Annotated in this window: 89 protein-coding genes and 8 pseudogenes (1 of these 97 running past the window's edge); 39 read left to right on the forward strand and 58 right to left on the reverse strand. The window is 69.3% G+C overall.

Going from position 1 to position 115,343, the window contains the following annotated elements; translation table 11 throughout:
• A partial coding sequence (locus tag ACWIHT_RS41165; RefSeq protein ID WP_456173698.1) for a hypothetical protein occupies positions 1-219 on the reverse strand: 219 nt, incomplete at its 3' end.
• Between the two features lie 227 nt (positions 220-446).
• Here ACWIHT_RS41165 and ACWIHT_RS41170 point away from each other — a divergent pair.
• On the forward strand, positions 447-869 hold the full coding sequence (locus ACWIHT_RS41170) for a DUF6193 family natural product biosynthesis protein (protein ID WP_456173699.1): 423 nt from the start codon (positions 447-449) through the stop codon (positions 867-869).
• A gap of 102 nt (positions 870-971) precedes the next feature.
• Here the strand turns inward: ACWIHT_RS41170 and ACWIHT_RS41175 are convergent.
• The 7 genes and pseudogenes from ACWIHT_RS41175 to ACWIHT_RS41205 all read right to left on the reverse strand — a co-directional run.
• A pseudogene (locus ACWIHT_RS41175) lies at positions 972-1,358 on the reverse strand (transposase); the annotation flags it as partial.
• 70 nt (positions 1,359-1,428) lie between these two features.
• A pseudogene (locus ACWIHT_RS41180) lies at positions 1,429-1,581 on the reverse strand (transposase); the annotation flags it as partial.
• Between the two features lie 116 nt (positions 1,582-1,697).
• Complete coding sequence (locus tag ACWIHT_RS41185) at positions 1,698-2,084, reverse strand: IS3 family transposase (protein WP_456173700.1); 387 nt, start codon at positions 2,082-2,084, stop codon at positions 1,698-1,700.
• Positions 2,085-2,145: 61 nt separating this feature from the next.
• The gene (locus ACWIHT_RS41190) at positions 2,146-2,976 is read right to left on the reverse strand and encodes a methyltransferase domain-containing protein (protein WP_456173702.1); all 831 of its coding nucleotides are present in this window, start codon (positions 2,974-2,976) and stop codon (positions 2,146-2,148) included.
• Positions 2,977-3,014: 38 nt separating this feature from the next.
• Complete coding sequence (locus tag ACWIHT_RS41195; RefSeq protein WP_456173703.1) at positions 3,015-4,838, reverse strand: pyridoxal phosphate-dependent decarboxylase family protein; 1,824 nt, start codon at positions 4,836-4,838, stop codon at positions 3,015-3,017.
• 26 nt (positions 4,839-4,864) lie between these two features.
• Positions 4,865-5,947, reverse strand: a complete 1,083-nt coding sequence (locus ACWIHT_RS41200) for a cupin domain-containing protein (RefSeq protein ID WP_456173705.1) — start codon at positions 5,945-5,947, stop codon at positions 4,865-4,867.
• Between the two features lie 64 nt (positions 5,948-6,011).
• Entirely contained in the window at positions 6,012-7,067 is a 1,056-nt protein-coding gene (locus ACWIHT_RS41205) for an aminotransferase class I/II-fold pyridoxal phosphate-dependent enzyme (RefSeq protein WP_456173706.1), read from the reverse strand.
• A 530-nt stretch (positions 7,068-7,597) separates the two neighbouring features.
• Here ACWIHT_RS41205 and ACWIHT_RS41210 point away from each other — a divergent pair.
• Positions 7,598-7,738 (forward strand): annotated as a pseudogene (locus ACWIHT_RS41210) (IS21-like element helper ATPase IstB); the annotation flags it as partial.
• A 144-nt stretch (positions 7,739-7,882) separates the two neighbouring features.
• Here ACWIHT_RS41210 and ACWIHT_RS41215 read toward each other — a convergent pair.
• Both ACWIHT_RS41215 and ACWIHT_RS41220 read right to left on the reverse strand, forming a co-directional pair.
• Positions 7,883-8,635, reverse strand: a complete 753-nt coding sequence (locus tag ACWIHT_RS41215) for a GNAT family N-acetyltransferase (protein WP_456173707.1) — start codon at positions 8,633-8,635, stop codon at positions 7,883-7,885.
• 278 nt (positions 8,636-8,913) lie between these two features.
• Entirely contained in the window at positions 8,914-9,522 is a 609-nt protein-coding gene (locus ACWIHT_RS41220) for a TetR family transcriptional regulator (RefSeq protein ID WP_456173708.1), read from the reverse strand.
• Positions 9,523-9,597: 75 nt separating this feature from the next.
• Between ACWIHT_RS41220 and ACWIHT_RS41225 the strand changes: the two genes are divergently transcribed.
• Both ACWIHT_RS41225 and ACWIHT_RS41230 read left to right on the forward strand, forming a co-directional pair.
• Positions 9,598-10,947: a cytochrome P450 gene (locus ACWIHT_RS41225; RefSeq protein WP_456173709.1), complete on the forward strand. Its 1,350-nt coding sequence runs from the start codon at positions 9,598-9,600 to the stop codon at positions 10,945-10,947.
• Positions 10,948-10,999: 52 nt separating this feature from the next.
• The gene (locus ACWIHT_RS41230) at positions 11,000-11,773 is read left to right on the forward strand and encodes an SDR family NAD(P)-dependent oxidoreductase (RefSeq protein ID WP_456173710.1); all 774 of its coding nucleotides are present in this window, start codon (positions 11,000-11,002) and stop codon (positions 11,771-11,773) included.
• Between the two features lie 213 nt (positions 11,774-11,986).
• Here the strand turns inward: ACWIHT_RS41230 and ACWIHT_RS41235 are convergent, their stop codons facing one another.
• From ACWIHT_RS41235 to ACWIHT_RS41245, 3 genes are all read right to left on the reverse strand, one after another.
• Positions 11,987-13,297: a DUF6348 family protein gene (locus ACWIHT_RS41235; RefSeq protein WP_456173711.1), complete on the reverse strand. Its 1,311-nt coding sequence runs from the start codon at positions 13,295-13,297 to the stop codon at positions 11,987-11,989.
• Between the two features lie 106 nt (positions 13,298-13,403).
• The gene (locus ACWIHT_RS41240) at positions 13,404-13,850 is read right to left on the reverse strand and encodes an RICIN domain-containing protein (RefSeq protein WP_456173712.1); all 447 of its coding nucleotides are present in this window, start codon (positions 13,848-13,850) and stop codon (positions 13,404-13,406) included.
• Positions 13,851-13,933: 83 nt separating this feature from the next.
• Positions 13,934-14,701, reverse strand: a complete 768-nt coding sequence (locus ACWIHT_RS41245) for a peptidoglycan DD-metalloendopeptidase family protein (RefSeq protein ID WP_456173713.1) — start codon at positions 14,699-14,701, stop codon at positions 13,934-13,936.
• A gap of 163 nt (positions 14,702-14,864) precedes the next feature.
• Here ACWIHT_RS41245 and ACWIHT_RS41250 point away from each other — a divergent pair, with 163 nt between their 5' ends.
• Positions 14,865-16,142 carry an SH3 domain-containing protein gene (locus tag ACWIHT_RS41250; protein WP_456173714.1) on the forward strand — a complete coding sequence of 426 codons (1,278 nt, stop codon included), beginning with the start codon at positions 14,865-14,867 and terminating at the stop codon, positions 16,140-16,142.
• A 104-nt stretch (positions 16,143-16,246) separates the two neighbouring features.
• Positions 16,247-17,143, forward strand: coding sequence for a M23 family metallopeptidase (locus tag ACWIHT_RS41255; protein ID WP_456173715.1), 897 nt, complete (start codon positions 16,247-16,249; stop codon positions 17,141-17,143).
• A gap of 24 nt (positions 17,144-17,167) precedes the next feature.
• On the opposite strand, the gene ACWIHT_RS41260 is transcribed toward ACWIHT_RS41255, so the two are convergent.
• Positions 17,168-18,586 carry a serine/threonine-protein kinase gene (locus ACWIHT_RS41260; protein ID WP_456173716.1) on the reverse strand — a complete coding sequence of 473 codons (1,419 nt, stop codon included), beginning with the start codon at positions 18,584-18,586 and terminating at the stop codon, positions 17,168-17,170.
• Positions 18,583-19,362 carry a serine/threonine protein kinase gene (locus ACWIHT_RS41265; RefSeq protein ID WP_456173717.1) on the reverse strand — a complete coding sequence of 260 codons (780 nt, stop codon included), beginning with the start codon at positions 19,360-19,362 and terminating at the stop codon, positions 18,583-18,585. The genes ACWIHT_RS41260 and ACWIHT_RS41265 overlap by 4 nt, the downstream gene beginning before the upstream one ends.
• A gap of 381 nt (positions 19,363-19,743) precedes the next feature.
• On the opposite strand from ACWIHT_RS41265, the gene ACWIHT_RS41270 reads away from it, so the two are divergent.
• Positions 19,744-20,502, forward strand: a complete 759-nt coding sequence (locus ACWIHT_RS41270) for a hypothetical protein (RefSeq protein ID WP_456173816.1) — start codon at positions 19,744-19,746, stop codon at positions 20,500-20,502.
• Positions 20,503-20,587: 85 nt separating this feature from the next.
• Here ACWIHT_RS41270 and ACWIHT_RS41275 read toward each other — a convergent pair whose 3' ends face one another.
• Together ACWIHT_RS41275 and ACWIHT_RS41280 are read right to left on the reverse strand one after the other, a co-directional pair.
• Positions 20,588-21,706, reverse strand: a complete 1,119-nt coding sequence (locus ACWIHT_RS41275; protein WP_456173719.1) for a fatty acid desaturase family protein — start codon at positions 21,704-21,706, stop codon at positions 20,588-20,590.
• Positions 21,707-21,713: 7 nt separating this feature from the next.
• Entirely contained in the window at positions 21,714-22,724 is a 1,011-nt protein-coding gene (locus tag ACWIHT_RS41280; RefSeq protein WP_456173817.1) for a ferredoxin reductase, read from the reverse strand.
• A 132-nt stretch (positions 22,725-22,856) separates the two neighbouring features.
• Here ACWIHT_RS41280 and ACWIHT_RS41285 point away from each other — a divergent pair, with 132 nt between their 5' ends.
• From ACWIHT_RS41285 to ACWIHT_RS41305, 5 genes and pseudogenes are all read left to right on the forward strand, one after another.
• Positions 22,857-23,996, forward strand: coding sequence for a PucR family transcriptional regulator (locus ACWIHT_RS41285; RefSeq protein WP_456173721.1), 1,140 nt, complete (start codon positions 22,857-22,859; stop codon positions 23,994-23,996).
• Between the two features lie 80 nt (positions 23,997-24,076).
• Complete coding sequence (locus ACWIHT_RS41290; RefSeq protein WP_456173722.1) at positions 24,077-24,415, forward strand: thioredoxin family protein; 339 nt, start codon at positions 24,077-24,079, stop codon at positions 24,413-24,415.
• Between the two features lie 158 nt (positions 24,416-24,573).
• Positions 24,574-25,928, forward strand: a pseudogene (locus ACWIHT_RS41295) (diacylglycerol/lipid kinase family protein).
• A complete protein-coding gene (locus ACWIHT_RS41300) occupies positions 25,921-26,529 on the forward strand; it encodes a phosphatase PAP2 family protein (protein WP_456173723.1) in 609 nt (202 codons plus the stop codon). The pseudogene ACWIHT_RS41295 and the gene ACWIHT_RS41300 overlap by 8 nt, the downstream one beginning before the upstream one ends.
• Before the next feature lie 466 nt (positions 26,530-26,995).
• Entirely contained in the window at positions 26,996-28,000 is a 1,005-nt protein-coding gene (locus ACWIHT_RS41305; protein ID WP_456173724.1) for a chitinase, read from the forward strand.
• Between the two features lie 8 nt (positions 28,001-28,008).
• On the opposite strand, the gene ACWIHT_RS41310 is transcribed toward ACWIHT_RS41305, so the two are convergent.
• Positions 28,009-29,631 carry a cellulose binding domain-containing protein gene (locus tag ACWIHT_RS41310; protein WP_456173726.1) on the reverse strand — a complete coding sequence of 541 codons (1,623 nt, stop codon included), beginning with the start codon at positions 29,629-29,631 and terminating at the stop codon, positions 28,009-28,011.
• 300 nt (positions 29,632-29,931) lie between these two features.
• Positions 29,932-31,047, reverse strand: coding sequence for a serine hydrolase domain-containing protein (locus tag ACWIHT_RS41315; protein ID WP_456173727.1), 1,116 nt, complete (start codon positions 31,045-31,047; stop codon positions 29,932-29,934).
• 134 nt (positions 31,048-31,181) lie between these two features.
• Between ACWIHT_RS41315 and ACWIHT_RS41320 the strand changes: the two genes are divergently transcribed.
• On the forward strand, positions 31,182-32,045 hold the full coding sequence (locus ACWIHT_RS41320) for an AraC family transcriptional regulator (RefSeq protein WP_456173728.1): 864 nt from the start codon (positions 31,182-31,184) through the stop codon (positions 32,043-32,045).
• Between the two features lie 192 nt (positions 32,046-32,237).
• Complete coding sequence (locus tag ACWIHT_RS41325; RefSeq protein WP_456173729.1) at positions 32,238-33,488, forward strand: MFS transporter; 1,251 nt, start codon at positions 32,238-32,240, stop codon at positions 33,486-33,488.
• On the opposite strand, the gene ACWIHT_RS41330 is transcribed toward ACWIHT_RS41325, so the two are convergent.
• A complete protein-coding gene (locus ACWIHT_RS41330) occupies positions 33,461-34,546 on the reverse strand; it encodes a dipeptidase (RefSeq protein ID WP_456173730.1) in 1,086 nt (361 codons plus the stop codon). The genes ACWIHT_RS41325 and ACWIHT_RS41330 overlap by 28 nt on opposite strands.
• Positions 34,543-35,856 (reverse strand): amidohydrolase family protein, encoded by a 1,314-nt coding sequence (locus tag ACWIHT_RS41335; protein ID WP_456173731.1) that lies wholly within the window; start codon positions 35,854-35,856, stop codon positions 34,543-34,545. The genes ACWIHT_RS41330 and ACWIHT_RS41335 overlap by 4 nt, the downstream gene beginning before the upstream one ends.
• 130 nt (positions 35,857-35,986) lie before the next feature.
• Between ACWIHT_RS41335 and ACWIHT_RS41340 the strand changes: the two genes are divergently transcribed.
• The 5 genes from ACWIHT_RS41340 to ACWIHT_RS41360 all read left to right on the forward strand — a co-directional run bounded on the left by ACWIHT_RS41340 (position 35,987) and on the right by ACWIHT_RS41360 (position 50,707).
• Positions 35,987-36,745, forward strand: coding sequence for an IclR family transcriptional regulator (locus tag ACWIHT_RS41340; RefSeq protein ID WP_456173732.1), 759 nt, complete (start codon positions 35,987-35,989; stop codon positions 36,743-36,745).
• On the forward strand, positions 36,742-37,698 hold the full coding sequence (locus ACWIHT_RS41345; RefSeq protein ID WP_456173733.1) for an ornithine cyclodeaminase family protein: 957 nt from the start codon (positions 36,742-36,744) through the stop codon (positions 37,696-37,698). The genes ACWIHT_RS41340 and ACWIHT_RS41345 overlap by 4 nt, the downstream gene beginning before the upstream one ends.
• 412 nt (positions 37,699-38,110) lie before the next feature.
• Positions 38,111-38,602, forward strand: a complete 492-nt coding sequence (locus ACWIHT_RS41350; RefSeq protein ID WP_456173734.1) for a YbaB/EbfC family nucleoid-associated protein — start codon at positions 38,111-38,113, stop codon at positions 38,600-38,602.
• A complete protein-coding gene (locus ACWIHT_RS41355) occupies positions 38,599-38,934 on the forward strand; it encodes a hypothetical protein (RefSeq protein ID WP_456173735.1) in 336 nt (111 codons plus the stop codon). The genes ACWIHT_RS41350 and ACWIHT_RS41355 overlap by 4 nt, the downstream gene beginning before the upstream one ends.
• A gap of 1 nt (position 38,935) precedes the next feature.
• Positions 38,936-50,707 (forward strand): hypothetical protein, encoded by an 11,772-nt coding sequence (locus ACWIHT_RS41360; protein ID WP_456173736.1) that lies wholly within the window; start codon positions 38,936-38,938, stop codon positions 50,705-50,707.
• Positions 50,708-50,885: 178 nt separating this feature from the next.
• Here the strand turns inward: ACWIHT_RS41360 and ACWIHT_RS41365 are convergent, their stop codons facing one another.
• From ACWIHT_RS41365 to ACWIHT_RS41385, 5 genes are all read right to left on the reverse strand, one after another.
• On the reverse strand, positions 50,886-51,992 hold the full coding sequence (locus tag ACWIHT_RS41365; RefSeq protein WP_456173818.1) for an aminotransferase class V-fold PLP-dependent enzyme: 1,107 nt from the start codon (positions 51,990-51,992) through the stop codon (positions 50,886-50,888).
• Positions 51,993-52,226: 234 nt separating this feature from the next.
• Positions 52,227-53,084 (reverse strand): dioxygenase family protein, encoded by an 858-nt coding sequence (locus tag ACWIHT_RS41370; RefSeq protein WP_456173737.1) that lies wholly within the window; start codon positions 53,082-53,084, stop codon positions 52,227-52,229.
• 60 nt (positions 53,085-53,144) lie between these two features.
• Positions 53,145-53,996, reverse strand: coding sequence for a citryl-CoA lyase (locus ACWIHT_RS41375; RefSeq protein ID WP_456173738.1), 852 nt, complete (start codon positions 53,994-53,996; stop codon positions 53,145-53,147).
• Positions 53,989-55,179: a CaiB/BaiF CoA transferase family protein gene (locus ACWIHT_RS41380; protein WP_456173740.1), complete on the reverse strand. Its 1,191-nt coding sequence runs from the start codon at positions 55,177-55,179 to the stop codon at positions 53,989-53,991. The genes ACWIHT_RS41375 and ACWIHT_RS41380 overlap by 8 nt, the downstream gene beginning before the upstream one ends.
• 102 nt (positions 55,180-55,281) lie before the next feature.
• Positions 55,282-56,103 carry an IclR family transcriptional regulator domain-containing protein gene (locus ACWIHT_RS41385; protein WP_456173741.1) on the reverse strand — a complete coding sequence of 274 codons (822 nt, stop codon included), beginning with the start codon at positions 56,101-56,103 and terminating at the stop codon, positions 55,282-55,284.
• Between the two features lie 271 nt (positions 56,104-56,374).
• Between ACWIHT_RS41385 and ACWIHT_RS41390 the strand changes: the two genes are divergently transcribed.
• From ACWIHT_RS41390 to ACWIHT_RS41400, 3 genes are all read left to right on the forward strand, one after another.
• Positions 56,375-57,823 (forward strand): amidohydrolase family protein, encoded by a 1,449-nt coding sequence (locus tag ACWIHT_RS41390; protein ID WP_456173742.1) that lies wholly within the window; start codon positions 56,375-56,377, stop codon positions 57,821-57,823.
• Positions 57,824-57,930: 107 nt separating this feature from the next.
• A complete protein-coding gene (locus ACWIHT_RS41395) occupies positions 57,931-59,067 on the forward strand; it encodes a serine hydrolase domain-containing protein (protein ID WP_456173743.1) in 1,137 nt (378 codons plus the stop codon).
• Positions 59,068-59,325: 258 nt separating this feature from the next.
• Entirely contained in the window at positions 59,326-60,189 is an 864-nt protein-coding gene (locus ACWIHT_RS41400) for an endo alpha-1,4 polygalactosaminidase (RefSeq protein WP_456173744.1), read from the forward strand.
• 37 nt (positions 60,190-60,226) lie between these two features.
• On the opposite strand, the gene ACWIHT_RS41405 is transcribed toward ACWIHT_RS41400, so the two are convergent.
• Positions 60,227-61,561, reverse strand: coding sequence for a glycoside hydrolase family 16 protein (locus ACWIHT_RS41405; RefSeq protein ID WP_456173745.1), 1,335 nt, complete (start codon positions 61,559-61,561; stop codon positions 60,227-60,229).
• A 986-nt stretch (positions 61,562-62,547) separates the two neighbouring features.
• Between ACWIHT_RS41405 and ACWIHT_RS41410 the strand changes: the two genes are divergently transcribed.
• Positions 62,548-62,679 carry a hypothetical protein gene (locus tag ACWIHT_RS41410; protein WP_456173746.1) on the forward strand — a complete coding sequence of 44 codons (132 nt, stop codon included), beginning with the start codon at positions 62,548-62,550 and terminating at the stop codon, positions 62,677-62,679.
• A gap of 17 nt (positions 62,680-62,696) precedes the next feature.
• Here ACWIHT_RS41410 and ACWIHT_RS41415 read toward each other — a convergent pair whose 3' ends face one another.
• From ACWIHT_RS41415 to ACWIHT_RS41425, 3 genes are all read right to left on the reverse strand, one after another.
• Positions 62,697-63,479 (reverse strand): sugar phosphate isomerase/epimerase family protein, encoded by a 783-nt coding sequence (locus ACWIHT_RS41415; protein ID WP_456173747.1) that lies wholly within the window; start codon positions 63,477-63,479, stop codon positions 62,697-62,699.
• Between the two features lie 147 nt (positions 63,480-63,626).
• The gene (locus tag ACWIHT_RS41420) at positions 63,627-64,439 is read right to left on the reverse strand and encodes an SDR family NAD(P)-dependent oxidoreductase (RefSeq protein ID WP_456173748.1); all 813 of its coding nucleotides are present in this window, start codon (positions 64,437-64,439) and stop codon (positions 63,627-63,629) included.
• A gap of 343 nt (positions 64,440-64,782) precedes the next feature.
• Positions 64,783-66,228: a NucA/NucB deoxyribonuclease domain-containing protein gene (locus ACWIHT_RS41425; protein WP_456173750.1), complete on the reverse strand. Its 1,446-nt coding sequence runs from the start codon at positions 66,226-66,228 to the stop codon at positions 64,783-64,785.
• A 344-nt stretch (positions 66,229-66,572) separates the two neighbouring features.
• On the opposite strand from ACWIHT_RS41425, the gene ACWIHT_RS41430 reads away from it, so the two are divergent.
• Complete coding sequence (locus ACWIHT_RS41430; RefSeq protein ID WP_456173751.1) at positions 66,573-67,220, forward strand: hypothetical protein; 648 nt, start codon at positions 66,573-66,575, stop codon at positions 67,218-67,220.
• Here ACWIHT_RS41430 and ACWIHT_RS41435 read toward each other — a convergent pair.
• Both ACWIHT_RS41435 and ACWIHT_RS41440 read right to left on the reverse strand, forming a co-directional pair.
• On the reverse strand, positions 67,120-67,605 hold the full coding sequence (locus tag ACWIHT_RS41435; protein WP_456173752.1) for a helix-turn-helix domain-containing protein: 486 nt from the start codon (positions 67,603-67,605) through the stop codon (positions 67,120-67,122). The genes ACWIHT_RS41430 and ACWIHT_RS41435 overlap by 101 nt on opposite strands.
• Positions 67,605-68,402, reverse strand: coding sequence for an alpha/beta fold hydrolase (locus tag ACWIHT_RS41440; RefSeq protein WP_456173753.1), 798 nt, complete (start codon positions 68,400-68,402; stop codon positions 67,605-67,607). Before ACWIHT_RS41440 ends, ACWIHT_RS41435 begins: the two co-directional genes overlap by 1 nt.
• Before the next feature lie 36 nt (positions 68,403-68,438).
• Here ACWIHT_RS41440 and ACWIHT_RS41445 point away from each other — a divergent pair, with 36 nt between their 5' ends.
• Positions 68,439-69,059: a TetR/AcrR family transcriptional regulator gene (locus tag ACWIHT_RS41445; RefSeq protein ID WP_456173754.1), complete on the forward strand. Its 621-nt coding sequence runs from the start codon at positions 68,439-68,441 to the stop codon at positions 69,057-69,059.
• Positions 69,060-69,326: 267 nt separating this feature from the next.
• On the opposite strand, the pseudogene ACWIHT_RS41450 reads toward ACWIHT_RS41445, so the two are convergent.
• From ACWIHT_RS41450 to ACWIHT_RS41490, 9 genes and pseudogenes are all read right to left on the reverse strand, one after another.
• Positions 69,327-69,829 (reverse strand): annotated as a pseudogene (locus tag ACWIHT_RS41450) (transposase family protein); the annotation flags it as partial.
• A 64-nt stretch (positions 69,830-69,893) separates the two neighbouring features.
• Positions 69,894-71,129: an epoxide hydrolase family protein gene (locus ACWIHT_RS41455; protein WP_456173755.1), complete on the reverse strand. Its 1,236-nt coding sequence runs from the start codon at positions 71,127-71,129 to the stop codon at positions 69,894-69,896.
• Positions 71,130-71,714: 585 nt separating this feature from the next.
• On the reverse strand, positions 71,715-72,509 hold the full coding sequence (locus ACWIHT_RS41460; RefSeq protein WP_456173756.1) for an alpha/beta fold hydrolase: 795 nt from the start codon (positions 72,507-72,509) through the stop codon (positions 71,715-71,717).
• Entirely contained in the window at positions 72,506-74,098 is a 1,593-nt protein-coding gene (locus ACWIHT_RS41465; RefSeq protein ID WP_456173758.1) for a glycoside hydrolase family 43 protein, read from the reverse strand. Before ACWIHT_RS41465 ends, ACWIHT_RS41460 begins: the two co-directional genes overlap by 4 nt.
• Before the next feature lie 26 nt (positions 74,099-74,124).
• Positions 74,125-75,348, reverse strand: a complete 1,224-nt coding sequence (locus ACWIHT_RS41470) for an alginate lyase family protein (RefSeq protein ID WP_456173760.1) — start codon at positions 75,346-75,348, stop codon at positions 74,125-74,127.
• Between the two features lie 43 nt (positions 75,349-75,391).
• On the reverse strand, positions 75,392-78,787 hold the full coding sequence (locus ACWIHT_RS41475) for a Tat pathway signal sequence domain protein (RefSeq protein WP_456173761.1): 3,396 nt from the start codon (positions 78,785-78,787) through the stop codon (positions 75,392-75,394).
• A 49-nt stretch (positions 78,788-78,836) separates the two neighbouring features.
• Positions 78,837-79,676, reverse strand: a complete 840-nt coding sequence (locus ACWIHT_RS41480) for a carbohydrate ABC transporter permease (protein WP_456173819.1) — start codon at positions 79,674-79,676, stop codon at positions 78,837-78,839.
• A gap of 26 nt (positions 79,677-79,702) precedes the next feature.
• Complete coding sequence (locus ACWIHT_RS41485) at positions 79,703-80,662, reverse strand: carbohydrate ABC transporter permease (protein ID WP_456173762.1); 960 nt, start codon at positions 80,660-80,662, stop codon at positions 79,703-79,705.
• 83 nt (positions 80,663-80,745) lie between these two features.
• Complete coding sequence (locus tag ACWIHT_RS41490; RefSeq protein ID WP_456173763.1) at positions 80,746-82,077, reverse strand: ABC transporter substrate-binding protein; 1,332 nt, start codon at positions 82,075-82,077, stop codon at positions 80,746-80,748.
• 360 nt (positions 82,078-82,437) lie between these two features.
• Here ACWIHT_RS41490 and ACWIHT_RS41495 point away from each other — a divergent pair, with 360 nt between their 5' ends.
• Positions 82,438-83,451 carry a hydroxyacid dehydrogenase gene (locus ACWIHT_RS41495; protein WP_456173764.1) on the forward strand — a complete coding sequence of 338 codons (1,014 nt, stop codon included), beginning with the start codon at positions 82,438-82,440 and terminating at the stop codon, positions 83,449-83,451.
• 117 nt (positions 83,452-83,568) lie between these two features.
• Here the strand turns inward: ACWIHT_RS41495 and ACWIHT_RS41500 are convergent, their stop codons facing one another.
• Positions 83,569-85,794, reverse strand: a complete 2,226-nt coding sequence (locus ACWIHT_RS41500) for an alpha-galactosidase (protein ID WP_456173765.1) — start codon at positions 85,792-85,794, stop codon at positions 83,569-83,571.
• A gap of 103 nt (positions 85,795-85,897) precedes the next feature.
• On the opposite strand from ACWIHT_RS41500, the gene ACWIHT_RS41505 reads away from it, so the two are divergent.
• Entirely contained in the window at positions 85,898-87,010 is a 1,113-nt protein-coding gene (locus ACWIHT_RS41505) for a LacI family DNA-binding transcriptional regulator (protein WP_456173766.1), read from the forward strand.
• A 16-nt stretch (positions 87,011-87,026) separates the two neighbouring features.
• Here ACWIHT_RS41505 and ACWIHT_RS41510 read toward each other — a convergent pair.
• Together ACWIHT_RS41510 and ACWIHT_RS41515 are read right to left on the reverse strand one after the other, a co-directional pair.
• Positions 87,027-87,421: pseudogene (locus tag ACWIHT_RS41510) on the reverse strand (hypothetical protein); the annotation flags it as partial.
• A 553-nt stretch (positions 87,422-87,974) separates the two neighbouring features.
• A complete protein-coding gene (locus tag ACWIHT_RS41515) occupies positions 87,975-88,211 on the reverse strand; it encodes a hypothetical protein (RefSeq protein WP_456173767.1) in 237 nt (78 codons plus the stop codon).
• A 20-nt stretch (positions 88,212-88,231) separates the two neighbouring features.
• Here ACWIHT_RS41515 and ACWIHT_RS41520 point away from each other — a divergent pair, with 20 nt between their 5' ends.
• Entirely contained in the window at positions 88,232-89,878 is a 1,647-nt protein-coding gene (locus tag ACWIHT_RS41520; protein WP_456173768.1) for a tyrosine-type recombinase/integrase, read from the forward strand.
• Here the strand turns inward: ACWIHT_RS41520 and ACWIHT_RS41525 are convergent.
• Entirely contained in the window at positions 89,786-90,496 is a 711-nt protein-coding gene (locus ACWIHT_RS41525; protein WP_456173769.1) for a peptidoglycan recognition protein family protein, read from the reverse strand. The two genes, ACWIHT_RS41520 and ACWIHT_RS41525, sit on opposite strands and share 93 nt — an antisense overlap.
• Positions 90,497-90,825: 329 nt before the next feature.
• Between ACWIHT_RS41525 and ACWIHT_RS41530 the strand changes: the two genes are divergently transcribed.
• Complete coding sequence (locus tag ACWIHT_RS41530; RefSeq protein WP_456173770.1) at positions 90,826-94,500, forward strand: nSTAND1 domain-containing NTPase; 3,675 nt, start codon at positions 90,826-90,828, stop codon at positions 94,498-94,500.
• Between the two features lie 18 nt (positions 94,501-94,518).
• Here the strand turns inward: ACWIHT_RS41530 and ACWIHT_RS41535 are convergent, their stop codons facing one another.
• Together ACWIHT_RS41535 and ACWIHT_RS41540 are read right to left on the reverse strand one after the other, a co-directional pair.
• Complete coding sequence (locus ACWIHT_RS41535; protein WP_456173771.1) at positions 94,519-95,445, reverse strand: hypothetical protein; 927 nt, start codon at positions 95,443-95,445, stop codon at positions 94,519-94,521.
• Between the two features lie 1,117 nt (positions 95,446-96,562).
• The gene (locus ACWIHT_RS41540) at positions 96,563-96,775 is read right to left on the reverse strand and encodes a hypothetical protein (protein WP_456173772.1); all 213 of its coding nucleotides are present in this window, start codon (positions 96,773-96,775) and stop codon (positions 96,563-96,565) included.
• A 209-nt stretch (positions 96,776-96,984) separates the two neighbouring features.
• On the opposite strand from ACWIHT_RS41540, the gene ACWIHT_RS41545 reads away from it, so the two are divergent.
• Together ACWIHT_RS41545 and ACWIHT_RS41550 are read left to right on the forward strand one after the other, a co-directional pair.
• Positions 96,985-97,830, forward strand: coding sequence for a hypothetical protein (locus ACWIHT_RS41545; protein ID WP_456173774.1), 846 nt, complete (start codon positions 96,985-96,987; stop codon positions 97,828-97,830).
• A 121-nt stretch (positions 97,831-97,951) separates the two neighbouring features.
• Complete coding sequence (locus ACWIHT_RS41550; RefSeq protein WP_456173820.1) at positions 97,952-98,776, forward strand: helix-turn-helix domain-containing protein; 825 nt, start codon at positions 97,952-97,954, stop codon at positions 98,774-98,776.
• 106 nt (positions 98,777-98,882) lie between these two features.
• Here the strand turns inward: ACWIHT_RS41550 and ACWIHT_RS41555 are convergent, their stop codons facing one another.
• The gene (locus ACWIHT_RS41555) at positions 98,883-99,860 is read right to left on the reverse strand and encodes an acyl-CoA thioester hydrolase/BAAT C-terminal domain-containing protein (RefSeq protein WP_456173775.1); all 978 of its coding nucleotides are present in this window, start codon (positions 99,858-99,860) and stop codon (positions 98,883-98,885) included.
• 1,093 nt (positions 99,861-100,953) lie between these two features.
• Here ACWIHT_RS41555 and ACWIHT_RS41560 point away from each other — a divergent pair.
• Positions 100,954-101,976: an LLM class flavin-dependent oxidoreductase gene (locus tag ACWIHT_RS41560; RefSeq protein ID WP_456173776.1), complete on the forward strand. Its 1,023-nt coding sequence runs from the start codon at positions 100,954-100,956 to the stop codon at positions 101,974-101,976.
• A 250-nt stretch (positions 101,977-102,226) separates the two neighbouring features.
• Here ACWIHT_RS41560 and ACWIHT_RS41565 read toward each other — a convergent pair whose 3' ends face one another.
• The 4 genes from ACWIHT_RS41565 to ACWIHT_RS41580 form a co-directional block, all read right to left on the reverse strand.
• Positions 102,227-103,294, reverse strand: coding sequence for a Dyp-type peroxidase (locus tag ACWIHT_RS41565; RefSeq protein WP_456173778.1), 1,068 nt, complete (start codon positions 103,292-103,294; stop codon positions 102,227-102,229).
• Between the two features lie 22 nt (positions 103,295-103,316).
• Entirely contained in the window at positions 103,317-104,624 is a 1,308-nt protein-coding gene (locus tag ACWIHT_RS41570) for an ISL3 family transposase (protein WP_456173822.1), read from the reverse strand.
• A gap of 187 nt (positions 104,625-104,811) precedes the next feature.
• The gene (locus tag ACWIHT_RS41575) at positions 104,812-105,555 is read right to left on the reverse strand and encodes a hypothetical protein (RefSeq protein ID WP_131815844.1); all 744 of its coding nucleotides are present in this window, start codon (positions 105,553-105,555) and stop codon (positions 104,812-104,814) included.
• A 212-nt stretch (positions 105,556-105,767) separates the two neighbouring features.
• Positions 105,768-106,226 carry an RHS repeat domain-containing protein gene (locus tag ACWIHT_RS41580; RefSeq protein WP_456173780.1) on the reverse strand — a complete coding sequence of 153 codons (459 nt, stop codon included), beginning with the start codon at positions 106,224-106,226 and terminating at the stop codon, positions 105,768-105,770.
• 217 nt (positions 106,227-106,443) lie between these two features.
• Here ACWIHT_RS41580 and ACWIHT_RS41585 point away from each other — a divergent pair, with 217 nt between their 5' ends.
• Positions 106,444-106,800 carry a hypothetical protein gene (locus ACWIHT_RS41585; RefSeq protein WP_456173782.1) on the forward strand — a complete coding sequence of 119 codons (357 nt, stop codon included), beginning with the start codon at positions 106,444-106,446 and terminating at the stop codon, positions 106,798-106,800.
• 64 nt (positions 106,801-106,864) lie between these two features.
• Here ACWIHT_RS41585 and istB (ACWIHT_RS41590) read toward each other — a convergent pair.
• Positions 106,865-107,633: pseudogene (istB, locus tag ACWIHT_RS41590) on the reverse strand (IS21-like element helper ATPase IstB).
• 426 nt (positions 107,634-108,059) lie between these two features.
• Between istB (ACWIHT_RS41590) and ACWIHT_RS41595 the strand changes: the two are divergent.
• The 4 genes and pseudogenes from ACWIHT_RS41595 (at position 108,060) to istB (ACWIHT_RS41610) (ending at position 109,817) form a co-directional block, all read left to right on the forward strand.
• Positions 108,060-108,185 (forward strand): hypothetical protein, encoded by a 126-nt coding sequence (locus ACWIHT_RS41595; RefSeq protein WP_456173784.1) that lies wholly within the window; start codon positions 108,060-108,062, stop codon positions 108,183-108,185.
• Positions 108,186-108,236: 51 nt separating this feature from the next.
• Positions 108,237-108,938, forward strand: coding sequence for a Mu transposase domain-containing protein (locus ACWIHT_RS41600; RefSeq protein ID WP_456173786.1), 702 nt, complete (start codon positions 108,237-108,239; stop codon positions 108,936-108,938).
• Positions 108,923-109,051 (forward strand): hypothetical protein, encoded by a 129-nt coding sequence (locus tag ACWIHT_RS41605; protein ID WP_456173788.1) that lies wholly within the window; start codon positions 108,923-108,925, stop codon positions 109,049-109,051. The genes ACWIHT_RS41600 and ACWIHT_RS41605 overlap by 16 nt, the downstream gene beginning before the upstream one ends.
• Positions 109,048-109,817 (forward strand): annotated as a pseudogene (gene istB / locus ACWIHT_RS41610) (IS21-like element helper ATPase IstB). Before ACWIHT_RS41605 ends, istB (ACWIHT_RS41610) begins: the two are co-directional and overlap by 4 nt.
• A 32-nt stretch (positions 109,818-109,849) precedes the next feature.
• Here the strand turns inward: istB (ACWIHT_RS41610) and ACWIHT_RS41615 are convergent.
• The 5 genes from ACWIHT_RS41615 to ACWIHT_RS41635 all read right to left on the reverse strand — a co-directional run bounded on the left by ACWIHT_RS41615 (position 109,850) and on the right by ACWIHT_RS41635 (position 113,158).
• Positions 109,850-110,224 (reverse strand): hypothetical protein, encoded by a 375-nt coding sequence (locus ACWIHT_RS41615; protein ID WP_456173823.1) that lies wholly within the window; start codon positions 110,222-110,224, stop codon positions 109,850-109,852.
• 103 nt (positions 110,225-110,327) lie between these two features.
• Positions 110,328-110,552, reverse strand: coding sequence for a hypothetical protein (locus ACWIHT_RS41620; RefSeq protein WP_456173789.1), 225 nt, complete (start codon positions 110,550-110,552; stop codon positions 110,328-110,330).
• Positions 110,549-111,679 (reverse strand): Mu transposase domain-containing protein, encoded by a 1,131-nt coding sequence (locus ACWIHT_RS41625; RefSeq protein WP_456173790.1) that lies wholly within the window; start codon positions 111,677-111,679, stop codon positions 110,549-110,551. Before ACWIHT_RS41625 ends, ACWIHT_RS41620 begins: the two co-directional genes overlap by 4 nt.
• 137 nt (positions 111,680-111,816) lie before the next feature.
• Positions 111,817-112,860 (reverse strand): S66 family peptidase, encoded by a 1,044-nt coding sequence (locus tag ACWIHT_RS41630; protein WP_456173791.1) that lies wholly within the window; start codon positions 112,858-112,860, stop codon positions 111,817-111,819.
• A complete protein-coding gene (locus ACWIHT_RS41635) occupies positions 112,853-113,158 on the reverse strand; it encodes a hypothetical protein (RefSeq protein ID WP_456173792.1) in 306 nt (101 codons plus the stop codon). The genes ACWIHT_RS41630 and ACWIHT_RS41635 overlap by 8 nt, the downstream gene beginning before the upstream one ends.
• Before the next feature lie 880 nt (positions 113,159-114,038).
• On the opposite strand from ACWIHT_RS41635, the gene ACWIHT_RS41640 reads away from it, so the two are divergent.
• The gene (locus ACWIHT_RS41640) at positions 114,039-114,353 is read left to right on the forward strand and encodes a helix-turn-helix domain-containing protein (RefSeq protein ID WP_456173794.1); all 315 of its coding nucleotides are present in this window, start codon (positions 114,039-114,041) and stop codon (positions 114,351-114,353) included.
• Positions 114,353-115,343: the 5' portion of a helix-turn-helix domain-containing protein gene (locus ACWIHT_RS41645; RefSeq protein ID WP_456173796.1), read on the forward strand. The gene runs 590 nt beyond the window's last position; the window shows 991 of its 1,581 coding nt (coding positions 1-991); its start codon is at positions 114,353-114,355; its stop codon lies beyond the right edge, outside the window. Before ACWIHT_RS41640 ends, ACWIHT_RS41645 begins: the two co-directional genes overlap by 1 nt.

Below are 115,343 nucleotides of genomic sequence, written 5' to 3' on the forward strand. Positions count from 1 at the left end.
CAGCGAGTTGGTCACGAGTCTCATCCGGGATGCGCATGCCACACCAACGAGCTTCAGGACAGGAAGCAACACCTTGATTCCCTGCAAGCCCTTAGTCTCAGGTCGGTCGCGGTTGAACTGCCGGTAGTGCCTGGGCTGTTCGTGATGGTGGCGGGTTTCGGTGTAGCTCTTGGCCTCGGTGGCGAGCTTTTGTTTCTGCGGTACGACACAGGCTGTCATGCACCGCTCCGCGTAATCGCGGGTGAGCGCTGGCCTAGACACACTCCAGCGAGGTGGAGGCCTCTCAGGCCGCGTTTGAGATCTGCTCCGTCTCGTGGACGAGGTGGCGCCGGAGCGACCGGTGACGGAGGTGGTCGATGAGGTAGTGGTGAATCAGTGCCTCATCAGGGAGGAAGGCGAACGGCGGCGCAGGAACCAGCGGTTGCGGAGTCAGCTAATGTCCGAGCATGGCAGAGAAGGACATACTCGGGACAGCACCAGACCCTGTGGCAGCCAAGTGGCAGGTCGTGCGCGAGATGGACGCGAACCTCATCGACAAAGCCCTTGTAGAGGCGGCATACGCAAACCCCGCCCTCCGGGCTCTGTTTCCGCTGGTCAGCCATGGATCGTTGCAGTTCAGCCGGTGCACCCGCTTCCCTTGGTCGCAGGACCTGCCCAGGATCTTCCCCCTCTTCGGTGAACGATTTCGCGTGAGGCAGCTGCATGAACCGCGAGGCCCGGGACAGGAGGAGGTCGGGGAAGCAGACTCCGCCGAAGCCGACTCCGCCGAAGAAGCCGTCAAAATCGTAGCCTCGCACCTTCCTCCAGGCTGCGGTCCCGCCGTGGACGGCACACCCGACGTCCTCGAACCGCTCAGCCGAGTCAGGTAGCTTGTCCGGCCGCGGTGCGTACGAGCGGGTGCGGGCCCGGCCGCGTCGCCGGACTGCCACGGGCGAGTCTGCGGACCATGCTGCCGATCATCGCCCACCGGATCACGGTCTCGGACCGGGCCGGGCCGGAATGGTCTCGTAGTCCCGGGTGAGGCCACGGTGGGCGGTGGGCCAAGAGAAGGTGGGCTCGATCGCCCACCGCTTGGGGTGGACCTGAAAGCCGCGCCGGCCAGGGCCTTTACGGACGATGACCAGCTCGCGGCCGAGGATCTGGGCAGTCCGATCGGCCAGGCGGCCGGCGAAGCCCTGACCCGCCCAGTACTTCTGGATCTGCGGGTGGTCGAGCCGGGCCCACAGGAGCGGTCGACGGGCGCCGTCGCGATCCTGGACGCTCGCGGCGACGACGTGGACCGCAATGAGCAGGTCGAGGGTGTCGGTGACCAGGAACCTCCTGCGACCCTTGACCTTCTTGCCGGCGTCGAAGCCCCTGGTTGCGGCGGGGACGGTGTCCGGCGGTGCGGATGGACTGCGAGTCGATCAGGCCGCCGTACCAGTACACCGTCTGCCAGGGCGGGAAGTCCTTCGGCAGCTGCCGCCAGGCGCACCCGGTCCGTACCCCATAGAAGGTCGCGTCCACGATCCGACGCCGCGGATGCTTCTCCCGCCGCCCGTCCTTCGGTCCCACCCGCGCCGACGGCAGCAACGCCTCCACCAGAGTCTACTGTTCGTCCGTCAGGTCCGACGGGGACCCACCCCCAGAACGACTCACGGAGAGTTCGACGAGCACGTCAGGTCAGCCCACGGCTACGGCAGATCTCAAACGCTGTCTCAGGGCGCGATCCGGCGGGAGAGCGCGGCGCGGATCGCGGACAACCACAGCGGGCCCTCCCCGGTGGGGACCATGGTGAGGTCGGTGGCCCACCGCCGGATCGGCCTGGGCGTGGTGAAGTCGGGTTGCACCGAGTGCGGGGCAGGGGCGGTGTTCGGAGCGCGGCGCGTGAAGCAAGCCCTTGTCCTGGCGGGGCTGATCCTGGCAAGGCCGGCTTGGCGTATGAGTCGCTCGACTCGCCTGCGGCCGACGTGCACGCCCTCACGTTTGAGGACGGCGTCCACGCGGGGGAGCCGTAGCCGGTCAGACTCGTCGTGGACCTGACGGATCCTGCCCGTCGCTTTGGCGTCCCGGCGGCGCCGTTCGCTGGCCTCGGCCTTGGCCATGCCCCCTTACCGCAGACCACTCGTTGCGGGCCCGGTATGAGTTCATCCTGTGGATCGAGGTTCAGGGGCGGTGGACGATGAGGAAGAGTCGCTGGAACGGAAAGAGAGTGCGTCCGTCCGGCATGGTCGGGTAAGCCGCGCGAAGTCGATCCAGGTAGGCGCTACGGAACGCATCGAACTCGGCAGAGGTCAGTCCGTCGATGACGGGCCGTAGTCCAGCGGCCTCGACCCAGGCCCACACCGGATCGGGACCGTCCAGGGCGTGCAGATACTCAGTGCTCCAGATGTCCACTTCGGCGTCCGGGCCGGCTAACAGGTTGTAGTAGCCCACCGCATCCAACGCGTGCCGACGGTACAGCGACCGACGCAGACCGGGATCACCCAGCGGCGTACCGCCCGGCCCACCTTCCTCCAGCGTTTCCGTCATCAGCCGGAACCACGGCGTGCGGTGGAACACCGGCATCTGCGCCGCCAGTACGCCGCGGGGAGCGAGGTCGCGGACGATGCGCCGCAGGATGTCGCCGTGGTTGGGGACCAAGTGGAACAGCGAATTGGCAAACACCAGATCGGGACGGCGCTGTGGGCGCCAAGAGCTGATCTCCACCCGGTGCAGATGTGCCGCGGGCGCGGCCTCGGCTGCGGTCCGCAACATCTCCGGGGAACTGTCGACGCCGTGAACCTCCGCGTCGGAGAAGCGTTCGGTCAACACGCGCGTGAGCGTCCCCGGACCGCACCCCAGGTCGTACACGACCGCGGGAGGCGCGTCGAACGAAACGCGGTCCAGCAATTCCAGCGCCGGGCGTATCCGGTGTTCCGGGAAACGCAGGTACAACTGCGGGTCCCAGCTGACTTCTGACGGCCTGTCACTTTTGTCGGTGTCTGCGGCGGTCACTTCACTTCCACTCCTTCGCTGGAGGGATCTGTATGCGGTCAGGAGCCGGAGACCGGTTGGACGGCGACACCATCCGTGCCCACCTTGGCCATGGATCGGGAAACGGCAGCCCGAAGCTGTCGCTCGACGACGTCCAAGGCCGTCGGCCCGAGCTCTTTCATCGTGCACAACCGGAGCACCTGCTCTACCCCTCCGGGCAGTGGACGGCCGATGAGGGTGTTTCCTGATACGTAGAGGCTGGTCAGCGGTTCATCAGCGGCCTCGGCGAGGATCGAGTCGAGTGCCAAGCGGCCGAGGGCGCCTCTGGGGACGCGCCCGTATGTGCCTTCCCGCAGTCCGATGGACAGATTGAGGATGCTCAGGTCCGGCGCGAAGCAGCTGATGACCTCGGAATCCACGGCGCAGCTTGCGGTTGGCTCTGCCCGCCGAGCCGCGGAGAACCGCTTGTGCAGTCTCTGAGCCGTCGCGATGCAGCCGCCCAGCAATCGGCCGTAGCCCTGGGAATGCAGCCCGATCTGTCGGTGTGCGGCCCATACGGCGGCAGCCGCCGCTCCGGGGCGACCCCCTTCGAGTGTGTGGGGACCGAAGGGGATTCGACTGCCGTTGCCGTGACCGAAGTACGTCGACTCCCGGGCCACGAGGGAGACCGCTCGTCTGTCACGAAACACCAAGGCGCCTGCCGGATAGGGGCTGTGGCCGCTCTTGTGGGGATCCACAGTGACCGAATCGGCGAGGGGCAGCGCACGGAAAGCGGCGTGGACCTCTGGTTTCATGCGGGCGCCACTCCCGTCCAAGGGCCGGTCCTCGAAAGCAGCCATCGTGCCGTCGGGTTGCAGCCACAGGCTGCGGCAGTATCCGCCGAAAGCGGCATCGACATGGACGTAGAACGAAGCGCCGAAACGCCGTTCACAATCGGCCCGCAACCGCAGGATGGCGTCGAGGTCGTCGACCGCGCCTTCCCCACTGCTGCCGCACATCGCCACCACGGCCAGGATCGGCTGCCCGTTCGCCAACAGGTCGCGGACTCGCCTGCCGAGTGCCTGTACGTCCACCCTGTGCAGCGGAGTCAGTTCCATCTCCTCCACATCGGCGGGGCCCAGCCCGAGCAGGTCGGCGCACTTGTCCCACGTGTAGTGCGCACTGCGGGCGAGCAGCAGGGTGCCTGATGTGTGCGCCTCCCGCCGTTGCTCGGCGGCCAGCCGCGCCACCTCGGGGAGAAGCCCGCGCGCGGAGAGGGCCTCGACGAGATCCAGCACCTGGGGCACTGGCATGTTGGCGAGCACCAAGGGGGAGCGATCGGAGACGAGGTCGACCGCGGCGGGGTGGGCCGCGGCCGCGGAGGGCAGGCTGCGCAGGTTGCGGGCGATCCACATGGCTTCGAAGTTGGCCGTGCTGCCGCCGGATGACAGGTGCGCCCACCCCGTGTCGGGCTGGTAGCCGATCAGCTGGCAGAGGTCCTCGGAGACCTCGTGTTCCAGCTCGGTGGTCACCGGAGCGGTCTCAGGTGTGACGTTGTTGGGGTTGTAGAGCATCGCGCAGAGGTGCGCGAGGCTTGCCGCTACGGGGATGTCAGGCGTCATGTGGGCCAGATACAACGGCGAGGGGAAGGGCGTCGCCTGGTGCGCAAGTCGCCCGGACAATTCGCGCACCAGGCTCGCGACGGCGTTCATATCTCCCGCCGGCCCCGCGGTGTCATCCGCCGCGCTCTCGTGCGTGGGGTCGATGAGGGCCGGTGCGGCAGCTTCCGCGCACTGCGCGTGCCACCGGTAGTAGTCGTCGATGACTTGCCGCAGCAGTTTCGTGAACATGTCGCGGTTCTCCGGGTGCGGAAATAATCCCCCACCCGAGTGCGTGTGCCGCATCGGCCCTCCTTTCCCGCGTTGTCCCGTCAGTGCACCATGTGAGCGGAGATGCGATCGAAGAGCAGATCGATCTGGTCCCATGCTTGGGCGCATACCTGCATGAGCTGCGGGAATTGCGCGGCCGACAGTCCCCTGAGGTAGTCACGGCCCAGTTCCCGGTGATCCTCGTCCACTTCGGAATGGAGATCGAAGTAAGAGGTGTCGGCCGTGTCTTCCTCGGTGAAGGCCACGCTGGTGCGTTCGCCGAACACCTGGCAGCACGTCTCTACGGCCATGTGAACGATGACGATCTTCGACGCCTCGTCCGTTCCGTGCATTTGCATCACGAACCAGTTGCCGACGGCTTCCAGAATGGGGTCGTAGACCGTGTCGCTGACGCCATGCTTTTCCTTGAGCAGGAGGTCGTGTCCGAACTCCTCGCGCAGATGGCCCGCGTACACCTCACGCAACAGCGGATCGGCGCAGGTCGCCTGCCGCGCATAGAGCATGCGCTGAAAGTACACGGACCAGACGTAGAGAGCGGACACGAAGCGGTCGCGCATCGTGTGGTCTCGTCCCACATGACCGCCGTCGAACAGGTCGAAGAAGTGGTGATCGCTGAATTTGCGCAGCCGCTCGGCGTTGTATTCCTCCAGTTCGGCCAGTGGTGCGGAGGTCCCGCCGAACTTGACTCGTGGTGCACTTTCGTTCTCGTAGAGCCCGCTTCCCTCGAATTGCACCGAGAGTCCGCAGAACTCCTCACCCGGCCTGGTCACGAAGCCGTGCCGGGCGCCCGGGGGAACGGCGACGGTGTCACCCTCGGTCAGCTCCTGCTCCCTGTCCCCGAGGAGTCGGACCGAGCCCTTGCAGACGAGGATCATCGACTTGATCGGATGTTGGTGGACATCCAGTTGCTCACCGTCGGCAAGGCGTACCCAGGCGACTGAAAGGCGGCCGGTTTCCGGGAGAAAGTCGGCCAGAAGGTCGTTCCGCCGGAAGTCCCGCTGCTCTCCGAGATGGTGGGCGTTGCCCTCCACCATGACGGAGGAAATCCGCCGGATGTCGTTGCGTGAGACGGTCAGGACTGCGGTGTCCAACTGCTTTTCATCCATGGCGAGTTGTTCGGTCACGTGTGTTCACCTTCCTGTGAACGCGAATGGGGGGAGGGAAATCAAGGGGGGTGCGTTGAGTGTTTCATTGGAGAGCGGAAAGCAACTGCGCGTTCTCGGACGAGGATCCGATGGAGATCCGCAGATGGTTGCGCCAGCCTTCTGGCTCGGATGCCACGGCGATATGAGCATCTTGCAGTTTTGCCGTCACGGAGTCCTGGTCGGCGATCCGAATGGAAATGAATCCGGCGTCCGCGAAGACATCGAGCACGTCAGGACAGTCCATGAGGTTTTTCGCTAACCGGTCGCGTTCTGCCATGCAGGAAGCGATCCTGGACGCGAGTTGTGCGGGGTTGGTCAATTCCGCTGCCGCCGCTTCGGTGACGAGGTTCGGGATAGGGAAGGGCGGTCGGACCTTACGTACTGCGTCAAGGATGGCAGGCGCTCCGAACAACGCTCCGAGCCGCAAATTTGCCATGCCCAGGGCCTTTGACATCGACCGCACCGAGACCAGTCTCGGGTGGGATTCCAGCTTGTGCCGGTGCGAAGGCCGAGCGGTGAATTCGGAATAGGTCTCATCGATGATTACGACCCCGTCAAAGCGATTCAGCAAGCAGTCCAGGTCGTCGGAGTCCAGACAGGTACTGGTCGGGTTGTTGGGGTCGCAAAGGAAAATCCCCTTTACCGGAAGTGACAGCAAGCGATCGATGTCCAATCGGTCGTACCGCGCCCCTCCGAGTGGCACACGATATTGTGCAACGTTGTGCAGTGTGGCGAGTCGCTCAAAGAAGCCAAAGCTTGGCCAAGTGACCGCCACGGCATCCTTCTCCGGTTCAAAGAGTGCCCGTAGTAAGAGATCGAGGGCTTCCGTGGCGCCGCGGGTGATCACCGCATCCGCTTCCGAGGGATGACGTCCGCTGCCTTCGGTGGTGGTGTCGGTCGGCTGTGGAGCAGTGATTGGGTCGATAATTTCCAGTGCGCTCAGATATAGGGGAACGAGGAAATCAGGTGAGTGCTCGGGGTAGCGGCGATACTGTCCGCCGAAAGGGTTCTCATTGAATCGAAGGTTGATGAATCCAGAGTCTTCAGGGCGATCTCCTGAAGGGCCTGGTAATCCCAATGTCTGAATGCATTCTCGCATTGGTCCGATACCTTTACGGGGTCTTAGGGTTTGGTGGGGTGCGCCTGCCGTCTGCTCCGCCGGGTGGTTGAGCAGCCATGAGGTATCTCCAAGAAATGGCAGGACGGCAGAATCAAACTGCCCCTCAATGCACCGCAACGTTGCAGGCGTCGGACCGGTCCAGGTCGCGCAGCTCACCCGCCTGCCAGGTCACAGTTATTCGCGAAAGACCAAATCGTGGCTACTCCGAATATGGTGACAGGTTGCTTTTCCATATACTTGTCATCCAGTGCACAATTTTCTGTCGGTACGTGCCACGGCACCGGAGCCGGCGGTGGTTCCGATCGTCAAGGGCGGTCGGCGCGGTAGCCCGGTACGCCGCCCGGGGTGACGCGCCAAAAGCCGCGCGGATCCGAGCGGCCTGCTGGACGAGTTTCGCGGTGGACCACCTGGCGGGCGCCTCCTGCTGTGCGCTGCCCTCTGCCTTCGCCCTCGGCGGAGTCTCCGGCGGAAGTCTCGGGCTCACGGCGTCGACCCCGACCCACGGCTGTCGCGGGTTCCTGGCCGAACTACTGCTGTCGGAATGCGATGACCGGGCCCGTCGCCGCGCCGAGCGTCGCACCGAAGTGGTCGGCTTTCCACGCGAGAAATCGATCCGGCAGTTCGGCTTCGACGCCAACCCCGCCATCGATTGACGCACCATCATCGAGACCGGCACCGACTCCTACCGGCTGGCCCCCACTCCCGCTCGCGCTGAACAGGTGGCGGCGGCCGCGGACGCCGGTCGACGAAGCCGTGGGGCGGGTCGCGGTGTTCCCGCGCCCGCCCTCGCCGGCCTATCGCAGGGAGATATTGAGCTTCTCGCCGACGGTTCGGTAGCCGATCCGGGCGTAGATCCTCTCGATGCCCGGATCGCCCGGCTCCAGCCACACCGTCCGGCAGCCTCGATCCAGGACTGCGGCGGTCAGGTAGGCGGAGAGCGTCGCGCCGATACCGCGCCGCCGGGCGCTCTCGGCGACCGCGAGGCCGGCCAACTCGCTCAAGCCGTCCACCGGTGAAGAGCAGACACCCGCGCCGACCGCGGTGCCGTCGTCGGTGCTGGCCAGTGCGACCACGCCGCCGCCCGTGATGGTGTCGCGCAGCCAGGCGGTCTCACCCGTTGTCGGCTCACCCGGCTGTCCGTACCCGGCGTGCTGCACCGTCGCGGTGGCGAGGAGCCCGGCGTCATCGGTCGGCTCAGTGATCAGGACGTCGGCCGACGCTCTGGGGATGATGAGTGTTTCAGCTGCGCAGGCCATGACCGCGGCACGGTTCTCGGCCGTGAACCCCGCTGCGAGCAGGGCCGCTTCGACCTGCGGCGCGCAGGTGGGCAGGTACTCCAGACGCGGCACCCGATCGAGCGCGCGGAACGTGCTGACAAGGGCGCTGATCTCGCTCGCGGTCGGCGCGGCCCCGTCATCCGGGATCGCGTAGTTGGCGAAGGGGCTCGGCCAGTTTCGGTCATGGCGCACCACGAACGGTCCGCTCCGCAGATGGCCGTAGGAACGCAGGGCGCGCGTGCGCGCATGGTTTTGGACGTCGAAGTCCATAGGAGGATCCCTCTGAAGGCATGTGTGAACTCGGACATGCCGCCGATATCGCCGGGCCCGCAAACAGGCACGCGTCAGGTGATTCGTTCGGTGCATCGGCGGCTCAAGTAGCGAACTCGCCCGCATCCAATTGGCTTCAGCTCCAGCTCTGGGAGTCCTTGCGGTCAGCGGCGATCTTGGCATGTCCACTGCCCACTGGACAAGGTGCTGAACGGGTCGCTGTCGCTCGGCGAGCTGGGTCGGCCCGGATCTGGCCCGGATCTGGCCCAGGTCTGTGGTCAGTGCGCCTCGGACCGAGGTGCCTTGTCCTCTTCCAGGCGCTGGATCAGGTCTTCCACGTAGGCGCGTGTCTCGTCGTGGCCGGCGGACATGCCCAGGCGGTCCTCCAGGACCAGGACCCTGGCGACGCTGGTGGTGAGGAACACCAGCACGAGCGGGGGACAGGTCTCGGGTGGAATTCCATAGCGTCGCAGGATGCCCGGGAGGGCCTCGGCCTGTGCGGCGCGCAGTCGCTCGGCGTAGTGGGCGACCTCGGTCCGGATGGTCTCGCGGTGGTTGGCCAGAGACATGAACTCCATGGTCAGGGAGGCGCCGGCCGGGTCGGTGCTGAAGGCCCACAGGGCCCGCAGTGGCCGGTCGGAGGCGAGCGCCGCGGCCTGTTGTTGCAGTCCCTGTTCGGCGCGACGGCGGAACAGGGCGAGGAAGAGGTCGTCCATGGTGTGGAAGTAGTAGTGCACGAGTTGGTGCTTGAGCCCGGCCTGCGCGGCAACCCGGCGTGCGGTCACGGCCGGGTAGCCCTCTGCCAGGAGCAGTTCCTCGGCGGCGTCCAGCAGCACACTGCGGTTCTTGGCGTCGGGCGAACCGTAGCGGCGGGGTGACGACGTCACACGGTCTCCGTTCTCTCGGCGTAACTCCGGCCCGCGCCGCATGCCTTGACGGCTCAGGACCCCGACGCTAAGCATATGTCCAGCATTGCTGTACGACCGTCCAGCATCCGTGCCACGGGTGCGGCTCCAGGGGAGGACGCAGTGCCCGACTTCGACAGCACCGACTTCGACAGCACCGACTTCTTCACTGACGGATCGGTCGTGAACGATCCGTATCCCTACTTCGAGCACCTGCGGGCACGCTGCCCGGTGCACCGCGAGTCCCACCACGGCGTCGTGGCCGTCACCGGCTACGACGAGGCTGTGCGGGTCTACCGCGACCACGAGACCTTCTCCTCCTGCAACTCGGTGACGGGCCCGTTCCCGGGCCTGCCCGCCGAGCCCGAGGGCGACGACATCGGGCAACTGATCGAGCAGGTGCGCGAACAGTTACCCATGAGCGAGCACATGGTGACGATGGACCCGCCGCTGCACACCGCACACCGTGCTCTGCTGGCCCGCCTTCTGACGCCCCGGCGGCTGAAGGAGAACGAGGAGTTCATGTGGCGGCTGGCCGACCGGCAGATCGACGAGTTCGCCGCCCGCGGACGGGTCGAGCTGTTGCGGGAGTACGCCCAGCCGTTCGCCCTGCTCGTGATAGCGGATCTGCTGGGTGTCCCCGAGGAGTTCCACGAGCCGTTCCGCGTCCGGCTCGGCCTCCAGAAGGTGGGGTCCCTGGTCCCGGACGAGGCCGTGTCGGGCAACGCGCTGGAGTTTCTGGAGGAGCAGTTCGGCTCGTTCGTCCGGGAGCGACGGCGCGAGCCGCGCGCCGACGTGCTGACCGCGCTGGCCACCGCCACGTTCCCGGACGGATCGACACCCGACGTCACGGACGTGGTCCGGGTGGCCACCTTCCTGTTCGCCGCCGGCCAGGAGACCACGGCCCGACTGCTCAGCTCAGTGCTGCTCGTCCTCGCCGAACACCCCGATCTACAGGCCCTGTTGCGCGAGGACCGCAGCCTCATCCCGGCCTTCGTCGAGGAGACGCTACGGCTCGAAAGCCCGGTCAAGTCCGACTTCCGGCTCGTACGCCGGTCCACCACGCTGCACGGCGTGGACCTGCCCGCGGGCACCACCGTGATGCTGCTCAACGGCGCCGTCAACCGTGACCCGGCCCGATTCGAGGAGCCCGACCGGTTCCGCATCGACCGGCCGAACGCACGCGAGCATCTGGCGTTCGGCCGCGGCGTCCACGCGTGCCCGGGCAGCCCGCTGGCGCGGGTCGAGGCGAGGGTGAGCGTCGAACGGCTGCTGGACCGCATGGCCGACATCCACCTCGACGAGGCGGAGCACGGCCCGGTCTCCGACCGTCGGCTCAGCTATGAACCCACCTACATCCTGCGCGGCCTGACGGCCCTGCACCTCGCCTACACGCCGGTCGGCTGACCGCTGGGCAAGCCGCGCCTGCGCGGGACGTCCCGCATCGAGAGGAAGGTCCATGCCCCCCAGCACAGACACTGCCCCGGCGAGCCCCCGAACCGCCGTGGTCACCGGAGCGGCGTCGGGGATCGGGCTCGCGGTCGCGCGGCACCTGACGGCGGCAGGGCACCGCGTGGCCCTGCTCGACCGGCGGGCCGAGGCCGCCGAGTCGGCTGCCGTCCGACTCCGTGAGACCGGCGCGGAAGCGACGGCCTACGCGTGCGACGTCTCCGACCGCGGTGCGGTCGTATCGGCGCTCCGGGCGGTCCGCGAGGCGTACGGTCCGATCACTGTCATCGTCACGAGCGCGGGCGTCGAGACGTTCGCCTCCGTCACCGACATCACGCCCGAGGCCTGGGAGCGGGTGTTGGCGGTCAATCTCACCGGCACGTTCACGTGTGTGCAGGCCGTCGTCCCCGACATGCGTGCCGCGAAGTGGGGGCGGATCGTCACCATCTCGTCCTCCAGCGCCCAGCATGGCGCCCCGAACATGGCCCACTACGTCGCCGCCAAGGGAGGCGTCATCGCCCTGACCAAAGCTCTCGCGGTCGAACTGGCCGCGGAAGGAATCACCGCCAACACCGTCCCGCCCTCGATCGTCGACACCCCGATGGCCCGCGAGGCCGAGAAGCGTGGGGACTTCATCGGCGTCGACACCGTCGCCGGCATGACCCCGGTGCGTCGCGCCGGAACGCCGGACGACATCGCGGCCGCCTGTGCTTTCCTCTGCTCCGACCAGGCCGGATTCATCACCGGCCAGCAGATCGGGGTCAACGGCGGCTGGTACATGTGAGCCCGGTCCGCCGCGACACACGACATTCGATTCGGGCCGCACCGTGCCCAGGTGCGGCGCGCTCTCCAGTCGTTGGGCTTCCCCGTCATTCGGCGCGTGTGTACGGGATGTGCCCGGTGTCTGGCGGGTCGGGTTCGTACTCCAGGCTCGCAGGGGATCGTGAGCCGACTCGCCGGCCGGCGCGACGATCACCTCAGCTGATCGGATGCGACGCTACGTCCGGCGGGGAAAGCGGTCGCCCAGGACGAAGTCAGCGGGCCAACTCTCCGTCAGCACCTTGCCGAGCAGGGGATCGCTGGACTCCAGAACCTCACTGATGCGGACCGAGCCGTCCTCGTTGATCCGTTGGCCGCCGAGGACGACGGGGGCGCGCAGGACGTCCTCGCCCCAGGGGTCGATGGCGTTGCACAGCAGGCCCTCGAAGCGGTGGTCGGCCAGGTCGTCGTCGTGGACCCGCTGCACGAAGTCGTCGAACACGGTCGGCTGGAGATAGACCCAGGCGAGATAGACCACCGTCCTTCCGTCGTCCAGACGGATCGGGAGGCGGACCTTGAGGAAGTTGCCGACGCCCTCCGCGGTGATGATGGCGCCCGTGTCGGACTTCACGAGGCGCCTGCGCTCCTCTTCGGACAGCTCGGCGACCAGGTGGGGCAGGGCCAGGTCGAAGCCGGGGTGCTCGGGATCGAGGTGGCCGCCGCAGTCGCAGGACGCGCCGTGGGTGTGGGTAGTGGCCTGCGCCTGGGCGGGAATGGAATCGGGCCGGGCCGTTGCCGGGTGGCTGGGCTCGTCCTCGTTCTCGCCCTCCGGCAGCGGAAGCAGCAGCGCGTAGAACCGCACGGCCGTGAATGCCGTCGGCTCGGGCAGTCCGAGCGCCGTCATCGCTGCCGAAGCGGCCTCGTGGCGCTCACCGTTGACGCGGATCTCGGCCTCCATCGCGCCGGGGCGACCGCCGTAGAAGACCTTGACGCCGTTGAAGAAGGGCGATTCCAGGTCCGCGGTGAACGAGTCCGCGATCCGGTGCAGCACGTTCGCGTCCAGCAGTGCGCCCTGAAGCCGCCGGTTCTCGTCGACGTCGGTTCCGAGACCGACCGCACCCGACGTGATCATGTGCCAGCCGGGCACGCCACGCTTGTTGTCGGGGCCCGCGTGATCCGCGAACTGCTCGCGGAGGTCGAGGAGTTCGAGCAGGCAGGCGCCCGCTGTCTGCACCCATGTGTTCGCCGCGTCCTGTGGATCGGCGGACATCGACACGACGCAGTCCATGAAGCACGGTACGTCCGGCTGGATACTGACGTCGGGCAGCGCGACGAGGTCGTAATGTTGGCCGCCCCCGTGGTGCGGCGGGGCCACGGCCACGGCCCAACCTTGCGGGCTGACCAAGGAGTTGCCCTTGAGTTCGGCGCCCTGCGTCACTCCTGGCGCGAACTCTTCGAGCCCGGCCCTGACCAGGGCGAGGAACTCCAGGTCGGGCAGCCGCTTCGCCTGCGGCTCCTCTTTGCGCTTATGACGTCGTATCCAGGACATGCGTGGATGGTACTGAGCGCGGCCGACGACCGACGGACCGTATCACCTCAACAGGGCGCTCCGGTGCCGCCGTTGGAATACGGCGGCACCGGAGCGCCCGCGGGTGTCAGAACCAGCTCTGGTTCTGGCCCGAGTTGCACGCCCAGGTGCGGAAGCCGGCGCTGCTGTCGTCGATGCAGCGGTTGGTCTGCTGGTTCCTGAGCTCGATGGTGTTGTCGCCCCACTTGTGCACCAGCCAGCTCTGGTTGGTGCTGGAGTCGCAGTTCGCGGTCTTGAAGCCCTGGTCGCTGTCGTACATGCAGCGGTTGGTGAAGGCGTTCTTCAACTGCACTGTGCCGTCACCCCACTTGTGGACGATCCAGTTCTGCGGGGTGGAGCCGTTGCAGTCCCAGGTGCGGAAGCCGTTGTCGGTGTCGTCGATGCAGCGGTTGGTCGCCTGGTTCTTGAACGTGTTCACGGCGTCGGCCGCCGAGGCGGTCGCGGCGGGCAGCAGCGCGATGGCCGCGGCGGAGACGGCGAGCGCCGCGACGCGGGTCAGGACGGAGACGGACATGGGTGTTCCCTTCGATGGGGTGGTGGTGCCCCGCGGCCGAGTGCGGCGGGGAGTCGGGTGCGGGCGCCTGGACAGAGGAGCGGTCAGCCGCACTGGCGGCTGACGTCGGCCTTGTCGTCGCCCTTGAGGTAGATCGCGCTGACGTAGCCGACACCGCCCGCGTTCAGGGGCAGTTCGATCCACTTGTCGTTGCTGTAGCCCTCGGCCGTGACGAGCTGGCCCGTCTTCCAGCAGTTCGCCGGGTAGCTCTCGTTGGGGTACACCGTGCTGACGACGCCGCAACTGGTGGCCGCGCAGGAGCGGACGTTGGCCTGCGCCCAGGCGGTCACGCTGGTGCCCTGCCCGCCACCACCGCCGGGCGTGCAGGGCAGGTTCACCCCGCGGTCGCGCAGATACGGCACCGGGTCGATGCCGCGCACGGTGGTGGAGGTGCCGATCCTGACCCGCAGGTGCAGGTGCGGCCCCGTTGCCTCGCCCTCGCTGCCCATCAGGGCGATGCGCTGACCGGCCTGGACGTGCTGGCCGACGACGACGTCCCGCTGGTACATGTGCCCGTATTCGGTCACCGTGCCGTCGTCGTGCAGGATGCGGATCCACTGCCCGTAGCCGCTGGCGGGGCCCGAGTTGATGACCTCGCCGGAGCCCACGGCGTAGATGGGCGTCCCTTGGGCGTTGGCGATGTCGACGCCGTCGTGGCTGTCGCTGTAGCCCTGGGTGATGACCCCGGCGGTCGGGCGCGAGGCGGCGAACGCGGCCGGGGCGGCCGGTGCCGCGGCGGCGGGCAGGGCCGCCGTCAGCGGCAGCAGGACGGCGGCGGCCGTGACGAGTCCGGCGTACGGGAACAGACGCACGAGGCTTCCTCTCCGGTGACTTCTGGTGGACGGCACGGAAGCTATCCGCGGCTCCTCGGTCGGCGGCATCCGGAACGTTCCGGAATGACGCGGCGGCGCGCGGCCGGATAGGGCTGTGGATCGTCAACCGCACCGTTTTCCCGACCAGTTGGAGAGATGCGTCATGCGATCCACCACCAGACGACTGATACAGGGCGTGTGCGCCCTGCTGGTTCTGGGCGGGCTGCCGCCGGTCGCCGCCGCTGCCGCCGACGGCCCCGGCCACGAACGCCCCGCCGCCCGCCCGGTCACCGACTGGCGCATCGACCTCGCCGCCGCCTCGGCCGACCAGCACAACACCGACCACCGCAACAACGGCGCGCTCACCATCGGCGATCGCCGCGCCCGCACCGCGTCCGCACCCGGCAGGGCCTTCGCCGTGTACACCGCGCCGACCCGCAGCCTCGGACGGCAGGCCGACACGTTCACCGTCCGCCCACGGGCCCAAGTACCCGCGGGAACACAGGTGGTGACCGAGGTACGGGGGAGCGACCACCCCGGACGGTGGACGCAGTGGACCACTCCCGACCGCGCCGGTCGGCTGCGGCTGGCGCAGGCCGTCTCCGTCGTCCAGGTGCGGCTGACCCTGCTCGGCGGCCGTACCGCCGCCCCCGCGGTCTCGGCCGTCTCCGTCCACGCCGACCTCGCACAGCCCGCTCCCCGGGCACCCCGCGCACTGACCACGGCCTCCCCGACGTACCGCGTCTTCGCCACCCGCGAGGGCCTCGCCGGGCAGACCACCGCCAACGGCCATGTCATCCAGCAGCGCGACCACTTCGTCGCGCTGCCGTCCCGGCGGATGCTCGCCTCCAACGGCGGCCACGAGTACCAGGTACGGCTCTGCTACCAGCGCACTGGACGCTGCGAGACGGCACCGGTGTGGGACGTCGGCCCCTGGAACACCCAGGACGACTACTGGAACCCGTCCGCGCAGCGGCAGATGTGGGGTGATCTGCCGCAGGGCACGCCCGAGGCACAGGCCGCCTACCAGTCCGGCTACAACGGCGGCCTCGACGAGTTCGGGCGCCGGGTCGCCAACCCGGCCGGCATCGACGTGGCCGACGGCACCTTCTGGGACGGCCTGGGCATGACGGACAACGACTGGGTGGACGTCACCTTCCAGCCGTCCGGCGACACCGGCGGGCAGACGAACGTCACGGCGTGGACGCAGGCCAACGTCCGCTCCTGCGCCTCCACTTCGTGCGGCGTGGTCAGCACGGTGTTCCCGAACCAGAGCTACCCGGCGAACTGTTGGAAGACCGGCCAGGTCGTCACCGACGAGGGCTACACCAGCGACAAGTGGATCGAACTGGCCCTGAACTCGGGCGGAGTCGGCTACGTCAGCGGCATCTACCTCAAGGGCGACGCGACCGGCGGCGTGACCCGCCAGTGCGGCACCTGAGCCGACCCGCCCCGGCCGTCACCCCGTAACGTGCCGGAGTCCCTTCAACGCCCTTGTACGGCACCGTCGTTGCCGCACACCGAGGCGAAGAGAGGGCGAGAACCATGAGGTTGAGGCCGACGGGAAGAGCGGGCTGGGCGGCGGCACTGACGGCGCTGCTGATGACGGCGGGACTGTGCGCGAGCGCACCGGCCGCGTCGGCGGCGCCCACCGCCCGCCCCGACTTCCGGCTGCCGTTCCCCTGCGGGCAGACCTGGCAGCTCCAGACGTACCTGGGACACGATCCCGACGACAAGAAGCTCGACATGTACCACGTCGACGGCCCGACCCTGGGCGCCACCGTCACCGCGTCCGCCGCCGGCACGGTCACCGAGTTCTTCGAGCCAGGCGGCATCGAGATCAACCACGGCGGCGGCTGGTTCAGCGTCTACCTGCACATGGACCGCATCGACGTCCACCTCGGCCAGCAGGTCGCGTCGGGGGATCCGGTCGGGCGGCTGGGACTGGTCGGCACGGAGGAGGCGCATCTGCACTACGAGCAGCTCTACGACACCAACGGCGACAACGACGGCGAGACGGACGAGATGGTCAACCCGGTGCTCCAGGGCACCGAGTACCGGCTCACACCGGACGGCCCGTTCCCGCGCGTCACCAGCACCAACGCGTGCGACGGCGGGGGCGGCCAGCCGACCACCAAGTACTGGGTGGACACCCTCGCCGACGCCACCGGCTATCCCGACGCCGACTGCACGCACGACAGCACATCGCGCTGCGCAGCCCAGGGCACCCTGCGCAAGGGCACCAACTACGTCCTGTGCCGGAAGTGGGGCGACGAGGTGCGGGTCGGCGCCGCGTACAACCACTGGTGGCTGCTGACCGACCTCGACGAGGTGACACCGGGCGGCCGGGGAAGGGCGTACGTCTCCGCCTACTACCTCGACCGATGGGGCAACGACGAGGCGAAGGACAACGACGGCCGGGACATCCCCGCGTGCACCTGATCCGGCCGGATCAGGTGCACGGCCTCAACGGCAGGTGGGCAGGGCGGGCCGGTCCTTGGTGCGCACGGCGGGGAACCACGCGGTGGAGTCGGCCGCGCCGCCCGGCAGCCGGACGCGGTACCACTCGGTGGTACGGGTACCGAACTCGTCGGTCACCGGCAGCCCTTGAGGCAACCGGCACTGCGCGGTGAGGACGTCTCCGTGCCACACACGGGTGGCCACCACGTTGCTGACGGTGTACGGCGCCAGCGGGTCGATCGCCAGACCGAGGCTGCACTGCTGATCACGGTCGGCCGCGTGGGCCCGGCAGGTCGGCTCCACGTTGTACACCTTGATGGCGGCGGGACCGGCGGTTTCGGAGACGTTCTCGGCATGGACGGGGTTGTCCCGCGTTCCACTGTCGCCGTCCGCGACGTAGACCCATCCGGCGACCGCCGCCGCGCACAGTGCGGTGGCCGCCGCGGCGCCGAGGACGATCCGTCGTCGGCGCCGGTCCCCGTCGGCACGTGCCGCGCCTGTGCCGCCGCCATGGGTTTCCGCACCGATGCGGGCCAGCAGGGCTCCCGCGGTGCAGGCGGCGCGTGCCTCATGGGTGGGGGCGAGGCAGTCGGTGGCCAGGTCGCGCCAGAACGGCGGTACGGCGGGATCCAGCCGCAGGGGCGCCCGGCCGCCGGCGTACTCCTGCGCCGCGGCTCCCCGTGCGGCCGGGGTCGCGCCGGGGAAGGGTGAGATTCCGCCGGTGAACATCTGGTGGACCATGATGCCGAGCGCCCAGATGTCGGCGCTCGGCCGCGCCTGCACACCGCGTTCGCCCAGCGGGGCCTTCCAACGCTCCGGCGGCAGATAGTCGGGCGTGCCCAGCGGCGGCATCCACGCATGCGTGCCATGGGTGCCGTCGAGTTCCGAGGCCAGCCCGAAATCCGACAGGCGAACCGATCCGTCCGCCATGAGGAGAACGTTGTCGGGCTTGAGGTCGCCGTGCACCCAGCCCTGGCCATGCAGATGGGCCAGGCCCTCGCAGATCTGCGTCAGGATCCGCTCGGCCTGCCCGTCCGCCAACCCCGCCTCACCACCGAGGAGTTGGCGCAGGCTGCGCTCGGCACGCTCCATCACCAGCACGATGGCGCCGTCGAGTTCGGGATGGTCCGGCTCGTTCAGTACGAGTGAGTCGAGCACCCGGATCAGCCGGGGATGCCGTGCCCGGCGTCCGAACTCGCGCTCGCGGTGGGCACATTCCAGCAGTCCGCGCGCCTGTTGAGGGGCGAGTCCGGACGTGGGCAGGAACTTCAAGGCGACGACAGCCGGGTGGTCGTCCGTCGTTCCGCGCACGCTCCGGCCCTCGTAGACCCACCCCCAGCCGCCGTCCGCGATCGGTTCGCCTACCTCCCAGTCCCCGACCCGGTAACCGGCGGGAACACGCTCGGCCTCGGCCCCACGGCTCACCGGCCCACCGCCTGGGCACTGCCGCCGGAGGCCGCCGAACGGGACGGAAGCAGCGCGAGATGGGACTCGCCGACCACCCCGAACCGCAGGGCGATTCCGACCAGTGCCTCGCGCTTGCCGTTGCGACGGGCACCCCGGCCCGCGTCACGCGGCTCCGGCAGGACGATGCGGAGTTTCTCCTCGGCGAGGTAGTCGATGTGAGCACTCACCCCGCGGGCGGTGAGACGCGCGCACTGCGGCAGCCGCCGCAGCCGTTCGACGATCTCGGGCGTGGTCGGAACCGCCAGCGCGGACTCGTCACGCAGCCGCGGCTCGCACAGGGCGACCAGGACCAGGAAGTACGTCGCGGTCTCGTCCAGCGAGTACGCGGTCAGGGTCTGCGTGCCCAGTCGGCCGCCGACCGCTCCCTGAGGGTCCAGGTACACATGGTCGGGGGCGAACACCTGGAAACTCACCACCCGGTCCCGGGTGGGCAGGACCACACGCGCGAACTCGAAGGGAATGGGTGCCCCGAGGCGGCGCGGCGGCACCCGCAGATACTCGCCCGCGCCCTCCGGGTTCTCCACCAGATAGCTCTGGGTGGCGCTGAGGTTGCTCAGCAGCCAGTGGTCCTCGCTCACCCGGATCTCCCCGGCCAGCCGCGACACCGCCGGATCGTCGAGCCGCAACTCCACGGCGACCGTGTCCGAGCCGCGCCCGAAGCGGGCGACCTCACCTGCGCCGAGCCGTAGCGTCAGTGGCGGGTCCTGTGACACATGGATCAGTACGCCGCTCATCGTCCCCCGATTCCGGCAGAGCGTGCCTTTCGGGTCGTTTCTCTTCCGCACCAGGCAGGCACACGAGCGCTGGTCAACGCGCACACCCCGTTTTACCTCGATCCTTCCGGTCTTCCGCACGCAGGCCGAAGGAGTACACGAACCCCATTCGTTAACACCGCTGACGCAGCGCGGCGGTTGCATGCGCGAGGACTCTGACACAAAGCTCTTCGAGCTGAGTGCCGGAGGCCCGGGCTTTGGCCGATATCCGCTGCTGCCACGCCCGGTTGCCCTACCCCCGCCGCTAGACGTCAAAATCGATGGCGGCCTGAGAACCACCCGGGTAGGTTGGCGATCTTCGGACGGCAGAGGCTACCGGAGTCCCCGAATGCGAACGCCATGATGAACCCCGACCAGACCTCCGCACGACCTCGCCTCACCGCCGCGCTCGACGGCCTGGCCGCCGTCTTCGGCGGGATGACGGCCCACCCCGACGAGCACAACTGCGAGTGCCACTGGGGCAGCGCCGAAGAACTCGCGCAGCTCAAGGTTCCGGACACGGAGCTGGACCTCGACCTCCTGGACCGCACGTGGCGGGCCCCCGACTGGAGCGACCACGCATCCGTACTGCGCCGGATCCTGCCCCAGTTGACCACGGCGCTCGTGGACGGCTCCGTCGAGCCGCACGACGGGTTCGAGGAGGTCGGCCGCTCGTTTGCCCGCGGTCATTGGCAGCGGTGGCCCACCGCGCAGGCCGAAGCCGTCAGGGAGTTCCTGCACGCATGGTGGGCCGACACGCTCACCGATCCCGATCCCGCGGCACCCGCGTACGAGGTCCTGGCCCTGCTCACCGAGGCATCGGCCACGCTCACCCCCTGGCTCACCACATGGGAGACGCTGACCGGCCGTCCGGCCGACGACCACCTGGCCGAGGCGGCGGCCAAGTGGGAGTACGACCTGCTCGGCGACCAACTCCCCTGGTACTCCTGGGAGAACGAGGAGGAGAAGCGCACCGAGCTGACCGCCTGGCTGGTCCGTAACGCCCCTGCCCGGCTCCGGTCCCACGGCGTATCGGAGGAACTGCTCCACCGGATACGGCTGTTGGGACTCACCGGCGACGACCGTTGGGAGGACCCTCACCGGCCCGGCTACCGCTACTGATCCACGGGACGAACCTGGTGTCGGCCGCCGACCGACGACACCACACCTCGCCGGAGGCTGTGTGCTTCCGAACCGAAGCCGGGAATCAGGCCGCGACGAGCTCCTGCTCACGGTCCGGCGTCTTGACCGCGGGCTTCTTGTTCGGCAGCGAGAGCCGGAAGACCTTGTGCCACGCGGAGTACACCTGCTTGGGCAGCGGCCCGGTGACGTACTCCAGCTCGTACTTCTCGAACAGCGCGCGCACCTTCACCGCGACCTCGGCGTACCGGTTGCTCGGCAGGTCCGGGAACAGGTGGTGCTCGATCTGGTGGGAGAGGTTGCCGGTCATGAAGTGCATGGCCTTGCTGCCGCTGATGTTCGCCGAGCCCATCATCTGGCGCAGGTACCACTGGCCGCGCGTCTCGCCCTGGATCGACCGGCGTTCGAAGACCTGCACGCCCTCGGGGAAGTGCCCGCACATGATCACCGAGTGGGTCCAGATGTTGCGGACCAGGTTCGCGGTGAACGTGGCGCCGAGCGTGGTGAGGAACGACGGGCCCGACAGCAGCGGGTGGATCACGTAGTCCTTGAGCACCTGCTTGCGGATCTTGCGGCCCACGGCCCTCGCCCGCGCGCGGAACTCCGGGTTCTTGCGGCGGCGCTTGTTCAGGTTCTTGCCCAGCTCCAGGTCGTACGCCGCGATGCCGTACTCGAAGAAGCAGGCGTTGAGGAAGTTCCACAGCGGCTGGCCGAGGTGGAACGGGTGCCACCGCTGGTCCTCGTCGACGCGCATGATGCCGTAGCCGAGGTCGTTGTCCTTGCCGATCACGTTCGTGTACGTGTGGTGCAGCTCGTTGTGCGAGTGCTTCCACTGCTCGGACGGCGAGACGTGATCCCACTCCCAGGTGGTGGAGTGGATCTTCGGGTCCCGCATCCAGTCCCACTGGCCGTGCAGGATGTTGTGCCCGATCTCCATGTTGTCCATGATCTTCGCCACGGACAGACCGGCGGTGCCGATCAGCCATGCGGGCGGGAAGATCGAGAACAACAGCACGCCCCTGCTGACCAGTTCGAGCTTGCGCTGCGCCGAGATGACCTTGCGGATGTAGGCGGCGTCCTTCTCGCCGCGGCCGGCGATCACCTCGTCGCGGATCGCGTCCAGCTCCCGGCCGAGCTCCTCGATCTGCTCAGCGGTCAGATGGGCGGTGGGGTCGATGGCGGTCAAGGTGCTCCTACCGTTCGATGTCGCAGGGGCCCGCCGCGGCGGACACACAGGTCTGGATGAGGACGCCCGGCTCGGCCTCGGTGATCTCGCCGGTGCGCAGGTCGCGGACGGCGCCCGCCTTGAGCGGTGTGACGCAGCCGAAGCAGATGCCCATGCGGCACCCGGAGGGCATCAGCACACCGGCTTCCTCGCCGACGTCCAGCAACGGCGTGGCGCCGTCCGCGTCCACGGTCCTGCCGGTGGCGCTGAACGTGACCTCGCCGCCGTCGCCGGTGACGACGATGCCGGGGCGGAAGCGTTCGGTGTGCAGGCGTTCTTGTACGCCGTGCTCGTTCCAGTGCGCTTCGGCGGCGTCGAGCAGGCCCGTGGGCCCGCAGGCCCAGGTCTCGCGCTCGGCCCAGTCGGGCACGAGTGCGTCGAGACGGGCGACGTCGAGCTTGCCGTCCGTGTCGGTGTGCACCTCGGTGAGCCGCAGTTTCTTCTCCGCGACCAGGCCGTGCAGTTCGTCGCGGAAGATCACGTCCTGCGGCCGTGGCGCGCAGTGGACCATGACGACGTCGTCGAACTCGGTGTCGCGCAGCATGCCCATCACGGGCGTGATGCCGCTGCCGGCCGTCAGGTAGAGCACCTTGGCGGGCCTGGCCCGCGGCAGCACGAAGTCACCGGTCGGCTGGTCGAGGTGGATCAGCGTGCCCGGTTTCGCCCTGCGGACCAGGTGGTTGCTGACCTTGCCGTCCGGGATGGCCTTCACGGTGATCGTGACGCGGCCGTCCTGACGGTTGGTCGGCGAGGTGAGGGAGTAGGCGCGCCACAGGCGCACCCCGTCGACATCGACCCCGATCCGTACGTACTGACCGGCCGTGTGGCCGCGCCAGCCCCGTCCCGGCCTGATCACGACGGTCGCGGCGTCACCCGTCTCGGGGTGCACGGCCTCGATGCGCCCCCGCAGGTCGGCGCCCGCACGCAGCGGGCTGACCAGGTCGAGGTAGTCCGACGGCAGCAGCGGCGTCGTGACCATCTCCAGCAGTTTCCACGCCCTGCTGCGAAGGGCTGTACTCGTCATGACTCAAGCCTGCTGCGCCCGAAGGCGTAAAGTCCTGTCCGTAAGGCGTGAATCTGATCGGCAGAATTGTTCGCAGGGAACAAAAACGTGAGCCATGCAATCCAGAGGGCCGGCGAACTGACCCTGGACGAGACGACGGTCACAGCACTCCGGGCCGCGCTGACGAGCACCGCCGACGAGGTCGTCCAGGCGATCATCGACGAGGTGCCGCCCTACGCCAACGCCCTTTCGGGCCCCATGGGCGGCACCATCCGCCGGGCCGTCCGCACCGCCCTGGGGCACTACCTGGACCTCGCGAGCGGCAACGCCACGGGTGGCGACGGCGGTGACGCGGCCTACGATCTGGGCCGCGGCGAGGTGCGCGACGGCCGTTCGATGGACGCCCTGCTCAGCGCCTACCGCGTCGGCGCCCGCGTGGCCTGGCGAGGCCTGGCGGCGGGTGCCGTACCCGCGGGTCTGCCCGCCGCCGAGGTCGCCAAGTTCGCCGAGCTGACCTTCGCCTACATCGACGAGCTCTCCGCCGCGAGCGCCGCGGGCCACGCCGACGAACTGGCCGCCCGGGGCCGGGCCCAGGAGCGCCACCTGGAACACCTGGCCCGTGACCTCCTCGCCGGCGCGAGCCCGGACGTGCTGCTTGCCTCCGCGCAACGGGCCGGGTGGCCGCCCCCGCTGTCCCTGACCGCGGTCCTGCTGCCCGCCGCCCAGGCCCGGCCCGCCTACCGCACGCTCGACCCGAGCACCCTCGTCCTTGACGATCTGCCCGACACCACCGGTGTGCTGCTCGTCCCCGACGCCGACCGACCGCACCTCCTGCGGCAGTTGACCGACCGCGCCGCCGTGGTCGGCCCGGCCCGGCCCTGGACCCGAGCGTCCGCCTCGCACGCACGAGCCGTACGCGCGCGCTCCCTCTCCTCCGACATCCGCGACACCGAGCAGCACCTGCCCGAACTGGTGCTGAGCGCCGACGCGGACGCGTTCGCGGACCTGCGGGCCCGAGCCCTCGCACCGCTGCGGAATCTGCCCGCCGCGACCGCACGGCGGCTGGAGGAGACGTTGCGGGAATGGCTGCTGCACCAGGGCAGACGGGACGAGGTGGCGGCGGCGCTGTTCGTCCATCCCCAGACGGTCCGGTACCGCATGTCGCAGTTGCGGGAGCTGTTCCCGGATCTCGCGTCGCCACAGCGGGTCCTCGAACTGACGCTGGCGGTCGGTCTTCGGGGCGACTGAGAAGCGGGACCGGGCGGGCCCGCCGCACCGCGCGAGGGATGATGGGGACGGAATGACGGAACGTGAGGTCAGGAGCTTCCATGGCGAAGAGGGTTCACCGACCCCGTGAGGACGCGGAGTTCGATTTCGTCCTCGGGATGAGCGGAGTACCCGTCCTCGCGTACTTCACCGGGACATGGCCCAAGGCGATCGAACCCTGCCGGGTGATGGACCTCGTCGTGGAGGGCATCGCCGACGACTACACGGGCCGCCTGACCGCCGTCCGCGCCGACATCACACGCTGTCCGGCCGCGACCGAGCGATACGGGATCACCGGAGCACCGTCCTACGTCCTGCTGAAGGAGGGAGAGGCGGTGGCGCACGGCACGGGACCCATGACCGTCGCCGAGGTACGGAAGTTCCTGGACGGCCACCTCTGAGTGCCCGGGGCCGGCGGAACCCGGCCTGTAGTCTTGATCCACTCCGCGACGCATGTCGTCGAGGCTCGGTCGATCACCGATGGGGCCATGACCGGGAAGCGACATTGAACAAGACCGGAACGACGCACGAGACGCGGCGCCACGGACCCGACACGGGTATCGGCTCGGCGCGAGCCCTGGCCCGCCTCGCCCTGCTGTGCATCGCGGGAGCGGTGGCGGCAGTGGTGGCCGGCACCAACCACTGGTTCGTCCTGCTGCTGGGTCTTGCGGGCCTCGGACTGGCCGGCGCGGGCCTGTGGTGGGCGTTGGCGCACCGCGGATTCGCCCGGCTCCTCGGTGCCCTGCTGGCGGTCGCCGCACCCGTCGGCGTTCTCGTGCTGTACGCCGTGTCGGGCCTGTGGGTGGTCGCGGTGGTCGCCCTCGCGGCGTGGACGGCCGCGCTCGGCTGCGCGCGCAGCGCCCTGCGCCGTCTGCGCAAGCCGCACGGCATGCACACCCGCACGGTCCGCCCACCCCGCAGGGCCGTGCTGATCATGAACCCGAAGTCGGGCGGCGGGAAGGTCGGGCGGTTCGGACTCGTCGAGCGGGCCGAGGCACTGGGCGCGCGCGTGATCCTGCTCGACCTCGACACGGATCCGGATCCGGTGGCACTGGCCCGGCAGGCCGTCGCCGAGGGAGCGGACCTGCTCGGTGTGGCCGGCGGCGACGGCACCCAGGCCCTGGTGGCGGGAGTGGCCGCCGAACACGGTCTGCCGTTCATGGTCGTGACCGCCGGTACCCGCAACCACTTCGCCATGGACCTCGGCCTGGACCGGGACGATCCGGTGCGCAGCCTGGAGGCGCTCTCGGACGGTGTGGAACTCCGCGTCGACCTCGGAGACATCTCCGGCCGGCCGTTCGTCAACACCGCCTCGTTCGGTACGTACGCGCACATCGTGCAGAACCCCGACTACCGGGACGCCAAAGCCGTCACGGCGCTCGACCAGCTGCCGGACCTGCTGGCAGGTGAGGCGGGCGCCGCACTCAGCGCGCGCACCGACGAAGAGCGGTTGGATGCCCCACAGGCGGTGCTGGTCAGCAACAACCCCTACGCACGGGCCGACCCCTGGCCGGTGGCCGCAGGGAACGGCTCGACACGGGCACGTTCGGCGTGATCGCGGTCCGGGTGGGAGGCGCGGTACAGGCCGCCGAACTGGCGCTGCTGGGGGAGCGGGCCAGCGGCATCACGACCCTGACGTCCCGCAGCGTCGTCGTGGAGTCCGACGAGGAGACCATCCCGGTGGCCGTGGACGGCGAGGCACTCGTCCTGCCTCCGCCCGTCGTGTGCACGATACGGCCCGGCGCCCTACGGGTGCGCGTGCCACGGGAACGTCCTGGGGCGCCGTACGTCGCGCCGACCGTCGACTGGTACCGCGTCCTGCGCCTCGCCTTCGACCGGTCGCCCCACGAGCAGGAGAGCCAGGACCGAGCAGTTCCCCCACGCGACAAGAACCAGGAGCAGAGCGATGATTGAGCGTCGCCGTCGGCAACAGCGAGCACCGCAGGGCCTGTTGCGCGATCTCGCCGGCCTCGACCAGGCGCTCTACGAAGCCGTGACGGTCACCAGCACACCGGCACTGGACTCGGCGCTGCGCCGACTGTCCGCGGCGGCCGACCACTCCAAGATCTCTCTCCTGATCGCCGCCACCCTGGCTCTGCGCCCAGGCCGCTCCCGCCGCGCCGCGCTGCTCGGCGTAGCGGCGATCGGTGTCGCCTCCACCACGGCCAACCTGCTCGGCAAGCGTCTTGTACGGCGGCCACGCCCGCACCGTGCCGAGGACTCGCCGTTCCCCGGTCGGCACGTCCCCATGCCGGCCTCCGCGTCGTTCCCCTCCGGCCACACCGCCTCCGCCGTTGCCTTCGCGGCGGCGGTAGGGCCCGCGTTCCCGGCCGTCACGGTCCCTCTCGGCCTGCTGGCCTGTGCCGTGGGCTACTCGCGCGTCCACACCGGGGTGCACTACCCGGGCGACGTCGTCGCCGGCGCCGTACTCGGAACGGGCGCGGCTGCCGCCGTCCTCGCGGCGGCCGCACACTGGGACGCCTCGGGCGACGGCAGCGTCGGACGGCTGACCTGAGCTCACGGCGTAGCCCCGACTCGATCGCCCTGACTACCGGCTCAGGATTCCATGCCGCCCGGGAATGCACGGCGGGGCAATGTGGTTGGAAGAACCGTGGGAGTGGAGGGGACAGTGTCCCCGGGCCTCACCTATTGCCTGCGGGGACGATCGTCCGGCTGAAGCCCCGCAGAGCGCATCGCCGCGTAGGCGACCGCCCTCCATTCCCGCAACGCGCAGACGCGGCCCCGAGTGCTTCGATCGCCTCGGGGCCGCGGTGTGTCCTCTCCTCTTCCGCGTCTTTCGTTTCCGCTTCCGCGACGAACTGACTTCCAGTTGTTGCCGCGGGGGTTGACGGTCGTATTGGTCTAGGCCTTAATGGCTTCAGCCTGTTCACATGAACGGAAATTGTTCATGAACATGAACTGGTCGTGGTTTCCTCTACCCCCCCACCAGCGCACTGGATGCGCCGTGTCTTGGAGGACTCATGCGTCGAAACAGCAGCTACACACTGGCCGTTGCCGTGACCGCCGGCGCGGCGGTGGCAGCCGTCCTCGCCCCCTCGGCATCCGCCGCCCCGACCGCGGCGAACCCCGGGCCGGGCTTCCCCGCCCGGTACTCGGCACCGTACGCCGAGACCTGGAACTCCCCGTCCGCCCTCGCCAACGCACGCAATGCCACCGGCCAGAAGTACTTCACCCTCGCCTTCGTCATCGCCGGAAGCGGCTGCAACGCGACCTTCAACGGCGACACGTCCATCACCGACGCCTCCTGGACCGCCGCCATCAACTCCACGAGGGCGGCCGGCGGCGACGTCATCGCCTCCTTCGGCGGCGCCTCCGGCACCGAACTGGGCGTTGCCTGCACCTCGGTGTCGTCCCTCAAGGCCCAGTACAAGCGGGTCATCGACAGCCTCAACCTCACCCGCGTCGACCTCGACATCGAGGGCTCGACCCTCAACAACACGGCTGCCAACGACCGGCGCAACAAGGCCCTGGCACAGTTGCAGAGCGAGTACGCGACAGCGGGGCGCCGACTTGACGTCCAGTACACCCTCCCGGTCGATCCGACCGGCCTGGAGCAGAACTCGATCAACCTGCTGAACAACGCCAAGAGCAACGCCCTGACGGTCAATCTGGTCAACATCATGACCATGGACTACGGCCCGGCCATGGACATGGGCAAGGCGGCCACCGACGCGGCGACCGCCCTCCATGACCAGCTGGGCCGGATCTGGACGACCAAGAGTTCCGCACAACTGTGGGCCATGGAGGGCAACACCCCCATGATCGGCGTGAACGACACCACGGCCGAGGTGTTCAGCACCGCGAACGCCACCACGCTCGCCAACTTCGCCGCGAGCAAGGGCATCCAGGAACTGTCCTTCTGGTCGCTGGGCCGGGACAAGGCCTGCGCCACCAACGGTCAGCTGTCCGACACCTGCAGCGGCACGTCACAGAGCGCGTACCAGTTCACCCGCACCCTCCGCTGACCGGGGGCTCAGCCCGCGTAGGTCGCGAACAGTTTGGAGAACTGGTACGGGGTCTGCGGGATGTTCGTGCACTGGCTCAGGGCACCCGTGCAGGCGTTCCCGTCGCGGGTGACGTCCCAGAAGCCCAGCTCGCCCAGGTGGTTCTGCTTGGCGAAGGCGAGCACCTGCTGTGCGTCGGTGGCGGTGAACACCTCGCTGGCGGTGTCGTTCTGACCGAGCATCGGGGTGAGGCCCACCATCGCCCAGGTCTGGGCGGTGGTGAGGCTGGGCCACACCGAGGCGATCTGGGCGCGGGTCGAGGTCGCGGCCTGGATGGCGTAGGTGCCCATCTTCCCGGACGGGTTGGGCGCGGCGCTGTCGCCGTAGTCCATGGCCATCAGGTTGACCGTGTCGACGTTCAGGTTGTGCGACTTGGCCGAGTTGAGGATGTAGACGCCGTCCGCGGTCAGGCCGCTGGGCAGGACCGGGAGCGTGAGGGTGACCTTGAGGTCGCGGCCCTTGGCGCGCTGTGCGGCCTGGACGGCGGCTACGGCCGTCGAGCGCCGGTCGATCGAGGCGTGGTCGACCGCCGCGGCGCCCTCGATGTCGAAGTCGACGCGGTCCAGGGCGTAGGCGTCCACGACCTTCTGGTACTGCGCCTGGAGCGCGGTCGTGCTGGTGCAGGCGAGGGCCAGCTCGGTGCCCGACGCACCACCGAAGGACGGCCGTACGTCACCGCCCATCGCGCGCAGCGAGTCGAAGTCGGCCCGGTCCCAAGCCGCGCCCGGGTCAAAGGAGTTGAACCAGCTCGCCGAGCAACCGGTCGACCCGGCGGTGATGAAGCCGAGCGAGAACTGCCGCAGCCCGGTGTTCGTCGCGATCTGCGTGAGGTTCGGCGTCGGGTAGGCGCCGAGGTCGACAAAGGGGGCCGCCACGCCGGGAGTTGTGCCGCTGCCCGCGGTCGCGGTGAGTGTCGCGGAGTGCGCCGACTGGTTGTTGGAGTCGTCGAGGGCGGTCACCGAGAAGCTGTGGCTGCTGCCGGCGAGCAGGCCGATCACCGTGAAGGTGGTGCCGGTGCCGGAGGTGGTGGCAATGACGTCGCTGCCCTCGTAGACCCGGTACCCGACCACGCCGACGTTGTCGGTCGAGGCGTTCCAGCCCAGGGTGACACTCCCGGGGCCGGTGGCCCGGACGGCGAGGCCGGTGGGGACCGAGGGCGCGGCGGTGTCGGCGGGGACGCCCGCGCAGGGGCCGTTGTTGATCAGGCAGGCGCTCGGCGGGACGACCGAGCCGGTGTAGCTGAAGTCCATGCCGACGACGGGCGCGGAGTCACCGGGGGCGAGCGGGGCCTCCCAGGTGGGGGAGGTGATCGTGTACTGCGTCCCGCTGTGGGTGACCGTGCCGTTCCACGAACTGGTGACGGCCTCGGTGGCGGGCAGCGTGAAGGTGATGGTCCATGAACTGACCGTGTGGGTGGACTTGTTGGTGACCGTGTAGCCGCCCTCGAATCCGGCACCCCAGGTGGAGGTGATGCCGAAGGAGGCGATCAGACCGGTGTTGTCGGCCGCGTGGGCGGCCGGGGTGGCGGTCGTGGCCAGGCCGCCGACCATCAGGGCGGCGGTCAATGCGGCGCGCAGCGACGCACGTCTCATGCGGTTGCTCCTCCGTGGGGCGAGGCCGCGCACGGCGTCGCGCCGGTACGCGGATTGCGGTGCCCTGCACGCCCGTCGCACGGTGGAGAGGTGCGGGTGGGGAGGAGCCGTGCGACGTGATCAGGGCGGGGTGAGGCAGGGGAAATCCGTCGAACGGCGAGTCGTGAAGTTAATCGGAAACTTTCCTTACATCTGCCTGCGGTACGAAGCGTGGCCGTCCGCGTCGGCCTGCGTCAAGAGATCTGGGAAAGATTCGTCTAGACCAATTTCGGCCTCGGGGGCGGGAGTTGACGCGGGTTGTCACCGCAGTCCGCTGTAGGCGGCCATGATGATCTCCATGCCGCGGCTGTCCTCCTGCTGCTCCCGGTCGAGCATCTGGTTCATCACGTAGGCCACCGTCATCCGTGCTTCAGGGTCGCTCGCGACCAGCGAGCCGCCCCATCCGCCCCAACCGAACATGGTGCCGAACTTGCCGAAGCCCACGGTCCAGGCCATCGAGGTCCGCAGCACCCGGTCCTCACCGCGGAACACCTCCTGCCATGCGGGCTCGCAACCCTGGGGCGACAGCAGCCGTACGCCACCGGCGGTACCCCGGTTCGCCAGTACCGACTGGACGAGGGCGACGGACCGAGCGTTGCCGAAGCCGTTAACCGCGGGGATCTGCGCACGGCGCCAGGCAACGGAGTTGGCATCCCTGACGCGGACCGTGACACCGTCGTACTCCCGACGTGTGCCGTCCGGCCCGGTCGGCGCGCCGGCGGTGTACTCGTCGGTCAGCGACGGCGGCGGGATGAGCGGTGCGACGCGGCGGTCGTGGTCGGCGGAGAGCCCGATGTGGAAGTCGGCGCCCAGCGGCTTGGCCACTTCCGCCGCGAAGAAGTCGCCGAGGGAGCTGCCGGTGATCCGTCGGACGACCTCACCGATCAGGTATCCGAAGGTGAGCCCGTGGTACCCGGCGGCGGTTCCCGGTTCCCACTCGGGGGCCTGTGCGGCCAGCCCTGCGGTCACGCGCTGCCAGTCGTAGAGGTCCTCGACCGCGGTCGGACCGGACAGGTCCGGCAGCCCCGCGGTGTGGGACAGCACGTGGCGTACCAGCAGACGCTCCTTGCCCGCCGCGGCGAACTCGGGCCAGTAGGCGGCGACCGGCGCGGACAGGTCGAGCCGACCCTGGTCGGCCAGGATCAGCGCGCACAAGGCGGTCATGTTCTTGGTCGTCGAGTTCACGCCCGTGAGCGTGTCGCGCTCCCAGGCGGCGGTGCGATCCGCGTCGGCGTACCCGCCCCACAGGTCGACCACCGGTTCACCGTCGAGGTAGACGGCGACGGAGGCGCCCACATCGTCCTTGCCGAGCGAGGCCGCGAGGGCCGCCTCGACCGCGCCGAACCGTGGCTCGCACATCCCCTTAACATCAGTCATGTGCGCCAGCCTCAGGCAACGCCGAGGTCACCCGCCCGACAATTCCCGTACGGCTTCTGTCGGGCAGGGCGTGCGGAGATCACCTAGACCTGAAGACGGCCCGGCTGTAGCGGCAGGAAGAGGTACGGACACACGTGCTGGAGCGGCTGAATCAGGCGCTGGACCACCTGGAGGCCGGCCTCGACCGGGAGGTCGACGTGGCCGAGGCGGCCCGGATCGCCGCGGTGTCGGAGTACCACTTCCGGCGGTTGTTCTCCGCCCTCGCCGGTATGCCTCTCCCGGTCTACGTGCGGCGCCGGAGGATGACGCTCGCCGCGGCCGAGGTGCTGGCCGGGGACCGCACGCTCCTCGATGTCGCGGTGCGGTACGGCTACGGCTCGGGCGAGGCGTTCGCCCGGGCGTTCCGGTCGGTGCACGGCATCGGACCGGGCGAGGCCCGGCGCACGGGCGCGCTGCTCACGGCACAGCCACGCATGTCGTTCCGCGTCGTCGTCGAAGGGAGTACGACGATGCGCTACCGGATCGTGGAGAAGGAGGCGTTCCGGATCGTCGGCAGGAAGTCGCGGGTGCCGCTGGTCCACGAGGGGGCCAACGCGGCCGCCACGGCGCATCTGGAGAGCCTCGACCAGCGGGCGATCGTACGGATGAAGGAGCTGGCCGACCGCGAACCCGAGGGGATCCTGTCGGCAGCGGTGTATCTGACCGACAGTCGGGAGGAGGGGGCCGAGGCGGACTACTGGATCGGCGTGGCCACCGGCGCGGGGACGGTCGTCGGAGAACTCGACGCCCTCGACGTACCCGCCGGGACCTGGGCGGTCTTCGACAACGACGGGCCCTATCCGAGCGCGCTCCAGGCACTGTGGCGGGACGTGTTCACCCAGTGGTTCCCCTCGAACCCGTACACGAGCCGACCAGGTCCCGAACTCCTGCGGACGCGGCCGGTGGAGATCGGCGAAGAGACCCACTCCCAATTGTGGATCCCGGTCGAGCGGTCCTGACCTGACCTCACGGCTGGGCGAGCGGCGCGGCGCTCGTAGACTCTTCATGCCCCCAGGGGCGCATCGGGCAACGGCGGCCGAGGCGACAGGCTAAAGAAACAGGGCGAACCGGACGCTTCACGGTCGTCCTGCCCTCTTCCCCCCTCCCGCATCCGCACGCACACCGCAGCCCCTGAAAGGTACTCGCGCCCCATGCCACTGGCCCTGCTGGCCCTTGCCCTCGTCGCGTTCGGAATCGGTACGACCGAATTCGCCACGATGGGACTGCTGCCCCAGATCGCCGACGGCGTCGGCGTGTCCGTGCCGCACGCCGGCAACCTCGTCTCCGCCTACGCGCTCGGTGTCGTCGTCGGGGCGCCCGTCCTGACCGGCATCGGCGCGCGCATGTCCCACAAACGGCTCCTGCTCCTGCTGTCCACGATGTTCGTGATCGGCAACGTCGCCTCCGCTCTCGCCCCGAACTTCGGCCTGCTGTTCGCCGCACGGTTCCTGGCGGGCCTGCCCCACGGCGCGCTGTTCGGCGTCGGCGCCGTCGTGGCCTCCCGGCTGGTCGCCCCCGAACGAGCCGGGCGGGCCGTCTCGAAGATGTTCCTCGGACTCACCATCGCCAACATCGTCGGAGTCCCGGCGGGCACCGCCCTCGGCCAGCACCTTGGCTGGCGGTACGCCTACTGCGGCGTCGCCGTCATCGGCCTGCTCGCGCTGGCCGCGCTGGCCGCCTTCGTCCCCCATCAGCCCCGCGGCAGCCAGTCCGGCATCCGGCACGAACTGCGGGCGATGGGCAACCGGCAGGTCGCCCTCGGCCTGGCCACCGCCGTCGTGGGATTCGGCGGCTTCTTCGCCGTCTACAGCTACTTGGTGCCGATCCTGACCCACGTGACCGGCCTCGCCGACTCCTCCACCACCTGGGTCCTCGCGCTCTACGGCATCGGCATGACGCTCGGCACACTGATCGCGGGTCCGCTCAGCGACCGGGCCCTGCGCCCGACGTTGTACGGGGGCCTCTTCCTGCTGGGCTCGGCGCTCGTGGCGTTCTACTTCACCGTGCACAGCACCGTCCCCGCGCTGGTGACCCTCGTGTTCATGGGCGCGATGGGCGCGCTGGTCACCACGCCCGTCCAGATGCTGCTCATGGCCAAGGCGAAGAACGCCCCGACGATGGCCGCGGCCTCCAACCACTCCGCCTTCAACCTGGCCAACGCGGGCGGAGCATGGCTCGGCGGCCTCGCCATCTCCGCGGGCTGGGGCTGGGCGTCACCGGCCCTGGTCGGCGCGACGCTCGCCGCGGCGGGCCTCGGCCTCGCCCTCCTCGCGGGCCTCACGGACCGTGACACCGGCAGCTCTGCGCTGATCACTTCTTCATCGACCCAGACCCCGACCCCGACCCCGTCGGAGGCGGTACGGGACGCGGACCCTCAGGACGTCCAGACGCGGTCCGCGTAGTCGAGGAAGTTGCGGCCGAGGATCTTCTCGATGCGAGTGGAGCCGTAGCCGCGCTTCTCCAACAGGCGGATCAGGTCGCGGAACTGGTCGACGCCGCGCAGATCCACGACGAAGGGGTAGGTGTCGGCCCGTTCGCCCGCCGCGCCGACACCGGCCGCCTGCCGGGCGGCGACGTGTTCGGCGAGAGCCTCGCGATAGGCGTCGAGGTCGTCCACGGCGGTGACGCTGCCGTCGGTGCCGATGCCGACATGGTCCTCGCCGCAGACGTCGACCGCGTGCACGATGTGGTCCACGACGTCGGCGGCGGTGGCGTGACCGGTCGGGTTGAGGAAGGGCATGAAGTAGATGCCGACGAACCCGCCCCGGTCGGCGACCAGGCGGAGTTCCTCGTCCGTCTTGTTGCGCGGGAGGTCGGCCAGCGCACGGCAGCCGGTGTGGTTGATCGACACGGGCTGCCGGGAGTGCCGGGCCGCGTCCAGGCAGGTGTTCTCCCCGCTGTGCGAGAGATCGACCATCAAGTGGTGGTCGTTGAGGGCCTCTACGACCCGGCGGCCGAACGGGGTCAGGCCCCGGTTGGCGGTGGCCATGGAGCCGTCGCCGAGGTGGTTGGCCTGGTTGTAGGTGAGCTGGACGACCCGTACACCGGCCTTCGCGAACTCGGCGACACGGCTCTCCACGAGGGCGGGGTCCTCACCGACGGCGACGCCGTTCTGGAAGCCGTAGATGACACCGATCCGCCGCTCGCGGTGAGCGCGCCGGATGTCGTCGGCCGTACGCACCTTGAGCAGGTCGGCCGGGTGTGCGTCGAGGATCCCGTCCCAGACCACGATCTCGTCCAAGGTGTGCTCGTACGGCGGCAGTTCGCCCATGGTGTAGCCGAGGGTGATGTTGACGGCGGTGAGGCCGGAGGCGCGGGCTTCGGCGATCGCCCGGGCGTCGACGGCGAGTTGACCGCTGTCGGGGTTGAGCTGGGTGGCGGCGGCCTTGGCGGCGGGGGTGTTGGGGTTGTCGAGCTGCCCCAGCGCGTTGACGATCATCGGGTGGGCGGCGGCGGTCACTTGGCGTCCTTCTCGAAGTCGGCGCGGTCGAAGCGGCGGCCGCGTTTCACGGTGAGGGTGATGGTGCGCAGGTTGGCGATGTCCCGGAGCGGGTCCTCGTCAAGGACGACGAAGTTCGCGAGCTTTCCGGCTTCGACGCTGCCCATGTCCGCCTCCGTGCCGGCGGCCCTCGCGCCGACCAGGGTTGCCGAGCGCAGGACGTCGGTGGCTGGGATGCCGCAACGGTCGACGAGGAAGGCGAGTTCGCCGTAGAGGGCGGGGAACGGGTCGTCGGGGTCGGTCTCGAAGTCCGTGCCGGTGCAGACGTCGACTCCGGCACGGTGGGCCTGGGCGGTGATCGCGGCGGCCAACTCGGTGTTGCGGCGGGCCCGTTCGGCGGACTCGGCGGTGTCGCCCCGGAGTTCGTCGCTGGTCCACATGGACGCGGTGGCGTCGAGGACGGTGCCGCGACGGCGCATCTCGGCGAAGAGCGCGGCCAGTTGAGGGTCGTCGCCCGTGGCGAAACGGTCGTAGTCGACCGGGGGTTTCGTCTTGTAGTTGCTCAGCGGCTCGGTGGGGTTCTCGAAGGCGAGCAGGGTGACGTGGGAGACGCTGTTCACGCCCGCGGTGACGACCTCGCCGGGCGCGGCCGGGAAGACGGTGGCGTGTGCCCATACGGCGATGCCCTGGCGGTGTGCCTCGGCGGTGATCGCGGCGACGGTCGGGGCGTCCAGGTCGGCGTAGACCTTGATAGCGGCGGCGTGGGTGCCACGGGCCAGGGCGACGGCGATGGTGAGGTCGGTGTCGGGGGTGACGGCCTGCATCCAGGGGACGGCGCCGGGCGTCGCGCCCCGGGAGACCTCGTGGGTGCGCGGGTCGTCGAAGAAGGAGGGGCCTGCCATGAGCGCCGCGTAGTGGATGTCGGGGCCGGGGATCTCGCCGACCAGGGTGGCGCGGGCGAGGTCGCCGATCTGCCGCAGGTCGTCGGCCATGTCACGGACGGCGGTGACCCCGCTGTGCACCAGGCGCCGGAGCACCGCATCGGCGACGGGCCGGTCGGGCGGGGTGGCCAGGTGCTGGTGGGTGTCGATCAGGCCGGGGACGACGTATCTGCCGTCGAGTTCGACGCGGGGCGCGTCGGCGGCGAGCGGGGGCAACGGGTCGCCGTCGCCGACGACGGAGTGGATCCGGGCGCCGTCCGTGACGATCGTGGTGTCCGGGCGGGGCCGGTCGCCGGTGCCGTCGAAGAGGGTGGCGCCGCGGTAGACCGTGACGGTTCCGGCGGGCGGTGCGGCCCAGGGGGTCGGGGCACCCGGGGGCAGTTCGGTCATGGTCACCTTCAGGACGGGAGGTCGTAGGTCGCTGTGTTGTTACGCTCTATGTAACAACTGTTTCGTTTGATGAAAACGCGGATACTGTACTCCGTGGTCGCACCGTGGACGAGAGGGATGAACCGCTGCCATGCCCGTCGCACCCCGTACCCCGGCACCCAGGTCGGCCGTGGACAAGGCGCTCGACCTGGTCGAGGCCGTCTCGCGCGCACCGCACCCGGTGCGGCTGACCGAGTTGGCTGCCGAGGTGGGCCTGCACCGCGCCACCGCCTACCGGATCCTGCTCGACCTGGTCCGGCGGGGCTGGGTGCTGCGGGCCGGTGACCGCTATCTGCCCGGCGCCGCCGTGCTCCGGATGTCCGCCTCCGCCGCGGGCAACTCGCTGACCGCGCTGGCCCGTCCGGTGCTGGAACGGCTGTCCGCCGCGACCTCGATGATGGTCAACCTCCAGGTCCTGGAGGAGGGGGGCGCCCGGGTGATCGACGTCGTCAGGCCCGAACGGCTCGCCATGATCAGCCACTTGCGGGGCGAACTGCTGCCGGTGGGGCGGTTCGCCGGACCGCTGGCCCTGGTCGCCGCGCTCGAACCGGTCGCCAGGACAAGGTGGTTGGACGGGCTCGGCGAGGAAGCGGTGCACGTGGCACGGGAGTTGGCCGAGGTGGAACGGGCCGGTGTCGCGGTGGAGCGCGGTCGTAACGACAAGCTGGTGGCGTCCGTCAGTCGGGCGGTGGTGCCCGACCCCGGTGCTCCGGTGTGCGCACTGACGGTCGTGGGACCGGACGCCGAGTTCGACGGGCCGGAACTGGCCTTGGTGGAGCGGGAGTTGCGTGCGGCGGTGGACGAGTTGGGTGCGGCCCTGACCGTTGGCGCGGCGGAGGGCGGACGGTGAGCGGGCTGCTGGTGCTGGACCGTCGGCAGACGGCCGCCGCGTTGCGGCCCGACGTCGTCCTCGACGCGGTGGGCCGGGCCCTGGTCTCCATCGCCCGCGATGAAGTCTCCGTCCCGCCGCGGATCGCCGCCCTGACCCCAACAGGGCTGCTGGGCGCGATGCCCGGTTACGTCCCCGGGCTCGGGCTGGCCGCGAAACTGGTGACCGTGACCGCCGATCCACGGCATCCCGGGCGCGGTTTTCACCGGGGGCTGGTGGCCCTGTTCGACGAACACGACGGGCGGGCGCTGGCGCTCGTGGACGGTGAGTCGCTGACCGAGGTCCGCACGGCGGCGGTCGCCACCCGGAGCGCGCTGGCCCTGGCCGTCCGTCCCGGTCTCGGCCGGGTGGCGGTGGTGGGGACGGGCGCCCAGGCCCGCGCCCAACTCGCGCTGCTCGCCACGGTGTTGCCCGAGGCCGAGGTGACGGTGGCCGGTCGCGATCTGGTACGGGCCGGTGCGGCGGCCGCGCTGTATCCAGGCGCGCGGGTCGCCGCCGGTGTCGAGGAGGCGGTCCGCGAGGCCGAGGTGGTGTTCTGCTGCACCGGCGCCACCACGCCCGTCGTCCGACGCGAGTGGCTCGCTCCCGGCGTCCATGTCTCGTCGGTCGGCGGCTCCCAGGGACCCGAACTGGACTCCGGCACCGTCCGGGACGCGGCCCTGTTCGCTGAGTGGACCGGCGCGGCCACCGCGCCACCACCGGCGGGCGCCCATGAACTCCAGGATCTCGGGCCCGGCCAGCCGGTGACCCTCCTCGGGTCCGTCCTCGACGGCGGCCATCCGGGCCGGGGCGGTGCCACCGACGCCCTCACCGTCTTCAAGTCCACCGGCCACGCCGCCCTCGACGTCGCGGCGGTCCGGGTGGCCTATGACGTGGCGCTCGAACGGGGCTGGGGAGTACGCGTGGATCTGTGAGGACGGGGACTCTGCTCAAGTATTAGCAGGGCTCTCGTCCTCCCACGGCCGGGCCGTCGCCGGGTCTCTCGCCGCGGGTGTGTTGCCACTTCAAGTCACCCTGGTACAGGGGAAGTTAATCCGGATGCGGATCTTCATCCATTGCCAGTCATGTGCCGTTGGGGCGGACGTCAACCAGCCCGGCCATGATCGGACGTCTGCGGGTCCGAGCCGCGCGCGTCCTGTTTCAGGGCGAGTGATACGGGCCCCGGGTGCGTACGGACGGGACCTCCGGTGCGCGCCGACGTGACTGCCGTCGCTACATGTCCGCGCTACCGACGCGGGCCCCCGCCGGTACGGGCGGCCCGGCGTTCGCGCCGGTCCCCGCCGTGGTCACCTCCGGTGAGTGGAGTACGAGAAAGATGGAGGCCGCATGACCCAGGAGCCCGAGTCCGGCCCGGACGGTTACGCGGAACAGCTGGAGCGACGTCTCGCACAGGCCAGAGCCGAACTGGCCGCGACGGAGCGGCAGGTGGCACGCGCGGAAGCCGAGATGGGCGACTTATCCTCGCCCACGGTTTCCAAGGACGGCTCCGTCGAGGTCACCGTCGGACCCCGGGGCGAACTGAGCGACCTGCGGTTCCTGGGGGCCAAGTTCCGTGAGATGTCGAGCGCGGAACTGGGCGCGGCGATCATCGAGGCGGTCGAAGCGGGTCGCGACCAGGCACGGCGCGAGGCCGCCCGCCACTTCCGGCCGCTCGACGCCCCCGGCCAGCAGGTGCCCGAACTCGCCGGACTCGACATCGACTGGGCCCGTTTCGTGGGCCCGTCCGCCCCGGCCCGGAACAGCTCCGCCAGGTCCGCCGCACGCACCCGGCTGCACGACGAGATCGCCGACGACGAAGAGGACGGAGGCACCCGATGACCGGCCCGTCCTACACATCGAACCCCGAGGCCATCCTGGGCGGCACCCGGGTCATCAAGGACCTCGGCAGCTACGCCAACGACGTCGGCGCGTCGGCTCATTCCGCTTTGGCCGACGTCAGTTGGACCGGCGACGACAGTTACGGGAAGCAGCTCAGGAAGGACTTCGTCCAGACCCGCGACTCCGTCCTGGCCACCATCGACGCCATCGCCGCCGGCATCTCGGCCGTGGGCGACGGCACTCTCGACAACCTCCGCTCGATCCGCACCACCCAGGGCGGGATCATCGACGCCATCCACGAACAACAAGGGCGGACCGGGAGCCGACCCTGACGTGGCCATCGTCATCTCGCCCAAGCTCAACTGGCTGTTCTTCATCCTCATCGGGGAAAACTTCCTGGAGGCCAATGAGGACCACGCGTACGACACCAGCCGGTCGTTCGACCAGCTCCACCAGCACGTCGGCGCGCTCAAGGCACGGGCGAAACAAGCGGTAGTGGCCGTGGGGGAGGGCCTCCCCAAGGGAACCGCCGACCAGTTCATCGGGGCGATCAACCAAGTACTGCCGTATCTGGACGATTTCGAGGCCGACCTGGACAAGGTCACCAAGAACCAGGTCAACATCGCCATGCAGATCCGCGAGGCGAAGTGGAACATCATCGCCGAACTGATCCGCCTGTTCATCGAATTAGCGATCCTCGCGGTGATGTCCTTCTTCACTGGTGGCGCCAGCGCCAGTGAGGCAGCGGTGGCCCGTGCCCGCAGCCGCGTGTTCATCCTGGAGGTCCTGCTCGAACTCTCGCGCCGCACGCACCTGTTGCCCAGCTTCCTGGAGGCCGCCGAAGAGGCCTTCATGACCCTCGCGGTCCGCCTGGCCATGATGGTGGGCGCCCCCAAGGGGCAACGGCCGAAGTCGATCGACTGGGGCGACATCGCTCTCAGCGCCGCGTTCGGCGCCGTCGCGGGGTTCCTCGCGCCGATCCTCACCAAGACGATGAAGAACCTCACGAACAACGTCAAGAACATCGGTGATCTGGGGAAGAAGTTCGACGACGTCAACGTGGGCGGGGCGAAGCCGCCGAAGCTGAACGACACCGACCTGAACCTGACGAACAAGCCGAAGCCCGGTCCTACGCCGGGACCCGGGACCCATGTTCCCCAGACCACTCCCAAGACCACCCCCACGGTCACCCCGCACGTGACGCCGACACCCCACGGCGACGAGAGCTTCTCCGCCAAGGTGCTCGACCAGAGCGGTGAGTTCGTCGCGGACGGCGCTTCGGAGACGCTGGCCGAGTCCCTCGTGATGGGCGCGTTCTTCGGTGACTTCACGCCGAGTTGGCAGACGTTCGTCGGGGCGGGCCTGAGCGAGCGGTTCGAGGCGGGGGCCGAGCATGCGGTCACCAACAGTGCCGACTGGTTCAAGAACTTGGGGAATCCGCCGACGATCTCCACGGCGGTCTCCGACATCGGGACCGGAGACGTCGGTACCGGTGGTCAGAACCCTGGCTCGGGCAACAGCGGCGGCCCCAAGTCCGTTACGGGAAGCGGCCCGCGCACGCCCGTTGACGCGGATCCGGAATCGGGCCAGGGCGCGGACACGGACACCGGTATCCACACCGACACAGACACCGATACGTCGACGAAGACTTCAACACCGGTTGTTCCGCCAGTGGTTGGGACATCCGTACCGCCCATCCCGCCGGCCGTCCCGACCGTCACCGGCGGCAGTGTCACGTCAACACCGCCCGTCGTGACGCACGGCAGCAACGGAAACGACAACGGCACCGCACCCCCGCCGCAGACGCACGACTTGAACACCGCCGAGGTGGAGCCGGTCGGAACGACTCGGGTCGACCCGCCCCCGACCCTGCACCAGGACCCTGCTGTCGAGCCGCCCGTCACGGAGTTGCCGCCGCCCGTGGTGACATCGGCTCCCGTGACGCCCAGTGTCGGGACCACCGTTCCTCCTGCGGTCACGCACAACGGCGGTCCTGTTCAGGGGAGTTCGAGCAACGACACGGGCACAGGCAAGGGAAAGGCCGTGGCTCCACCGACAACGGACGCCACAGACCCAGACCCCGGCACAGTCACCCACCCCGCTCCGCTCGTAGGTGCCGCCCACGACGCCCATGCCGACGCTGTACGGTCGTTTCAGCACGCGGTCGACACCGCAGAGCGGCTCCGCGTGCGGGTCGAGACCGGTGAAGGGGCGAGCCACGACGGCACCGCACTGCACGACGCGGACGACAGGGTGCGGCAGGCGCAGGCAGACCTCGCACAGACGGAGACGCGGCTGCGTGAACTGGGCGAGGTGCCGCGTTCCCACGCCGACGCCGCCCAGGACCTCGGCTCCGACTCGTCGGCGCAACCCTCCGCCCTTGTCCCCGTGGTGGACCGCTCCGACGCTCAACGGCACTGGATCGCCTCGCAGTTGACCGAGGACGACCTGCCCCACGACTTCTCCGTCGGAGGCCTCCAGACCGGCGACGTCGACATCGACGTGGACGTCGCCGCCCTATCCTCCACCGGAGCCTCCCTCACCGTCGAGCAGCAGACCCAGGCAGTCATGGGGAGCGGCAGACTGTCCCTGCTGGAGACCGGACTCACGCCCTTGCAGCAGGCCAAGGCGCTGATGCTGCAACCCGGTCCGTGGTCCGGGCACCTCGACACCGCCGCCGCCACGGCGAGCAGGCGCCTGTGGAACGACGCGTTCTCGGACTTCGCGGCGAGCACCACCGGGGCGACTCCGGACACCGCACGCCAGTCGTGGGACACCGCCACCGCGCTCGTGCTGCCCCTGGAACTGCACCCCGTGCTCGCGGACTCGCGGCACGCGATCGAGTCGTACCGAAGCGCGGTACGTCAGGTCGCCGACGTGCTCGCCACAGGTGGGACGCGTCCCGAAGCGACCGCGCTCGCCGACCGTCTCCGTAAGGGACTTGGGCTGCCGCAGCGGCTGCGCGGCGGTGCCCCCAAGCCCGAGGAGTCCTCCGACGTTCCCCAGCCCGTGGTCACCCTGGGCACCGGGACACCTCTCGTCGCGACGACATCCACCACGACCAATTCGACGACCGGCACGACGACCGAGACGACGGCCACGATCACGGACGTGCCGGTCGACGAGCTGGTCAAGTCCACTGACGACAAGTCGACTTCGACGCCTCCGCGCGACTCGGACGAACCCCCGGAGAAGCCCCGTCGACCGCGCCCGCCCCGCAAGAGCGCCGCGCCGAACCGCCGTACCCCTCCGCTCGAACCCATCGACGAGGACGCCGAGGCCGAGTTCACCGCACCGCCCGTCAAGAAGCCCGCCACGCCCGGGCCGACCTGGGTGGTGCACGACCTGGACTCCCGTCGGCCGCCGCGCGTCGACCTCGACTTGCCGCCCGCGCCGTACAGCGGCGGCGGACCCGCGAAGTTCACCGACGGTGCCAAACTGCCCGTCTATATGGGCGGCATCGGCGAGTTGCTGCGCGGGCTGCCGCGCAATCTGCTGCGCCGCTCCTACACCCTCGGCCAGGGGGACCGGGTCCTGCGCGGCGCTGATCGCGTCGTAGAGCAGCTCGATCTCAACCTTCGGCAGCCGCCGGGAGTCCGACCTCGACCTGCGCGTCCCGGCGGCAACCGTGCTGGCGACGGGCTCCTGGACGACGTACGACACGCTCTCGTCCACAACCCGAGCGGCTTCTTCGGGGACGGGCAGCAGTTCAACTACCGCACGGTGGACGGCAAGTCGCGGGTTCTCACGGTCACGGCCCGACCGTACGGGCAGTGGGAGAGGTTCACCTTCGGGTACGCCAACCCCGTGAAGATCGACACGATGCAGCGCAACACCGCCCTCACCGGCCGGGTCGCGGTGAACAGCACGTCGACCTCGCTCGCGCCCACCGCGCCGCTCGGACCGGTGAAGACGCTGTTCGCGCCCTGGGGACGGGTGTTCGCGCAGTTCTCGTGGACCAAGCGGGTCGAGTACAACATGCAGAACCTCGTCGTGAACCAGAACGAGACCCGTACGACCGACGGCTCGCACGCCCATCTCGACGACGTCTGGTACGAGTTCAAGGTCACCGATCCGGCCGGACGCCCCGTGGACCGGACCGGCAAAGCGATCGGGCCCAGGTCCGGCACGCGTGCTCAGGTCGCCTTCGGGTTCGCCGTCAGGGACGGGCTGTTCGTGCGCATCGCCGACAGCCTGACCCGGCCCAAGCCGCCCGCCGACCGGCTGCCGCCGCGGATGCGGCTCGACCGTGGCTCCAACTACCGCATGATGAACACGGAGAGCTTCGGTCCTGTCGCGCACATCCGGGACTGGGCGCTCCAGCAGATCGGCACCGACACGGACAGCATGGCCGGCAAGCAGATCAACTCGTTCTTCTCCACCGACGGGTTCCATCGCATGGGCCGGGTCATGGCGGCCGGGACGGTCACCTCGCCGCCGCTGTTCAAGGACGACGCGGGGCGCGAACCGCTCGGTGTCTTCTCGGTCCGGGTGGAGCCCGGCGAGGCCGTCCTCATCAGCGAGACCACCGCCGCCGAACTCCGGGACATCTCCCAGACGACGGTCCGCAACGAGCGGACCACCGGCAGGTCCTCGGGCGTCGACGTCGGCGGTGCCCTCGGACCCGCCTTCCAGCTTCTCGGTCTCGACCGGGGCAAGTTCGACCTGAGGATGCTCGCAGGCCTCAACTTCCGTTACGGCTCCTCCCACAACCGCGCCTCCGTCACCGGCGGAACCGGCGCCGTGAAGTCCGCCGGGCAGGCCAAGGGCGACCCCACGGGGCTCTACCTGGTCCAGAAGACCGTCACGGTCACCGCACCGCCCGACACCAAGGCGCCGCTGCCGAACCGCAGGCGCGACGAGGCGAGTTCGACGCCGGGCAAGCTGCGCAAGAACCCGCCGCGGACCTGGAGCGAGGCACCGCGCACCCAGACGTTCCAGACCTGGGCCGTGGAACGGCTCACCCGCACCGAGGCCCGTCGCCTCGCGGGGGAGGCGAGCCCCGCGCCCGGCACCCCGCCCAGGGTGCCGCCGTACCTCACCCAGGACTCGCCGCCGACCCTCGGCATGAGCAGGGTCGAGGAGTTCACGTTCGCCGACGGCTCCTACGTACGGAACATCGACGGCGAAGATCGCACGTTCCTCGACCACTTCAGTGACCAGGTTCTCGGAGAGGTCGCGCGCGCCTACCCCGACCTCGTCGCGCCCCTGTCCGAACTCGATCCCGCCAACCCCCGCTGGCGCAACGCCGACCACTTCCAGATGGCGGTCTCCAACACCCTGGAGGTGCTCAACACCCTCGCCTTCCACAGCATGGCGGGCAACCTGGAGACGATGATGACCTCGGGGCTGCGGATCTCCCTGGTCGACTCCCGCCGCGCCACCCGCGCGCAACGGTACGTGTGGGTGGACGCCGCCCTGACCGACCGGCGTTTCGAGGGCACGCAGAAGGACCTGCGGCTGCGGTTCAGCGCACCCGGCAGCGAGAACCTCGGCGGACGGCAGAACAGCGCGCGCGGCGCGCACGTCGGCGTGGAGGGGCTGCTGTCGCTCCGGGACGCGGCGACCGACGAGGCGAAAGGCCCGCTGCACGCGGGCACCGGTTCCGTGGGCGTGCGCTGGGGCGGCCGTACCGACTCGGAGAGCGGTTACGGGGCCGCCGCCACGCACGAGGCCATGTCGATCGGCACCAAGGGCACGCACCTGTACAGCTACGAGGTCACCCTCACCGCGCGGCGCGGCGGCTTCCGCCGCTTCCGCGGGCTGCTGCGCGGTGTCCTCTTCCTCAACCTGCTCGGCACGCGGCCGTTCGTCTTCACCGAGCGGGAGAAGAACCTCATCGGCCCGGCCGGTTCCGGGCCGGACATCAAGCGGCCCTCCGTCGGGCGTGTGCTGCTCGGCGTGCCCGTCGAGCACACGCCCGTCCGCGACACCTCACGCCCGCACCACCCCCTGCACGGCGTGCCCCTCGCGAGCACCACACAGGCCGCGCGGGACCTGGCGCTCGCCAGGCGCGGCCTGTTCGAGCGCGTTGGCCGCCGGGGCCGCGAGGAGTACCGGCGCCACCCGTACCTGACCCTCGCGGTCGTCGCGGACCCCGCCCTCGGCCGGGCCGCCGAGGACGTCCTCAAGGAGTCGTCGGGCAACTCCTGGATGCTGACCCACCAGGGCGCCCCCGTCCACGACGCGGCACTGCGCGTGTTCCAGAGCCAGTTCCTGACCGCGAACTTCGACCAGTCGTCCGCCCCGACCGGCTGGCGCGCCTCCGGGCTGTGGGCGAAGGCCCCGTACCTGGACCGCTCCTCGGTCCTCGCCCACCGCAGCCGACTGCGCCCCGGGAGCCTCACCGCCGTGACGGGCGCGATCCCGATCGAGGCGGAGACGACCGTCGGCGGTGCCACCCAGGCCTCTGGACGCAGCACCAGCACGAGCACGCTGTTCTTCGGCGGCCAGCTCGTCTACCTCCACTCGCACGACACCGGCACCGGGACCACCGGCATCTACGGTCTCGTCGCCAGCCCCTACCGTCTCGACAAGTCCCGTTTCCGGGCCGTCTCGCGGACCGCGCTCGCCGAGATCAACCGCAAGGACCAGGGCAGGCAGGTCCTCGTCACCGCCGACGTCGACCACGAGATCGCCGCCACCTCCACCCTCGTCGGCGAACGCGCCACGGGCATAAGGCGGTTGCCCCGCTGGCTCGCGGGCGCGGCCGGGCGACGGGTCCTCGTCAACGACGGCTGGGTCGGGCACGTCCCGGAGAAGAGCGCCTACCGGATGGGACTGCTCCGGGACCGCTGGGGCGACGTACCGTTGTACACCCGGCGCCGGTGGTCGCCCCAACCCTGGCTCCTGGACAACCCGTTCGGCAGTTTCCCGCTCACCGCGCTCGACACCGCGACCGTACTCAACGACTTCGACCGGCAGTTGAGGCCGCTCGGACTGACGTCCAGCGACCGGGACACGGTGCACCGGCTGATGTCGGAACGCGTCGTGCGCGCCCTCGGCAAGGAGATGACCGGCGGCAGCTCCTCCGTGCCCGCCCGCGTGGGCCGTTGGGGTTCGTCCACCGCCAACCTGTGGGTCGGCAGCCGCAAGGTACGGGCGCGCGCCGAGCTGATTCCGGTGAAGGTGCCCGTCGACAGGCCCGCTGGGGATGGCAGCGGCTTCGGCGGCCTCGGGCACAGCGTGGAGTTGGAGGAGCACCGGAGCGCCGCGGAGACCACGCAGGAGGGCCGCGGCCGTGCCTCCGGCGCCAGCGTCGGCACCACCGTCTCCCAGGGCGCGCACACCGGCAACGACACCGTGCGGATGGCCGGACCGACGTACGCGGAAGTCGGCTCCACCCAGCAGACCGCCGCCCAGAACCAGTCCGAGGGCAGCGTGCGGATCGCCACCGCGACGACGACCCAGGCACACGCCGAGTACGTCACCCGCTACCGGATGCGGCTCACCCTGGAGGTCACCGACACCCGCGAACCGCAGACCGGCACCGGCGCCTCCGCGTGGGTGAAGCGGGCCGCGCACCGCACCTGGCGCGGCGTCTCCGGCCGACGCCTGCTGCGCATCCGCTCCGAGGGCGACGTCGGGGAACTCGTCGAGCACTACCCGCTCAGCCTCATGCGCCCCGACCCCGCAGACCCCGCCGCCGAACGGGACGACCCGCTGGCCCCGCCCGCCCTCGACGCCCCCGGCCCCTCCCGCCGCGTCGCGCCGCCCGCCACGACCGGCACCGGCGGCTGGCTCGACACGCTCCACCCCGACGACAGCATGAAGCCGTTCACCATGCCGCCGGACGGCTTCAAGGTCCGCCGGATCGTCGGCGTCGACCAGCTCCACACCGCCAACTCCCTTGCCCTGGCCTCCGCTTACGACACGTCCTTCCCGCTCACCGACGCGGTCGACGACGACCTGATCGCCCGTGCCCAGGACACCCCGCTCACCCGCGCCGGCACCGGGCCCGCCCAGAACCTGGAGGACGGCACGGGCAACGGCGCCCTCAGCGCCTTCTACGACCGCACCCTCGACCCCGGCGGCTACGAGGTGGCCGGCCTGACCGAACGCGGCTTCTTCGGCGGCGCGGACGCCGACCTCCGGCTGTACTCCCGGCCGCAGTTCCGGCAGGCCCGGCTGCTCGCCGTCACCGACGGCATGAAGCACGAGGCACCCAAGCGCCATGTGCAGGGCGGTGGCGCGAGCGCCGGGCGCGTCGGGCAGGCCGAGTCGGCGCTCGGCGGCGGTCCCGCCACGTCGACCGCCGCCACCGGCACCAACCAGATGGGAGCCTCGGGACCGGGCGACGTCGCGACCGAGTCCGACACCCTCGCCTCGGGCGGCGACCGCCTCGCGTCGGTGAACGTCAAGCCGAACACCACCCGCACGTTCCTGTTCGCCATCCCCACGACCTGGCTGAGCGTCGCCTCGGTCCACCACCACGTCAAGGACTCCGCGCCGGTACGGGCGATGCGCAGCCCCTTCGGCAACCCGCAGCGCGCCCCGCAGGCCCGCGAGACCGACACCACCGTCCTGGCCTGGGTCCGCGAGGACGTCGCCCGTGAACTGGGCCTCATCGGCGACGACGGATTCCCGCCGGTGGCGGCCAAGGCGTGGGACGCGGTCACCAAGGCCGACAAGGAGTGGACGGCCGCCGACAAGAAGTACTGGGAGCTGCGCCGCGACGAGGGCCCGCGCCGCGAGACCGTCCTCACGGACGCCGAGACCCTGCTGACCACCCTCACCGCCCGCGACCCCGAGACCCTGCCCCAGGTGATCGCCGCACGCGGCGAACTCGCCCGCCTGGAACAGGAGAACGAGGGCGCGGAACCCGCCCACGACGGCTGGGCGGAACTCCACGACGCGGAACGCGACGCCGCACACGACCGTGTGACGGCTCTGCTGCGGGCGGCCGACGCCGAGGTCACCGCCGCCCGCGCGGCCCGCGACACGGTCCGCGACCAACTGGACGCCTTCACCGCGGAGTTGGGCGAACGACGCGCCTTCGCCGAGGCGCTCGCCGACGAGTACGCACGCGTCCGCGAAGCCGCCGACCGCCTGACCCGCTGGCACCAGCTCGCGGCCACACCGGCGGGACGCGCACAGCTCGGCGCCACCCCGGAACCGGACGAGGTCGTCTTCCGGGCCCCGGCGGCACCGGGCACCGCGAAGGCACCGGTGACGGAGAAGAAGACCAGCGACAAGGACGCCGAGAAGAAGGACGCGGAGAAAAAGACGAGCGACAAGAAGGACGGTGACAAGAAGGACGGTGACAAGAAGGACGGCGGGCAGCAGGACGACGCGGCGGCCAACGCCGAACTGCGCCCCGCGTTCAGCCGCCCGCCGTGGGAGACGGACGGCACCCCGGACTCGTCCCTGCGCCACTTCGACGCGGCCCAGGACCACCGCACCCTGACCGCCACCGATCCCGACGGCCGCAACTGGATCTACGACCTGCACGAACCGGACGGCGACGGCAACGGGTTCTTCACTGCGGTCCTCGGCGTCGCGGAGCGCGGCGGGCCGACGGCGGTGTCGGAAGCCCGCCGTGCCGGACTGGCCGGCCGCGTGGCCCGGAGCGTCGACATGCCCCGGGACGTGACGCTCGACCCGCAAGCGGTGTTCCGTACGGCCGAACTGACCAGCAGGCTCGGCGAGCACCTCCGGCGCGATCCCGCTCTGTCCGCCACCGTCGAGGAGAACGGCGGTCGGCTGCCCGACGGCCTGCTCACCGCACTCACCCCCGCCCAGCGGCAGAGTCTCGTACGGCTGCACGTGCAGCGGGCCCGCCGTTGGGACGACGCGACGGCGGACCTCGCCGCGGACCTGACGGCGCGTTCCCTCGGGGTGGACATCACGGTCGTGGGGGAGGACGGCAGTTACCGGTTCTTCCCGGGCTCCGCCGATCCGACGGCGGGCCCGCTCCGGCAGGTGACCGTCTACCGGCGCGGTGACAGCTACTTGTCGGCCCGTCCGCGGACCTCAACACCGGTACCGGCACCGCCTGTTCGGGGCGCGGAGCTGCCGGGAGGCAAGGGCACCAAAGACACCAAAGACACCAAAGACACCAAGGATGCCGACACCACGAAGGGCAAGGAAACCCAGAGCCAGGACACGAAGCCCAAGGACAAGCCCGACTCGGACGCAACGGGCAAGTCCGTCGGCGACAAGCAGCCGCCGCCCGCCCGGACCGTCCTCGTGGACGGTCGGCAGATGACCCTCCAGAACGTGCGTCCCGACGGCAACTGCCTGTTCACCGCCGTCATCGCCGGCCTCGGCGCCCAGCACCCCGGTCACACCGTGCGGGGCAGACCCGTACACACGATGACGGTCGCCGACCTGCGCGACGACACCGCCGACTGGTACAGGACGTCCGCCGCCGCCCACCAGCACGCCACGCGGGACCCGTTGGACACGATCGTCCATGACAGGTACCCGGACCTGCGCAGTCTCCAGCCCCTGCTCGCGCTGCTGGACCCGCGGAGGCCCATCCCGCTGACCGCTGCACAACGGGCGGGAATCCAGGCCCAGTTGAAGACCGAGGGGCTGGAGAACGTCACGGGGCCTGCGGCGGATGCCCGACGGAGCGCGCTGACCGACCAGGCGCACGGGAACAACGTGCGCCAACTGGTCCTGAGTACCCTCCACGGCCCCAGCACGGCGAGGTCGCGGGCGCTGTGGCGGGAGATCCGCAGCCACCTGCCGACCGCCGTGCCCGCCACTCCGGCGCTGACCGCCACCCTGGGGGAGCGTGGACTGGTCGACCGCGCGATCCGCTCGCCCGAACTGTGGCACACACCCTTCTACGACGACGTACCCCTGCTGCTCACCCAGTCGCTGGGCATCGACCTCGTCGTCGTCCAGCCCGACGGCCACGGCGGATCCATCCTGCACCGCCTCTCCGAGGACGCCAACGGGCCTACCGTGTACGTCGCTTACAACGGCATCGACCACTACGAGACCCTGCTGCCGACGGCGCCGCAGCCCGGTCCGAGCGGTGACCTCACCGCCGGTTTCGGCGACCCCGTGCTGCCGAAGCGGGTGAAGGACGAGGAGCGCGACGACGAGGGCGACGTACGGGCCAACCCGCTGTGGATCCCCCTCGAAGAGGTGGACCCCGACCTGTTGATCACCGGCAACCGCGACGCGGTGTGGCTGTACACGGTGACCGACGACGGGCGGGTGTTGCTCGGCAGCGAGGCCCCTTCGCGGGTGATGGCGCAGGACCGGTTCGACGCGCTGCTCGCCGGTGTCCGCACCCGACGTCCCGAGGTGACGGCGGAGTCGCTGCGGGCGGAGATCGACGGCCTCGGGCACACCGGTATCGCCGCCGTGTTCGAGGAGGGCGGCCGTACGCGGCCCGGCGCGAGTCGGGTGTCGGGCGAGTTCCGCTGGAGCGAGAGCCTGCGGACGTGGACCGTGAACGACAAGTCCGGCCGCTACATGAGCAAGTCGGTACGGCCGGACATCGACCCCGCGGTCGCGGCGGGCTGGCTGGACAACGTCGCCGGACTCTTCACCGACCGTCTCGGCGTCCAAGTCGCCCCGGACCAGGTGAAGTCGAGCGCCACGAAGGCCCCCGAGTCGAAGCCGGGAGACACCGAAATCCGGTCCGCTTCCTTGCCTTTGACGCTCCGTCAGACTGCGGACGGAGGCGACTGGTTGCCGGGCGCGCTGGTCGACGCCCTGAGGCAGGAGGGGGCCGACCCGTTCGGCCGGCCGGGACTCGGCGGCCTGCTCGGGGGACCGGACCCGTCCGACGCGCTGCACCGCTGGACCGAGTTCCGGCTCGCGGCCCCGGACGCCGGGGCGCGGGTGCCCCGCCTGGCCGCCGCCGACTGGGCGGGCGCGGCGCACACGACGGTGTCGCTCGACGACCTCGCCGCGGTGGGTGTGACCCCGCCCCCCGACCAGGCCGCGTTCGCGGCGCTGACCGGCGCGCTCCCGCTCGGCGACCTCACCCTGACCCTCGCCCAGCGCTACCGACTGCTGCGCCGCTGGGCGGACCGCGACGAGCTTCTCACCGAGATCGCGGCGGGCACGGCGGCCCGTGACCTGGGAATCGTCCTGACCCTGATCACCGACGACGGGACGGTACGCCGCTTCGAGCCGTGAGGGCCGCCGCCGTCCCGACGCGGAGATCATCAGGAGCTTGCCGGGGGTCGGCGTGCCGACCGGTGTCCGGCTGCTCACCGAAATGGGCGATGGCCGGAGCGAGTTGGGGAGGACCACCGGCCAGCCTGCCGGGACCGTTCGGCGGTGGATCCGCGAGGTTCACAGGCGCTCGGCGGGGTCAGTTCCTCAGCGAGGCAAGTGCCGCCGCCACACGTGCGCATGCCTCCGGCGGAGTCGAGGCGTGCGGGGAGAACCGGAGCGAGTCGGCACGGACGGTCGGGGTGACCCCCTCGCCGTGCAGCGCCTTCGCGACGACGGACGGATCGTGCCCCGGCAGCGCGAAGGAGAGGATGCCCGCCCGCCGTGCCGGGTCGGCGGGGGAGAGCACGCGGCCCCCGTGCTCCTCGACGACCTCGGTCAACTCGGCGAGCCGCTCGGCGATCGCGGCCTCGATCGCCGTGACCGTGTACCGCTCGACGAGCCCGAGAGCGGCAGCGAACGCCGCGGCCGTCACCGGGCTGAGGTTGGTGATCGACCACCGGCGCGCGTCCACGGCGGGCAGGTGGTCGGCTCCGTCGAAGACACCGACGTCCTCGACCCCCGTCCAGCCGGTGAGCACCGGCTCCAGGGACTCCAGGGCACGGTCGGACAGCGTCGCGAAGCCGGTCGCCCATCCCGCGCGCAGCCACTTCTGGCCGCCCGCGACCACCACATCGGCCGCGTCCCACGCCATCCGCGCCACCCCGAACGCCTGGATGGCGTCCACGATCAGCAGCCGGTCCGGTCCGATCGCCTCCCTCAGCGCGGCGAGGTCGGCACGGAAGCCGGTGCGGAAGTCGACGGCACTGACGGACACACCGACGACATCGTCGGTCAGCGCGGCGCGGACCAGGTCGGGGGTGACTCCGGCACCGGGCGCGGGGTCGAGCCAGCGGGGCGTGGCCCGGCCGAGGTCGGCGCTGCGCCGCCACGGATAGTGGTTGGCCGGGAAGTCGGTACGCGGTGCGAGGACCACGCCCTCACTGATGCCGAGAGCGGCGTGGAACAGCCCGGTGGACGCGTTCGGGAGGAGCACCGTGTGGCGGCCGTCGGTACCGGCCAGACGGGCGGCAGTGTCCCGTGTCACCGCTTCCGCGCTCATCAGGCCGTCCACGGTGGTGTGGTCGGCACGAGCGGACTCCTCCATGGCCCGGACCGTCGCGGCCACGACGTCCCGCGACGGCGGACCGAACCGCGCGAAGTCGAGATATCCCGCGGGCGTGTCGAAGTGGTCGGCGTACGACATGAGCACGGGGCTCGTCCTTCCGTTCCGGGAGAGTGCGGGTGCTGCGGGGACACGGCGGGTGCATCCGGCGGGGGCGTCGCGTGGACGCCGAGAGGTGTCCGCCGCCGGTCGGCGCGTGCGCGTTCCCGTTCGCCCGCTTGCCCGCACGGTACGCGGCACGTCCCGCTCGGACCTGACCCGGGGTGAACCGGTCGTGTTCCCGTGGTCGTGCCGTTGCGTTCTCCGCCAGGACGGTCAGCGGGGCTGTAGGGCGAAGTCGTACTCGGCGTGCAGGTACGGGACTTCGAGCGTGTCGCCGTCGGGTGCGGTACCGGCCGGTCGTTCGGTGAACGGGATGATCAGTGCGTCCTTGGTGCCGAAGACGACGTCGGAGTCGAGATAGTCGCTGCCCGCCTGGAACAGATGGGTGATGAGTTTCCGGTAGCCCGTCTCGTCGATCAGGAAGTGGACGTGTGCGGGCCGGAAGTGGCTGATGTCCGTCTGGCGCATCAGGTCGCCGACGGGGCCGTCCATGGGGATGGCGTACCCGCGCGGCGCGATGGTGCGGATGCAGTACGTGCCGTCCGCGCGGGTGCGGTACTTGGCCCGCAGGCGTGCCTCGTCGATCTCGGGGATCTGGGCCTCGTAGGCACCTTCCGCGTCGGCCTGCCACACGTCGAGCACGGCGTCCGCGAGCGGCTTGCCCTCGGTGTCGGTCACCCTGCCGGTGAAGAACAGCGGTGTGCCCGGGATGCCGTCCGACATGTCGAAGCCGTGGGGCGCGGTCGGCGAGCCGTCGATGTGGAACGGGCCGAGCACCGTGGCGGGGGTCGCCTCCGGCGTGAACGCGTTGTTCAACTGGACGACCAGCGTGCTCAGTCCGAGCACGTCGGAGGTGAGGATCAGTTCCTGCCGCTTGTCGTCACTGATCCCGCCGGCCGCGGTCAGCCACTCGATCGCGGCCATCCACTCGTCCTCGGTGAGCCGCACCTCACGCGAGAAGGCGTGCAGATGACGGACCAGCGCGGTCATCAGCTCGCCCAGCCGAGGGGAGTGTGCGGTGGCCCACCGCTCGACGGCCAGCTCGGTGATGTTGTCCTCGTCGACGAACACGGTTGCGGCTCCTTGGTCTGCGTGCGGATGGATATGGATGGTGGGACGGCGGGCGCGGGGTCAGTCCTCGCCCCGGTCCTTCGTGAGCGGGTCCGGGGTGTACGGCTCCGGCGGCACCGGGATGTTGTTGCGGTCGACGGACAGGAAGACGTCCTGCGCGACAGGATGGCGCAGTTCCTCGGCGAGTTGGCCGATCAGTCCGGCCGTACGGGCCAACAGCGCGAAGCCGCGCAGGAGTTGGAGGGGGAGGCCGAGGTCCGCGAGGGCGGCGCCGCACACCCCCGCGCCGTTGAGGGGAAGCGTCCGGTGCAGCACCTTCGGGTGCACCCGGCCGATGGCGGCGAACAGGCTCAGGTGCGGGCCGAAGACGCCCTCCTCCTGCGCGATGTGGATCAGCCTCGGCGTCCGGGGGTCGCCCTCCTTGTGCACGTGGTGACCGAGGCCGGGGACGAACTCCCCGGCCTCGCGCCGCCGTTCGACCGTGCGCAGTGCGATCGCGTCCCAGCCGGCCTCGTCGGTGGGCAGGTCTCCGTCGAGGGAGGCCAGTACGTCGTGCAGGAAGCGGCCGGTGTCCTCGGTGACGCCGAGGAAACGGGAGCCGCCGCCGAGCAGCCCGGCGGCGAGTGCGCCCTGGACCGAGTCCGGGGCGGAGAGGTACGTCAGGCGGGTGACGATGGCCGTGGGGGTGAAACCGTGGTCGGCCAGGGCCGCGAGCACGGCCTCGAAGACACGGGTCTCGCCCGGTGCGGGCCGACGCTGGGTCGCGAGCCAGAACGCGAGTTCACCGAAGCCGACCGAGCCCATGATGTCCTCGGCCAGGTCGTGCCCGAGCAGGGTGATGGTCCGCAGGTCGGAGGCGCCGAGGGCCGTGGGGTAGACGGGATGGGCGGGGCGCGGTGTCGGCTCAGACATGGTCGGCCTCCTCGGGTCCGGACAGCCAGGTGCGCAACTCCGTGCCGTGTTCGTCGAGTTGGGGCGGTGGCAGACGGTAGGAGGCGGGGGTGGCGGAGAAGCGGATCGGGTGCCGTGTGGTGGGCACCGCGCGGTCGCCCTCGCCCACGGTGACGACCGGGTCGAGTCCGAAGCGGTCGGCCATGGCGAAGCCGCCGTCGATGGTGTTGATCGGTCCGCTCGGTACGCCGGCCTCCACCAGTGCCTCGAACCACTCGGTGGCCCCGCGCGTCTTCAGCCTCTCGGCCAGCAGCGGCCGCAGCAGGTCCCGGTGGGCGGTGCGGTCGGCGTTGCGCGCGAACCGCGGGTCGTCGGCCACCTCCGGTATGCCGAGGACCTCGCACAGCTTGCGGAACTGCCCGTCGTTGGCGGCCGTCACGATGAGGTCGTTGTCGGCGGTGGGCAGCGGCTCGTAGGGGAAGACGCTGGGGTGGGCGTTGCCCATCCGGTAGGGCACGGTGCCGCCGGCGACGTAGGCGGAGCTGTGGTTGACCAGTCCGGTCAGGGCGGAGGACAGCAGGTTCACCTCGACGAGCTGGCCCGTCCCCGTGGCGTCCCGGTGGCGCAGTGCGGCGAGGATGCCGATCGTGGCGTGGTTGCCGGCCATCACGTCGAACACGGAGATCCCGGCCCGGTACGGCGGCCCGTCGGGGTCGCCGGTCAGGCTCATCAGCCCCGAGATGGCCTGCACCATGAGGTCGTAGCCGGGGACGTGCCGGCCGGGCCCGGCGCCGAAGCCGGTGATCGACGTGTAGATCAGACCGGGGTTGTCCTGCCGGACGGAGTCGTAGTCCAGTCCGTACTTCGCCATGCCGCCGGGCTTGAGGTTCTCGATCAGGACGTCCGCCCGGCGGGCGAGGTTCCGGGCGACCGCGGCGTCCTTCTCGTCGCGCAGGTCGAGGGCGATCGAACGCTTCCCCCGGTTGATTCCGAGGTAGTAGGTCGAGACCTCGTTGCGTGTCGGCGGCACCCAGGCGCGGGTGTCGTCACCGCCCGGTCCCTCGACCTTGACGACGTCGGCCCCCAGGTCGGCGAGCAGCATCGTGGCGTACGGCCCGGCAAGGATCCGTGAGAAGTCCGCGACCAGCACCCCGGAGAGCGGGCCCGCGGTGCCCGGCGGAGTGGGCTTGGCGTTCTGCGACATGAACCTTGCCTTTCTGTCCGTACACCGGACAGACGTCCGGAAAGTGATTCTCTGTCTGGGACGGCGGAGGAGTCAAGACGTCACGGCGGGGGCTTCACAGGGTCACGGTCGCGCCGCACGGGCGGACGGCCGGACCGCGTGGGGCGCGGACTCCAGCCGGGCGAAGTCCAGGCTGATCTCGCCGGCGGCCTGGAGGAGGAGCGGAAGATAGTCGTCGAGGAGCACCTCCATGGAGGTCTCGGCGGCGTGCGCGTTCACGTTGACGCTCGCGACGACGCGGCCCGAGCCGTCCCGCAGCGGAGCGGCCACCGAGCGGATGCCCCTGGCCAGTTGCTCGTCGGTCACCGCCCAGCCCCGCGCGCGCACCTCCCGCAGCTCGGCCTCCCATTCGGCCCGGCCGGGGTGCCACACCGAATCCAGACCGGACCGGGTGGGCTCGGCGAGGACCCGGGCCGCCTCGTCGGTCGGCAGCGCGGCCAGCAGGACCTTGCCCAGGGAGGTGGGCAGCGCGGGGAAGCGGGTGCCGATCTGCACGGCGAGGGCCACGATCTTGGGCACCGAGACCCGGGCGACGTAGACGATGTCCGAGCCGTCGAGCTGGGCGATCGAGCAGGACTCGTTCGTGCGCTCGACCAGCCACTCCAGGTGCGGGCGGGCCACGTCCCACAGTCCCGTCGAGCGGACGTAGGCGACGCCCAGGTCCAGGACGCGCGGGGTCAGCACGAAACCGCCGGACTGCTGGCGTACGTAGCCCAGTTCGGTCAGGGTGAGCAGGATCCGGCGTGCGGTCGGCCTGGCCAGCCCGGTCGCGGTCGCCACGTCGGACAGCGACATCACCGGCTGCCGGGGGCGGAAGGCGGTGATGACCTCCAGGCCCCGGGCCAGCGCCTCGATGAAATCGGGTCCGGTTCCTTCGCGCGGCATGGTGGCTCCTCTGATCGCCGTCGGCTTCGCTCCTGGGTGTCCGCCGTACGGACACCCGTCGAAGGCACTGTACGCAGCGGAACAAGCCTCCGTCGCGACGGCTCGGACGCGGCGGCTCGGAACCGACCGCAGAGCGGACGGCTGAGGACATTACCGGGCGGAATTCGGAAACCGCGGAGTATTGACACCGGACAACACCCTGACGACGATCGGTCACCTACCGAGAGCCGCCATACGGACAGTCGTCCGATGTCGAGTGGGAGATCCAGTGATGAGCCAGTCCACCCCCTTCCCGGCGGGACGACCCGTCGTCCTGCGCGGCGGCACCGTCCTGCCCATGGACCGCGCACGGCGGGTGCTGAACGACACCGACGTGCTCGTGACGGGCGACCGGATCACCGCGGTCGGCCCGCATCTCGCCGTGCCGGAGGGGACCGCCGAGATCGACGCGTCCGACGGCATCGTGATGCCCGGCATGATCGACACGCACCGGCACATGTGGCAGACGGCGATGCGCGGCTACGGCGCCGACTGGACCCTGACCCAGTACTTCGTCTGGTACTACCTCGAACACGGCACCGCCTTCCGCCCCGAGGACGTGCACGCAGGCAACCTCCTTGCCGCCGTCGAGGCGCTGGACGCCGGGGTGACCACGGTCGTCGACTGGTCGCACGGGCTCCAGACCGTCGACCACGCGGACGCGGCGGTGGACGCGCTGCGGGCCGTGCCCGGCCGGTTCGTCCTCGCCTACGGCAACATCCAGCAGGCTCCCGCGGAATGGACCGCGGCACCGCAGTTCCGGGACTTCGTGCGCCGACGCATCACCGGCGACGACATGCTCGGCTTCCAGATCGCCTTCGACGTCACCGGCGATCCCGCCTTCCCCGAGAAGCCCGCCTTCGAGGTCGCCCGCGACCTGGGCGTCGCCGTCACCACCCACGCCGGAGTCTGGGGCGCCACCAACGACGACGGCATCCGGCTCATGCACGAACACGGATTCATGACCCCCGAGGCGGTCTACGTCCACGCCTCCACCCTGTCCGCCGACTCCTACCACCGCATCGCGGCCACGGGCGGCTCGGTCTCGGTGTCCACGGAAAGCGAGCAGAGCGCAGGCCAGGGCTATCCCACGACCTGGGCGGTCCGCTCCCACGCCATCCCCGTCTCCCTGTCGATGGACACGAGCGTGTGGTGGAGCGGTGACCTCTTCTCCGCCATGCGCACCACCCTCGGCGCCGACCGCGCCCGCGAGCACCTGGAGGCCCACGCCCGGGGCGAGACCGTCACCCACAGCGCGCTGCGTGCCGACCAGGTCGTGGAGTGGGCAACTCGGGGCGGCGCCAGGGCACTTGGCCGCGAACACGACCTGGGCAGCATCGAGGAGGGCAAGAAGGCCGACCTCGTCCTGCTGAAGAACGACCACTCACCGGTCTCGTTCCCGCTGCTCAACCCGTACGGCCATGTGGCCTTCCAGGCCCAGCGGGGCGACGTGCACACCGTCATCGTCGACGGCCGGGTGGTCAAGCACGAGCACCGTCTCCTCGACACCGACCTGGCCGCGGTGCGCCGCACAGTCGAGCGGACCGTGGACCACCTGCGCTCCACGATGGGCGAGGACGCCTGGACGAAGGGCATGAACCCGGACGTCCCCGAGACCAAGGTCCTCGACAACCCCTACACGTACACCGACTACCGCAGCACCTCGACCCACGGCCATTGAGGAGGCGTGAGGTTCCGCGCCGATGAGTTCCGGGCGGGCGGAGGGTCCTAGTGACGTATCCGCCGAGACATGTCCGCCGTCGGCCGTGACACGAGGAGCAGCACCTGATGAGCGACCTGACCGCACTGCTGGAGAAGCACGTCGCCGAGGGAGCCTTCCCCGGAGCGGTCGCCCTGGTGGACCGCTCCGGCGAGGTGGAGGTCGCGGCCGTGGGATCGACAGAGCCCGAGGGTGCGGCGCCGATGCGGGCCGACACCCTCTTCCGGCTCTCCTCGGTCACCAAGCCCGTGACCGCCGCCGCGGTGCTGGCACTCGTCGACGACGGCGTGCTCACCCTGGACGCGCCGATCACGCGCTGGCTGCCGGAACTGGCGTCCCCGAAGGTCGTCCGCACTCCCGCGAGCGAGCTGGACGACGTGGTGCAGGCCGCCCGTCCCATCACCGTCGAGGACGTCCTCTCGTCGCGCTCCGGATGGGGCTTCGGGTCCGACTTCACCGCGCCCGCCCTTCAGCCCCTGTTCGCGGACGTGGCCGTGTACAACGGAGGTCCGCGATCGCCGCTGACCCCGGACGAGTGGGTCGCCGCGCTCGCCGACATCCCCTTGCTGCGACAGCCCGGAGAGGCGTTCCTGTACAACGCGAGCTCCGACCTGCAAGGCGTACTGGTGGGCCGGGCCGCGGGGCGCGAACTGCCGGAGTTCCTGGCCGAGCGAATCCTGGAGCCGCTCGGTATGAAGGACACGGCCTTCGCCGTACCACCGTCGGAACGCGACTGCCTCACCCCCTACTACCTGACAGCTCCTGACGGCACCCACACCTTCGCGGACGCGGCCGACGGCGCATGGTCCACCCCGCCCGCCTTCGCCTCCGGCGCGGGAGGCCTGGTGTCCACCGTCGCGGACTGGCACGCCTTCGGCCGCATGCTGCTGTCCGGCGGCGGCACGATCCTCTCCCCGGAGTCCGTACGCCTCATGACGACGGATCACCTCACCGCGGCCCAACGCGCCGAGGGCGACCTCTTCCTCCAGGGCCAGGGATGGGGCTACGGCGGCTCGGTCGACGTCACATCGGCGGAGCCGTGGAACACCCCGGGCCGCTACGGCTGGGTGGGCGGCACCGGCACCGCCGCGTACATCGACCCGTCGACCGACACGGTCACCGTTCTCTTCACCCCGTGCGGCCTGTCCGGTCCCGCGTTCCCCGCGTGGATGCGCGACTTCTGGGCGTACGCCGCGACCGTTTGAGCGTCCCCTAGGGCCGTCCCTGGTCCGAATCCTGGACAACGCCCGGCGGCTGCTGACCAGTCCCTGGGGCGGCACAAGATCGGTCGCGGCCGCCTTGGTATCGTCACCGCACCGGACCACCCGACACCCCGCCCACGGTCCGCACAACCAAGGCATTCCCAGCCGGTAACAGGCCTTCGAGCCGTCAGTCCGGCCCCAGTCGCCAGGATCCAGCGCGTCCGAGGCGGGGCATGCTCTCGCACCCAGAGGCAGACCGTCATGCGCAAGTCCCGGGCCAACTCCCGCCGCGTCACCGTGCCCCTCTCCGCCGTCCTCGCCGCGACGGCCCTAGCCGCCGTCGGCTGCTCCGGCTCCGGCTCCGCCACCGACGCGGACAGCTCGCCGCAGACCCCGACGGCGAAGGTGTCCACACCGCCCGTCCACGCCGGCGTCGACTACCAACTCGGCGGCGCCTACACCCCGCCGAAGGGCGTCTCCGTCGTCTCCCGCGATTACACGGCCGCGCCCGCCCCGGGCGTCTACAACATCTGCTACGTCAACGCGTTCCAGGCCCAGCCGGACGCGCAGGGGGACTGGGACGCCGACCTCTTGCTGCGGGACCGCTCCGGGAAGGTCGTCATGGACGAGGACTGGGGCGAGGCGATGCTCGACATCGGCACCCCGGCCAAGCGCGCGCGCATCGCGAAGAAGGTGGACGGCTGGATCGACGTGTGCGCCGAGAAGGGATTCGACGGCGTGGAGCCGGACAACTACGACAGCTACACCCGCGCCCCGCACGGACTGCTCACCGCGGCCGACGCCGAGGCGTTCCAGACCCTGCTCGCCCGCCACGCGCACGCCCGGCACCTCGCCATCGCCCAGAAGAACACCCTTGAACTGGCCAAGGACCGCAAGCGGGTCGGCCTCGACTTCGCGGTGGTGGAGGAGTGCGGGCAGTACGACGAATGCGGGTCCTACGTCGACGCGTTCGGCGACCACGTCATCGTCGTCGAGTACACCGAGAAGGGCATGAAGAAGGCCTGCGCGGGCTGGGGCGACCGGATCAGCATCGTACGGCGGGACCTCGACGTCACCCCGGCCGGCCACGAGGGCTACGTCCGCGAGACCTGCGACCGCTACTGACGGCCTGGGCCGGTCCCGTGGGACCGGCCCAGGAGGCTCACTGGGTGTAGGTGTAGTGCGGGCTGTCGTACTGGGGGCCGTTCTTCTCGTAGGTGAACCAGTAGGTCAGGGTGGATCCGGCGGTGAGCGTGACGTTCTGCGTCCAGGTGCCGCCGGTGTTGGTCATACGGAAGTTCTGCTGGCCGGCGTTGTTGATGAGGTAGTGCACGTCGACGTACGCCGCGGGTGTGGTCGGAACGAACGTGATCTGCGCCTGACTGCTGCTCAGGCGCGTCACGCCGGCGGTGTAGTCGGGCGTCGTCGTGCTCCCGCCGGTGCTTCCGCCGGTCGTGCTGCCACCAGTCGTGCTGCCGCCCGTGGTGCCACCGGTCGTCGTACCACCGGTGGTGCTGCCGCTGGCGCCCTGCTGATAGACCGCGAACCAGTCGACGCTCATGGCGGCGCCTGATGTGATGCTGCCCGCCTGGGCGGCCGAGCTGCAACCGCAGACCTTGTCGGGGTACGAACCGGCGATCGCCAGGTCGAAGATGGCCATGAACCCGTGGTCGACGGCGGCCTGCCAGGTGGCGACCGAGACCTGGTTCTCGTTCACGGTGAAGGTCAGAGTGCCGTCGAGGTAGAAGCGGAGCTGCTCCGCGGCGGTGTTCGTGCGGTCGATGATCGCGGAGTACGTGTGGTAGCCGGTCTGGCAGCCCGTGCACGGCTGGAGATCACTGGTGATGCCGTCGGGGTCGTGGCACTCGCCCGCCCACACCCCGCAGTGGAACGTGGTGGAGTGTTTGCTCAGCGCGTTGACGTCCTCCATGATGTCGAACTCGCCGATGCTCGGCCAGTTCGTCGCGCCGACCGGGCGGGCGGCGCCGCCCATCGCCCAGAACGCGGGCCAATAGCCCAGCCCACTGGCCGGGTTGGGCTGGAGGATGGACGCGCTCATCTGGAGTTGTCCGCCGGGAGGGGCGGCGAAGTCGGTGCGCTGGGTCTCGATGCGTCCCGAGGTCCAGTGGCCGGAGCCGTCCCGGAGCGCCCGGATGACCAGGTGTCCCTGCCCGTCCTGGTACACGTTGTTCGTGGAGTCGGTGGCCGACTCGACCTCGCCCGTTCCCCAGTTGGCGGCACCTCCGGGGTATCCGGTGCCCAGGTCGTACAGCCAGTCGGTCCGGTTCAGCGCGCTGCCGGACGATCCGTTGAAGTCGTCGGAGAAGACGGTGGTCCAGCCTGTGGGAGCGCCTGGTACAGCCGCCGAGGCGCTGCCACCGGTTCCGATCAGGCCTACGAGTGTGCCGATGAGCAGCAGCAGAGTGCTGCCCAGAACGAGAGGGACGGTTCTCTGGCTGCCTGCGGGCGCAACGGCAGGTGGTGAGGAGTTCGTCATCGTGTGGGTTCTCCCTGGCGAGCTGGCGGGTGGGGAGTGGTGGTGCAGGGGACCTGACTCCTGGTGCGGACCAGGGCGCAGGTCAGGTCTGAGAGCGCTCTCAGGGTGATCGTGAGTCTGCGGCCCCTGGTTGTCCTCCTGATGTCGGACGATCCGTCATGTCGGCTGCCGTGAGCCTGAGTTGGGTGTGGGTCAGGCAGGGATCGCCGTTCAATGCAGGAGTGTCCGGCGCGACCCTCCATGCGTCAACGGCTTCAACGTGACGGGTTGAAAAGCAGGCCTCTTGGCGACGCCGTATGGAGTCCTGGTAAAGGTCCGAACCAAGCTCCGTAGAGTCATGGAGCGCTCTCCAGCGGTTGGCTGCGCGCACTCTCACTGCGTTGAGCTGGGAATTTCTGAACGCTGCGCCGGTATGCCGCTCCTGCCGTCGAGTGGACGCCCTCTGACGCGGCTCGTGGACCTCGCGAAGCGCCTTCAGAAGTTGAAGGAAGTCGCCGAGAAGGATCGGACCTGGCTGTGAGGCGTGCGCTCCGAGGGGACTCGCTCGGTGGGCATCGGGTGGGCATCGTGTGGGCGTCGGGTGGGCGATGAAGAAGTCCCGGAGGAGGGGAGTCGGGTCGATGGTGGTGGGTGGGTGGGGGCGGTGTCGCCGTTCGGAATCGTGGACGGGCACACCTGATGTACGACGTTCGACTTGGCGCGGGTGCTCTGGGGAGCCGTGGCGGAGCTGTTCCGCTGGATCTGGGCCGTTAGTCGTGACATGGACGCAGCAGCCGTGTGCATCACCAACTCGTCACCAGGGTGGGAGCAACGCGCGTGGTCGCCAGAGGAGTTGGCGATCCCGTCGCACAGGTGAAGGATCTTGCTAGCGGCCGCGGCACCGACGACCCTGCTCTCGGCCTCTTCCAGCTCCAGCGGGAGACCGCGACGCGTCGAAGTCCCGCGGACCTTGGGATGTGCGAGTCGGGCCTCGACCGGGTGACCGGGTGACTGGGCTGGTTCTCGCCTCGTCGTATGCCGATCCGCGCCGCCCGGAGGCCTCGGAGATCAGGCGTCTGCTCCAGTCGGCGATGGCCGGAGCAGTACCCTCCGCGGTTGCCGCGCTCGACAGGACGTGAACACCGGACTCGGGTCTTTACCCCCGGGCTTCGGCTACGAGCCGGCGGCTGTCGTCGAGGATGCGGCGGGCGCGTTCTTGTGGTGGGACTCCTGCTTGCTTGAGGCGTCGGAGCGGGACTTCGGCGCTGATGGTCACGTCTTGCGGGACGAGCGACAGGATTTCGGTGAGAGGGAACTCGCCGTGTCCGGGGATGGAGCGGTCGTTGTTGGCTTCGTCCAGGTAGGTGGCGAGGCTTTCGGATGTGAGGGGTCCGTCGCTCAACTGGCAGTATCCGATGAGCTGTTGGTCGGTCTTCCGGAGGTCGGCAGGTCCCTCTCCGGCCCGCACGAGGTGGAGGGTGTCGAGGAGGATCCTGAGGTTCGGTTGGTCGAGTTGCTTCAGCAGTTCGACTGCGGCTGCGAGGGAGGGGACGTGGGAGAGCGGTGTGAATTCCAGGAGGACGTCCACCTGGGCGGTTCGTGCGAGCCGGCAGAACTCGCCCAGTAGGTCCGCCACCGCTGCGGGGTTGCGCTCCGCGTCCGGATCGGGCTCGTATGCGCAGGTGTTGGCGAACGGGGCACGCATGTCCTGGAGTACGTCGAGTTGGCGCTTGAGGCCGTCCAGGCCGCCCCTGGCCCTGAGGATGAATCCGTCGCCCATGGCCACCGGGATGTTCAGGGAGTCCAGCTCGGCCACGGTGTCGCGCAGCATCTTCGTGTCGTGGACCTCGGGGTGATTGACGCTCAGGCAGACGCTGTCGGCGCCACCGGCAGCGGCGGCTGTCACGAAGACGGAGAGCGGTTCTTCCCGGAAACTCAAGTGTTCAAGGCCGACAGGTGGGTGATGCCGCTTGCTCGCGCCGGCGTGGTTCATGGTCACATCCAATACGGGGGCCGTCCGGAACCGATCATTCGCTCACTTGACGAAATATGAGTGCACTGATTGCTGTGGGTGCTGATGTGTGGGTTAGGCGCCGAGCATCTGCAAGCCGCCGTTCACGGCGATCAGTTGGCCCGTCATGAACCGCGCCCCGGTGCCGGCCAGGAACACCATCACCGGCCCGAGATCGGCCTCCGGATCGCCGAGTTCACCTCGCAACGGCATGGTCGTCCGCAAGCTCTGTCTGAACGCCACCGCGCGCTCCTCGCCCAGGTGGTCCCACAGCCGATCGGCGCCCGGCGTCTGTACTGCCGGTGCCAGGGCGTTCACGGTGATCCCGTATCGCCCCCAGGCCGAGGCCACGGAGCGGGTCCAGGCGTGGACGCCGGCCTTGGCCGCCGCGTAGTGCGGCGCCATGGGGTTGCCGCGCACGCCCTCGCTGGATCCGAGGTTGATGATCTGGCCGCCGTCGTGCCGCATGTGCTCGAACGCCGCCTGGTTGGTGAACACGGTGGTCCTCAGGTTGGCGTCGACGACCAGGTCGAACTCGTCGTCGGACAGCGACTCGGGCGTTCCGGGCCGCCAGGTGCCCGCCGCGTGGAGGAGTACGTCGAGGCCGCCCAGGATCGAGGCGGCTTGGTCGAAAGCGGTGGTCACCGAGGTGCGGGAGCGTGCGTCGCAGGGCACCCAGTCGCAGCGCGCCTTGAGTTCGTCCGGCGGCGGCGTCGAGTGGAACAGGCCGACGACACGCGCCCCGGCCGTAAGGAATACGGACACGGCTGCCGCGCCGATTCCGCCGACGGCCCCCGTCACCACCACGCGCCGACCAGCGAGCGGCAGAGACGCTTCGCCGCCCACGGGAGTCGCCGACCGGCGATCCATGGATTCCCCAGCTTCCATTGCGCCCGCACTCCTCTGTCGTGGACTCGGGCTCACTGTAACCAGGGGGAGTGAATTAAGTATACTCAGTGTGCGCGGATCGCTCGACGCTGAGGCTCACTCCGACGGTGTGCGCGGGGTGTCACAGGCGTCTCGTCGGATGCCAGCTGCGGGCCCTTTCTGTCCGTCCTCGCCGAGGAGATGGATGCCTATCCGGTCCGTCACGGAGAGCGTCGGCGACCCGGCATCGCTGGAGCGGGTTGATCGATGGAGTCCCCGGTGTAGGGCCCGTCCGGGACAGCAAGGTGCCGGACGGGCGCGTCCTTCTTGTCGGGGCTGTCGTGTGGACGGAGTTCGTCGGCGGTCAGTCGGTGATGTCGACCCAGAACTCGTCCGTGTTGTACAGGATGCGGTCGCTGAAGTAGTACCAGATCAGCAGTCCGCCCGCGGCTTGGTTCTGGGTCCGTGGCACGGCCCGTACCGAGAAGTCCCACACCGGACTGCCCGCACCTTCGTCGGTGGACTGGAACGGGTACTCGTCGCAGTCCCGCGTCGCCGTGTCGTAGGCGGGCAGGCCCGTCTGGTCGTCGTATGGGGTGGTGCGGTTGCAGGCCGCGTCCTTGTAGTACCTGTTGGTACTGGTGATCGGCCCGGCGGGCACCCGGTGCAGCCCGCGTTCGTCGCGAGAGCCGGTGTACTTGCCCGGGATGTCCTTGGGTTCGATCTCGATCGGATAGGTACGCGTCGGATCGTTCTGGGCGAACCGGATGTGCTGGGCGACCGACGTGACCCGGCCGTCACCGACGCTGTACTGGAGATGCGGGATGACGTCGTAGTTCACGCACGCCTTCGGATAGTCCTGGAAGAACGTGAAGTAGTTGGCCGAGTCGCAGCGGATGGTGTGGTTCTCGGTGGTGCCGGTGGTGTAGACGTAGTCACCGCCGCTGCCGCCGAAGCGGAAGTGCCACTGGTGGTAGAGGACTTTGTCCGCGGCGGTGGAGGCGGTCTCGTTGGAGTAGATGTCCCAGTGCAGCCACTCGTCGTGGTAGTCCCACTCGTCCCAGGTGTGCTCGATCCCGCTACCGGTGCCGTAGCAGAATGTCGCGTCCTGGGTGCAGTCGGACAGGACGTACATCGACAGGTCGTCGACCTCCCAGATCCAGCTGTCGAGGGGGCTCCACCCGTCGTACGAGACGGAGCCGTACTGCGCCTGGAAGTAAGTGCGTACCGCGCGCTCCTTGCCGTTGCCCACGGTCACCGCGTCGTACGCGACGCTGGCTGTGCCATGGAACTCACGGGTGCCGTCACTGTTGACGGTGTAGTAGTCGATGCCGAGCCGGCCCTTCTTGCACCACAGCCAGCGGTTGTACGTCTCTCCCGCGGCCGTCTCGGAACCGTCCCGGTCCAGGCACGCCGCGCTGTCGGGGGGCGGCTCGTCACCCCAGCCGGTCGGCGGTGCCGCCGCCGCGGCCGCCTCGGAACTCGGCACCGTGGCGTCCTTGGTCAGGGGCACCTTGGAGGTGTCGGCGTAGCTGTGCTGGTCCTGTTTGCCCGCGTTGAGCAGCGCGTTCGCGACGGTCTTCGCGGACAGCGCGGAGGTACGGTCGGGCTGCACGGAGGGCGCGGGCCTGCCCGCCTTCTCGCCCGGACGGACCTTGCCGAGCTCGTACGGCAGGAGGACGGGTTCGCCGATGAGTTTCGTGCCGGCGGTGGATGCGGTGGCTGCGGTCCTGGCGTCCTGTGCGTGTGCCGCAGGGCCGGAAAGACCGATGGCCAGCGGTATCAGCAGCCCGGTTGCGAACCAGCGCAACCGCCTCCTGATGCGAGACAACGACATGCGGGTGTTCCCCCTCGATGTAAGAGGGGCCGCCTTGTCAGGGCAAGGCTGTGCATTCGCGTACAGATGTGACGCATGGAGCGGCCCCCGTTTTTGACCGAACACGGCCATCATTACGGCTGGGCCGGAAAGGGCACCCACGATTACGAGGCAAGGTGCGTGTCTGCTGCGACCATACGGTTCACCAGATATCCAAGAGGCACCTGCGACGACGCACAGGGACACGCTGGCTGAAACCTCCGATATGCGCGGGGAGATGTTGTGACTTACCTGTGAGGCCGGCGATCACAACTGCGATGTGAAAGGAGGCGGTGACCGTGACTCATGCACCGGCTGACGCCTGGGACCGGATCGACCGCTGGCTGTCCGACCACGCCCCCGGCTACCGCGCCCGCCTGCGCCCGCCCGCCGAAAGCGCGTTGCTGCGCGGGGTCGCGGAGCGTTCCGCGGGCGCCGAACTGCCCCCGGCCCTGCTGTGCTGGTGGGCCCGGACGGACGGCCTCGACCGTGCGCCGGCCCCCGAATCACCGCCCCCGGCAGGCCACTTGATCCCCGACTTCTACGACCCCTGCGGCGCGGCCGAGGCCGACGAACGCCGGACGATCCACCTCCAGGTGGCGCAGGACATCGTGCCCCCGCCGCTCGCGGCAGCCTGGGAAGAGCACACCCGTGCTCGCAGCGCCGATCCCGCAGGCACGTTGTACTCCACGGAAGCAGTCCCCGTATGGCTGCCGGAGTGGCTGCCCGTGGCCGTCGACGGGGGAGGCGGCGGCCTGTTCACCGACCTGCGGCCGGGGCAACTCCACGGCTGCGTCGTCCCCTTCACCCGTACCGGACACGACCGGGCGCCCCGCTGGCCGGGCATCACGGAGATGCTGACCGACGTGGCCGACCGCCTCCAGTCCCTCGACGCGAACGAAGCCGTGGCCATGATGGTGGAGCACTGGACGCCACCGCGCGGCTGAGCATCGTCCGACGGCACTCACAGACCTCGCAGACGTCATGGACCTCACGGGCGAGGTGCCGAGTGACGGTGCGCCGGCTCACGGCGTGTGCGGTTTGGCCGAGTTCGGAGGCGGTCCGTTCTGCGGACCGCTTGTGGTTTCGGCGTATCTGCTCGGTCCGCTCCACGGCGTTGCCAGGTGTGGCTGTGGGTTGGCGGTGGGGTGTGGAGGTCCGGTTGTGCAGGCCGGGCTGACCATGACGGCGGTACCGGTTGACCCACTTGGAGATGCGTGTCCTGGAGAGGCCCGTCTCCGCGGCGACGTGGGCGATCGGGCGTGACGGGCGTCTCCCGACGAGTCGCCTGCGGTTCTCGGTGGAGAGCGGCGCGTTGGTATGGGTGCCCATCAGATGGCGGCGAGGTTGTTGAGCAGGTGGCCGAGTTCTGCCGGTGCTTGAAGGTGGGCCAGGTGGCCCTGGCCGGGGAGTTCGTGGACTCCGGCGTGAGCGACGAGCTGCCGCACGTTGTCGAACGACGTTCCGTAAGGGGCTGTTGTGCGGTTGCGCTGGCCGATGATCAGGTCGACTTGATCTGCCTGTCGCGCCATCACATCCGCAGGCGGCGCCGCGTTGAGCGCGCCGAGTTCGGCGTAGAGCGGGCCGCTCAGGCGACGCAGGATCGCCCAACCGTCCTGATCGGCCCGAAGCTCCTCGACGTGTGCGGTGGAGAAGCCGGAGATCTGCCGGTTGACGATCTCGACGCAGCGATCCCAGTCCGCTGTCTCCGCTGCGTGCTTCAGGTCCGGCACCGCACAGCGACCGAATGGCTGCATCACCGGCTCGTAGGCGATCACCTGGGGTATCGGGCGGTGGTTGGTGGCCAGCAGGGTGATCAGGCCGCCGTAGCTCCAGCCGAAGAGCGCCCTCGTGCTGGCGAACTCGTCGAGGACCACGCCGAGGTCCTCGACCTCCGTCCGCAGTGAGTACGAGTCGGTCAACGGCCCCGAGGAAGCACGTCCCCGGCGGTTCACGACCACCACTGAGGGCCAGGCGTCGATGGCGCCCGCCACATGGCGCCATGTGTGCGCATCGCTCATCATGCCCGGGACGACGACGAGGCCCGGGGCATCCGGTTCCCCGTACACATCGACCGTGACCCAGCTGTCCCCGCCGACGGGCAGTCTTTTCTGTATCGTTCGCTCCATAAATCTATTATGGAGCGAACGATCTAGAGTGCAAGCGTGACCGAACGCCACCGTGGACGACCACGAGCCTTCGACCGCGACCGCGCGGTCCTTGACGCCGCTCGCCTCTTCTGGCGACGCGGCTACTCCGGCACCTCGACCCGGACCCTGACCGCGGCCCTCGGGCTCTCCACCTCCAGCCTCTACGCCGCCTTCGGCAGCAAAGCCGGGCTGTTCGAGGAAGCGGTGCGGACCTACGCCGAGCGTTACCGCGAGATCTACCAGCAGGCTGTCGCCGAGAACGACATCCAGACCGTCATCGAACGCATCCTCACCGACTCGGTCCACGAGTTCACCCAGCCGAGCGACGGACATCCCGGATGCCTCATCAGCAGCGCCGTGATGACCGACAGCACGAGCACGCTCGATACCAACACCTACATCGCCGAACTGCACAGCTCGAACGAGCAGGCCCTCCTCGTGCGCATCGAACGAGCGATCCAGGACGGGGAACTGGCCGCGGGCACCAACCCAGCGGTCCTGACCGGGCTCATCCAGTCCGTCTGGCACGGATTGTCAGTGCGGTCCAACGTCGACACGGCTCGCGAGGACCTGCTCGCGACGGCACAACTTGCTCACCAGCTGATCTGCCGACAACTCACGTCACCAACGTCCTGACCCGCAACGCCTGGGGGCCTGCGACAAGAGCATCGAACGGTCCGGGCGGGAGTGGACTGCGGTCCGGGGCATGCCCGGGACCTACCGGGCCCGGCACGCCCTGCGCGGCGCCGGTCTATCGACCGCGCTGGATGACATGCCCCACTGACCCCGCTCCACCGGTCACGTGGTGATGGGAAGGGCGCGGATACGGCTGTACAGCGTCGTCCGGCTGATGCGCAGCCGCTTCGCGGCGTGCACTTGTTGCCCCGGCACTCGCGCGGAGCGGGCGACGGCTTGGACGGCGTGATGAAGTCGGTCGCCGCGTTGTCGGCAGGCGCGGAGGATCTTGTGGTTCTTCGTCCGGCCGATCACATGCTCCACCCGCGCTCGGACCTTGCGGTGGGCGGCGGTGTCAGGTCCTGGCCGTGCTCGGCCAGGCCGGAGGCGCGCCAGGCTTGGGCGTCCGCGGTGGTGCCGGGCACCGGCCGGGCCGCCGCGATCACCAGACGTGTGTCGGCATCCACGATGACCTGCACGTTCGCCGAGGACCGGTGGTTGCGTGACGAGGAGCCCACGTGCCGGTCGCGGACCGGGACCAGGGTGCCGTCCACGATCCACAACCCGTCGGCCGCCTCAGCTGGACGGGAGACCGGCTCAATTGCCGGCAGCGGACCGAGCCGCTGGAGCACCCGGCACACGGTCGAGGAGAAGATCCCGAACAGCGGCCCGAGCTGTCGCATGGTCGGGTTCGTGCGGCAGCAGACGGCCACCACCAGGACCCGCTCGGCCGTACACGCTGCGCACGACCGGGGGATGCTCCCCGCAGGCGCGGGGAACAGTCCTCGGCGCGGTTCAGGGCCTGTGGCCGCGGAAGGTTTGGCGCAGGTCGTTCACCCAGGCGTCGGGGTTCTCCCAGGGGATGAAGTGGCCGCCGTGGTCATGGGCGTTGACGTTGACGTGGTTGAACCATGCGCTCTGCGGCCCCTTCTTGAACGCCTCGACGCGCTCGGCGGCGGTGTGGACGCCGGGCGGGTTCTCGTAGGTGACGAAGGTGAGGCCGACCGGGGCCTGTACCACCGGGGTGCGGTCGTGGGCGGGTGCCCAGGGATAGCGGTTGGCGTTGGCGTAGTAGCGCATCGACGTGGCGATGGAGTTGTTCGCCCAGTAGATCGTGGCGTGGGTGAGCAGGTCGTCCTTGGTGAAGACGGACTCGATGTCTCCGTCGTTGTCGCTCCAGGCGTTCCAGCGTTCCAGGAGCCAGGCGAGCAGTCCGGCGGGGGAGTCGCTCAGGCCGTGGGCCAGGGTGGCGCCGTCGAGCATGTGCACGGCGAGGTGGGAGGCCGAGCGGCGGTCCATCTCGATGATCCGGGCGCGGACCTCGGCGGGCTGGTCGTCGGTGAGGGGCCTTCTGCTGCCGAAGTCCCAGGCGCGGGGGCCGTTGAAGAAGTCGAGCGGCAGTCCGGAGCCGATGTGGATGCCGTAGAGCTCGTCGGCGTACTTGTGGCCGAGCTGGCTGGTGACGACGCCGCCGATGTCACAGCCCCCGGCGGCGTACTTGTCGTACCCCAGGGTCTCGGTCATCAGGGTGTGCCAGAGGTCGGAGACCTTCCAGAAGTTGACGTCCGGAAAGCCGGTGAGGGGGCCGGGGAAACCGAAGCCGGGCAGGGACGGCACGATGACGTCGAACGCGTCGGCGGGGTCACCGCCGAACGCGGCCGGGTCGGCGAGCGGACCGGTCACCTTCGACCAGTGCCAGAACGTCCACGGCCAGCCATGGGTCAGGATCAACGGGATCGGACGGGGCCCGCGGCCGGGCGTGCGCATGAAGTGCAGCGGGACACCGGCGACGCTCACCTGGTAGTGCTCGTGAGCGTTGATGGCGGCCTCGGCCGCGCGCCAGTCGTAGTCGTTCCGCCAGTAGGCGACGAGCTCGCGGAGATAGCTGTCGGGGACGCCGTAGGACCAGTCCTGGTTCCCTTCGTCCAGTGGCGGACGGGTCGCTGCGAGGCGGGCGCGCAGGTCGTCGAGGACCTCGTCGGACACATGGATCGGAGCGGGCTTCAGGGGGAACCCGTACGGGGTACTCATCGCGTGGTTCCTAACTGTGGTGTGCCGCCCACCAGTTGGACGGCGAACCGTGACGGCCTGCCGCGTGACCTCCCGCCGACGTCCTCCGAACGCCCAGCGGACCAGAGCCATGCGGGGGAAGGTGCGTGGCCTATCCAATCAGGTTGCTTTCCGGTTCACGACGGGGTCAGAACGGGACACTGTCCGCCGTCTTCCGCCTGGGCGGTGCCTCGGTCTGTCCGCGGCTGTCCGGGACGCGCTCGTCGGGCGGGCGTCGCCACAGCGCCGACTTCACTGACGTGCACCAGTAGTTGAGTTCGACGGGGGCGCGGCGGTGAAGCCGAGGCTGGGCTCCGGAGCGAGCGGGAGCAGGGACGGCTTGACGCGCCTCAGCCCTCCGCACACGGCGGCCAGCGAGCGACCGCTGTTCCACTCGTCAGCAGGCTCCGCTACGGGGCAGGTCACGGGTTCCCCGGCCGGACGGTTCCAGCAGTGGGCTGCGGAGAACATCGATATCTTCCGCAGGGACTGAGACATTCAGGCCCCCGGTGGCTACTACCGACAGAGCCCTGGAACCGATGGGAAGGCTGCCCGACAGGGTCTCGTTCAGCCCGCGGCCCATTCCTCAATGAGCCGGACGGTGCGTTCGGGCTGTTCCTCGTGCAGGTAGTGGCCTGTATCGGTCCAGTGGTCGACGCGGGATCCGGGCGCCCGCAGGGTCGAGCGTTCCCAGCCGGCGGCCTCGGCGGAGGTCCATACCGTGAGAGCGGGGCAGGTACGGCGCCGCAAGTACGCCTGGCTGTGCGGGCGGATACCCACTGCGTCGGGATCGGCGTACATGCCCGCGTACGCCTGGGCGATGACATGGCCGGGGGTGCCGAGCATGGTGCGGATGTGTGCGGTGCGCAGGCCGCGCGGGGCGGTCGGGGAGAACGCTCCGGCCACCAGCGGTACGGCGGCGGCCGATCCGTGCTCGCGGTACGCGGCCAGGCGGCGCGGGATCTCGCCGAGTTCGGCGCCGTGCGCACCGTGCGCGGGATCGAGGACGACGACGGACCGTACGAGGTCAGGGTGGTGGACGGCGAGCAGGTTCACCACCTGGCCGCCCATGGAGTGGCCGACGGCCACGACGCGGCCGGTGTGCAGGCGGGTGATCAGTGCTGTCAGGTCCTGGGCCATCGCCGCCGGTGTGTTGTCCTGGTCCGGGACGGGCGAGCGGCCGTGGCCGCGCAGGTCGGGGACGATCACGCGGTGCCCGGCGGCGGCCAGGGCCTCGGCGTGCGGTGACCATTCGCGGCCGTCGCCGCCCCAACCGTGCACCAGCAGAAGGGTGTTGGCGTCCGTGACGGCGCCGGGGTCCGGATCGAGGACGGTGTGGAAGAGGCCCACGGTTGTGGTCATCCGGTCACCGCCTCGTACGTGGCGTAGCCGAAGTCGGCGTGCACGCCTGCCCCGTCGAGGTCCTGGACCCACAAGCCGAACATCGCGCCGGTGAAGCCGAGGACGCGCAGCTGGCCGTCGTGGAACTCGTCGGCGGCTTCGTCGGACAGGACCGTGGCGTCGAGTTCGAGGGGGAGGGTCACGGTTCCGTTGCCGGTGTCGTAGGCGAAGTGCAGTGTGGGACCGTCGAGTTGGGCCCGCAGGGTGACGGGTTTGCCCGGAGACAGGGGGACTTGGACCGGGTGGGCGGTGCGGGTGCCCTGTTCGCAGCTGAGGGCGTTCAGGACCGGTGTGCCGTCGTCGGCCGAAGTGACGTACAGGAAATGCCAGTTGCGGGTGTTGTAGTACGCGGTGATGCCCGCCATGTGGTCCGGTGTGCGCGGGTCGAACGAGACCCGGGTCTCGAAGGAGCAGCGCGGGGCCGTGACGCGGCGGGCGACCAGGCTGGGGGAGCGGCGGCCTGCGGGTGACTGGCCGCCGTGGATGCGCAGGTGGCCGGGGCGTTCGGTGAGGCTGAGCCAGTCCTCGTCGGCCGGGCGGCGCAGGGTGGACCAGTCAGGGCCGAGGACGGACGCGTCGAAGTGGTCCGTCGCGGGTGATGCGGGGAAGGGAGTGGGCGGGAGAGCGGGGGCCGGGACGGTGACCGCGGGGATGGCGCCCGGGATGCGCGGCCAGCCTTCCTCTGTCCAGGTCACCGGCTGGAGCGCGGTTTCCCGGCCGAGTACGCAGCGGCCCCGCTCGGTGTAGGGGCGGGCGGTGATGTGGGCTGCGTACCACTCGCCGGCCGGGGTTTCGACGAGCGAGCAGTGGCCGGCCTTCTGTAGTTCCAGCGTCGGATCGTGCCGGGAGGTGAGCAACGGTCCGGCGGGGTCCGGTTCGTAGGGGCCGAACAGGTCGCGGGAGCGGGCGACGGCGGCTCCGTGTTCGTAGCCGGTGCCGCCCTCGGCGTGCACGAGGTAGTACCAGCCGTCCCGTTGGTAGAGGTGCGGGCCCTCGGCGACCCCGGCGGCTGTGCCGACGGTGATGGTTCTGGGCTGTCCGATGAGTTTGTGCGAGGCGCGGTCGAACTCCTGCAACTCGATACCGGCGAACATGTCGTGCCCCGGGCGCCAGTCGAAGCGCATGTTGAGGAGCCAGCTGCGGCCGTCGCGGTCGTGGAAGAGCGAGACGTCGAAACCCCGGCTGTGCAGCGGCACCGGGTCGGACCACGGGCCCTCGATCGAGGGTGCCGTGGTCACGTAGTTGGGCAGGTCCTTCCAGCCTTCCGCGTAGGTGTCCACCACCGTGAAGACCAGGTGGAACAGCCCGTCCGCGTAGGAGAGCCCCGGTGCCCAGATCCCGCCCGAGTCGGGGACCCCGGCCAGGTCGAGCAGTCGGCGGCTGCCCAACGCGCCGCCCAGCGCACGCCAGTTGACCAGGTCCCGGGAGTGGTGGAGCCGTACTCCCGGGTACCACTCGAAGGTCGAGGTGGCGATGTAGTAGTCCTCGTCGCCGACCCGCAGGATCGCGGGGTCGGGCTCGAAGCCGCGCAGGACGGGGTTGTCGATCACGTGAGGTCCGATCGGGTGTCGCTGGATCAGAGGGAGAACAACAGGGTGCCGAAGCCGACTTGGTCGCACTGGGTCGGCGCGCCCTCCGGTCGGAGACTGCTCGCCACCTGCGCGGTGTACGGGGCGGACGTGCCGGCCCGCTTCACGTAGTGGTTGTACGCCATCTCGTAGATGGGCTTGAACGCGCCGCGCCCGTCTGTGGAGATGGCGGACCAGTGCCAGTTGCACCGCCCGAAGGTGGCGTCGTAGGCGACGCTGTTGCCGAGGTTGTACTTCGCCGTGTACTCGAAGCCGGACAGCAGCAGCGAGTTGGACGCTCTGAACATGTCGAGGCCCTGGATCCAGCCGGTCTGGCAGATCTCCGCGAGCGCGCCCAGGATCAGCTGGGTGTGCCCCTGGTCGCGGCCGGACTCGCAGCACTGGCCGGTGCCGGACTGGACGAGTTTAGTCAGCCCGCAGCAGCTGTTGGTGTAGAAGGCGTTGTAGGCGTCGTTGAAGAGGGTGAGGTTGTTGCAGGCCACGGCGATCTGGAGCAACCCCTTGAGGCCCATCAGGCCGTAGCCGCCGTCGCCGTAGATGTTGATCAGCGGCACGAAGATGTTCTGGAACATCGCGACGGTGGCCGCGAGTTCGGAGAGCGACCAGCTGCCCGCCGGGCCGGTGTAGTGCATGATCTCCACGGCGGCGGCCAGCTTGGCGCCGTAGATTCCGGCGGCGAGCTCGGCGTCCACGCCGTTGATGGTCTGGAGCGCGTTGGTCCAGGACTTGATGATCTCCAGCGCCTTGTAGGCGTGGGCGGTGTCCTGGGTGATGTACCACATGACGGCGTTCTGATACGCGGCGTTGCAGTCGTACCACAGCTCAGCGTTGCCGTTCTCCGGGCTGGTGCCGCGGGTGACGGTCGCGCGGCCGCCGGCGACCACGTAGGAGGACGACGAGAAGAAGTCGGCCGCGAAGACGTTGTAGCCGTCGATCCAGGGTGAGGCGCCCGCGGCCACCTTTGTGCGCATCCGGTTGAGGTCGGCGAGGCTGTGCAGCACGCCGGGGTGGGTCAGAGAGGAGAGGCCGGAGGTGACGGCCGCGGCGCTGGTGGCGCCCGCCAGTCCGGCGGCCCCGGCTGTCCCCGTGGCGCCCGCGCCGATCGCGGTGAGCTTGAGGAAGCGGCGGCGGTTGGGCGGTGCGGAGGGGCCATAGGGGTCGGCGGGGGAGAAGGGTTCAGGGCCGGGAGCGGGCGGCTGGGGATTCTGCATGGGGTTCCTTGTCGACTCGACGCTGAGTACGGGAAGGAGGGGGTCAGACGCGGCGCAGGACGAGGGTGCTGCGCGGGCCGACCTTGGGGCGGGTGCCGGCGCCGATGGTCTTTCCGGTGGCCAGGTCGCGGGCGGGGCCGAAGTCCTGGCGGGCGGGGAGGGTGAAGACCTTGTCGGTGCTGGTGTTCATGGCGATCAGGTAGTCGCCGTACTCGCAGTAGTAGAAGGGCGCGCGGCCGACGAGCATGGTCTCGACGCCGTCGAAGTGGACGCCGAGGGTGGGGTCGGGGACGTCGGCCGGGACGGGGGCGAGGTGGTAGACGTCGCCCTTCTGGGACTGGTGGAGGGTGTCGCCGGGCGGGGGGAATCCGCCGGGCGGGAGGCCCGCGGCGCCGGGGTCGTTGACGGCGTAGTCCCACAGGATCCAGTCGCGGGCGGTGAACGTGTCCGCGGTGGTGCCCGCCGAGTGCTGGCGGACCGTCGCCGAGCGCTGGTCGACGGGGGTGACGTGGTGGACGCGCGCGTAGTCGTTGACGCCCTGCCGGGCCCGCCAGTAGAGCGAGGCGAAGAGGAGTTCTTTGCCGTGCTTGACCGCTACGGCGCCGTTCTCCTCGTCGGTGAAGACGAAGTCGGGACTGTCCCATCCGGTGGGCAGCCGACCCGGTCGGGAGGCGAGCGACTGGTAGTCGTCCCAGTCGCGGGAGACCAGGCGCAGCGCGTTGAGGCCGACGCGCGTCCAGGCGTACGTGGCGATGAGCTGGAGCTGCGGCCAGAGCTGGCCGTCGTTCACCATCTCCTGGGTCCAGCCGACGAGTTCGGGGTCCTTGAAGACGGCGGCGGACATGAGGGGGTTGGAGTCCCAGGCGGTGCGGGAGGCGTAGGCGATCGCGCCGGGGTAGACCTCGTTGCGCCAGCCGATGACGGTCTCGGTGCGGGCGACCCGGGCGTTGTCGCCGTCCACGTCGACGACGCGGAACCGGCCGCGCGCCTTGACCATCTTGACCATCTGGTCGCGGAGTTCGGGGGCGTCCTGGCCGCCGTGGCCCCGGGTCACCGACTCGTACATCATGACCAGCCAGTCGGTGATCTCGCCGTAGCTGCCGACATAACCCAACTCGCGGGTCAGACCCGCCTTGGTGACCTGGTAGTAGTCCGCGCCGAGCGGCTTGGACGGGTTGCCGTCCGCGTCCTCGGGGCCGAGGTAGGGCACCGAGCCGATGGACTGGTACAGGTAGTCGCGCGCCTTGGCCTCGGGCAGGGCGAGGTCCGGGTCCAGCAGCCGCAGGCCGCGGTTGGCCTGGTAGATGCCGATGGCGCAGATCTGGGTCTGGTTGGAGTAGTGCGGGAAGTGTCGGCGCCAGTAGTCGCGGCTGGACTGGAGCATCGTCTTGTACGCCGCCCTGCGCACCGGCTGTTCCACGCTGCCGGCGGCCGGGGCGATGAGGTCGATGTCGTCGAACCAGGCGGAGCCGGGGCCGGTCAGGCGGAGGTGGAACTCGACCTGGGTGGCGCCGTCCGGGGTCGCGAGGTCGAGGGAGACGTACTCCCAGCCGTGGGTCCCGGTGGTGGCGTACTTCTTGTGGTCGCCGCCGACGAGGGCGCCGCTCGCGTCGTAGAACAGCGGGTCGATGTGGGCCCCGAGGCCGGTGACACTGTCCGTCCTGATCCAGGCGCCGTAGGTGTAAGTGCCCGTGCCCACCTGGACCTTGGGGGTGGCGTAGACGTAGCTGTAGCCGTCGTCGCCTGTGGCCGTGAGTTTGAGGGAGGCGGAGCCGGAGTGTGCGGCGGTCGTGTCGCGGGACCATGTGCCGCCGGACGCCCAGCCGGGGCGGGCCCAGGCGATGGGGGTGTCGGCGCCGGCCTCGAAGCCGGGGTTGCGTAGTTCGGTCGGCTTGACGAGATCGACGGAGTCGAACCATGCGGTGCCGGGGCCGGACAGTCGCAGGTGGAGCTCGAACTGGGTGGCCCCGGAGGGGGTCGTCAGATCGACGGAGACGTACTCCCAGTCGTGCGTGCCGGTGGTCGCGAACGCCTTGTGGTCGCTGCCGACCAGGTTGCCGCTCGCGTCGAAAAAGAGCGGGTCGATATGGGCCCCGGCGCCGGTGACGCCGTCCGTCTTGATCCAGGCGCCGTAGGTGTACGTGCCCGCGTCAACTCTGGTCCTGGGGGCGGAGTTGACGTAGCTGTAGCCGCCGGTGGTCGTGGCGGTGAGCTTGAGGGAGGCGGAGCCGGTGCGTGCGACGGTCGTGTCGCGGGTCCATGTGCCGCCGCCACCGGTGGCCCAGCCGGGCTGCACCCAGGAGGTGGGGGTGGAGCCGCCGTCCTCAAAGCTGGCGTTGGCTATCTCGTAGGGCGAGCCGGTGACCTTCGCGTCCAGCTTGTCGCCGAGGTGGTCCCAGAGCAGGGCCAGGCACAGGCCGACCCGGCCGAAGCCCTGCCACTGCTGGTCGGAGCCGGTGAGTACGGTCGTGTCGGACTGCCAGGCCATGTAGCGGCCGTCGATGGCCTGGAGGACCCGCTCCACGGCGGCGTCCTGCTGGTAGGCGGGGCTGCCGGACCACAGATAGCCCTCGGCGAGCGACTCCATCGCCCAGCCGTCCATCGCGGCGGGAGTGGCGGTGGTGAGGAGGGCGGTCTGCTCCTTCTGGACGCGCGCCTTGACGGCGTCCAGCACCTCCGCGCCCGTGGTGCGCGGCACGGGGATCGGGGCCGGGCCCTGGACCTCGCCCTTGGGCGGCACGAAGTACGGGTCGGTGTGGGTGTAGAGGCGGTAGATTCCCCGCGAGTTGGTGGTCTGGTTGTAGTAGAGCTGCGCCTGGTTCTGGCCATAGGACCAGATGCGGCCCATCGAACGGATCTCCAGACTCACCTTCTTCTTGCCCTTGGTCAGCTTCTCCGGCAGCGGGAGGGTGTGGAAGAAGAAACGGCCCGGGGTGCGCGGTGCGGTGTCCAGGATGTCGAGGCTGTCGACCGCGCCCTCGTCCTGGTAACCGATCTGAAGACCCTCGCAGAACAACTGGAGCCGCCAGTTGTTCGAGCCGAAGCCCGCCTCGGTGGCGGTGGGATCGTGCTCGTCGCCCCAGAGCCGGACCGTCACGTACGTGGTGCCGGTCGGGCTGACCTTGGCGTCGAAGGTGAGGGTGCCGCCCCAGTACGAGGCCGTGTCGGCGGGTCTGAGGACGCGGGCCTTCTGGCCGAGGCCGCCGGTGACCGTGTCGGACAGGGTGGCTTCGAGGTGGTGAGCGGTCTCGGAGGCCGTGTCACCGAAGACGACGACGTCAAGTGGCTTGCAAGCGCTCGCCGTTGAGTTTCCCGAGCCCGTTGCTGCGGTGGGCGTCGCCGCGGCGGGCGGTGCCGCGAGCCAGCTGACGCCGGCCACGGCGATACCGGTGGTGCCCGCGTACTTCAGTACCTCACGTCGTCGTGGGGCTGTGGACATGGCTGTGCCTTTCGTCAGGCAGTTCGGGTGAAGTCCGGCCGGGCGAGGGCTACTTGACGCTGCCGACCAGCACGCCGCTGCGCCAGTACTTCTGGAGGGCGAACATGAAGACGGCGAGCGGGATGATCGACAGCAGCGAGCCGGTCAGGACCAGGGTGTTCATGTTGATGCCGGACTGGGACTGCTTCTCCCACGCGAACAGGCCGAGGGTGACGGGGAAGGAACGTTCACCGTTGAGCATGAACAGGGGGAGGAAGAAGTTGTTCCAGATGCCGACGAAGTCGAGCATGAAGATGGTGATGGCCCCCGTGGTCATCAGCTTCAGCGAGATCGACCGGAAGATCCGCAGCTCGCCCGCGCCGTCGAGGCGGGCCGCCTCCAGCAGTTCGGCCGGCACCGAACTGTCGGCGTAGACCTTGCCGAGGTACACGCCGAACGGGTTGACGAAGTACGGGATCAGCACCGACCAGACGGTGTTGGTCAATCCGATCTGGGCGAACAGCAGGTACAGCGGCAGGGCCAGCAGGGTGCCGGGCAGCAGGGAGGCGCCCACGATCGTGCCGAAGATCGCGCCCCGGCCCTTGAAGTCGAACTTCGCCAGGCCGTAGCCGGCCGCGACCGAGATCAGCGTGGAGCCGAGCGCGCCGACGCCGGAGTAGAAGATCGAGTTGCCGATCCAGCGGACGAACAGGTGGTCGTGATAGACCCAGATGTCGTGCAGGTTGTCCGTGAAGTGGTTGGCGGAGAACCACAGGCCGAAGGTGGAGTAGAGGTCGGTCTGGTTCTTGGTGCTGGAGACCAGGAGGAACCAGGTCGGCGCCAGGGAGTACAGCACGAACAGGATCAGCAGTCCGGTCGTGACGATCTTCGCCCGTCGGCTCGGGGCCATCGGCGACTTGACGGTGGTGGCGGTGCTCACTTGGCCCCCCGGTTCGTGAAGCGGAAGTAGGCGAAGGCGAGCACGCCGGTGACCAGGGCCAGGATCAGCGACTGGGCGGCGGCGTACTGGTACTCGCCGGTCTGGAAGGCCTTGTAGTAGATGGTGAGCATCGGGGTGAAGTCGGTGTTGATCGACTCCGGTGCCACCTGCCGCAGGATCAGCGGCTCGCCGAACAGCTGGAGCCGGGCGATGACCGAGAACATGCCGGTCAGAACCAGGATCCCGGTGATGTTGGGCACCTTCACCGACCAGGCGATCCGCCACTCGCCGGCCCCGTCCAGGTGCGCGGCCTCGTACATCTCGCGGGGCAGCGACTGGAGCGCGGCGGAGATAAGGATCATGTTGAACCCGATGCCCTGCCAGGTGAGTACGTTGCCCAGGGCCAGGTAGGTGGTGAAGCCGCCGAAGAAGTTGAAGTCGGCGCCGACGTCGCCCAGTACGTCGTGGATCGGGCTGCCGGTCGGGCTGTAGAGGAACAGCCAGATCAGGGTGGAGACCACGGTCGGGATGACGTAGGGGATCAGCAGCGCGGAGCGGAAGAACCGCACCGCGCGGGCGGCCACGCTGTCCAGCAGCAGGGCCATCAGCAGCGAGATGCCGAGCATGACCGGGATCTGCACGGCCCCCAGCAGGACCACCCGGACGATGCTCGACCAGAACGAGGTGTCGGAGAACGTGTCGGCGAAGTTGGCGAACCCGGTGAAGACCGTCCGGGTCGGGCCGAAGCCCAGGCCCGAGCTCTTCTTCTGGTAGAGGCTCTGGTAGACGGCATAGCCGATGGGGATGACGTAGGTCGCCAGGAAGCCGGCCAGGAAGGGCAGCGTGAACAGCAGCCCTTTGTACGCTCCCCGCGTTCGCGCGGATCGCGGGACGGCGGCCCGTCCGGACACGGGGGCGGGAGGCGCGGTACTGCTGCGCCGCAGGGCGGTGGACACGGATCTCTCCTACGGTCGGGTGCGCTGTACGTCGAGCCGGCACCGGCGTCGCCGGGCCTCGGCCCTGGCTCGGGGCGGTGGCGTCAGTTCGCGGCGGAGGCGTTGATGCCCTTGCTCTTGAGGTCGGAGAGGGTCCACGACTGGAGGTGGGTGAGCATGTCCTTGACGGTCATCTCCTTCTTGATGACCTTGCCCCAGTCCTTCTGCATCTCCGCGAACATGTCGGCGTAGTCGGGGCCGTACTGCCACTGGTCGCCCACCCGGGACGCGGCGGTGGTGATGATCTGGGCGCTGTCGGACTTCCCGTTGAACATCTCGGTCGGGATGATCTTGTCGACGTACGGGGTGACGTCCTTGAGTGCCGGGAACAGGCCGGACTTGGACGCGGGGTCGGTCAGCGTGGTGATCGACTCCTTGCTGCTGCTCAGCCAGGCCGCGAACTGGGCGGCGCGGTCCGGGTACTTGCAGCCCTTCAGCACGGCGGTGGTGTCGAAGAAGCTGGAGGTGCGGGGCGTCGCGGTGTCGAACAGCGGGGCGTCGGCGAGCTGCCACTTGCCCTTGGACTTGGGGAAGTTGGTGTTGTAGATCGGCAACTGCCAGGTGGAGGTGGTCATCAGGATGGTCTTGCCGAGGTCCCAGGTCTTGAATACGCCCGGGTCGGCGTAGGAGGCGTTGGACGCCAGGTTGTGGTCGATGAGCTGCTGGACCACGTCACCGGCCTTGAGCGCCTCGGGGGTCGTGAAGCCGATCTTCCACTGGTCGCCGTCCACCTTGTACCAGGACGCGCCTGCCTGCCAGGACAGGTCCACCAGGGTGCTGGGGTCCTCGCCGGCCATGTTGAAGATCTTGATGTTCTTGTTCTTCTTCTGGATCGCGATGCCGTCCGCGATCAACTCGTCCCAGGTGGCCGGGGCCTTGGCGATCCCGTACTTCTGGAACAGGTCCGCGCGGTACGCGGTGAACAGCGGGGACGACCCCATCGGGATGCCGTACGTGGTGCCGCCCGGGCTGACCGCGTTCCACGCGGCGGTCGTGTACGCGCTCTTGTACTGGGCGGCGGTCTTGCCGATGTCGGTGAGCAGGCCGTCGGCGGCGAAGGTGGCCAGGTCCTGTCCGTCCATCTTGGACAGACACGGTGCGGTGCCCGCCTTCACCGCGGCCCGCAGCTTCTGGTACACGGTGTCGCCGGCCTCCTGCGAGAACTCCACCTGGGTGTCGGGGTGGGTCTTGTTCCAGGTCTTGACCTGGGCCTCGATGCCCTCGGTCCAGCTCCAGAACTGGAGCTTGACCTTGCCCTTGGTACTCGGCTGGGCCCCGGCGTTGGTGTCGCTGCCGCTGGAGCAGGCGGCGAGAACAAGACAGAGGGAAGCTGCCGCGGCCGACGAGGCGAGGGTTCTGGCACGAAACGTGGTCATCGGTCCTCCACAGGGGACAGAACGGCGCGTGCGGTGTGGGGGCCGGCCGGCGCGGTGGTCAGCGAGGCAGGGGGCAGGACGCCCTTCCTGTGAACGGCAAGTAACCGTTTGCTGGGTGGACCGTAAGTCGCACATGGCCAGATCCACAAGAGGCGAGGCCGGATTGTTTCGTCGAACTTTCAAACGAGTTACCTCACGTGTGCCCTGATCTGCGTCGACGTGGCTCCGGGCGACTCGGAGGCCGACATTCGGTACGTTGCCGAGACCTCTGTCGCAGCCATTGACCTGTGGCCGGATTCGTCTCTAGCGTGGAATACGTTTACTAGAGCCGATCACTCTCCGCCTCGAAGCAGGAGCCCCATGCCCAACCCACAACTGCCCTCGGCCGTGTTCGCGATGAACCCGGTGCACCTGCCCGAGCTGCTTCCGTCCCACCTGATGGCACGGCTGAGGGAACTGGCCCGCATCGACTCCACGCTCGTCGTCCAGGACTTCACCGACCCGGCCGCGCAGGCCGCACTGGCCGAGGCCGAGGTACTGATCACCGGATGGGGCTGCCCCCACATCGGCGCCGAGGCGCTGGCCGCCGCACCCCGGCTGCGCACCGTGCTGCACGCGGCGGGCAGCGTGCGCAGCCTCGTCGGGGAAGAGGTGTGGCAACGCGGACTCACCGTCTCCAGCGCGGTACGGGCCAACGCGCTGCCGGTGGCCGAGTACACCCTCGCCGCGATTCTGCTCGCCGGCAAGGACGCGTTCGGCCTGCGCGAACGCTTCCGGGACGAGCGCGTCTACCCGGCCCCCACCGACTACGCGGACATCGGCAACCTCGGCCGACGCGTCGGCGTCATCGGCGCTTCGCGGGTCGGCCGCCGGGTGCTCGAACTCCTGCGCCCCTTCGACCTCTCGGCCGCACTCCACGACCCCTACGTGGACGACACCGAGGCGGCAGCGCTGGGCGCCGTACCCATGTCCCTGGAGGAGCTGCTGCGCACCAGCGACATCGTCAGCCTGCACGCTCCCGACATCCCGCAGACCTACCGGATGCTCGACCGCGACCGGCTGGCACTGATCAGGGACGGCGGCGTACTGATCAACACCTCGCGCGGCGCCCTCATCGATCCCGAGGCACTCACCGACGAACTGGTCGGCGGGAGGATCAGCGCCGTCCTCGACGTCACCGAACCCGAGCCCCTGCCCGCCGACTCCCCGCTCTACCGACTGCCCAACGTGTTCCTCACCCCGCACATCGCCGGATCGCTCGGCAACGAACTGGAACGACTCGGCCGTACCGTCGTCGACGAGCTCGCGCGCCTGGCCTCCGGCCTCGAACTCGCCCACGAGGTCCGCCGGGCGGATCTGGTGATCAGCGCCTGAGGTATACCGGGACCTATACCGGGACCTGCTCCAACTCCCTTCCCCATCGCGGGAGTCGGCCCCTCGGCGAACGTGAGTTCACCGAGGGGCCACAGGCGTGTTCGCGCGGGGCGGGACTCAGGCCGACACGTCCGAGTCGGGGCCGAAGGACAGCAGGACCGCAGACTGCTCGGCGGGGAGGCCGACCCGCAGACTCCCCTCTCGGCCGTTCCAGTCGTACGTCGACTGAGCCCCCGCTTCGAACATGACACGCGGTCGACTGTCGGCGTCGGCCCACGGCAGGCGCACGGTCACGGTCTCGGGTGCGCCTTCCCGGCGCCACAGAGCGAGCAGTGTCCTGCCACCCTCTCCGGCGGTGTCCTCCGTGGTCAGCGCCAGGGCGAGCCAGCCGTCACGCCAGCCGGGCAGACCCAGAGGCCAGTGCGGGCGGGTATGGGGCAGGAGGTGACGGTAGCTCTTGTACGTGGTCAACGCCTCACGTACCAGGGCCATTTGCTCCGGTTCCAGGAGGTCGGGACGGCCGCTGAGGTGGATGCGGCCGAGCATTGCCGAGACCATCACCATGCCGAGTTCGGCATCACTGTGTTCCGGCAGCGGGTACGCCCAGATCGCGCCTTGCTCCGGGGGCACGGCGGTGGGCGCCGCGGCGGCTATGGCCGGCAGCAGCCGGAAGTCCTGCTGGTCGGTCACGGAGTGGATCGGCAGCCGGGACAGTACGGCCTGGTCGGTACGGCTGCCCCCGGCCGCGCAGCTCTCCAGTACCAGGGTGGGATGCCGGTCGACGACGCCGTCGAGCCAGTCCAGGTAGGCGCGGTTGTGGCCGAGCAGGCCGTCACCGGGGCTGTCGGTACCCGACGGCCCGTCGGTGCCCGCGCCGATGTCGATGTTGTAGTCGAGCTTGAGGTAGCCGACGCCGTAGTCGCGCACCAGTCGGTCCACGACCGCGTCGAGATGTGCCCGCGCCGCCGGATGCCGCAGGTCGAGCTGGTGGCGCCCCCATTCCACCAGGCGGACGCCGTCCCGCCGGAAGAAGGCCTCGTCGGGCAGGGTGGAGGCGACCGGGCTGCGTACGCCGACGACTTCGGGTTCGAGCCACAGCCCGGGGACCATGCCTGCGTCGCGGATGTGGTCCAGGACCTCGTTCAGCCCGCCGGGGAAGCGCGGGGCGGACTCCGTCCACTCGCCGACCGAGTCCCACCAGCCGGGTACGCCGCCGGGACCTACGGCACCGGGCGGCTCGGCGTCGTACCAGCCGGCGTCTATGCAGAAGTACTCGGCGCCCGCTGCCGCCGCCGCGTCCACCAGAGGGAGCAGGGCCTTGGTGCTCGGCTCGCCCATCAAGCTGTTCATGAAGTCGTTGAAGACGACCGGCAGGCCCTGGTGGTCGGGGTGCGGACGCCGGGTGGCCCGGCGGTACCGGGTCATGGCGGCGAGCGCGGCCTCCAGGCCGCCCGCGGGGACGAAGGCGACCGAGGCGGGCACGGTACGGAAGGACTCGCCGGGGCCAAGAACGCGCCGCCACTGATGTTCGCGGTCGGTCGGCCCGGACAGGGCCAGGTACACGTCGTCGAAGCGATCGGCGACCTCGGCGTGCCAGGACCCGTTGTGCTCGATCTGCCACAGCAGGGCGCGACCGGTCCGCGTCTCCTCAAGGCACCCCATGGGCAGATGCTCGGAGGAGGACCAGGACCCGGTGCTGGTCACGGCGATCCGGTTCTTGGAGCCGGTCTGACCGAAGGGCACCATGCCCACGTCGTGGAGACCGCGTTCGGACAGAGTCGCTCTCGACCAGCGGAATTCACCGCTCCACGGATTGGCCGCCAGCCACAGGGCGACACCGTCCTCCCAGGGGTCGCCGTCCCCGAGGTGCCGGGCGAGGTTGGAGTACACGAAGGAGGAGACGTACTCCAAGGTGACCGGGCGCTCGCCGACGTTCTCCAGGCGAGCCTCTGTGCGGAGAACCGGTATGCCCTCCCACAGTGCGCAGACGGCGGTGACCCGCAGGCCGGTGGTCTCGTCGGCCATCCGCACCCGCAGAGTCCGTACGTCCCCGCCGCTGTGCCGCTCGTGGACCTCTTCGTGACCGGCGTACCGCAGGGCGAGCGACGCGGCGCCGTCCACATGGCGCTTGCCCGAGGTGCCGAGACGCCCGCTGCCCGCGGTCTGGATCTCGACCAGCGGAAGGGCGCGGTGCGTGAGCAGGGTGCACAGGTCGGTTTCGCGCGCTGGGTCGGGCAGCGTGGTCGCGTCGCCCGCTGCCAGGACTCTGACGGGACCGGCAGTGTCGAGGGACAGGAGCAGGGACAACTCGTCGGTTCCCCAGCGCAGGTGGGTGACGGACACGGTGGCGACTCCGGAGATGGCGGCGGTAAACGATTACTGTCCGGAGACGCTAGTTCGTGCACCAGCTGATCACAAGAGGCGTCACATGCAGTAACGTCGAGCCGTGACGGACAACGGAAGCAGTGCTCCAACGGGCTCAGAATCCAAGCAGCCCCGCAGGCGCCGACGTGGCAATGGTCCCAGTGACGGGCCAAGCACAATTCGTGATGTCGCCGTGAAGGCAGGCGTTTCGGTAGCAACCGTTTCCCGAGCGCTCGCCGGAAACTACCCAGTCTCAGAAGCCACCCGGGCCCGGGTCATGGCCGCGGTCGAGTCCCTGCACTACGTGGTGAACGTCCACGCCAAAGCCCTCTCCGGCGGCGTCGCGGGCCCCATCGCGATGGTTCTCCAGGACATCACCGGCCCCTCCCTGGCCCATGTCGCCGCGGGAGTGGAGCAGGAGGCGGCAGCGCGCGGCAGGCTCAGCCTGGTCTGCGTCACCCACAACGACCGGGCCCGCGAGGACGACCTGGTGCAGCTCATGCGCGAGCAGCATGCCGCCGCTGTGGTCCTCGTCGGCGGAGCGGTGATGGACGACGACTATCACCAGCGCATGGCGGAGTACGCGAGGGTATTGGACGCGGCCGGCTCGCGGCTGGTGCTGTGCGGACGACCGCCACTGACGTCCAGCTCGCCGGTGACGGTGGTGGACTACGACAACCGGGGTGGCGCCTTCCAAGCCGTCGACCATCTCCTCGGCATGGGACACCGGCGCGTCCTGTTCCTGGGCGGCGATCCCCTCATGAGCAGCGCCGAACAGCGCCGGACCGGATACCTCCAGGCTCTCCGGGCGCACGGCGTGCCCTACGCCGAGGAACTGGACGTCTCCGGGTCGTACACGCGGGTCTCCGGCTACCAGCGAACCCGGGCCGCTCTGGCGGAAGGGGTGGATTTCACAGCGATCTTCGCCGGCACCGACATGGTGGCCGTGGGCGCTTTGGCCGCGCTTCGTGAGGCTGGTCTGGACGTGCCCCGCGACGTGTCCCTGGTCGGATTCGACGACGTGCCCTTCGCCACCGACCTGATGCCCGCGCTCACCACAATTCGGGTGCCCTATGAGGAACTTGGACGCACCGCGGTGCGCCTGGCGCTGGAGCGGGATCCGTCTCTCGCCGACGACCACGTGGTGCTGAGCACGCAATTGGTGATCCGACAGTCGGTTCGACCGCCGAGGTGAATGTCGGTGTGCGTGCCTATCGAAATCCCAACTGGGCGTGAGAACCAGCCCGGTTCAAGCCCAGGCTTCGGCTACGAGCCGACGGCTGTCGTCGATGATCCGGCGGGCGCGTTCTTGCGGTGAGATGCCTGCTTGCTTGAGGCGTCGGAGCGGGACTTCGGCGCTGATGGGCACGTCTCGCGGGACGGCGGTTCTTTCAACCAAGTGGCCTTCCTGGTCCGGGTGCTGAAGGTTTCGGTGCACCGGCCGGGAGCCGGTCTTCGTGCGCAGGTGCCTGAACCCCCGTCGGACGCGGGCGGGGGTGAGTCTGTTCGGCTCGGTCGGGTTTTCCCACGGCCTGCGGAGGTCGATGGCCAGTGGCCGGGCGAGCCGGAGCTGGCCGTAGGTGGCGATCACCAGCCAGGTCCACTGCGGCTGCGAGGGAGGGGACCTGGGAGAGCGGCGTGAATTCCAGGAGGATGTCCACCTGGGCGGTTCGTGCGATCCGGCAGAATTCGCCCAGTAGGTCCGCCACCGCTGTGGGGTTGTGCTCCGCGTCCGGATCGGGCTCGTATGCGCAGGTGTTGGCGAACGGGGCGCGCATGTCCTGGAGTACGTCGAGTTGGCGCTTGAGGCCGTCCAGGTCGCTTCCGGCCCTGAGGATGAATCCGTCGGCCATGGCCACGGGGATGTTCAGTGTGTCCAGCCGGGACACGGTGTCGCGCAGCATCTTCGTGTCGTGGACCTCGGGGTGATTGACGCTCAGGCAGACGCTGTCGGCGCCACCGGCAGCGGCGACTGCCACGAAGACGGACAGCGGTTCTTCCCGGAAACTCAAGTGCTCAAGGCCGACAGGTGGGCGAAGCCGCCTGCTCTCGCCGACGTGGTTCATGGTCACATCCAATACGGGGGCCGTCCGGAACCGATCATTCGCTCACTTGACGAAATAAGAGTGCACTGATTGTTCTTGGTGCTGGTGTGCGGGTCAGGCGCCGAGCATCTGCAAGCCGCCGTTCACGGCGATCAGTTGGCCCGTCATGAACCGCGCTCCGGTGCCGGCCAGGAACACCATCACCGGCCCGAGATCGGCCTCCCACAGCCGATCGGCACCCGGCGTCCGTACTGCAACGGCCGCGTCTTCGGCAGCTGCCTGGTCGATGGGGAGATCGGACAGGTCCGTACCGTGCTGCCCGGCTGCTGTTACCAGTACGGCAAGGCTCACGACAGGGCGTGCCCTCCGTCATGAGCCAGCTCTTCCTCCTCAACCGCAGCCCCCGCAGCAGAGACCTCACCACCGCGTTCTTCGACCGCGTCCGGCGCGAGGACCTCCTGACAGACGGGGGTACGAGGGTTCTGTTCGCGGTGCAGCGGGCTGTTGCCATGCTCGGCCACTGCGAGGCGCCCGCCTCGCGCTTCGGGGCTGAGTGTGCCGGCCTCGCCCAGGTTCCACTGGTATGGGGTGAGTGGGTGGAACGGTGGACGGCCACGACGACCATGACGCACCGGTCTCGTCTCCACAGCCGGGCCGCGCTCTTGAAAGCCGGCCGATGGGTTGCGGATCAGCACCCGGAGGTCGCTGATCCCGCGGTATGGACGCGGCAGACGTGCGCGGCCTGGATCGCGGTCGTCGACCGCATGAAGATCGGCGACTACGTCGTGCGCACCAGCAGCTTCCAGGAGCACCTCGGCCAGCCGCTGCAAGCCGAATCGAAGGCCGGCCTCGTGCGTGGCGTACGAGTCTTCTTCCGGGACATCCAGGACTGGGATTGGCTGCCGCGCCAGTTCGACCCCCAGCGCGCCCTCGCCCTGCCGCGCAGTATCAACGCACTCATCGGCCCACGGCCGCGTGTGATCGCCGATGAGGCCTGGGCGAAGCTGCTGTGGGCCGGGCTGGACTTGGAGGCCAGCGATGTCTCACGCGGCGAAGGCGGTGCCGTCTATCCCGTAGAAACTGATCCCCGTCGTCACACTGACCTGGCTCTTCTCCGGTCAGCGCAGCAACGAGATCGCGCGCTTGCGCCTGGGATGCGTCCGCTGGCAGCACGACGGGGCCCAGTCGCCGGCAACTCGGCGCAGATCCTCGCCCGGGACGCCGTCTGCCTCCTGGACGTGCCCGCTCACAAGACCGGCACGGCGTTCACGAAGCCCGTCGACCCCCTGCTCGGGCAGACCATCAACGCCTGGGAAGCCCTGCGTCCCAGGCAGCCCAGGCGCACCGACAGGCGGACCGGAGAGCAGGTCGACTTCCTGTTCTCCTACCGCGCCCGCTCCACCATCGCCAGCCAGCCCTACAAGGCGAAAGAGCCCATGACCGTGTTCGAGCTCCAGGCGTGGCTCGGAATACTTCGCCCGCAACGTACGCACCATCGAGGTCCCGTCGACCGCGAGGCTGTTGCCTCCGGCGCTGCTGCGGCAGGGAAACCGTGGCAGCACTACGACCTGGGACACGGCTACTGCACGTACACGTTCTTCGAGCAGTGCCCCCACCGTATGGCCTGCGCCCGCTGCGACTTCTGCACTCCCAAGGAGTCCAGCAAGGCCCAGCTTCCGGAGGCGAAGGACAACCTCCAGCGCATACGGGCCACAATCCCGTTGACCGACGAGGAAGAAGCCGCCGTCGCGGACGGTCGGGCCGCGCTCAACCGGCTTCTCGAAAATCTCGCGGACGTCCCCACACCATCCGGTCCCACCCCGCGGCAGTTGCTGCCGACCATCATCATCGAGAAGCCGTCGAGGTCTCGTCCGGTCCGATCTGACCGGACGAGACCTCACTCTCGGGGTCGTTCCGAGCAGAAGCTACGGGAGATCGGTCATCGCGTCCCCGATGACAGCCGCCGCGGCTTCGGCCTCAGGCGCGGATGCGTGGATGTCTTCCGGCTCCGCCACTGAGGAGGTGAGTGCCCGGTGCTGGAGTCGTGCCTGCACGTCCTTGCGGAACTGCACCATGGAGAAGTTCGGGTCGTCCTTGCGCTTGGTCCATTCGCTGTGGCCGATGACGCTCTTCGCGGTCCACCCGTAGTGGCGGCAGATCGCGGCCGCCCACCGCACCGCAGCCTGGTACTGGGCGGGCGGGAACGCTTCCCCGTTGCCCCGGTTGGAGATCTCCAGGCCGTAGAAGTGGGTGTTGCCGTCGACCGTGTCCTTGACCGGGCGGGACGGGCGGTCGCCGTAGCTCTCGCGGACGACCTCGCGGTAGACCTCGGCGTCTCCGGCACCGGCGTGGTTGGCCCGGCCGTTGCCGATCATGGTGACGATGCCGTCCTTCGCGAGGTACGACTGGCACAGCGGGCCGGGGAGCCCTGCGCGTCCGGTCCAGACGACGTTGAGGTCGGAGGGCGGGTTGCCTCCCGTGTGGTGGATCAGGACACCGTTCATGGGCCCCCAGTGATGCTGCGTGTCGACGGGGCGGTGGTGGCCGCGCCATCCGGGGTGCTCGGTGATACGGAGCCCCTCGGCGCGCAGCGCCGCAAGCATCTGGTCGGCGGTCATGGGAGTGGTGTTGGACATGTGTGTTCTCGCTTCCTGTTCTGGTCCTGGAGCGCGGCGACTTGTACGGCACTGAGGCGTCCGGAATGGACCCGCCGCGCGATCGGCCGTCGCCGTCGCCGTCCCGGGCTTGGGTGGCGCGGTCGGCCGGTGCTCTGATGCTTCGACAGCCGGGGCAGGTCGCGGAACCGGTTGTCTGTTGTCGGGTCCTGCTGGTCCGGACAACACCCATCGACCTGCGGATATCGCCAACCGTGTTTGTTCTGACACTGAGAGTCGCGATAGGTTCTGGGAGTGTTCGTCCGGAGCGCAGCAACTGCTCCGTAGCGTGTGAGAGGACGAGGGCCGCGGTGGGGATCGAGTACGGCGAGGGGGCATCCGGTGCCGGGGAGCCCGGTGACAAGACCTTCGGCACGGAACTGCGCCGACATCGGGGCCTGGCGGGGCTCTCGCTCACCCAGCTCGCGGCGCTGATCCACTACAGCCGGGGCCACATCAGCCGGGTGGAGAACGGGGAGAAGCGCCCCAGCGAGGAGTTCGCCCGGGCGTGCGATCAGGTGCTGCGCGCCGAGGGTGAGCTGCTGGTACTCGCCGCCGGGCCCGGGCCCGGGCAGTGTCCTTATCCGGGGCTGGTGTCCTTCCGTACGGAGGACGCCCGGTGGTTCTTCGGCCGGGACCGGTCCCTGTCCGAGCTGCTGAGCCTGCTGGGAGATTCGGCGGCCGCGGGCCATCCGCTGATGGTGGTCGGCGCGTCGGGGGTGGGGAAGACCTCGCTGCTGCGGGCCGGCCTGGCTCCCGCTGTGCCCCGTGGCGTGCTGCCGGCCCGTCATCCCGGCACTCCTGAGGCGCTCTGCTTCTCTCCCACCTCGCATCCCCTGGCCGAGCTGCGCCAGCACGACGCCGTACGGCCGCTGGACAGCTACGCTCTGGTCATCGTCGACCAGTTCGAAGAGGTGTTCGCGCTGTGCGCCGATGCCGACGAGCGCATGTCGTTCATCGACGAGGTGTGCCGGCTGGCGGGCGGGGGCCTGCCGGTGGTCGTCGGCATACGGGCTGACTTCTACGGCCATGCCCTGGGTCACCCCCGCCTGCTCACCGCGCTACGGGCCAGGTCCATGCCGCTGGGCCCGATGACCCCGGGCGAACTGCGAACGGCGATCACCGAACCCGCTGCGGCGGCAGGACTGGCGCTGGAGCCCGGACTCACCGAGATCCTTCTGCGTGACCTCGGTGCAGGCACGGCCGACGGCGACCCCGCTCGCCACGCCGGTGCGCTGCCGCTGCTCTCCCACACCCTGCGCGCAACCTGGCAGCACCGCAGCGACGGTGTACTCACCGTGGGCGGTTATGAGCGCACGGGCGGCATCCGCGGTGCTGTCGCCGCGACGGCCGAAAGGGCATACGGGCAGCTCACTGAAGGCGAGCAGCTGATCGCCCGGCGGGTGCTGCTGAGCCTGGTACGGGTTGGTGACGGGACGGAGGACACGCGCCGCCGGGCCGAGCGCCGAAGTCTTGCCCCTGCGAGTGATCCCTCAGCCGTGGCGGTGGTGGAGATGTTCACCTCGGCCCGGCTGCTGACCGCCGACACCGAGCACGTCGAGATCAGCCACGAGGCGCTGCTGCGGGCCTGGCCAAGGCTGCGCGAGTGGATCGACAAGGACCGTGTCGTGCTGTGCACCCGTCAGCAGCTCACGGACGCCGCCGAACGGTGGGCCGACAGCGGCCGCGAGCCTGGACTGCTGTACCGGGGTACGGCGTTGCTCCTCGCGGAGGAGGCCGGAGCGGGGGCGAGCGGGCCTGCCTCGGAGTTCCTGGCTGCTGCCCGGATCCAGGAGAATCGGCACATCCAGACGCAGGCCCGGTTCGTCCGGCGGCTGCGGCATGCCGTCGCCGCGCTCGCCGTGCTCCTGGTCCTGGCCGTCACCGGCGGTTTCGTGGCGGCGCAGCAACGGAGCGTCGCCGACAGCCGTACCCGCCAAGCCTGGTCCCAGCGGGCGGCTGCCCGCGCCGATCAGCTGCGCGATACGGATCCCGCGATCGCCGCGCAGGTGGCAGTCGCATCCCGACAGCTCGCGGACACCCCTGAAGCCCGAAGTGCCGTCCTCAGTTCCGGCGGCACGCCGATCGCCACACGGCTTCCGGCCTTCGCCGCGACCGTCACCGGTCTCGCGGTCGGCGGCAACGACACGATCCTGGTGACCGCCGATGCCGCCGACGGTCTGCGCCTGTGGGACCTGACGTCAGGGTATGCCCCAGCCGAGACCCTCAAGGTCACCCCATCCTCTCCCATCACGGCCCTCGCCTTCAGCGGGCACACTCTGGTGACCGCCCACAGGGACGGAGGCGTCCGGAGATGGCAGGTCTCCGACGCCCGCACCTTGGGCCCGCCGACCGAGGTCTACCGGCACCCTGACGCTCGTTGGGTGGCGGTTTCAGCAGACGGCCGTACCGTCGCCTCCGCCGACGGGGGCGGGCGGATCCGGGTGCACCGGCCGACCGGCGTTTCCCCGATTCCGCTGTCGGTCGGATCTCGTCCGGCGGGAGTAGCCCTGTCCGGCGCGGGCGACGTGCTTGCCTCGGGTGACGCAAGCGGGCCGCACGCCTGGCATCTGGGCTCCGTGCGGCCCGAGCCGATGAAGCTGGAGGGCAGCTTCGAGGCCAAGAGCGTGGCGGTGCGCCGGGACGGGCAGGAGATGGCGTTCGGCGGCGACGACCACAACGTATGGCTGTGGACCGGGCCCGGGCCACCCTCCAAGACACTGCACCAGCACCGGGAGGACGTGTCAGCCATCGCCTACACGCCCGGCGGCACGCTGGTGACCGGATCGGTCGATCGTGACGTACTGGTGTGGCGGGACCGGCAGCCTGCCGAGACACTGCGGCACCCCGACACCGTGGTGGACGTCCGCGCGGCCGACCGATTCGTCGTGACGCGGGCCGCCGACAACATCGTACGGATCTGGCGGCTGCCCTCCCCTGTGGTCGAGGCCGACCAGGGCAACCTCCAGGCCGTGGCCTACCGGCCCGACGGGAAACTCCTCGCCACGGCCGGATGGAACGGCACGGTCGGGCTGTGGCGAACGGACGACCCCCGTCACCCGCGTTTGGTCACACGACTCAAAACGGGCGGCGAGGTGGTGTTCACGCTGGCGATCGCCGATGAGGGCAGGCTGCTGGCCACCGGCGACAAGCGGGGACAGCTCACTCTGTGGAACATCAGCAATCCAGAAAGAGCAAGACACCTCGCCACCGTCACCGCCGTCGAGAACGGAGCCGTCAGCACGGTCACGCTCTCTCCTGACGGCCGGATGGCGGTGACGGGCGGCCAGGACAAAGTGGCCAGGCTCTGGAACCTTGAAAAACCGGGCAAACCATTTCAGACCACTCATTGCGACCATGCGGAATCCGTATGGGCGACGGCACTCACACGCGACGGCAGGCTCCTGGCCACCGGCGGCGTCGACCGGACCGTTCGCCTGTGGGACACCACCGACCCCACCCACACACCCGTGCTGCTGCACCAGCCCGGCGACGTACACGCCAGCACCATCTCAGGCATCGCGTTCTCCCCGGACAGGCGACTGCTCGCCATCGGCGGCTACGACAGCACCATCCAACTGTGGGACGTGTCCCACCCACGAAACCCACACCTGCGAAGCACGCTGGTTGGCCATCTCAGCCGGATCTACGACGTGGCATTCAGCCCTCACGGCAACCTCCTCGGATCAGTCAGCGCCGACCGGACCGCCCGTCTGTGGGACGTCTCCAGCCCCCGCTCACCGCAGCCGGTGGCCACACTCAGCGGACACCAGGCCGGAGTGGAGGGACTGGCGTTCCATCCCACGCTGCCCTTGCTGTCCACCGTGGGAGACGACGGGACCATCCGGTCCTGGGACACCCGGCCGAAGCCAACCGCCGCCACCCTGTGCGAACGGGCCGGGGCGGTACTCACCGCCCCGGAATGGGACCGGCTCCTGCCCGGACTCCCTTATCACCGTCCCTGCCCAGGGACAGGCAGTCCGTGAACAGGGAGCCTCTCGATCTCAGCCGCCGCCGAAGAGGGCGCTCTCAGCAGCTGCGACGGCCTTTGCCCTCAGGGGCGACGACGTACGAATAGCAGGCTTGTGCTCCATGTGGACGAAGACACCACCCGCCGCACGGGTCTGCGCGCCCACCGGGTTGCACGTGGCGGCCAGGTCGTCGAAGCGGTCGCCACCCGTATAGATCCCCGCGGAAATCCCGCGCGCAACCAACTCCCTGCTCAGCCGTGACAGGCGCGCCCCGGGTTTGGGGGCCGCACCCTCGACCGCCCGCTTCACGCCATCGCTGAGGACGACATCCGGATATCCGGCCTTGTCGATGAACCCGTGGTACTGCAGCGCCCGCATTCCGCGCCGCATCAGATTGCGGTGGACCGCCAAGAAGGCGCTTCTGTCATTACGCGCCATGTCCGATGCGCTGAACGCGCACTTCGTGACCGGCCCATTGGCGTCACGCTTGGTCCCTGCCACCAGCAGCGCCGCTCCCCGCAGCCCTTGAAACGCCTCCAGAGCGAACGTCTCGGTCTCCAGATCACTCTTCGGATGCGGTGCCTCTACCAGAACGCTCCTGGTTCCCTGCCCCATGTCAATCACGAAGGTGCCCCAGCACATACGACACGGAACCACCTCACGCAGGACACCGTACGTGCGGCCCGCGCCACGATCGCGGACCTCCTGGACCCGGTAGCCGGAGGGCCTTACGGCCGCCGCGGCGTCATCGAGACGCCCCGCGCGGACCAGGCCGGCCGCCTTCCCCAGCGCCTCCACCTCCTCTTGGTGGCCCTCTACGAAGTGCCTGGATCCGATGCCTTCGAAGACGCCCGCCAGATAGGCGCGCAACGAGGCAACCACCACCGGGGCCTCCCGCTGGGGCGGCGCCGCCACCGCCGTCCCAGACAACATCGCGCCTACGAGCGCGAACGCCAACATCGCCTCTTTAACCCTGTGCACATTACTCCTCGTGTCCGATTGGGGGCTAAAAGTAGCGAATCGGGGAAGGCGGCTGCGCCCGCACCGCACCACGACCAGCTGAAACCGCTGCCACCCCAGCCGCAGATCCACCTCCCACACCGCTGACCAATCCGGCGCGGCCGGGGCTGCGCTGAGCCCGGAAGCCGGGGACCCGGATGTTCGGCAAGGAAGAGCCGTCAGACCTCGGAAGGTGTTTGAACAGCAGTACGGCCTGATCCTGGTCCGCGTCGGCTAGGGTCGGCGGCAGTAGCCGCAGCAGCCCGGCGAACCGGTCGTCGATGCGGGGCACGGTGAGCGCGTCCGCGCACGCCGCTGGCACCGCCGCCATACCGGTGTTCGAGAACCATCTCCGGCGGTACGAGCGTCGCCGGGAAGCCCTCCCGCCGCAGGTATAGCCCCTTCTCGGAGGCGAATGCCCGGCGGGCTCTTTCCTCCGACCGTTCCCAACGTCGCCGCTCACGCGAGTGACAGAGCCTCGACCGAAGTGAGTCGCCTCATCGAATTTCGATCGGCCTGAAGGAAGTTGGACCACAAGGGCGGGTGGCGCAGCGGTACGTCGATGGCTCGAACCCGGCGTTCCCCTGTCTCGTTGGCGACAGGACCGTCCGGACCAGGCCTGGCCATGGGTCGTGCCCGCGGGCCATGCCTTGAGCCGGCGCGGGAACATGAGGCACGGCGCAGGGGAGAAGCCGGCGGTCCGCCCGGCAAAGTCGCCCGACGCCGGTCAGCGGGACCGCACTGGATTCATACAAGATGGCAGTACCGGGGTTCTCTTCCCGATCGGCCGACACCGCCGTGTTCGTCGTCCTTGACCGGGAGTTCGCCGGCTACGGCTCCCACCGCTCCGCCCACCGGCAGACCGCCCGTCCCGCGTGGTGGACCCGGACATCGTGGAGGCGGTCGCACGGCAGACCCGGCGATACGGGAGCTCGTCCGACGCGCGTTCTCTGAGCCGGAGACGAGACCGGGGAGGGCGGCCGCGGTGCCGGATATGCGGTCACCGCGGTCCACCGCGTGAACCAAGAAGGTTCCCCGGCTTCGCCGACCCCGACCCTGCCGGCGAGCTGTTGTGCTGTCACCGGATGAGGTGATGCAGCACCGGGACACTGCTGCCGGAGCCGAGCAGACCTGCGAGAACCGCACCGGCCACGGGCGTGCCACTGAGGTAGGACAACCCTCCGACCGCCAGACCGATGACGACCGCGGTCAGGAGCACGACGGCGGTGTGCAGAGTCATGAACGGGTCGGGCTCGGACTGGTCCGGTCGGGTGGTGCGGGCTCGACTCACGTTCTTCTCCGGGGTGTTGACGCCGCAGGTGCTTACTCGTACGTGCCCTCCAGCCCGCTGTCCCACGGGGAACTTTCGCGTCTTACGGCCCCGGGAAAATCTTGAAAATGTCCGTGGGGTGCGGCGCAGCGGGCCACATAGAAGGGGACGACGTAGGCGGCCCCCACACACCGTGAGGGCGGGCAGGAGACAACCGAAGGGGAGAGGGAATGCAGGGCGACGTCGCGGGCGGCCAGTCCGCGGCCGCGAGCGCCCGGGACCTACAACCTTCGGGCCGGCTGGAGACGGGCGATCTGAGCGCGCCGGTGTCCGAGGACGACTTGCGCCGGATGAGCGCCAGGCACGGACGGCAGGCCCGGCGCCTGCAGCAGAGTGTCGACCGCAGGCTGAAAGACCGGCAGATCCTTCTCCTGCTTGCCCAGGACGGCTTCCAGGGATCGCGCTATGACCTCTTCGTGGAGGAGCTGGTCCGCTACGGCATCTCGGTGCTGCGCGGATGGATGCATTCCGGATTCATCTTCCAGCTCGTCGCCCAACGCGGCTTCGGTCTTCATCCTCATGAACTCGACCTGGAAGAACTGGCCACACAGAGCGAGGTGCGGGAAGAACTGGCGACCATGACCGTGGCCCGCGCCTTACCCCGCTTCCGGCAAACAGCTCTCGTGGAAGGAGGCTGGACCTTCGAGGGCGGCGCCAGCATCACCACGTACTTCATGGGCGCCTGCATCTACCGCTTCCCCAACGAGTTCCGCAGGCACCGTGCCGCCGAGGAACGGCAGCGCCGGGCACTGCAACGGCAACAAACGGTGTACGAGAACCCGATCAGCCCACGCAGTACCGCCGATGAGGTCCTGGGCGAACTGTGGGTCCGCGAAGAGCTGAAGAACATAGCCGACCCGCGGACGCGGATCGCTGTGGCCCTGACGCTGGACGACTACACGCAGGAAGAGATCCAGCAGATGCTCGACGAGAAGTCGGTCCGCGCCATCGAGGGACTGCTGTACAGATGGAGGAAGAAGGCGCAGCGGTTTCAAGGTGGTGGACAACATGGTTGACCACGGTCTGGACTTCGATGCCCTGCTGGAGGGCTCGTCCCTCGGTAGCCCGGGCGCCCAGCGGCTGCGTGCACGCACCACCCGCGATCAGGCCCGTGTGACTGGCTCGGTGGCGCAGCGCATACTGCTCGGTTCCCAACTGAGGCAGCTACGGAAACTCTGCGGGATTACCCAGGATGCGGCAGGTATCTCGATTCGTGCGTCTGCGGCGAGCATCAGCCGGATGGAAAGGGGACAGGCGGGCTTCAAGACACGTGATGTGGAAGATCTGCTGACGCTGTACGGCATCACGGACGAGGCGGAGCGCGACGCGTTCGTCGATCTCGCTCGTGACGCCAATCTGGCCGGCTGGTGGCACCGCTACTCGGACGTGCTGCCGAACTGGTTTGCCACCTACGTCAGCCTGGAGGGCACCGCCTCGCTGATCCGGGCGTACGAAGTGCAGTTCGTGCACGGGCTGTTGCAGACCGAGGCGTACGCCCACGCCGTTATCAGCTGCGGCATGGAGGGCGCGAGCGCCGCCGACATCGACCGGCGTGTGGCACTGCGCATGGAGCGCCAGAAGATCCTGCTCTCGGACAACGCCCCCACCCTCCACATCGTCCTGGACGAAGCCGTTCTGCGCCGCCCATACGGCGGCAGTGACGTCATGCGCGGCCAACTCCGCCACCTCATCGAGCTCTCCGAGCGCCCCAACGCATTGCTGCAGATCATGCCGTTCAGCTTCGGCGGCCACTCCGCGGCGAGCGGCCCCTTCGCCATCTTGAGTTTTCTGGACTACGACCTCCCGGACGTCGTGTACGTCGAGCAGCTCACCAGCGCGATGTACCTGGACAGACGCGAGGACGTCGCCCAGTACGGCCGAGTGCTGGAGGAACTTCAGCAGGGGAGCCCGGGACCGGACGGGAGCCGGGACCTGCTGTGCGGGCTTCTTCGCCTTTCATAGTTGGTCGGCTCAGGCCGCAATACCCACCACCCTGGTGTGTCGGCCCGCTTGCCACGCTGCTGGTCGCCGCCGGTTCGCCGCCGCGTCCTTCTTGCGCTGTCCGCTCTCAGTCCGTTGGTTTGCCGTTCTCAGTCCGGTGGTTGACGGGCCCGTATCGCGCCGGATACCGGTCTGTGTGTGGTGGTGGGGCCGGTTCGCCGGTGGGTGGTGTGGGGGGTGTTCGGTTGCCGTGGATGGCGGCGATGACGTGTGGCCAGGCGGCCGTTCCCAGTGCTGCGCCGGCCGCGGGGGTGCCGCCGTGGTCGTAGCGGGTGGAGGGAGGCGGCGGTATCTCGTCGGGGAAGGTGATGCGGTGGCCCGCGTCGGTGTGGGTGATCAGCGTCGTTTCGCGTCCGGCCGTGGTGCGCCGGTCGGCGAGTTCGTGGGCGAACCGCAGGGACGGCCACATCTTGTCGGCGCCGCCCGCGACCAGGACCAGGTCGGCGTGGGTGTTCTCGACCGGGATGGCCGCGGCGCCGAGACGGTCCTGGTGGGCCGTGAGGCTGGATTCGTACCAGTTGAGCAGGGCGACCGGCGCGTCCCGGGGCTCCGGCGGGAGCCAGGATTCGCTGTAGGGGACGAAGGGCAGGGATTGTCCCTGCCAGGTCCAGCTGGATCGGTAGGGGTGGTCCCGGCCGTCGTGTCCGGGGCCGACGTTGGCCCAGACGACCGACGAGGGGGCGAGCGCGATCACGGCGTCGGCGCAGTCTGAGAGGGTGGACACCAGCAACGCTGCCTCGGCGCTCTTGGAGAGTCCCAGGATGCTGACGCGTTCGGCACCGCGTTCGCGCAGCAGCCCGGTCGCCTCTACGAGGGTTTCCAGCGGAAGTTCGCAGATGCCGGGCGGCTGCCCGGGGCCGCCGAACCACCGGACCGTTGCTGCGCTCACGCCGGCTCGGGCGAAGAGGCGGCAGCGTTCGCGCTCGATCCGGCCGCTCGATCCGGACAGCACAAGGACACCCGCACGGCTGCCACCGGCTGGGGGCGAGGCGATGAAGCCCGTCCAGGGGCCGGTCAGTTCGTACTCGGCGATTTCTGCGGCCATTCCGTCAACGTAGCCGAGGCCGCCATGAGCGGATCGGATGCCCCGGCGCGTTCCGGGGTCCTGTGATCCGGGCGCAGGCCCTGTTCTTCGTCGGCTTACTTGTCAGCTTGTTGTCGATGGCGGCGGAAGCCTGTGGTGCTGTGTGGTGGTGTTCGGTGAGGTGTGTCCGGGTACACGTTGTGCTGGGCGGAGCGGATGCATGGCTGCCCGGGATTTGTCCGAGGGACCGGGCCGGGCCGGGCCGGGCCGGGCTGGGCTGGGTGCCGTCAGGGTGACGGTACGTCGGGGACGGTCTGGGCCGGTTGGACTTCGAGGGGTGGGCAAGGCCGTGCGGCGGCGCGTCGCATGCTGGGGCGACCGCGTCTGAAGGGCTGTCCGTGGCTTGGCCGCGTGGATGACCGTTTCGGCAGGCTGTTCTTGAGGGGACTGCAGAGGACCCGGGAGGGAAAGCGCGCCGGGGAGTGTGGTGACCGTGGAGAAGGCCGTGCGGGTGTGCTGCGGGCCCGGTGCTGTCCGCAAGGAAGTGTCTGCGGGTGCGGGGGCGTCCCGTTTCCGGGGTGCCTTCTGCGCATGTCTGACTGCCCGGCGCGGTGGATTGTCCGCGTGGGTGGAGGTGGTGCTGTGTGCGGACGGTGCGGTGAAGGTGCTGGTGGATGTGACGCTGGTGCCCGGACAGTGCTGTGGGCACGGTGCGTTGTACGGCGCTCACGACCACGGCGGGACCGATGTCGGCCGTCTGCGGGTTGCCGCCGACGAGTAGCCGTCACCAGCCTCGGCGAGGGCCCGGGACCAGTCCTGCGAGTGTGGGGAGCAGTTGTGGCGCACACGTGGTTGCGGGGGCGTCGGAAGGTGCTGGCTGTCCGGTGGGTGAGCATCGTGCCGTGCGGTGAGTCGACGGCAGCCGCGCCGCTGCCCGTCGCCGCCATGACGGTGCCGGCCCCGGCCTCGACGCGGAAAGGGCAGCCGTATCCCCGGGAAGGATTCCGATGGCCGCACTGGCCGCACTGGCCGCACCGGCGGTACTGGCCGGTCGGCCTGGTCACGGTGGGTGGGTGCGGGGAATCAATGGTGGCTGCCGGATGCTCTGGCCTGTGTGAAGAAGATTGGTTTCCTCTCGTTCGGTCACTGGTCGCCCAGTCCGCATTCCCGGACCCGGTCCGCCGCTGACTTCCTGCACCAGTCCATCGACCTGGCGGTCGCCGCCGAGGAGCTGGGCGTGGACGGCGCGTATTTCCGCGTGCATCACTTCGCGCAGCAGGCGGGCAGCCCGTTTCCGCTGCTCGCGGCCATCGGCGCGCGGACCTCGGAGATCGAGATCGGCACTGGTGTGATCGACATGCGCTACGAGAACCCGCTGTACATGGCCGAGAACGCGGGCGCCGCCGACCTGATTTCCGGCGGCCGGCTGCAGTTGGGCATCAGCCGCGGCTCACCGGAGCAGGTGGTCGACGGCTGGCGCTACTTCGGCTATGCGCCCGGGGAGGGGGAGAGCGGCGCGGACATGGCCCGCCGGCACGCCGAGACGTTCCTCAAGGTGATCGGGGGCGAGGGCTTCGCGCAGCCGAACCCGCGGCCGATGTTCCCCAACCCGCCGGGACTGCTGCGCGTCGAGCCGCACTCCGAGGGGCTGCGCGAACGGATCTGGTGGGGTTCCAGCTCGAACGCGACCGCTGTGTGGGCCGCGCAGCTGGGCATGAACCTGCAGAGCTCCACCCTGAAGGACGACGAGACGGGCGAGCCACTGCATGTCCAGCAGCGCAGGCAGATCGAGGCCTACCGCGAGGCCTTCAAGGAGGCGGGCCACGCGCGTGAGCCGCGGGTGTCGGTCAGTCGTAGCATCTTCGCCCTGACCGACGACGTGGACCGGGTCTACTTCGGCCGCGACCGCGACTCGCGCGACCAGGTCGGCATGATCGACGACACGACCAGGGCGGTCTTCGGACGCTCGTACGCCGCCGAGCCGGACGTGCTGGTCAAGCAGCTCCGGGAGGACGAGGCCGTCCAGGCCGCGGACACCCTGCTGCTGACGGTCCCCAACCAGCTCGGGGTCGACTACAACGTCCATGTGCTGGAGAGCATCCTGACCCAGGTGGCACCGGAGCTCGGCTGGCGCTGAGCGGTCGGCCGCCCTGCGCGCGGGGCGGCTCGGCGCCGTGGTGGCCGGGCCGTCTCGACTGCACCCCGCCCGTGGCCGGTCGGCCCCTGGTCCCCGGGCCCCGGGTCCCAGGTCCCGTCAGGAACTGGCCAGGGGGGTTCTCGACCGCGTGCGCCCCTGGCCGCCGGAGCCCCCCACCCAGACGCTCCCGCCGCCGAAGCCGTCGGCCACCTTCATCCACGCCGTCGGCTGCTGCCAGGCCTGCTGACCCTTAGGCCAGAGCGTCGATCCAATCGTCACCGGGGGGTGGGACGAAGAAGTATCCGCCCCCGACTGTGAGGGTGTATTTGGCCATGGCTTCGCCCTGGAGCCGGTGCTGCACGGCCTCGAAGCCCTGTGCCAGGTCGTGTTGGAAGCAGGAGAGGATCAGGCCTTGGTCGTTGTCGCTGTGGTGGTAGTTGTAGCCGCGCCGGACCAGCGGTGAAGGACTGCGCTGGTCGGGAGTTGCCCTGCGGACATGGGCGTCAAGCGGTGTGAGCTTGCCCTGCGGGTCGGCGGTGAAGGCGGGCTGCTCGGCGCTGGGAGTACCGTCCAGCCATCGGCCGTCCCTGCGGCGGCCCACGATGCGTTCCTGCGTGTGAACGGTGTCGCGGTTCCAGAAGGCGGTGGCCAGTTGGATGATTCGTATCACCTGGTAGCTGCCGCCGACTGCCCAGGCGGGTTCGCCCTGGTCGGCCGCGACGATGGCGCGCTCGGCGGTGTCGGCCTGGCCGGCGGGGTTGGCGTATCCCTCGGTGAAGTGGAAGGGATTGAGGGACAGTCCTCTGCCGTGCTCTGTGCGGTTCTCAGGCCGTATGCCGTCGAGACGCCAGCGCACCCGCCACCGCGGTAACTGGCGCAGAGTGTGCTCGGCGGCTTCCTGTACGACACGGCGGGAGGTCCCGGTGATCTGGACCAGGAGGTCCCCGTGCGACTGGGACGGATCCAGTACGTCTCCGGCAAACGGCGGCATCGGTCTCAACTGACGCGGCCTGGACGCCGTTTCTGGAAAGGCGCTGCTTCCCAGCGCCGACCAGGCGGAGATGCATCCGCCGTCTATCGCCTCAACAGCACGGTGCGCAGCCTGCAATTGCCTGCCACGGTCAGATGCGGCCGCGACGAGGCCCAGAGACAACACCTGTGCGTGCGGCAACGGGGCCGTGCCGCGCAGATGGGCCGGCTCCGTATCCCGACGGGGTTTGTCGTCGCCCATGGCCGCGACGCCTGCTGCGCCGAGCCCCGCTGTTCCGACAGCTGCAACGCCGAGCGAGGCGCGCAGGATCCCCCGTCTGTTGGTCATGGGCACGCTTCGACCTCACTGTTCAGGCGTGGAACGGCGACCGCGCCATTCGTGGGCGCCGGTCTGACTCATCAGGCCCTCGATCGTGGTGGCGTCGGTCAGGAGCGGTTGGACCCGCTGGACGTAGCCGATCTGCCCCAGGAGGGATTTCCGCATTTGTCTTGGGTTCCGGGCGCTGTAGGAGATGCCACAGCGTTTCTCCACAACGCCTGCGGCGACGGCCAGTGGTTCGATGTCGACTGTGAGGGTTACGGAATCTGTTCTGAAGCGGACGCCGCATTCCACCGCGCCGCTCGGTGATCACCGCGGCATCGGTGACGCCAGCGTTCCACAACGCGTGGACCTGCTCGCGGTAGCTGTCGAGCTTCGTCACGCGGTTCTCGCACTTCACCAGCAGTTCCGCCAGCGTGGTGGCGTCGGCGAACCGGCGGACGGTCTGCGGGTCCAGGTTCAGCTCACGGCCTACTGCCGCCCGTGACATGCCAGCCGCCAAGCGGCTCTGCACCGCCTCGAAGCGCTCGCGGGTGCGGATAGCCAGTCGCCGCTCCGGGCGCGGTGGCAGCGCGGGCTCCGGCGCGAGGACCGTCGCCGGCACGGGTTCCGGGGTCGGCTCCGGTTCCGGTGTGGCCCGCTCGGTCTGGACGCGGAGGCAGTGGTAGTGGGAGTTCACGGTCTTCCCGACCGCTTCGCACAGGTTCTGCCATAAATGAGAGCGGTCTGCCACCTGGATGGCGTCCGGCGCGCCGGTGCGGGCACCCTCGGCATACGCACCTCCGCGATCACGGCATACGACCTCGACGCCCGGGTGCTCGACCAGCCAGGCAGCCAGCGTGGCGGCCTCTCGATCCGGTAGGACGTCGATCGGCCGGTGCGTGGCCATATCGATCAGGATGGTGTTGTAGGTGTGACGGCGGCGAATCGCGAAGTCGTCGACCCCTAGTACCTTCACCGCCGGGAACTCGGGTGCTGGCAGCGCGCGGATCATCTTGATGAGCAGGTCGCGGCCGCACGGCATGCCCAGTGTCGTGGCCAGTCGTGCGCCGGCCCGGCCGGCCAGCGCGAGCGCAATGGCTACCAGGGCCTCGGTCAGCACCGGGGTCCGCCGCGCGAACGGCGTTGTCAGGTGCGGGACTTGCTCGCTGAACGTTGACAGCGCGCACGCAGGATTGTCGCACTTGAAGCGGCGCACCGTCACCACTACCCTCGTCCTGCGCCCCGCCGACGGCGCATCCGCCAGCATCAGCTGGTAGCGCGCGTGAACCCGGGACGGCTGCGCCCCGCACCCCGAACATCCCGCGACCTGCGCGGACGACCGCACAAAGAGCGTCACCGACAACCCATCGGACTCGACCCGGTCGACACTGACAGCTCTCAGATGGGGCAACAACAGGTCAATACTCGAAGATAGGCACGCAGGTCATCCTCTCGGGCTCCACGGAGCCGATCGCGCCAGGGCGCGCTGAACAGCCAACTTCACGTGATCATCACCAGAGCCCGGAATTCCGTGAACACTGACATCAACTTCGTACCTGTCGCGTTTTCCGGGACAGGTACCGCAACCCCTGCTTCATGTAGACGCGGGGGTTCGTATCCAGGTGCCGCGCCCACTCCGGCGGCTGCTGTTCGCCGCGCGCGGCGGCGTAGACCGCCAGCGCGTACCCGTAGATCTCCTCGCTCAGGTAACCCAGCTGGGACCGCGACCACCCGCTGCTGTCCCGCGTGAAGTCGAACGACGCGTTGGCACTGAAGATCCCTAGCCCGAAGTGGACCGTCAGCAGGTCCGTCAGCTGCTCGTGGTCGGGCCGCTGGGCGGTGGTGATCCGCCCCTCGTCCAGCAGCAGCACGTGCCCCAGCTCGTGCGCGATGGTCGCCACCAGCGCCATCGGCTGCCGGGTCAGGTGCTGACTGATCGCCACCACCGGACGTCCGCCCTCGCGCCGGTAGTGCCCGACGGCTCCGCCGCTGCGGTACTGCAGGCCCATCTTCAACCAGGTCTGCCGCTCGGTGTCGTCGTACGGCTCCACCTCTACCAGCAGCCGTCCGTAGTCCACCCGCATCCGCTTGCACACCCGCTGCACGGTACGCCGGATGTCCTCGTCCGACCCGGCGTAGGCCCCGGGGAAGAACTCGGCCGTCGGCTCCACCATCCGCTCCGCCCGCACCTCCGGCTCGAACTGGTCAGCCAGCCAGGCCATGTTGTCCTCGACCCACGCCTCCTCGGCCGTTCCCACCGGACACCGCACCGATCCCAGCCACCTCATGGCCTCCCCCTCACCCTGATGTTCCGGCCCCCATAATCCTCTTCACACCCACACCTGACTTCCCCCATGGGCGCGAGACCGACGGCGAGCCGGTCGGGTCCCAGCCCCGCGCCCACACGGCTGCCGCCTCGGCCCGCGGCGACCACCTGCCCCCGCTCCGACCAGGCCGCGGTCACCGACGGCTGAGCCTGGAAGGCCCTCAAACGCCAGTGCTACGGGAGAGCCAACTTCGACCTCCTCAGACTCCGAATATTCCTGACACCCTGACCCATCACGTGATCATCGCCAGAGCCGGTTTCCGTGACCGCGGTGAGGTTGCCGTTGGCGTAGGTGTAGGCGGTGACCGCCTGTGCTGCGTCGGTGGCCGTCGTGACCTGCCCCGCGCTGTTGTAGGTGTAGCTGGTTGCGCGGCCTTGGGGGTCGGTCGTCTTCGTCAGGTTGCCGTCGGCGTCGTAGGTGAACGTCGTTTTGTGGCCGAGTGCGTCGGTGACGCTGCCCGGCTGGTCGTAGGCGCCGTCGAAGACCACGCTGCTGCTGGAGCGGGCACTGCTGGTTACGGCGAGTTCGACCGCGTTGGTCACATGGCCGTTCGCGTCGTACGACAGTTCGGTGTGCCGCCCGTAGGGGACCACCACCGCAGTGACGCGGTGTCCGGTGCTGGGTATGGGCATCGATGTCGGCCTCACCCGCGAGCAGTTCCGGCCTGGCTGTGACGTTGTTCTGCGGCTCCAGCATGTTGGCTTCGAACGGCCCCACTTGGCGCAGAGTCTCCGGGCTCCTGACGTCCTGGAGTGGCTCCGGGGGACGGCTTGATCTGGCGCCAACAGGACGTCACACGCGCCGCTTCGTCGGCATCCGGATGTCAGTGGGTGCCGTCATGATGACCAGATGAATGATCTCGCTGTGCTCCGGCAGGAGTTCTCAGGGAATGAGGACGCGTTTTTGGCGATCATGATCCGTGATCGGAGGTGGGACAGGGAGGCTTTCTCTCGCCTTGAACGGGCCATGCGCGGAGTGTGCTCGACATTCGAGGAGAATGATCAGCAGGATTTGCCGCGATGGCTGGTGGAAGGGTTCTGGTTGTGTGTCGACTGGCTGCCTGATCACACGGCCCACCCGAGGTTTCCCCGCCCAGATCCGTTGGACTACTACGAGGCAGCTCTCCGGCGGCTGAGAGACCTCCAATACTGGCTGGTGACGGGCGATTCCCCGTACTTGCCCGGTCCTGAGATCGAAGATCTCTAGGGCTTGGAGCCGTGCCCTGTGCCGAATGCGCATCTGCCTGCTTCGTCTCACGCAGCAAGGACGGTCAATTCGCCTGGCTGTTCTTCCTGGCTTTGGAGCGAGCCAGCCGATACGACTCGGTGCCGGTCTCGACGAGAGTCGCGTTGAACGTGAGTCGGTCGACGACGGCCGCGCAGGGCCGGGGGTCGGTGAAGGTCCGGCTCCAGCCCGTGAAAGCCTCGTTGGAGGCGATCGCGATGCTGTTCCTCTCCTCACGCTCCGTGAGAACCTGGAAGAGTATTTCCGCGCCGCGGCGGTCCAGTTCGAAATAGCCGAGCTCGTCGATTTCGAGCAGGTCGACGCGCCCGTGGCGGGCGATGGTCTTGCCAGCTGTTTGTCGTCAGCGGCCTCGACCAGCTCGTTCACCTGGGCAGCTGCGGTGGTGTAGCGGACTCGGTAGCCGGCATGGCAGCGGCGGTACCCAGCGCGATCAGCAAATGCGACTTGCCGGTGCCGGAGTCTCCGATCAGACACAAGGGGTAACCCTTGGCGATCCACTCGCAGGCGGCGAGATTGTGGATCACCGCTGGATCGACGTTGAGGTTGACGGCGTAGTCGAACTCGCGCAAGGACTTCTCGCGGGGAAAGTGGGCTGCCCGGATGCGTCGCTGGGCCTGGCGCCGGTCCCGGTCCTCACACTCGGCCATCAGCAGTTCGGCCAGGAACCCGGTGTCGGCGTACACGTGAACGTCCCCAGCCTCGTACGGATGAGAAGGGACAGTTGCTGATGCGGTGAGACCTGCTGCTCGGCACTCTGCTGCTGAGTCGATACGGGCGGCGGAGGGGGCTGGCAGTGGTCTTGGATCCGCAGCGATGGCTGGAGCTTCGGCGCTTTCGCGGCCTGCTGGAGTCCGGGGCGATGAGCCTGTCGGAGATCTACAGGGAGACCGGTCTGGACCGCAAGACGGTCCGCAAGTACCTCTCCGCACCGGGGTCGGCAACGCCTCCGCGGCGATCGCCGAGCGGGCGGTCGCGGGCAAGGGTGATCGACGAGTTCGGGCCGCTGATCGATTCGATGCTCCGGGCCGAGATCCTGATGAAGGCCGCGGTCATCCACGAGCGATTGGCCCAGGAGTACGGCTTCACCCGGGAACTATCAGCGGGTCAAGCTCTACGTTCAGACGGCCCGGCCGAGGATCGCAGAGGAACTCGGGATCACGCCCATGGAGTTGGCGGGGATGCACCGCCGGTTCGAGGTGATCCCAGGGGCCCAAGCGCAAGTGGACTGGGGAGATGAGGGCAAGATCCTCGCCCACATGGGCGTCGCGAAGGTCTACTCCTTCCACATGACGCTCTCGTACTCGCGGGATCCTTTCTGCTGCTTTACCACCGGCCAGGACCTGTAGACGTTCTTCGACTGCCACAGCCGGGCATTCGCGCACTTCGGCGGGGCACCGATGACGATCGTCTACGACCGGACCAAGACTGTTGTGCGCCGGCACGTCGCCCCCGGTGAGGCGGTCCCGCTGCATCCGGAAGCGGTCGGCTTCGCCGGCCACTACGACTTCGACATCGACGTCCTGGCCGCCTACCGCCCACAGGGCAAGGGCCGGGTCGAACGACAAGTCCTGATCGTCCGCGACCATGTCCTGTCCGGCCGGTCCTTCTCCTCCGTCGAGGAGATGGACGCCGCGTTCACCTCCTGGGTGCCCGTGCGGCGGGCCCAGATCCACAAGACGCACCGGGAGGTCATCGCGGAACGGGCGGCGCGGGATCGCGCGGCTCTCAAACCGCTGCCGCCGACTGCGTATCTGGTGGCCGAACGGCAGCTGCGGCACGTCGGCAAGGACTGTCTGGTCGCCTTCGACGGCAACCTCTACTCGGTGCCGGCCCGCAGGGTCCGCCCGCGGCAGCTGGTCGAGATCCGGGCAACAAAATCTCAAGTCATGCTACATGCCACCCTCGCCGGTGTCCACGGAAGCACGCTGCTGGCGGCTCATCCCCGGGCGATCGGCCGCGGTGCCTGTGTCGTCGACGAGTCCCATTGGGACGGCTTGCCACCGGTCAGGGACGCCGGACCAGCACCGGCGACATCCCGGTCCGGCCTCGTCAAGAACGGCCGCGGAGCGAGGAGACCGGACCCTTGCAGGCCCTGCTGAACAGGGCCGCGGCCACCCGGATCGAGGTCGGGCGCCGACCGTTGTCGGTCTATGACGAGCTGACCGGCACCCGGCTCTTCACCACCAACTCCCCGACGAAGGAGTCGTCTTGAGCGAGCTGACCGGCAGCCGCATCCGCACTACGGCCGGCAAGCTCGGCCTGCCCCACCTCGCGGAAACCATCAACGAGTTCACCCGCCGGGCCGACGAAGCGAAGATGGGCTACCTCGACTTCCTCGATCTGGTCCTCTCCGAGGAACTGGCCGTCCGTGACGACCGTCGATTCCGCCAGGGACTGCGACTCTCCCGGCTGCCGCACCACAAGACGCTCGACGAGTACGACTTCTCGTTCCAGCCCGACCTCGACCCGCGCAAGGTCAAGGACCTTGCCACCCTCTCGTTCGTCGAGGCCAAGGCCAACGCGGCTCGCCTGGGCCCGCCGGGGGTGGGCAAGACACACATCGCCGTCGCTCTCGCCGTTGCCGCTTGCCGAGCCGGCTACTCGGTCTACTTCACCAGCCTCGACGACATGGTCCGCAACCTCAAAGCCGCCGAAACCGCCGGGCGCCTGGCCAACAAGCTCGGCACCTACCTCCGGCCGGGCGTTCTCGTTGTCGACGAGGTGGGCTACGAGATCCTCGAACGCGGAGAAGCGAACCTGGTCTTCCAGGTCATCTCGAAGCGGTATGAAAAGGGCTCGATCATCCTGACCTCGGACAAGACCTTCAGCGAATGGGGACAGGTGTTCGGCGACGAAGTCCTCGCCACCGCCATCCTCGACCGCCTCCTCCACCACTGCGACGTGATCTCCATCAACGGACCCAGCTACCGGCTCAAAACCCGGCTCAAGGCCATCGACGGGAAACAGACGTGGCCTGACAGGCCGCGTCGACTCGGCGGCCGGGGCACGATCAGTCGTCTTCGAGTCGCTGGAAGACCGTGGAGAACTCGTCGGTCTCGATCAGTCCGGCGATCACATCGGTCATGCTGTCGATGCCGGGATCCCGGACGATCAGGCCGTCCGAGACCCAGAAGTAACGGCCGCCGAGAGCCTCGCCGCTTCCTGCCCAGGTCTCCATCAAGCGTTCGACTTCGGCGATCGTGAAGACAGTCGCGCTCCACCGGGAGCCGTCTTTGAGGTCCACGAAGACATCGACGTTGCACACCGCCTCCAACTCCTCGTCCGGGTCAGGCAGGAACGACGCCTCGAAGTCGTCCGCGCGAACCCGATACCACGGCCCGTCCCAACCTCGTTCGACCGATCCGGGCGATGCGCTACGACTCATCGTGCGAGTGTCTCCGGCCAGCCTGACGATCTCAACCAAGATCTCAGCCGTGCTGCTTCCCGCGACATAGCTGGGGACGTTCATCCGTACGTGGCTGGGGAGCTTAGGTCGTACGCCGACACCCGGCATAGGACAGGCCCTCGCGCTCGGCCCGCGCGATCGTGTCGGCGGCCTGGGCCCGCATGGTGGGCAGCCGCAGCCGCAGCCGCAGCCGCAGCCGCAGCCGCAGCCGCAGCCGCAGCCGCAGCCGCAGCCGCAGCAGCCGGCAGGCGGTGTCGATCGCCGCGTCCGATGTCTGGGCGGTCAGTGCGTGATGGGCGGTGTTCATGATGAATCCTTCCGGCGAAGCTGCAGCAGTTCGTCCCACCGTTCCAGGCGGGGCAAGGGACGCTGATCGGCGGGCAGATCGCGAGCGGGGCGATGTGGAGTAGGCGGGGTCACCTGGGCCCGGACCGGTTCCAACGGCTCCGGAACGGGAGCGCTGGCGGTGACGGTCGGTGTCCGTCCGGCGGCCTGGGCAGCCTTGCGGGTCTCCAGCGCGATGACGTCCTCGCTGAAGGTGCCCGCCGCAAGGGCCGCACGGATCCCGGTCACCACGTCGGCATGCCGCTGGTGCCGGTGCAGCAACAGCACCCTGACCAGAACTTTGGTTCCGTCAATGTCTCCGAGGGCTTTCTTGGCCGCGGCCCAGAAAGCCTCATGGACGGCCGTGAACGTGCCCCCAGCACGGGCTTGGTGGAGGGCCTCGGAGCGTTCCAGTGCCCCAGGTTTGGTCAGCAGGGCTTCCAAGTAGTGGTCCAGGACGAGGTGTTCGGCACCGCGGCCGGTCAGTCGCCGGTGGCGGGCGATCTTGCGTCGACCGTCATAGACGGTCAGGTCGTCGCAGGTGAGCGTGACGGTGACCTTGCGGTCGATGAAGCGGACCGGGACCGAGTACCGGCACTTCTTCACGGTGGTCATGCCGTATCGGTCGACGCGCGGAGTGAGCGTGATGCCGGTCGGGAACGGATCGTCCGGCAAGGGCAGCAGATGGTCGGCCTCGCTCGCGAAGTCCTGCGTGATCGTACGCATCCGGGCCCCGATCCGCCGCTGGTTCTCCCTTGCCTCGAACTCGGCGAGCCGGTCGTTGAGTTCGTCCAGGCTGTCCACCCGCAGCACCGGGGTGAGGTAGTTGCAGCGGAAGTAGCCGACCTGGCCCTCGACGCCGCCCTTCTCGTGGGCCCCGCGCGGTCCCGGCTCACAGTAGAACGGGGTGAATCCGTAGTACTCATGGAAGTTGGTCCAGGGCGGGTTCTCCTCCCGCGAGCGGCTGCGGAAAACTACCTTCTTCACGGCCGGAGTGAGGTTGTGGTAGCGGACCTGCCCCGTCGGCACGCCGCCCAGCGTGATCAGCGCCTGGACGTGCCCTTCGAAGAATGCCTGCTGGCCGCACGATCGCGAGATGCGTCTCTGCACTTCTGTACTCGCGATGTGCTTCTGAACCTCTGATGGGGTGTGCCGTCCAGAAGTTACGACGGGGTCCGGGGCGGTCGCGAATCTGTGAGAGCGCCGTTCGGATCGCCGTCACTGTGGCGGATCCGAACGGCTCAGGCTCAGTAGGTGACGATGACCCGGCGTGCCGGGCCGTCCACCCGGATTCGTCCTCCGACAGGGACCACGAGTTGCGGGTCGGTGTGGCCGAGGTCGACGTCGAACACTGCCATGGTGTCGGGGGCGTACTGCTGGAGAGCCCGTATGACGGCCTCTCGCTGTTGCCGACGGAAGTGCGCCTTCTCCGAGGTGCTGAGCGGGTTCTCGAACGACCAGCTCCTGGCCCTGCCCATCAGCAGCGCGGGGAACTGTTGCAGCAGCCCGCGTTCGCCCATGTTCCGAAGGATCCGGTAGACCTCTTCGGCGCGTGGCATTTCCTCGGAGGTCTCCAGGAACAACACGTTGCCTGCGTAGGCGTCAACCGGTTGCACTGCGCGGTCGGCCATCAGCAACCAGGAGATGATCTCCAGGTTGCCGCCCCAGCTGATGCCTTCGACCACCCGGTCGCCGTTGTGCCAGGACCAACTGTCGGCGGGTTCCATCTCCGGTTCGGACTCGAAGGTGTGCGGGTCCTCCCACGGGCGGCTGACGTCCCCATAGGTGCTTGACGAGGTGAGTTCGTACTCGCCCGAGGTGAACAATGCCGACCGGAGGGAGTCCTCGGTCATCGGGTGCATCGCGCCGGGCCGTCCGAGCTCGACCATCACTGAGCCGCCGTGATAGCTGACGATGCCCAGGTTCCGCAGAAATAGCAGCAGGTTGGTGTTGTCGCTGTAGCCGAAGAACGGCTTGGGGTTGGCGCGGAGGAGACCGCGGTCGAGGTGCGGGAGGACGGTGATCTGGTCGTCGCCGCCGATGCTGGCGATCACCGCCTTGATGTCGGGGTCCGCGAAGGCCGCGTGGATGTCGGCGGCCCGTTCCTCGGGCGTGGCACCCATCTTCCGGGTCGCCGGATATTCCACTGCCTTCAAACCAAAGTCTTCCAGGAGCCTGCGCAGGCCCAATTCGTAGGGCAGAGGGAAGAGACCGGGCAGACCGGAGGAGGGGGACAGCACCGCGACCCGCTCTCCGGGGCGGGGCTTGGTGGGGTAGAGGGGATCAATCATCTGACGATCGTAGGAGGTAGCGGCCTGACGCCCCCAGGGAATATTCCGGATCGCGGAGGCGTGATGACCTGCGGGCGACGGTGGTCTCATCCCCCTCCGGCATCCCCGAGTAGTAGGGCACTCGCCCGATCTCGCCCAGCGCCTGGGTGAGCGCTTCGAACCCCGGGCCAGGGCGCGGGCCGGCCGCACGGTCGAGAGCGTCGGCGAATTCGGCGAGCAGCGCAAGGTCTGCCTCGGACACCTCAATGGTGGTCAGGTGTACGGCGTTCCCACCGTCGGGCCCGATCAGCAGCAGCACGCTGGGCGTGGGTGGCATCACCCGTTTCAACCTGCGCCGCTGCGACGACGCTCTGGCGGACTTCAGCCAGGCTCTCGGCCTGGACCGCAGCAGCGGCCGGGCCGTGACTTTCCGGGGGTCGGACGCACCACCGCATGCGGTGCCACCGGGCTGCCCTGGCTGACTTCACGGGTGTTCTCACTCTCGACCCGCACTATGCATGGGCCTACGCCGCTCGTGGATACGTTCACCTCACTCTGGGGGACATGCAAGCCGCGCTCGCGGACCTCGGCCGCTCACTCGCGCTGGAACCCGTTGCCGCCTGGCCGCGCTGCTGGCGTGGTGAGACGCACCGCGTTCAGAGATGCGGTGGGGAGGCGTTTGCTGGCTTCGGGCGGGTCATTGTTCTGTGGCGTGGGTGTGGGTGGTTGCGCTGTCGGAGTGCGTTTGTTGTGTGTCTGTCCGGTGTTTCCCTGGAGGGCGGGTGGTGGTGGCGGGCGCTGGTGATCTACGAGACTCAGGCTGCTGCGGCGGAGACGGGTGACCTGGCGCGGAGCGATCTCCTGGTGGTGTTGTGCGGACTGCCCGACTGGGACTGTGCGGAGAGCCGACTGGAGTTGTTCCTGTTGTTCTCGCCCTCCTGGCACCAGGTCGCGGAGGGGGTTGGTGACGTGGAGGGTTTTCGGTGTGTGGTGTCTGTTGGTGGGTGGTGGCTGGCTGTGGTTCTGGGTGGGTTCCGGGAGGTGTTGGAGGGGTGGTGTTGGTGGGGGTGGTGGCTCGCTGACCTGGTGTGTTTGTGTGCCGTTGTTGGAGTGCCGTGTTGTGTGGAGCTTTCACTATTGCGGTTCGTTTCATGCCTTTAACGCATAATTGATGTGATGTGTGTGGTAGAATCGGCGTTATGGGTATGGTTCTGGATGAGCGGGTGCGGTCGGCGGTGGCTGCGCTCCTGCATGCGGCGGGTGAGTCGCAGGCTGGTCTCGCGGCCGTGCTGGGTGTGAGTCAGGCGCAGGTGAGCCGTCGTCAGTCAGGGGCGGCTGCCTGGAGTCTGGCCGACTGCGACACTGTGGCCGCACATTATGGAATCGACGTGCTGGAGCTGCTGGCCGGTCCCACCCGGGCCGTGGAGTCCCTGTCCGTACACCGTCGCCGTCCGCCCGGCCGTACCCCGGCCCGTGCCCGCCGGACCGTGGCCGTGCGGGGCGGGGGAGTGTGATGACGGACTTCGGGGCGGTCGATGCCCTGCTCGCCCGGGCGGGACAGGAAACCCCCCTGCCGCCCGTCGGGGAACGCCGCCCTCTGCGGGAGGCCCTGAATGTCTCCCGCACCCGGCTCGCTCAGGCTCTGGGGGTCGGTGCGTCCACGGTCGGGGGCTGGGAGTCGGGACGTGACCCGAGCGGCGAAGTGCGGGAGAAGTACGCGTACTTCCTCAAGGGGGCCCGCACCAGACTGGACACCGCCGAGGCCGCAGACGCAGAGCCTGCCGCCGAACCTGCGCAGGAGCCGGCGGAAGCCGGCGAGCCGGCCGGCCTGGACGATCTGGACGAGCCGGACGATCTGGATGACGTCGGCGAGCTGGCCGTTCCGCAGCCGTGCGTACTGTGCGGGCGGCCCGCCCGCCACCAGGTCGAAGGGTTCCCCCAGCACCTGGACCCCGCCGACTGCAGCCCCGCCCGGACCACCCCCACCACCGAACCTACTCCGGCCACCGAACCCACCCCGGAACCGGAGCCGGCCGGGCGTACGGAGGCGCGGCGCCCGGCGCCTATGGGCAGGCGGGTACGGCAGGCCGGGCGCGGTGTGAAGGTGGTGCCGGTCGGGCGCCGTATGCAGACGGCCGGCACCCCGGACCTGATCGCCGCCGCCGTCACGGCCGTCCTTGCCGAGCATGCCGGTGATGTCGGGGCGGCGACCGCGGCGCTGGTGAAGCGGGCGATCCCGGACGCGATGGCCTTGTTGGACCACACGCGTATGGGCGGCCGCTACGACGTCGTCGCGCACCCGTGGCTGCCCGACGTGCTGCGCAGGCAGACCGCACGGGGCGCCGACCAGGTCTGGGAGGCCCGCCCCAAATGGGCCCGCCCCGAACTCCCGGCCGGTGTGCACGAGGTGACCGCCCTCGACGTCAACGGCGCCTACCTGTCCGCCCTCAAGACCCACCTCCCGCTCGGACAGCTCGAACACTCCACCGGCGACCACCACGACC

The sequence above is a fragment of the Streptomyces sp. NPDC002276 genome (assembly GCF_053891435.1).

What these genes read in the sequence shown, in the direction of transcription:
- ACWIHT_RS41170 (WP_456173699.1), top strand. Translation starts at nt 447, where the DNA reads ATGGCAGAGAAGGACATACTCGGGACAGCACCAGACCCTGTGGCAGCC.
- ACWIHT_RS41185 (WP_456173700.1), bottom strand. Translation starts at nt 2,084, where the DNA reads ATGGCCAAGGCCGAGGCCAGCGAACGGCGCCGCCGGGACGCCAAAGCG.
- ACWIHT_RS41195 (WP_456173703.1), bottom strand. Translation starts at nt 4,838, where the DNA reads ATGCGGCACACGCACTCGGGTGGGGGATTATTTCCGCACCCGGAGAAC.
- ACWIHT_RS41205 (WP_456173706.1), bottom strand. Translation starts at nt 7,067, where the DNA reads ATGCGAGAATGCATTCAGACATTGGGATTACCAGGCCCTTCAGGAGAT.
- ACWIHT_RS41215 (WP_456173707.1), bottom strand. Translation starts at nt 8,635, where the DNA reads ATGGACTTCGACGTCCAAAACCATGCGCGCACGCGCGCCCTGCGTTCC.
- ACWIHT_RS41225 (WP_456173709.1), top strand. Translation starts at nt 9,598, where the DNA reads ATGTCCAGCATTGCTGTACGACCGTCCAGCATCCGTGCCACGGGTGCG.
- ACWIHT_RS41230 (WP_456173710.1), top strand. Translation starts at nt 11,000, where the DNA reads ATGCCCCCCAGCACAGACACTGCCCCGGCGAGCCCCCGAACCGCCGTG.
- ACWIHT_RS41235 (WP_456173711.1), bottom strand. Translation starts at nt 13,297, where the DNA reads ATGTCCTGGATACGACGTCATAAGCGCAAAGAGGAGCCGCAGGCGAAG.
- ACWIHT_RS41240 (WP_456173712.1), bottom strand. Translation starts at nt 13,850, where the DNA reads ATGTCCGTCTCCGTCCTGACCCGCGTCGCGGCGCTCGCCGTCTCCGCC.
- ACWIHT_RS41250 (WP_456173714.1), top strand. Translation starts at nt 14,865, where the DNA reads ATGCGATCCACCACCAGACGACTGATACAGGGCGTGTGCGCCCTGCTG.
- ACWIHT_RS41255 (WP_456173715.1), top strand. Translation starts at nt 16,247, where the DNA reads ATGAGGTTGAGGCCGACGGGAAGAGCGGGCTGGGCGGCGGCACTGACG.
- ACWIHT_RS41265 (WP_456173717.1), bottom strand. Translation starts at nt 19,362, where the DNA reads ATGAGCGGCGTACTGATCCATGTGTCACAGGACCCGCCACTGACGCTA.
- ACWIHT_RS41270 (WP_456173816.1), top strand. Translation starts at nt 19,744, where the DNA reads ATGAACCCCGACCAGACCTCCGCACGACCTCGCCTCACCGCCGCGCTC.
- ACWIHT_RS41280 (WP_456173817.1), bottom strand. Translation starts at nt 22,724, where the DNA reads ATGGTCACGACGCCGCTGCTGCCGTCGGACTACCTCGACCTGGTCAGC.
- ACWIHT_RS41290 (WP_456173722.1), top strand. Translation starts at nt 24,077, where the DNA reads ATGGCGAAGAGGGTTCACCGACCCCGTGAGGACGCGGAGTTCGATTTC.
- ACWIHT_RS41300 (WP_456173723.1), top strand. Translation starts at nt 25,921, where the DNA reads ATGATTGAGCGTCGCCGTCGGCAACAGCGAGCACCGCAGGGCCTGTTG.
- ACWIHT_RS41305 (WP_456173724.1), top strand. Translation starts at nt 26,996, where the DNA reads ATGCGTCGAAACAGCAGCTACACACTGGCCGTTGCCGTGACCGCCGGC.
- ACWIHT_RS41310 (WP_456173726.1), bottom strand. Translation starts at nt 29,631, where the DNA reads ATGAGACGTGCGTCGCTGCGCGCCGCATTGACCGCCGCCCTGATGGTC.
- ACWIHT_RS41315 (WP_456173727.1), bottom strand. Translation starts at nt 31,047, where the DNA reads ATGACTGATGTTAAGGGGATGTGCGAGCCACGGTTCGGCGCGGTCGAG.
- ACWIHT_RS41325 (WP_456173729.1), top strand. Translation starts at nt 32,238, where the DNA reads ATGCCACTGGCCCTGCTGGCCCTTGCCCTCGTCGCGTTCGGAATCGGT.
- ACWIHT_RS41335 (WP_456173731.1), bottom strand. Translation starts at nt 35,856, where the DNA reads ATGACCGAACTGCCCCCGGGTGCCCCGACCCCCTGGGCCGCACCGCCC.
- ACWIHT_RS41340 (WP_456173732.1), top strand. Translation starts at nt 35,987, where the DNA reads ATGCCCGTCGCACCCCGTACCCCGGCACCCAGGTCGGCCGTGGACAAG.
- ACWIHT_RS41350 (WP_456173734.1), top strand. Translation starts at nt 38,111, where the DNA reads ATGACCCAGGAGCCCGAGTCCGGCCCGGACGGTTACGCGGAACAGCTG.
- ACWIHT_RS41355 (WP_456173735.1), top strand. Translation starts at nt 38,599, where the DNA reads ATGACCGGCCCGTCCTACACATCGAACCCCGAGGCCATCCTGGGCGGC.
- ACWIHT_RS41365 (WP_456173818.1), bottom strand. Translation starts at nt 51,992, where the DNA reads ATGTCGTACGCCGACCACTTCGACACGCCCGCGGGATATCTCGACTTC.
- ACWIHT_RS41375 (WP_456173738.1), bottom strand. Translation starts at nt 53,996, where the DNA reads ATGTCTGAGCCGACACCGCGCCCCGCCCATCCCGTCTACCCCACGGCC.
- ACWIHT_RS41380 (WP_456173740.1), bottom strand. Translation starts at nt 55,179, where the DNA reads ATGTCGCAGAACGCCAAGCCCACTCCGCCGGGCACCGCGGGCCCGCTC.
- ACWIHT_RS41385 (WP_456173741.1), bottom strand. Translation starts at nt 56,103, where the DNA reads ATGCCGCGCGAAGGAACCGGACCCGATTTCATCGAGGCGCTGGCCCGG.
- ACWIHT_RS41390 (WP_456173742.1), top strand. Translation starts at nt 56,375, where the DNA reads ATGAGCCAGTCCACCCCCTTCCCGGCGGGACGACCCGTCGTCCTGCGC.
- ACWIHT_RS41395 (WP_456173743.1), top strand. Translation starts at nt 57,931, where the DNA reads ATGAGCGACCTGACCGCACTGCTGGAGAAGCACGTCGCCGAGGGAGCC.
- ACWIHT_RS41400 (WP_456173744.1), top strand. Translation starts at nt 59,326, where the DNA reads ATGCGCAAGTCCCGGGCCAACTCCCGCCGCGTCACCGTGCCCCTCTCC.
- ACWIHT_RS41405 (WP_456173745.1), bottom strand. Translation starts at nt 61,561, where the DNA reads ATGACGAACTCCTCACCACCTGCCGTTGCGCCCGCAGGCAGCCAGAGA.
- ACWIHT_RS41420 (WP_456173748.1), bottom strand. Translation starts at nt 64,439, where the DNA reads ATGGAAGCTGGGGAATCCATGGATCGCCGGTCGGCGACTCCCGTGGGC.
- ACWIHT_RS41435 (WP_456173752.1), bottom strand. Translation starts at nt 67,605, where the DNA reads ATGGGCACCCATACCAACGCGCCGCTCTCCACCGAGAACCGCAGGCGA.
- ACWIHT_RS41440 (WP_456173753.1), bottom strand. Translation starts at nt 68,402, where the DNA reads ATGGAGCGAACGATACAGAAAAGACTGCCCGTCGGCGGGGACAGCTGG.
- ACWIHT_RS41455 (WP_456173755.1), bottom strand. Translation starts at nt 71,129, where the DNA reads ATGAGTACCCCGTACGGGTTCCCCCTGAAGCCCGCTCCGATCCATGTG.
- ACWIHT_RS41460 (WP_456173756.1), bottom strand. Translation starts at nt 72,509, where the DNA reads ATGACCACAACCGTGGGCCTCTTCCACACCGTCCTCGATCCGGACCCC.
- ACWIHT_RS41470 (WP_456173760.1), bottom strand. Translation starts at nt 75,348, where the DNA reads ATGCAGAATCCCCAGCCGCCCGCTCCCGGCCCTGAACCCTTCTCCCCC.
- ACWIHT_RS41475 (WP_456173761.1), bottom strand. Translation starts at nt 78,787, where the DNA reads ATGTCCACAGCCCCACGACGACGTGAGGTACTGAAGTACGCGGGCACC.
- ACWIHT_RS41480 (WP_456173819.1), bottom strand. Translation starts at nt 79,676, where the DNA reads ATGGCCCCGAGCCGACGGGCGAAGATCGTCACGACCGGACTGCTGATC.
- ACWIHT_RS41490 (WP_456173763.1), bottom strand. Translation starts at nt 82,077, where the DNA reads ATGACCACGTTTCGTGCCAGAACCCTCGCCTCGTCGGCCGCGGCAGCT.
- ACWIHT_RS41495 (WP_456173764.1), top strand. Translation starts at nt 82,438, where the DNA reads ATGCCCAACCCACAACTGCCCTCGGCCGTGTTCGCGATGAACCCGGTG.
- ACWIHT_RS41520 (WP_456173768.1), top strand. Translation starts at nt 88,232, where the DNA reads ATGAGCCAGCTCTTCCTCCTCAACCGCAGCCCCCGCAGCAGAGACCTC.
- ACWIHT_RS41525 (WP_456173769.1), bottom strand. Translation starts at nt 90,496, where the DNA reads ATGTCCAACACCACTCCCATGACCGCCGACCAGATGCTTGCGGCGCTG.
- ACWIHT_RS41535 (WP_456173771.1), bottom strand. Translation starts at nt 95,445, where the DNA reads ATGTTGGCGTTCGCGCTCGTAGGCGCGATGTTGTCTGGGACGGCGGTG.
- ACWIHT_RS41545 (WP_456173774.1), top strand. Translation starts at nt 96,985, where the DNA reads ATGCAGGGCGACGTCGCGGGCGGCCAGTCCGCGGCCGCGAGCGCCCGG.
- ACWIHT_RS41555 (WP_456173775.1), bottom strand. Translation starts at nt 99,860, where the DNA reads ATGGCCGCAGAAATCGCCGAGTACGAACTGACCGGCCCCTGGACGGGC.
- ACWIHT_RS41565 (WP_456173778.1), bottom strand. Translation starts at nt 103,294, where the DNA reads ATGACCAACAGACGGGGGATCCTGCGCGCCTCGCTCGGCGTTGCAGCT.
- ACWIHT_RS41575 (WP_131815844.1), bottom strand. Translation starts at nt 105,555, where the DNA reads ATGAGGTGGCTGGGATCGGTGCGGTGTCCGGTGGGAACGGCCGAGGAG.
- ACWIHT_RS41580 (WP_456173780.1), bottom strand. Translation starts at nt 106,226, where the DNA reads ATGCCCATACCCAGCACCGGACACCGCGTCACTGCGGTGGTGGTCCCC.
- ACWIHT_RS41585 (WP_456173782.1), top strand. Translation starts at nt 106,444, where the DNA reads ATGAATGATCTCGCTGTGCTCCGGCAGGAGTTCTCAGGGAATGAGGAC.
- ACWIHT_RS41600 (WP_456173786.1), top strand. Translation starts at nt 108,237, where the DNA reads ATGACGATCGTCTACGACCGGACCAAGACTGTTGTGCGCCGGCACGTC.
- ACWIHT_RS41615 (WP_456173823.1), bottom strand. Translation starts at nt 110,224, where the DNA reads ATGAGTCGTAGCGCATCGCCCGGATCGGTCGAACGAGGTTGGGACGGG.
- ACWIHT_RS41620 (WP_456173789.1), bottom strand. Translation starts at nt 110,552, where the DNA reads ATGAACACCGCCCATCACGCACTGACCGCCCAGACATCGGACGCGGCG.
- ACWIHT_RS41630 (WP_456173791.1), bottom strand. Translation starts at nt 112,860, where the DNA reads ATGATTGATCCCCTCTACCCCACCAAGCCCCGCCCCGGAGAGCGGGTC.
- ACWIHT_RS41640 (WP_456173794.1), top strand. Translation starts at nt 114,039, where the DNA reads ATGGGTATGGTTCTGGATGAGCGGGTGCGGTCGGCGGTGGCTGCGCTC.